The 113,061-nt window shown below is 70.3% G+C and carries 104 protein-coding genes and 1 pseudogene (2 of these 105 cut by a window edge); 58 read left to right on the top strand and 47 right to left on the bottom strand.

The genetic code is table 11. The features are described from left to right. Positions 1–1,442 carry the 5' portion of an ABC transporter ATP-binding protein gene (locus DFR74_RS07370; protein WP_067502145.1) on the bottom strand. The gene continues 94 nt to the left of window position 1, outside the view, so the window shows 1,442 of its 1,536 coding nt (coding positions 1–1,442); it begins with the start codon at positions 1,440–1,442; its stop codon lies beyond the left edge, outside the window. Between the two features lie 111 nt (positions 1,443–1,553). On the opposite strand from DFR74_RS07370, the gene DFR74_RS07365 reads away from it, so the two are divergent. Together DFR74_RS07365 and DFR74_RS07360 are read left to right on the top strand one after the other, a co-directional pair. Continuing rightward, positions 1,554–2,255: a GntR family transcriptional regulator gene (locus tag DFR74_RS07365; protein WP_232331582.1), complete on the top strand. Its 702-nt coding sequence runs from the start codon at positions 1,554–1,556 to the stop codon at positions 2,253–2,255. Positions 2,256–2,278: 23 nt separating this feature from the next. Next, positions 2,279–3,226, top strand: a complete 948-nt coding sequence (locus tag DFR74_RS07360; protein ID WP_067501757.1) for a phosphotransferase — start codon at positions 2,279–2,281, stop codon at positions 3,224–3,226. Between the two features lie 530 nt (positions 3,227–3,756). Here the strand turns inward: DFR74_RS07360 and DFR74_RS07355 are convergent. The 8 genes from DFR74_RS07355 to DFR74_RS07320 all read right to left on the bottom strand — a co-directional run bounded on the left by DFR74_RS07355 (position 3,757) and on the right by DFR74_RS07320 (position 12,985). Further along, positions 3,757–4,971, bottom strand: a complete 1,215-nt coding sequence (locus DFR74_RS07355) for a DUF418 domain-containing protein (protein ID WP_067501759.1) — start codon at positions 4,969–4,971, stop codon at positions 3,757–3,759. Between the two features lie 122 nt (positions 4,972–5,093). Then, positions 5,094–5,843, bottom strand: coding sequence for a hypothetical protein (locus DFR74_RS07350; RefSeq protein WP_067501762.1), 750 nt, complete (start codon positions 5,841–5,843; stop codon positions 5,094–5,096). Positions 5,844–5,924: 81 nt separating this feature from the next. After that, a complete protein-coding gene (locus DFR74_RS36600) occupies positions 5,925–7,823 on the bottom strand; it encodes a three-helix bundle dimerization domain-containing protein (protein WP_198161645.1) in 1,899 nt (632 codons plus the stop codon). 301 nt (positions 7,824–8,124) lie between these two features. Next, the gene (locus DFR74_RS07340; protein ID WP_084537216.1) at positions 8,125–9,579 is read right to left on the bottom strand and encodes a S8 family serine peptidase; all 1,455 of its coding nucleotides are present in this window, start codon (positions 9,577–9,579) and stop codon (positions 8,125–8,127) included. Between the two features lie 37 nt (positions 9,580–9,616). Next, positions 9,617–10,210 (bottom strand): HdeD family acid-resistance protein, encoded by a 594-nt coding sequence (locus tag DFR74_RS07335; RefSeq protein ID WP_067501769.1) that lies wholly within the window; start codon positions 10,208–10,210, stop codon positions 9,617–9,619. A gap of 104 nt (positions 10,211–10,314) precedes the next feature. Continuing rightward, a complete protein-coding gene (locus DFR74_RS07330; RefSeq protein WP_067501772.1) occupies positions 10,315–10,938 on the bottom strand; it encodes a maltokinase N-terminal cap-like domain-containing protein in 624 nt (207 codons plus the stop codon). 9 nt (positions 10,939–10,947) lie between these two features. Next, positions 10,948–11,892 carry a coiled-coil domain-containing protein gene (locus tag DFR74_RS07325; protein ID WP_067501775.1) on the bottom strand — a complete coding sequence of 315 codons (945 nt, stop codon included), beginning with the start codon at positions 11,890–11,892 and terminating at the stop codon, positions 10,948–10,950. A 205-nt stretch (positions 11,893–12,097) separates the two neighbouring features. Beyond that, a complete protein-coding gene (locus tag DFR74_RS07320; protein ID WP_067501778.1) occupies positions 12,098–12,985 on the bottom strand; it encodes a LysR family transcriptional regulator in 888 nt (295 codons plus the stop codon). 78 nt (positions 12,986–13,063) lie between these two features. Between DFR74_RS07320 and DFR74_RS07315 the strand changes: the two genes are divergently transcribed. Together DFR74_RS07315 and DFR74_RS07310 are read left to right on the top strand one after the other, a co-directional pair. Further along, a complete protein-coding gene (locus DFR74_RS07315) occupies positions 13,064–14,020 on the top strand; it encodes an EamA family transporter (protein ID WP_084537218.1) in 957 nt (318 codons plus the stop codon). Between the two features lie 252 nt (positions 14,021–14,272). Then, complete coding sequence (locus DFR74_RS07310; protein WP_067501781.1) at positions 14,273–15,253, top strand: NHL repeat-containing protein; 981 nt, start codon at positions 14,273–14,275, stop codon at positions 15,251–15,253. Here DFR74_RS07310 and DFR74_RS07305 read toward each other — a convergent pair whose 3' ends face one another. After that, positions 15,254–16,030, bottom strand: coding sequence for a hypothetical protein (locus DFR74_RS07305; RefSeq protein WP_067502154.1), 777 nt, complete (start codon positions 16,028–16,030; stop codon positions 15,254–15,256). It lies immediately after the preceding gene. Positions 16,031–16,156: 126 nt separating this feature from the next. Here DFR74_RS07305 and DFR74_RS07300 point away from each other — a divergent pair, with 126 nt between their 5' ends. Together DFR74_RS07300 and DFR74_RS07295 are read left to right on the top strand one after the other, a co-directional pair. Further along, on the top strand, positions 16,157–16,426 hold the full coding sequence (locus DFR74_RS07300; protein ID WP_067501784.1) for a hypothetical protein: 270 nt from the start codon (positions 16,157–16,159) through the stop codon (positions 16,424–16,426). Between the two features lie 250 nt (positions 16,427–16,676). After that, positions 16,677–17,063, top strand: coding sequence for a nuclear transport factor 2 family protein (locus tag DFR74_RS07295; RefSeq protein ID WP_147265756.1), 387 nt, complete (start codon positions 16,677–16,679; stop codon positions 17,061–17,063). 13 nt (positions 17,064–17,076) lie between these two features. Here the strand turns inward: DFR74_RS07295 and DFR74_RS07290 are convergent, their stop codons facing one another. Both DFR74_RS07290 and DFR74_RS37000 read right to left on the bottom strand, forming a co-directional pair. Continuing rightward, positions 17,077–18,459 carry an LVIVD repeat-containing protein gene (locus DFR74_RS07290; RefSeq protein ID WP_067501790.1) on the bottom strand — a complete coding sequence of 461 codons (1,383 nt, stop codon included), beginning with the start codon at positions 18,457–18,459 and terminating at the stop codon, positions 17,077–17,079. A 133-nt stretch (positions 18,460–18,592) separates the two neighbouring features. Then, positions 18,593–18,796 carry an SDR family oxidoreductase gene (locus DFR74_RS37000; RefSeq protein WP_198161646.1) on the bottom strand — a complete coding sequence of 68 codons (204 nt, stop codon included), beginning with the start codon at positions 18,794–18,796 and terminating at the stop codon, positions 18,593–18,595. Here DFR74_RS37000 and DFR74_RS36595 point away from each other — a divergent pair. Beyond that, positions 18,722–19,075, top strand: a complete 354-nt coding sequence (locus DFR74_RS36595; RefSeq protein WP_228801654.1) for a LysR substrate-binding domain-containing protein — start codon at positions 18,722–18,724, stop codon at positions 19,073–19,075. The two genes, DFR74_RS37000 and DFR74_RS36595, sit on opposite strands and share 75 nt — an antisense overlap. A gap of 135 nt (positions 19,076–19,210) precedes the next feature. On the opposite strand, the gene DFR74_RS07280 is transcribed toward DFR74_RS36595, so the two are convergent. Continuing rightward, complete coding sequence (locus DFR74_RS07280) at positions 19,211–20,047, bottom strand: helix-turn-helix transcriptional regulator (RefSeq protein ID WP_067501795.1); 837 nt, start codon at positions 20,045–20,047, stop codon at positions 19,211–19,213. 120 nt (positions 20,048–20,167) lie between these two features. On the opposite strand from DFR74_RS07280, the pseudogene DFR74_RS37795 reads away from it, so the two are divergent. Continuing rightward, positions 20,168–20,611 (top strand): annotated as a pseudogene (locus DFR74_RS37795) (DJ-1/PfpI family protein); the annotation flags it as partial. 130 nt (positions 20,612–20,741) lie between these two features. Next, positions 20,742–21,224, top strand: a complete 483-nt coding sequence (locus DFR74_RS07270; protein ID WP_084537222.1) for a DJ-1/PfpI family protein — start codon at positions 20,742–20,744, stop codon at positions 21,222–21,224. Positions 21,225–21,266: 42 nt separating this feature from the next. Here DFR74_RS07270 and DFR74_RS07265 read toward each other — a convergent pair whose 3' ends face one another. Beyond that, positions 21,267–21,977, bottom strand: coding sequence for a TetR/AcrR family transcriptional regulator C-terminal domain-containing protein (locus tag DFR74_RS07265; protein ID WP_067501800.1), 711 nt, complete (start codon positions 21,975–21,977; stop codon positions 21,267–21,269). 109 nt (positions 21,978–22,086) lie between these two features. Here DFR74_RS07265 and DFR74_RS07260 point away from each other — a divergent pair, with 109 nt between their 5' ends. Genes DFR74_RS07260 through DFR74_RS07250 form a run of 3 tightly spaced genes read left to right on the top strand, consistent with a single transcriptional unit; the run spans position 22,087 to position 24,328 of the window. Then, on the top strand, positions 22,087–22,581 hold the full coding sequence (locus DFR74_RS07260; protein ID WP_067502157.1) for a nitroreductase family deazaflavin-dependent oxidoreductase: 495 nt from the start codon (positions 22,087–22,089) through the stop codon (positions 22,579–22,581). Continuing rightward, positions 22,578–23,537, top strand: coding sequence for an ATP-binding cassette domain-containing protein (locus DFR74_RS07255; RefSeq protein WP_067501803.1), 960 nt, complete (start codon positions 22,578–22,580; stop codon positions 23,535–23,537). Before DFR74_RS07260 ends, DFR74_RS07255 begins: the two co-directional genes overlap by 4 nt. Further along, positions 23,534–24,328, top strand: coding sequence for an ABC transporter permease (locus DFR74_RS07250; RefSeq protein WP_067501805.1), 795 nt, complete (start codon positions 23,534–23,536; stop codon positions 24,326–24,328). The genes DFR74_RS07255 and DFR74_RS07250 overlap by 4 nt, the downstream gene beginning before the upstream one ends. A 999-nt stretch (positions 24,329–25,327) precedes the next feature. On the opposite strand, the gene DFR74_RS07235 is transcribed toward DFR74_RS07250, so the two are convergent. The 3 genes from DFR74_RS07235 to DFR74_RS07220 form a co-directional block, all read right to left on the bottom strand. Further along, complete coding sequence (locus tag DFR74_RS07235; protein ID WP_067501808.1) at positions 25,328–25,732, bottom strand: VOC family protein; 405 nt, start codon at positions 25,730–25,732, stop codon at positions 25,328–25,330. After that, complete coding sequence (locus tag DFR74_RS07230) at positions 25,729–26,493, bottom strand: arsenate reductase/protein-tyrosine-phosphatase family protein (RefSeq protein ID WP_067501811.1); 765 nt, start codon at positions 26,491–26,493, stop codon at positions 25,729–25,731. Before DFR74_RS07230 ends, DFR74_RS07235 begins: the two co-directional genes overlap by 4 nt. Positions 26,494–27,628: 1,135 nt before the next feature. Then, positions 27,629–28,066, bottom strand: coding sequence for a winged helix-turn-helix transcriptional regulator (locus tag DFR74_RS07220; protein ID WP_067501814.1), 438 nt, complete (start codon positions 28,064–28,066; stop codon positions 27,629–27,631). A gap of 143 nt (positions 28,067–28,209) precedes the next feature. Here DFR74_RS07220 and DFR74_RS07215 point away from each other — a divergent pair, with 143 nt between their 5' ends. The 3 genes from DFR74_RS07215 (at position 28,210) to rox (ending at position 31,845) form a co-directional block, all read left to right on the top strand. Further along, complete coding sequence (locus DFR74_RS07215; RefSeq protein ID WP_170160713.1) at positions 28,210–28,671, top strand: nuclear transport factor 2 family protein; 462 nt, start codon at positions 28,210–28,212, stop codon at positions 28,669–28,671. 219 nt (positions 28,672–28,890) lie between these two features. Then, positions 28,891–30,078, top strand: coding sequence for a site-specific integrase (locus tag DFR74_RS07210; RefSeq protein ID WP_067501817.1), 1,188 nt, complete (start codon positions 28,891–28,893; stop codon positions 30,076–30,078). A 336-nt stretch (positions 30,079–30,414) separates the two neighbouring features. Then, positions 30,415–31,845, top strand: coding sequence for a rifampin monooxygenase (rox, locus tag DFR74_RS07205; RefSeq protein WP_067501820.1), 1,431 nt, complete (start codon positions 30,415–30,417; stop codon positions 31,843–31,845). 84 nt (positions 31,846–31,929) lie between these two features. Here the strand turns inward: rox and DFR74_RS07200 are convergent, their stop codons facing one another. Beyond that, positions 31,930–32,757 carry a phosphotransferase family protein gene (locus DFR74_RS07200; RefSeq protein ID WP_067501823.1) on the bottom strand — a complete coding sequence of 276 codons (828 nt, stop codon included), beginning with the start codon at positions 32,755–32,757 and terminating at the stop codon, positions 31,930–31,932. A 49-nt stretch (positions 32,758–32,806) separates the two neighbouring features. Continuing rightward, positions 32,807–33,715, bottom strand: coding sequence for a dihydrodipicolinate synthase family protein (locus DFR74_RS07195; protein WP_067501826.1), 909 nt, complete (start codon positions 33,713–33,715; stop codon positions 32,807–32,809). 70 nt (positions 33,716–33,785) lie between these two features. On the opposite strand from DFR74_RS07195, the gene DFR74_RS07190 reads away from it, so the two are divergent. Further along, complete coding sequence (locus tag DFR74_RS07190; RefSeq protein WP_067501829.1) at positions 33,786–34,679, top strand: LysR family transcriptional regulator; 894 nt, start codon at positions 33,786–33,788, stop codon at positions 34,677–34,679. 17 nt (positions 34,680–34,696) lie between these two features. Here the strand turns inward: DFR74_RS07190 and DFR74_RS07185 are convergent, their stop codons facing one another. Beyond that, positions 34,697–35,173: a nitroreductase family deazaflavin-dependent oxidoreductase gene (locus DFR74_RS07185; RefSeq protein ID WP_067501832.1), complete on the bottom strand. Its 477-nt coding sequence runs from the start codon at positions 35,171–35,173 to the stop codon at positions 34,697–34,699. Positions 35,174–35,294: 121 nt separating this feature from the next. Between DFR74_RS07185 and DFR74_RS07180 the strand changes: the two genes are divergently transcribed. Next, positions 35,295–36,023: an endonuclease/exonuclease/phosphatase family protein gene (locus DFR74_RS07180; protein WP_067501835.1), complete on the top strand. Its 729-nt coding sequence runs from the start codon at positions 35,295–35,297 to the stop codon at positions 36,021–36,023. A gap of 132 nt (positions 36,024–36,155) precedes the next feature. Further along, positions 36,156–38,348: an MMPL family transporter gene (locus DFR74_RS07175; RefSeq protein WP_067501837.1), complete on the top strand. Its 2,193-nt coding sequence runs from the start codon at positions 36,156–36,158 to the stop codon at positions 38,346–38,348. A 21-nt stretch (positions 38,349–38,369) separates the two neighbouring features. On the opposite strand, the gene DFR74_RS07170 is transcribed toward DFR74_RS07175, so the two are convergent. Then, positions 38,370–38,660 carry an alpha/beta hydrolase gene (locus DFR74_RS07170; RefSeq protein WP_147265755.1) on the bottom strand — a complete coding sequence of 97 codons (291 nt, stop codon included), beginning with the start codon at positions 38,658–38,660 and terminating at the stop codon, positions 38,370–38,372. 579 nt (positions 38,661–39,239) lie between these two features. Between DFR74_RS07170 and DFR74_RS07165 the strand changes: the two genes are divergently transcribed. After that, on the top strand, positions 39,240–40,562 hold the full coding sequence (locus DFR74_RS07165) for a family 1 glycosylhydrolase (protein ID WP_067501843.1): 1,323 nt from the start codon (positions 39,240–39,242) through the stop codon (positions 40,560–40,562). On the opposite strand, the gene DFR74_RS07160 is transcribed toward DFR74_RS07165, so the two are convergent. Next, on the bottom strand, positions 40,546–41,796 hold the full coding sequence (locus DFR74_RS07160; RefSeq protein WP_067501846.1) for a PucR family transcriptional regulator: 1,251 nt from the start codon (positions 41,794–41,796) through the stop codon (positions 40,546–40,548). The two genes, DFR74_RS07165 and DFR74_RS07160, sit on opposite strands and share 17 nt — an antisense overlap. 140 nt (positions 41,797–41,936) lie before the next feature. After that, positions 41,937–43,556, bottom strand: coding sequence for an amidohydrolase (locus tag DFR74_RS07155; RefSeq protein WP_067501849.1), 1,620 nt, complete (start codon positions 43,554–43,556; stop codon positions 41,937–41,939). A gap of 211 nt (positions 43,557–43,767) precedes the next feature. Here DFR74_RS07155 and DFR74_RS07150 point away from each other — a divergent pair, with 211 nt between their 5' ends. Together DFR74_RS07150 and DFR74_RS07145 are read left to right on the top strand one after the other, a co-directional pair. Continuing rightward, positions 43,768–44,988: a cytochrome P450 gene (locus DFR74_RS07150; RefSeq protein ID WP_067501852.1), complete on the top strand. Its 1,221-nt coding sequence runs from the start codon at positions 43,768–43,770 to the stop codon at positions 44,986–44,988. A 34-nt stretch (positions 44,989–45,022) separates the two neighbouring features. After that, on the top strand, positions 45,023–45,583 hold the full coding sequence (locus tag DFR74_RS07145) for a TetR/AcrR family transcriptional regulator (protein ID WP_067501854.1): 561 nt from the start codon (positions 45,023–45,025) through the stop codon (positions 45,581–45,583). Positions 45,584–45,647: 64 nt separating this feature from the next. Here DFR74_RS07145 and ctaD read toward each other — a convergent pair whose 3' ends face one another. Continuing rightward, entirely contained in the window at positions 45,648–47,390 is a 1,743-nt protein-coding gene (gene ctaD, locus DFR74_RS07140) for an aa3-type cytochrome oxidase subunit I (protein WP_067502163.1), read from the bottom strand. Between the two features lie 432 nt (positions 47,391–47,822). Between ctaD and DFR74_RS07135 the strand changes: the two genes are divergently transcribed. Then, positions 47,823–48,551 carry a TetR/AcrR family transcriptional regulator gene (locus DFR74_RS07135; protein ID WP_084537227.1) on the top strand — a complete coding sequence of 243 codons (729 nt, stop codon included), beginning with the start codon at positions 47,823–47,825 and terminating at the stop codon, positions 48,549–48,551. A gap of 3 nt (positions 48,552–48,554) precedes the next feature. Here DFR74_RS07135 and DFR74_RS07130 read toward each other — a convergent pair whose 3' ends face one another. From DFR74_RS07130 to DFR74_RS07115, 4 genes are all read right to left on the bottom strand, one after another. Further along, positions 48,555–49,544 carry an AurF N-oxygenase family protein gene (locus tag DFR74_RS07130; protein ID WP_067501857.1) on the bottom strand — a complete coding sequence of 330 codons (990 nt, stop codon included), beginning with the start codon at positions 49,542–49,544 and terminating at the stop codon, positions 48,555–48,557. Positions 49,545–49,678: 134 nt separating this feature from the next. After that, complete coding sequence (locus DFR74_RS07125; protein WP_067502171.1) at positions 49,679–51,715, bottom strand: CocE/NonD family hydrolase; 2,037 nt, start codon at positions 51,713–51,715, stop codon at positions 49,679–49,681. A gap of 150 nt (positions 51,716–51,865) precedes the next feature. Continuing rightward, positions 51,866–52,561 carry a TetR/AcrR family transcriptional regulator gene (locus DFR74_RS07120; protein WP_067501860.1) on the bottom strand — a complete coding sequence of 232 codons (696 nt, stop codon included), beginning with the start codon at positions 52,559–52,561 and terminating at the stop codon, positions 51,866–51,868. Between the two features lie 150 nt (positions 52,562–52,711). Beyond that, positions 52,712–53,407: a MerR family transcriptional regulator gene (locus DFR74_RS07115; RefSeq protein ID WP_067501864.1), complete on the bottom strand. Its 696-nt coding sequence runs from the start codon at positions 53,405–53,407 to the stop codon at positions 52,712–52,714. Positions 53,408–53,504: 97 nt separating this feature from the next. Here DFR74_RS07115 and DFR74_RS07110 point away from each other — a divergent pair, with 97 nt between their 5' ends. Beyond that, complete coding sequence (locus tag DFR74_RS07110) at positions 53,505–55,238, top strand: GMC oxidoreductase (protein ID WP_067501867.1); 1,734 nt, start codon at positions 53,505–53,507, stop codon at positions 55,236–55,238. 257 nt (positions 55,239–55,495) lie between these two features. After that, positions 55,496–57,067 carry a GMC family oxidoreductase gene (locus DFR74_RS07105; protein WP_084537248.1) on the top strand — a complete coding sequence of 524 codons (1,572 nt, stop codon included), beginning with the start codon at positions 55,496–55,498 and terminating at the stop codon, positions 57,065–57,067. A gap of 698 nt (positions 57,068–57,765) precedes the next feature. Here the strand turns inward: DFR74_RS07105 and DFR74_RS07095 are convergent. Then, a complete protein-coding gene (locus tag DFR74_RS07095; RefSeq protein WP_067501876.1) occupies positions 57,766–58,497 on the bottom strand; it encodes a MerR family transcriptional regulator in 732 nt (243 codons plus the stop codon). Positions 58,498–58,612: 115 nt separating this feature from the next. Between DFR74_RS07095 and DFR74_RS07090 the strand changes: the two genes are divergently transcribed. Further along, complete coding sequence (locus DFR74_RS07090; RefSeq protein ID WP_067501879.1) at positions 58,613–59,830, top strand: erythromycin esterase family protein; 1,218 nt, start codon at positions 58,613–58,615, stop codon at positions 59,828–59,830. A gap of 299 nt (positions 59,831–60,129) precedes the next feature. Beyond that, positions 60,130–61,572 (top strand): NADP-dependent phosphogluconate dehydrogenase, encoded by a 1,443-nt coding sequence (gene gndA, locus DFR74_RS07085; protein WP_067501882.1) that lies wholly within the window; start codon positions 60,130–60,132, stop codon positions 61,570–61,572. 74 nt (positions 61,573–61,646) lie between these two features. Here gndA and DFR74_RS07080 read toward each other — a convergent pair whose 3' ends face one another. Further along, a complete protein-coding gene (locus DFR74_RS07080) occupies positions 61,647–62,123 on the bottom strand; it encodes an HAD-IIIC family phosphatase (protein ID WP_067501884.1) in 477 nt (158 codons plus the stop codon). Between the two features lie 743 nt (positions 62,124–62,866). On the opposite strand from DFR74_RS07080, the gene DFR74_RS07075 reads away from it, so the two are divergent. From DFR74_RS07075 to DFR74_RS07065, 3 genes are all read left to right on the top strand, one after another. Beyond that, positions 62,867–64,087, top strand: a complete 1,221-nt coding sequence (locus DFR74_RS07075) for a PucR family transcriptional regulator (RefSeq protein WP_067501887.1) — start codon at positions 62,867–62,869, stop codon at positions 64,085–64,087. A gap of 548 nt (positions 64,088–64,635) precedes the next feature. Further along, positions 64,636–65,253 carry a YdcF family protein gene (locus tag DFR74_RS07070; protein ID WP_067501890.1) on the top strand — a complete coding sequence of 206 codons (618 nt, stop codon included), beginning with the start codon at positions 64,636–64,638 and terminating at the stop codon, positions 65,251–65,253. Between the two features lie 31 nt (positions 65,254–65,284). Continuing rightward, complete coding sequence (locus tag DFR74_RS07065; protein WP_067501893.1) at positions 65,285–66,112, top strand: hotdog family protein; 828 nt, start codon at positions 65,285–65,287, stop codon at positions 66,110–66,112. 60 nt (positions 66,113–66,172) lie between these two features. On the opposite strand, the gene DFR74_RS07060 is transcribed toward DFR74_RS07065, so the two are convergent. The 4 genes from DFR74_RS07060 to DFR74_RS07050 all read right to left on the bottom strand — a co-directional run bounded on the left by DFR74_RS07060 (position 66,173) and on the right by DFR74_RS07050 (position 69,719). Beyond that, positions 66,173–67,198, bottom strand: a complete 1,026-nt coding sequence (locus DFR74_RS07060; RefSeq protein ID WP_067501896.1) for an MsnO8 family LLM class oxidoreductase — start codon at positions 67,196–67,198, stop codon at positions 66,173–66,175. 202 nt (positions 67,199–67,400) lie between these two features. Continuing rightward, positions 67,401–68,450, bottom strand: coding sequence for an alpha/beta hydrolase (locus DFR74_RS07055; RefSeq protein ID WP_067501899.1), 1,050 nt, complete (start codon positions 68,448–68,450; stop codon positions 67,401–67,403). Then, the gene (locus tag DFR74_RS35295; RefSeq protein WP_147265754.1) at positions 68,447–68,671 is read right to left on the bottom strand and encodes a hypothetical protein; all 225 of its coding nucleotides are present in this window, start codon (positions 68,669–68,671) and stop codon (positions 68,447–68,449) included. Before DFR74_RS35295 ends, DFR74_RS07055 begins: the two co-directional genes overlap by 4 nt. A 52-nt stretch (positions 68,672–68,723) precedes the next feature. Continuing rightward, a complete protein-coding gene (locus DFR74_RS07050; RefSeq protein WP_067501904.1) occupies positions 68,724–69,719 on the bottom strand; it encodes a hypothetical protein in 996 nt (331 codons plus the stop codon). Positions 69,720–70,104: 385 nt separating this feature from the next. On the opposite strand from DFR74_RS07050, the gene DFR74_RS07045 reads away from it, so the two are divergent. Further along, a complete protein-coding gene (locus DFR74_RS07045) occupies positions 70,105–71,655 on the top strand; it encodes an acyl-CoA carboxylase subunit beta (protein ID WP_067501909.1) in 1,551 nt (516 codons plus the stop codon). 21 nt (positions 71,656–71,676) lie between these two features. Here the strand turns inward: DFR74_RS07045 and DFR74_RS07040 are convergent, their stop codons facing one another. After that, positions 71,677–72,267, bottom strand: coding sequence for an Rv1733c family protein (locus DFR74_RS07040; protein WP_067501912.1), 591 nt, complete (start codon positions 72,265–72,267; stop codon positions 71,677–71,679). Further along, the gene (locus DFR74_RS07035) at positions 72,264–72,911 is read right to left on the bottom strand and encodes a TetR/AcrR family transcriptional regulator (RefSeq protein ID WP_067501915.1); all 648 of its coding nucleotides are present in this window, start codon (positions 72,909–72,911) and stop codon (positions 72,264–72,266) included. Before DFR74_RS07035 ends, DFR74_RS07040 begins: the two co-directional genes overlap by 4 nt. Before the next feature lie 354 nt (positions 72,912–73,265). Here DFR74_RS07035 and DFR74_RS07030 point away from each other — a divergent pair, with 354 nt between their 5' ends. Beyond that, complete coding sequence (locus tag DFR74_RS07030; protein ID WP_067501918.1) at positions 73,266–75,362, top strand: AMP-binding protein; 2,097 nt, start codon at positions 73,266–73,268, stop codon at positions 75,360–75,362. Between the two features lie 241 nt (positions 75,363–75,603). On the opposite strand, the gene DFR74_RS07025 is transcribed toward DFR74_RS07030, so the two are convergent. After that, a complete protein-coding gene (locus DFR74_RS07025) occupies positions 75,604–76,461 on the bottom strand; it encodes a helix-turn-helix domain-containing protein (RefSeq protein WP_067501921.1) in 858 nt (285 codons plus the stop codon). A gap of 294 nt (positions 76,462–76,755) precedes the next feature. On the opposite strand from DFR74_RS07025, the gene DFR74_RS07020 reads away from it, so the two are divergent. Then, positions 76,756–78,009 (top strand): hypothetical protein, encoded by a 1,254-nt coding sequence (locus DFR74_RS07020; RefSeq protein ID WP_147265753.1) that lies wholly within the window; start codon positions 76,756–76,758, stop codon positions 78,007–78,009. Between the two features lie 4 nt (positions 78,010–78,013). Here the strand turns inward: DFR74_RS07020 and DFR74_RS07015 are convergent, their stop codons facing one another. Both DFR74_RS07015 and DFR74_RS07010 read right to left on the bottom strand, forming a co-directional pair. Beyond that, positions 78,014–79,435 carry a lipase family protein gene (locus DFR74_RS07015; RefSeq protein WP_067501927.1) on the bottom strand — a complete coding sequence of 474 codons (1,422 nt, stop codon included), beginning with the start codon at positions 79,433–79,435 and terminating at the stop codon, positions 78,014–78,016. 229 nt (positions 79,436–79,664) lie between these two features. Next, positions 79,665–80,879: a lipase family protein gene (locus DFR74_RS07010; RefSeq protein WP_067501930.1), complete on the bottom strand. Its 1,215-nt coding sequence runs from the start codon at positions 80,877–80,879 to the stop codon at positions 79,665–79,667. 276 nt (positions 80,880–81,155) lie between these two features. Here DFR74_RS07010 and DFR74_RS07005 point away from each other — a divergent pair, with 276 nt between their 5' ends. Next, positions 81,156–81,398, top strand: a complete 243-nt coding sequence (locus DFR74_RS07005; RefSeq protein WP_067501933.1) for a hypothetical protein — start codon at positions 81,156–81,158, stop codon at positions 81,396–81,398. Here the strand turns inward: DFR74_RS07005 and DFR74_RS07000 are convergent. Next, entirely contained in the window at positions 81,395–82,519 is a 1,125-nt protein-coding gene (locus tag DFR74_RS07000; RefSeq protein WP_067501936.1) for a lipase family protein, read from the bottom strand. The genes DFR74_RS07005 and DFR74_RS07000 overlap by 4 nt on opposite strands. Before the next feature lie 169 nt (positions 82,520–82,688). Here DFR74_RS07000 and DFR74_RS06995 point away from each other — a divergent pair, with 169 nt between their 5' ends. The 3 genes from DFR74_RS06995 (at position 82,689) to DFR74_RS06985 (ending at position 84,788) form a co-directional block, all read left to right on the top strand. Continuing rightward, positions 82,689–83,210: a DUF2599 domain-containing protein gene (locus DFR74_RS06995; RefSeq protein WP_232331583.1), complete on the top strand. Its 522-nt coding sequence runs from the start codon at positions 82,689–82,691 to the stop codon at positions 83,208–83,210. Between the two features lie 57 nt (positions 83,211–83,267). After that, positions 83,268–83,927: an NAD(P)H-binding protein gene (locus tag DFR74_RS06990; RefSeq protein WP_067501942.1), complete on the top strand. Its 660-nt coding sequence runs from the start codon at positions 83,268–83,270 to the stop codon at positions 83,925–83,927. A gap of 558 nt (positions 83,928–84,485) precedes the next feature. Then, on the top strand, positions 84,486–84,788 hold the full coding sequence (locus DFR74_RS06985; protein ID WP_113974995.1) for a hypothetical protein: 303 nt from the start codon (positions 84,486–84,488) through the stop codon (positions 84,786–84,788). A gap of 1,237 nt (positions 84,789–86,025) precedes the next feature. Here DFR74_RS06985 and DFR74_RS06980 read toward each other — a convergent pair. Together DFR74_RS06980 and DFR74_RS06975 are read right to left on the bottom strand one after the other, a co-directional pair. Beyond that, positions 86,026–86,919, bottom strand: coding sequence for a helix-turn-helix domain-containing protein (locus DFR74_RS06980; RefSeq protein ID WP_067501945.1), 894 nt, complete (start codon positions 86,917–86,919; stop codon positions 86,026–86,028). Positions 86,920–87,008: 89 nt separating this feature from the next. Beyond that, positions 87,009–87,239 (bottom strand): DUF397 domain-containing protein, encoded by a 231-nt coding sequence (locus DFR74_RS06975; RefSeq protein ID WP_067501948.1) that lies wholly within the window; start codon positions 87,237–87,239, stop codon positions 87,009–87,011. A 364-nt stretch (positions 87,240–87,603) separates the two neighbouring features. On the opposite strand from DFR74_RS06975, the gene DFR74_RS06970 reads away from it, so the two are divergent. From DFR74_RS06970 to DFR74_RS06950, 5 genes are all read left to right on the top strand, one after another. Then, a complete protein-coding gene (locus DFR74_RS06970; RefSeq protein WP_067501951.1) occupies positions 87,604–88,401 on the top strand; it encodes an SAM-dependent methyltransferase in 798 nt (265 codons plus the stop codon). 216 nt (positions 88,402–88,617) lie between these two features. Next, positions 88,618–88,848 (top strand): hypothetical protein, encoded by a 231-nt coding sequence (locus tag DFR74_RS06965; protein WP_067501954.1) that lies wholly within the window; start codon positions 88,618–88,620, stop codon positions 88,846–88,848. Between the two features lie 988 nt (positions 88,849–89,836). Then, a complete protein-coding gene (locus tag DFR74_RS06960; protein ID WP_067501956.1) occupies positions 89,837–90,016 on the top strand; it encodes a hypothetical protein in 180 nt (59 codons plus the stop codon). Between the two features lie 707 nt (positions 90,017–90,723). Further along, positions 90,724–91,980 (top strand): PucR family transcriptional regulator, encoded by a 1,257-nt coding sequence (locus DFR74_RS06955; protein WP_067501958.1) that lies wholly within the window; start codon positions 90,724–90,726, stop codon positions 91,978–91,980. A gap of 83 nt (positions 91,981–92,063) precedes the next feature. Then, entirely contained in the window at positions 92,064–92,498 is a 435-nt protein-coding gene (locus DFR74_RS06950; RefSeq protein WP_067501961.1) for a CBS domain-containing protein, read from the top strand. 3 nt (positions 92,499–92,501) lie between these two features. On the opposite strand, the gene DFR74_RS06945 is transcribed toward DFR74_RS06950, so the two are convergent. Beyond that, positions 92,502–92,921: a pyridoxamine 5'-phosphate oxidase family protein gene (locus DFR74_RS06945; RefSeq protein WP_067501964.1), complete on the bottom strand. Its 420-nt coding sequence runs from the start codon at positions 92,919–92,921 to the stop codon at positions 92,502–92,504. 138 nt (positions 92,922–93,059) lie between these two features. On the opposite strand from DFR74_RS06945, the gene DFR74_RS06940 reads away from it, so the two are divergent. From DFR74_RS06940 to ligD, 11 genes are all read left to right on the top strand, one after another. Beyond that, entirely contained in the window at positions 93,060–94,349 is a 1,290-nt protein-coding gene (locus DFR74_RS06940) for an aminotransferase class V-fold PLP-dependent enzyme (RefSeq protein WP_228788442.1), read from the top strand. Next, a complete protein-coding gene (locus DFR74_RS06935) occupies positions 94,346–95,629 on the top strand; it encodes a heavy-metal-associated domain-containing protein (RefSeq protein WP_067501967.1) in 1,284 nt (427 codons plus the stop codon). The genes DFR74_RS06940 and DFR74_RS06935 overlap by 4 nt, the downstream gene beginning before the upstream one ends. Next, positions 95,626–97,065 carry an alanine racemase gene (locus tag DFR74_RS06930; RefSeq protein WP_067501970.1) on the top strand — a complete coding sequence of 480 codons (1,440 nt, stop codon included), beginning with the start codon at positions 95,626–95,628 and terminating at the stop codon, positions 97,063–97,065. The genes DFR74_RS06935 and DFR74_RS06930 overlap by 4 nt, the downstream gene beginning before the upstream one ends. Further along, entirely contained in the window at positions 97,065–98,384 is a 1,320-nt protein-coding gene (locus DFR74_RS06925; RefSeq protein WP_067501973.1) for a pyridoxal-phosphate dependent enzyme, read from the top strand. The genes DFR74_RS06930 and DFR74_RS06925 overlap by 1 nt, the downstream gene beginning before the upstream one ends. A gap of 46 nt (positions 98,385–98,430) precedes the next feature. Beyond that, a complete protein-coding gene (locus DFR74_RS06920; protein WP_067501976.1) occupies positions 98,431–99,057 on the top strand; it encodes a TetR/AcrR family transcriptional regulator in 627 nt (208 codons plus the stop codon). 278 nt (positions 99,058–99,335) lie between these two features. Continuing rightward, the gene (locus DFR74_RS06915; protein ID WP_067501979.1) at positions 99,336–100,043 is read left to right on the top strand and encodes an MgtC/SapB family protein; all 708 of its coding nucleotides are present in this window, start codon (positions 99,336–99,338) and stop codon (positions 100,041–100,043) included. An 84-nt stretch (positions 100,044–100,127) separates the two neighbouring features. After that, positions 100,128–100,346 (top strand): hypothetical protein, encoded by a 219-nt coding sequence (locus DFR74_RS06910; protein WP_067501982.1) that lies wholly within the window; start codon positions 100,128–100,130, stop codon positions 100,344–100,346. A 41-nt stretch (positions 100,347–100,387) separates the two neighbouring features. Further along, entirely contained in the window at positions 100,388–101,488 is a 1,101-nt protein-coding gene (locus tag DFR74_RS06905; RefSeq protein ID WP_067501985.1) for an SPFH domain-containing protein, read from the top strand. A 33-nt stretch (positions 101,489–101,521) separates the two neighbouring features. Then, on the top strand, positions 101,522–101,917 hold the full coding sequence (locus tag DFR74_RS06900) for a cold-shock protein (protein WP_067501988.1): 396 nt from the start codon (positions 101,522–101,524) through the stop codon (positions 101,915–101,917). A gap of 137 nt (positions 101,918–102,054) precedes the next feature. Further along, the gene (locus DFR74_RS06895; protein ID WP_198161647.1) at positions 102,055–103,143 is read left to right on the top strand and encodes an ATP-dependent DNA ligase; all 1,089 of its coding nucleotides are present in this window, start codon (positions 102,055–102,057) and stop codon (positions 103,141–103,143) included. Then, entirely contained in the window at positions 103,140–104,144 is a 1,005-nt protein-coding gene (ligD, locus tag DFR74_RS06890; protein ID WP_067501991.1) for a non-homologous end-joining DNA ligase, read from the top strand. The genes DFR74_RS06895 and ligD overlap by 4 nt, the downstream gene beginning before the upstream one ends. On the opposite strand, the gene DFR74_RS06885 is transcribed toward ligD, so the two are convergent. After that, complete coding sequence (locus tag DFR74_RS06885) at positions 104,141–104,833, bottom strand: hypothetical protein (RefSeq protein ID WP_067501994.1); 693 nt, start codon at positions 104,831–104,833, stop codon at positions 104,141–104,143. The two genes, ligD and DFR74_RS06885, sit on opposite strands and share 4 nt — an antisense overlap. Before the next feature lie 336 nt (positions 104,834–105,169). On the opposite strand from DFR74_RS06885, the gene DFR74_RS06880 reads away from it, so the two are divergent. Next, a complete protein-coding gene (locus DFR74_RS06880; protein WP_067501997.1) occupies positions 105,170–105,529 on the top strand; it encodes a hypothetical protein in 360 nt (119 codons plus the stop codon). Positions 105,530–105,535: 6 nt separating this feature from the next. Here the strand turns inward: DFR74_RS06880 and DFR74_RS06875 are convergent, their stop codons facing one another. From DFR74_RS06875 to DFR74_RS06865, 3 genes are all read right to left on the bottom strand, one after another. Beyond that, positions 105,536–106,195 (bottom strand): TetR/AcrR family transcriptional regulator, encoded by a 660-nt coding sequence (locus DFR74_RS06875; protein WP_067502000.1) that lies wholly within the window; start codon positions 106,193–106,195, stop codon positions 105,536–105,538. After that, positions 106,179–107,324 carry an acyl-CoA dehydrogenase family protein gene (locus DFR74_RS06870; RefSeq protein ID WP_067502003.1) on the bottom strand — a complete coding sequence of 382 codons (1,146 nt, stop codon included), beginning with the start codon at positions 107,322–107,324 and terminating at the stop codon, positions 106,179–106,181. The genes DFR74_RS06875 and DFR74_RS06870 overlap by 17 nt, the downstream gene beginning before the upstream one ends. Positions 107,325–107,445: 121 nt before the next feature. Beyond that, positions 107,446–108,141 (bottom strand): TetR/AcrR family transcriptional regulator, encoded by a 696-nt coding sequence (locus DFR74_RS06865; RefSeq protein WP_232331584.1) that lies wholly within the window; start codon positions 108,139–108,141, stop codon positions 107,446–107,448. Between the two features lie 198 nt (positions 108,142–108,339). On the opposite strand from DFR74_RS06865, the gene DFR74_RS06860 reads away from it, so the two are divergent. The 5 genes from DFR74_RS06860 to DFR74_RS06840 form a co-directional block, all read left to right on the top strand. Beyond that, positions 108,340–109,275 carry an alpha/beta fold hydrolase gene (locus DFR74_RS06860; RefSeq protein ID WP_067502009.1) on the top strand — a complete coding sequence of 312 codons (936 nt, stop codon included), beginning with the start codon at positions 108,340–108,342 and terminating at the stop codon, positions 109,273–109,275. A gap of 20 nt (positions 109,276–109,295) precedes the next feature. Next, positions 109,296–109,511: a hypothetical protein gene (locus DFR74_RS06855; protein ID WP_067502011.1), complete on the top strand. Its 216-nt coding sequence runs from the start codon at positions 109,296–109,298 to the stop codon at positions 109,509–109,511. Continuing rightward, positions 109,508–111,043 carry a hypothetical protein gene (locus DFR74_RS06850; protein ID WP_067502014.1) on the top strand — a complete coding sequence of 512 codons (1,536 nt, stop codon included), beginning with the start codon at positions 109,508–109,510 and terminating at the stop codon, positions 111,041–111,043. Before DFR74_RS06855 ends, DFR74_RS06850 begins: the two co-directional genes overlap by 4 nt. 12 nt (positions 111,044–111,055) lie before the next feature. Next, positions 111,056–112,438, top strand: a complete 1,383-nt coding sequence (locus DFR74_RS06845; protein WP_084537231.1) for a hypothetical protein — start codon at positions 111,056–111,058, stop codon at positions 112,436–112,438. Between the two features lie 83 nt (positions 112,439–112,521). Then, positions 112,522–113,061, top strand: partial view of an SDR family oxidoreductase gene (locus DFR74_RS06840; protein ID WP_067502017.1) — the 5' end (the start) only. Its footprint extends 891 nt past the window's final position; 540 of the gene's 1,431 nt are visible here — the first part of the coding sequence; the start codon lies at positions 112,522–112,524; its stop codon lies off the right edge, out of view.

Below are 113,061 nucleotides of genomic sequence, written 5' to 3'. Positions count from 1 at the left end.
ACAAGGATGCGGTCGCAGAGGGTCAACAGCTCCGGCACTTCGTGGGAGATGACCAGCACCGCCGCACCGGACGCCGCCGCGGCGCGCAGACGGCGCAGCACACTGTCCACCGCGCCGAGATCCAGTCCGCGCGTGGGGTGCGCGGCAACGAGGCAGCGCAGCGGATCGAGCGCGAGTTCGCGCGCGACCACCACCTTCTGCTGGTTGCCGCCGGAGAGCGTGCGCATCGGCGCGCGGGGGCCGGGCGCGGTGATGCCGTGGTGTTCGATCGTGCGGGCGGCGGCGGTGCGCAGGGCGCGCCGGTCGAGCAGACCGCGGCGGCGAAAGTCGGAAAGCCTGCCCAGATAGAGGTTTTCGGCGACGCTCATGGCGGGGATGCAGCCCTCGTGGTGCCGGTCCTCCGGGATGACACCGAGTCCGCGCGCGGTGCGCCGGGCCGGAGGGGCGTGCGTGATGTCGACGCCGTCGAGGGTGATGCTGCCGCCGCCGGGGCGTCGCGCGCCGCCGAGTACCACGACGAGTTCGCTCTGCCCGTTGCCCTCGACGCCCGCGATGCCGGTGATCTCCCCCGGTCGCAAGGTCAGATCCAGGTCGTCGAGGGCGCGGCCGCCGTCGCCGCGATCCAGCCGGAGGCCGGAGATGCGCAGCACCGGTTCGCCTTTCGGCATCGCGCGCGGCGCTCGGGCAGTGACCACGCCGGTGGTGAGCGCCGAGTCCAGCGCGCCCGCCTCGCGTCCGATCATCAACTCCACCAGCGTGTTCCGGCCGAGTTCGCGCAGCGGGCCCGATCCCGTCACCCGGCCGCCGCGCAATACCGTCGCGCGATCGCCGGCCCGCTCGATCTCGCCGAGTTTGTGGGTGACCAGCACGACGGCGCGATCGTCGGCAGCGATGCGGCGGCAGGTGTCGAGCAGCGCGTCCACCTCGGCGGGCGCGAGCACGGCGGTCGGCTCGTCCAGCAGCAGCAGTTCCGGTTCGCGCAGCAGGCATTTCACGATCTCGACCCGCTGGCGCTCCCCCACGCCGAGCGCGCCCGCGCGGGCGTCGAGATCGACGCGCAAGCCGTAGCGGTCACCGAGCGCGGCGGCGCGGGCGGCGAGTTCGCGGCGCGGCAGGCGCAGCCGCAGGCCCTCGCCGAGCAACAGGTTCTCCGCGACGGTGAGGTTCGGGACCAGGCTGAAATGCTGATGCACCATGGCGATTCCCGCACGCAGCGCGTCGGCGGGGCGGCGCGGCGCGTAGGGGCGGCCGCGCAGGCGCATGCTCCCTTCGTCCAGGGTCGCGCCGCCGTAGACCAGGTTGCACAGCGTGGATTTGCCCGCGCCGTTCTCGCCCAGCACGCAGTGCACTTCACCGGTGTGCGCGGTCAGGTCGACGCCGGCCAGCGCGCGCACCGCGCCGTAGGTCTTGCCGACGCCGGTCAGCTCCAGGGCAGCGACCACGAGCACCTCCTTATTGGTATACCGTTAAGTTGCCCTGCCGGTGTGGCGGACGGATTCCGTCCGTGTTTCGGCCACGAAAACCCGTCGCGGAGGTGGCTAATGTGGAATCCCGTGACCGCTCCCGCCTCCCTGCGCGACCGCGCCTACCAGACCCTCAAGCGCCGTATCGTCGAGGTGGACCTGCGCCCTGGGACCCGGCTCGTGGAGCGGGATCTGGCCGCCGACCTGGAGGTCTCACGGATTCCGCTGCGGGAGGCGCTGCGCATGCTGGCCGCCGACGGACTGGTGCTGCTGGTCCCGTCCAAGGGCGCGCTGGTCGCCACCTTCTCCCCCGCCGACGTCGCCGATCTCTTCGACGTCCGGGAAGCACTCGAATCACTGGCGGCTCGGCTGGCCGCCCAGCGCGCGACCGCGGTCGGGGTGTCGGCGCTCGCGCGGCGACTGGACGAGGCGCGCGCGGCGACGGCGGCTGGTGACCGTCCGCGCATCGCGGCGGCGAACGCGGCCTTTCACGCGGAGATCATCGAGATGGCGGCCAATCCCCTGCTCACCACGCTGACGGCGCCGCTGGCCGCGCGCACGGAGTGGTTGTTCCACCTCACGGCGTCGCGCGATCCGGGTGAGCAGTGCTCCGAGCACGAGCACCTGTTCGACCTGATCGCGGCCGGTGATGCCGAGGGCGCGGCCGCGTGCGCGTTCACCCACGTCACGGCCGGGCGCGAGCTGAGCGTCGCGCTGGCCGAATCCTGGTCGGACCCCGAGTTCGACCCGGTGCTGCTGGCCAGTGGCCGGCGTCGCACCCGCAAAGGCTGAGGCCGGCGTGGCACGATCACCCGATGACCACCTTCCCGAGCCCCGAGGACCTCGCCCGCCGCACCGCCGCCGCGGTGGACGCCGCCGTCGGCGCGGGGCGTGAACTGGGGCTCGAGGTCACCGAGGCGGCGGTGCTGCACGACGTGTTCTCCGTCGTCGTGCATCTCGCGCCCGCGCCCGTGGTGGCGCGGATCCCGACCGTGCTGCCGCCGTCCACGGATCCGGCGGCGCTGGCGCGGCGTCAGCGGGCCGAGTTGGCGGTGGCGCGGTGGCTCGCCGAGCGGGGCACGCCCGTGATCCCGCCCAGTTCGCTCGTGCCGCGGGAACCCGTGCGGCGCGGCGGGTTCTCGATGACGTTCTGGGAGTTCGTCGCCGAGGATCGCACTGTGACGCCCGACTACACGGCCAATTCCGACCTCACCGCCGAACTGCACGCCGCCCTGCGCCAGTATCCGGGTCCGCTGACGTTCCTATCCTCGGCCGAGCCCGAGTTCGTCACGGAAAGCCTTGCGGCGCTGGCGGATTTCCCCGACCTCATCGGTGCGGACGATCTGGATCGGGCGCGTCGCGAGTGGCAGATCCTGGAGCCGCTCGTGCGCTCGCGCGCCGCGTTCGAGAACGCTTTCCCGGGCGTCGATCTCCAACCGATCCACGGTGATTCCCCGCCCGCCAACGTGTTTCAGGGTGTGGACGGGTATCGCTTCTCCGATTTCGAGCTGGTGACGCTGGGTCCCGTCGAGTGGGATCTCGCGGGGCTGGGTCCCGAGCTCGAAGCGGCCTACAACCGTGGCGCCGAACACCGCGGACTGCGCACGCTGCGCGAGGATGTCCTCGGCTTCGCCAACGCGGTCGGCATGCTCCGCGCGATCGCCGTGCTCACCCTCGCGCCGCAGCTCCCGGCGATCATCGAGTACGTGAAACCCGCCCTCGACCAATGGCGGGCCATGCCGTTCGCCGGTGGGGTGCGCTGAGCCGCCGGGTCGTGGCCCCGCGCACGACGGCCTGATCCGGCAGGACGGTCGCCGCCGTCGCGAGCGTGGCCACCTTCGTCACCACCATGACGATGTTGATCGCCGTCGGTGTGCGGGTGTCGTTGTAGGCGTAGAACACTCGCATCTGCAACATCACCGGCGAACGGAGCGAGCCCGAACGCCGAGCAGGCTACCGCCAGGCCGATCAGCCGGGCGGCGTCGTCGTCGACCCGGCCGACGACGACGCCGATCTGGCTGATCACCGCGTATCCCAGGAGCCAGCCCAGGACCGGTATCCCCGATCGCACGGGACGCCACGTGTACGGCACGGGGCGCACCCGCCAACTCCATCGGAAGCCGTTGCGCCGTAACGCCGCGACCAACCAGACCGTTTGCCCCGCGATGCCGGCGGTGGTGCCGATACCGAGGGTAGTCGGGCACCACATCCCCTCGCTCGCGAACCGGACCCGCCCAGCCTGCGGATCGAGTCGCGGTGTGGTTCGGGCCGGAAACGCTGAATCGCTGCTCTCTCACTCTTTCCTCGCGTGGGCGGGTGCGGGTGTGCGCCATGGCGGCCGTTGGAGGTAGGTGGCGGCGCGGAGAAGCCATTCGATGGGGCCGTAGCGGTGGCGGGTCAACCACCAGGCGCTGAGGAGGAGTTGGGTGGCGTAGGTGAGGAGGGCGAGGGCTAGGACGCCTGCGGGTGGGATGGTGTCGGCGAGGGCGAAGCCGTAGCCGGTGTAGAGGACCATCAGGACGACGGACTGGCCGATGTAGTTGGTGGCCGCCATGCGGCCGGCGGGGGCGAGCCAGGCGGTGGCCGCCGCGGTGCGCGCCGCACGCGCCAGCAGGATGATGCCCGCGATGTAGGCGAACGTCATGAGCGGGTTCACGAGTTGCTGGATCCCGAACCAGAATCCGGGGGCGTCGAGCCAGTCGACCTTGTCGGCGAAGGTGATCACCGAGACGGGCAGACCGACGCCGAGACCGAGGACGAGCACCCGCGGGGCGAGCCGGTCGGTCGTCTCCCGGTCCTCGAACAGTCCGCGTTTGCCCGCCGCCATGCCCAGCAGGAACATGGCGAGGCTGGTGACGCCCTGGGTGAACCAGATCAGCAGCAGGAACAGCGGCGCGACCTCGAGCTGGATCTGCAGGGTGTCGATGAAGCTACCCAGGTATCGGTCACCGATCGCGGGCAGGTCCATGATCTCGCCGAACCCCTTCACATCGGAGCCGGTGTCGGACGCGAACCCCCACAGCGACCACACCGCGTACAGCACCGCACCGGTGATCACGGCGGTGCGCGGCCGCATCTTGCGCATCGTGATGAGCAGCAGGCACAGCACCGCGTACAGCGTGAGGATGTCGCCCACCCACAGGAAGAACACGTGTGCGAGCCCGACCGCAAGCAGGGCCGCGCACCGGCGCAGCAGTCGCGCGTCGGCCGACGCGCCCGCGCGCTGCGCGGCCGCGATCTGCAAGGTGAACGAGTAGCCGAACAGGAACGCGAACAGCAGGTAGAACCGCCCGGAGAACAGGGCGTCGACCACACCGATCACCGCGTTGTCGATCGGCCCCTGGAAGGTGGGCACCGGATGCTCGCGGGTCCCCTGGAAGGACCAGAGCGAGGTGGCCACGATGACGTTGGTGACGAGGATGCCGAACAGCGCGAACCCGCGCAGCATGTCGAGCTCGTCGATCCGTCGACCGGCGGAAGTGGCTGCGGGCAGCGCGGATTCGGACATGGACCGACCGTAACGACGCCCGCCGCGCCGCCGCGTCCCCCACCGGAGCTATTTCGCGCACCGCGTGCACGTGCGTGTGTACTCCTCGAGAGGTAGCCCGCGTAGCCGAAAAGAGTGATCCGTCAGCTCAGATCGCCGACTTCCAGATGGATCTGCCGCTCGACCTCGAACTCGGCGAGCAGACCGCGCTGCCCGTCCGCGTCGGCCCGGAACGCCGCGACCACCACTTCCCCGGTGCGCAACCGCTGCCCGTGGAATTCGCGCTGCCCGAGGATCACCGGCTGCGCCACCGCGAAACCGCCGGCGAACACCTCGTCCGAGCGCGGTTCGCCGAGCAGATCGGTGACTCCGCCCGGCACCCGCCGGACCGCCGCGATCTGGTCGAAACTGGGCCGCCGCCCGATCCGATGCGCCAGGTACCAGTGGCCCGGCCGCCCGAAGCACAGGTGGGTGGGCCGTCCCGCGAGTCCGAACGGCTCCAGCCGGGCGGCGAAGACCACCGACCGCACGGTCGCCAGCACACCCGTGGCGATCATCGGACATCCCCGGCGCGGGTCACCGCGGAACAGGGTGCCGCGCAACTCGGTCACGGGCCGTTCGGATGCTGGGTCGAGGTCGGCGGGCACGAAACCGTCCCCGACGAAGGTGTGATTGCCGAGGTAACCGACGCGCAGATCGGCGCCGAGCGCGCCGCGTCCGCGTTCGTCCAGGTCGACCGACACGATCGCCTGCACGTCGGAGGGCGGTTCGAACGACGGGAGGTGCGAGAGGTAGCAGTCGGTACCGGTGCCGAACACCACCATCGCGGGCGCGACGGTGGTGGTGGACGCGGCGGGCGGCCGGGCGCGATCGTGGGTGTGCAGTCCGAACATGCGTGGCTCCTAGCGGCCGGTGACGATCCCTCTCATACGGGGGTGATCGTCACCGGCGGCCGGAACGCAACATTTCGGCTATCAGTTCAGGGTCCGGGTGACTCCGTCGAGCAGCCGGTCCTGCGTCTCGAGGGTGGGCGGGTCGATCACGTCGATCAGGTCGGCGGGCGCGGCCACACCCTGGGCAGCGGCGACGCGGGCGAACTCGGCGGTGTCGCCGGTGCGGAAGCCGTGTTCGGCCGCCAGGCGGCGCAGTTCCGGGTCGGTGGAGAGCAGGCGTCCGAGCCGGTCGCCCGCTTCGTCCAGCGGGACCAGGGTGTGCGTGGACAGGATCGTCGGTGACGGGTAGGTCAGGACCATGTCGGGCGTGATGCGTCCGTCGGCGGCGGCCTCGATGAACTGCGCTTCGTAGATCATCACCAGCGGCGAGGGACCCATGCCTCCCGACAGGTACTGCTCGAAGGGCCCCGCGCTGGAGTTCTCCGCGAACCCCTGCCCGGTGAACAGGCGCGCCATCAGCGGCAGTACCCGCTGCTCGGCCTCGGGCCCCTGCACGTTCGCGTGGTCATTGGCGACGAACGCGGCGATGGCCAGGTACATGGCGGCCGAGTTGGACGTGCGCGGATCGGTGGTGGAGACCAGGATGTTCTTGCGCACCGGGTAGGTGGTGTTGGCGGGCAGGTGCGCCCATTCGGTGTTGCGTCCGGCCAGCTCGAGGTAGCGCGCCATGTCGAAGGTGGGCGCCGGGCCGGGGCGCAGCACACCGGCGGCGGTGAGCAGGTCGGCGATCGGCCGGAAGGTCGCGATCGCCATGGGCGAGGAGAACGGCGTGTGCTTGGCGGTGAGGCCGCGCTCGCGCAGGATCCGTTCGGCGGCGGGCGCGCTGGCGGGGAACGCGAACCCGTAGCCGTCCAGCGCGGTACCGCTCATCTCGCGCGACCCGGCCGGAGTGGCGTCGACGGCCAGGCCGTGTGCCGCCAGCGCCTCGGCCACGCGCGGATCGGCGAAGAACGCCATCTTTTCCGAGCCGACGAGCCCGCGCAGGGTGATGACCGGCTCGGCGGCGGGTCCGGCGGCGGGCTCCGCGCCGGGCTGGCGCAGGACGAGCACAGCGATCACGACCGCGACCACCGCCAGCGCGCCCCCGATCAGGGCGAGGGAGCGTTTGGTGAGCGGGTTGGCGCCGACCACGCCGTGCTTCGGACCGGGGCGGGTTGTGTCGCGACGATTGGAGCCGCGGTTCTCGGGTTCGCTGGAAAGGGCGGACGCCGTTCCGGATTCGACCTCGCCAGCGTTTGTCTGGCCGGGGGCGCCCGGAGCGCCGGTCTCCGAACCCTCGGCGCGCGAATCGGTTCCGGCAGGGTCCTCGGCGGACTCCGCGGGCTCGCCGGGTCGGGCGGACTCCGCCGCCGGGTCGACTGTCGTGCTTCCCTCGGCCGCACCGGGTCGGGCGACACCGTTCCCCGCAGCGGCCACTACAGCGCCGGCCGCGACCGGGCCGCTCGCCACCTGGTCGAACCGCGCCGTCTCCGCACCGTCCGCACCCGGACGTGACGCAGCGGTCGACTCGGACTCACCCGCCTCCGCGGCCCCGGATTCCGGCGACCCGTCCCCGGCGTCTCCCACGCTTTCGGACCGGGCACCGTTCCCGCCGGGCACCAGCACGCGGGTCGGCTCGTCCGAGGGATCCGGCTCTGGCGCGCTGTGCGTGTCGGCATCGATCGCCGAGGTGCCGAGGCTGATCCGTTCGGTCACCTCCTCCGGCTCGGCGGCGGGCTCCCCGGTTTCCAAGGTCCCGCGCGCGATCCGCTCGACCAGGACCGGCACGAACTCGCGCACGGGGCTGTCGGCGAAGCGGGCGTGCGCGCCGTCGATCACGGCCTCGACGTGTTCGGGGGTATGCGCGGGGGTGTAGGTGGCGACCAGGCTGTCGGTCAACCGGCGCATGGCCTGTTCTTCACGGGTGGTGTCGACAGCCACCAAATCTCCTCGGTGTCACGGCTCGATCGGGCTCGCGCGCCACCCACACCCGGGCCGCGCGCGCCGAAACCATACCGGCATTCCGGGCATGCCGACACTCGGCGCGAACCCGCATCACCTGCCGATTCGGGTGCGCGCGAACCCCTTCCGGCCGTCACCCCGACGGACCGCGCACTCCCCTATCGCCCCTGCTCAAAGCCCTGCCGCAGCCCGACATCCCGCCTAGGAACGATCCATCGCGACGCGAACCCCTCCCCACTCGGCAACGCCCAGAGTTCAATCCCGCCTCCACCGCGAGACATCACCCAGTACCTTCGTGTTCACCCACCAGCGCGGCGATATCGGGCAGCGCCCCGATCCGCTGTGTGGCCGGACGTCCCGGCGCGGCGGTCTGCGGGGAACCGGTGGCACGCAGCCGATCGCGGATCACCGACGGCGTCTGCCGGGTGCCGGTGATGCCTTGGTAGGCGGCGATCGCGCCGACGACGATCGGGGACGCGCTGGAGGTGCCGCTGAATTCGTCGGTGTACCAGTAGTCCTCGTCGCTGCCGCCCTGGAGGTCGCCGTAGCCGGTGGTGGTGACCTCCCGGCCCCAGCCCTGCGCGTCGACGCGGGATCCGTAGTTGGAGAAGTCCAGACGCGATCGGGCCGGTCCGTGATCGCGGCCGTGCGTGCCCGGCGGTGGCGCGCCCGCGCCGACGAGGATGGCGCCGGAATCGTCGGCGCCGCCGCGGAACGGGTTGCGCCAGCTCTCGGGAAAACCGGTGGGCCGCAGGTCGTAGAGGGCGGCATCGAGGTCCTCGGCGCCGTTGCCCGCCGCCTCCACGACGATCACGCCGCGCGCGACGGCGTAGCGGATGGCGGCGAAATCGTCGGGCCACCACTCGATCGCGATGTAGCCGAGTTGGTCGGGCCGGGCGCGGTAGTTGCGGCGCGGGCCGGGACGGTGCAGTTCGAGCAGGATGATGTCGCCCGCCGACAGCGCGTCGGCGGCGGTGCGGATGGCGGCGGCCGATCCGTTGTCGAACACCGACACCGCGCGGATATTGGCCTCGGGCGCGATCCCGGTGATGCCGTAAGCGTTCACGTCGCCGCTGATCTCACCGGCCACCGCGGTGCCGTGGTCGCGCCAGCCCGGATCGTCGGTCTGCCCGCCGATCACGCCGCCCTGGTTCTGGGTGAGATCTTCGTGGGTGAACCGCCACGCCCCCTCGATATCGATCACCCGCACGCCGGTGCCGCGCCCGCCGGGTTTCGTCCATGCCCAGCGGGCGCCGATGCCGTTGGGCGCATCGTCCAGATAGCCTTGGCGGGCTTCGAAATTCGGGGTGGCCGGGGGCGTGTCGGCCTCGGACCGGGTGGGCGCCGACAACGGGGCGAGGGGTGGTTCGGCGGGCGGTTTGACGTAAGCGGCGGCGACCGCGTCGTCGTGGAGCAACGTGTCGGCTATCGCATCGAGGTGGTCGGCGACGCCCTGCACGCAGAAATAGTTGAGGTAGTCGGCGCCGACGTCCTCCTGATCGGTGCCGCGCAGGCGGCCGGGCAGCCGGTTGGCCGGGCCGAAGACGCGCGCGAGACGCGCACCGGCGGGCAGCAGCGTGGCCAGATGCGATTCACCCGCGGCGTTCTCGCGCAATGCGATCGGGCCGATGGGCCGCGACTCGCCGTGCGTCACCACCACCAGTTCGGCCGGTGACGTGGTCGGACCGGCCGCCGGGGGCCGTGGGGTGCTGCGCCGCTGATCCGTGGGTGCCATAGAGACAGTGAACCCGCTGCGCGCGCGACCCGCCAGTTCAGTTGGGCGGCACCGCCACCCGTGGCGTGTCCGGCAGCGTCACCGCCCGCACGCGGACCCGGCCGAACAGCATCTCCAGCGCGCCCAGCACCACCAGTCCGCCGCCGATGACGAAACCGAGGGTCTCCAGCCGCTCCAGCGGCACCATGATCGCCACGATGCCTGCCACCATGCTGAACAGGCCGAACAGTTCGTGACGCCCGCCCGCGGCGAGGCCGTCGTCCCAGGCGGCGACGGTGGCGTGCACGACGCCGCGCACCGTCAGGCTCAGTCCGACCCACATCGCCAGCAGCGGCACGGAATTGCCGCCGCGCAGGCAGAGCACGGCCATCACGATCGACAGCATCGCGCTCACCGCGATCAGCAGGCGCAGCGGCACCGCGAATTTCGCGCCGAACGCGAGCCACATCTGCGCGGCCCCGCTCATCAGCAGGTACAGGCCGAACAGCAATTCCATGGTGGGCACGGACTTCTCCGGCCACACCGCCATCAGCACGCCGAGGGCGATCGAGCACAGACCCGCGACCAGAACCACTTCCCGTCCCCCACGGACCCGTGATTCGACACGCCCCTCACCTTCGTTTCCGGGCATAGGCACATGATATGACCGAACCACATAGTTAACCGTTGGTTAGCCACATTTCTGCGAAGAGGGTCACATCCGGCCGGTCAGGCGGTGCGGGGCGGCGTGTCGTGCTACCCGGCAGCGTGTGCCACGAGCACGACGCCGCGCTCAGTGGTCATTTCGCCTGTCCGCCAAGGGGCGTGCACGACCGTTCCCGACGGCTCGGAGGCGCGCAGTACTCGGGGCAGCGTCAACGACGCGTGCGGTGTGGTGATCACGGTCGAGTCGGCATCGTCGGTGACGGTGAATTCCGTCGGCGCGGGGATCGGCAAGGGATCGGTGACGGTCACCGTCGGGTCGGGTGCGTCACTCTCGTTCTGCGCCTGCGGCACCGCGCGTCCCGCGAGCAGGTCGGCCAGCACCGCGACCACCACCGGGTCGCGCGTGCCGTCGTAGATCCATCGTGTGCCGAGCACACCGTGCTCGGACGTGCCGATGAGTGAATCCGCGCCACCGTCACGCGGTACGCCGCGATAGGCCATGGGCAGGTTGTAGGTGACGGGTTCGCCACTCGACGTGTCCGTGACGAACACGAACTCGATGCCGACCTCCCCCGCCGGATCGTCCAACCGGAACCCGCCCGCCCTGGCGAGGACCGGCGTCGCGCCGCCGCGGAACCAGGGTCGCGCGGGTAGCCAGCGCGCGAGCAGTTCCGGTTTGCTGGGCGTCATGGTGGTGCGATGGATGACAGCCATCTCCGCACCCTATCCGCTCTCGCCGGTGAATACCGGTCGCGCCGTGTCGCTCTCGGCGAGCAACCGGTCGAGCTGTTGTTCGGCACGTTCGGCGCGCGCGAGGACTTGGGCGCGGGCGTCGTCGAGCGCGGCGATGCGTTCGGCGGCTTCGGAGCGGGCCCGGTCGAGCGCGGCCGCCGCCTCCGCGCGCCGGGTGACCGCCTCGGCCGCGGCGGTGCGGCGCAATTCGGCGAGTTCGCTTCGCGTGCTGTCGAGTTCGGCGCGCAGGCGCGCGAGTTCGGCGCGGGTCTCGGCGAGCGCCTCGGTGCGTTCGGTGGCGACCTGTTCGGCGCGTTCGATGGCGCGTTCGGCGTCGGCGGCGCGCTGCACGGCCAGGTCGCGTTCGGCGCTCGCGGCGGTGATGCGCTGGGCGGCGTCGGTACGGACCTGTTCGATCTCGGCAGCGGCTTTGCGGCGCGCCTTCTCCACGTCCTCGGTGGCCTGCTGCCGCGCCCGCTCGATATCGTCGGCGGCCTCCTTGCGCGCCGCGCGGACTTCGGCTTCGGCGGCGCTGCGGGCGGCGAACACGTCGTCGGCGGCCTGCTTCGTGACGTGCTCCACTTCCCGCAACGCGTCCTCGCGGGCCGTATTCGCCTCGGCGACCAGCGCTTCGGCGCGCTCTGCGGCGAGGGTCGCGTCCTCGGCGGCGGATTCGGCGGCCGCCCTGGACTCTTCGGCGTCGCGGCGCGCCTGTTCCGCCGCGACGGCGGTCATCTCGGCTTCGGCGATGCGGCGCGCGGCGTCGGCCTGCACGGCCTGCACCTGGGCCTCGGCGACGGAAGGGTCGGCGAGCGTGGACAGTTCGGCGACCGCGGCGTTCAGATTCGCCGAGAGTTGTTCGGCCAGCCCGCGGAACTGGACCAGCAGCTCGTCGGCGCGCGCCCGCGCCACCGTCACCGGACCCGCGGGCGTCACAGTGACGGAACCCGCGGGTGCCTGCGACTCCTGTTGCTGCCGTTGCCTTTCCCGCCACGCCCGCCACCGCGTGTGCTCGGGATGGTCGCAGTACTCCGACGGACGACCGGGCCCTCCCCCGCGCGTGATGGGCCTGGTGCATCCCGGGTAGCTGCATACGCTCGACACCCGGTGAATCGTAGCGGGACGCGCGGGGCGTTCACCGTCACGACAGGTCCGGCGCCGCCTCGATCCCCAGCGCCGCCAGGAACGCGGTCGCCGCCGGTGTGCCGCCCGAGCGGCTCCACACGACGTACTCGACGCGGGCGGGGGCGTCGGTGACGTCGAGCCGCACCACACCGCTGGGCTGCGGTGACCACGCCGACGGCAGCATCGCCACGCCCAGGTTCTGCTGGACGAGCCGGACGATGAAACCCGGGCTGGTCACCTCGAACGCCACCTCCCGGTCGATGCCGGCGGCCGCGAACGCCAGGTCGGATTGGGCCCGGCCCGCCGATCCTGCCGGGAAGTCCACGAAGACCTCGGTAGCGAAGCGACGGATGTCGACGGAGGATTCCCCGGCGAGCGGGTGGTCCGGGGCGACGATGGCGATGAGCCGATCGCGCAGGAGTTCGTGGACGGCGACGCCGCGTGGTCGCGCGGTGGGCGGCAGGCCGAGGAACGCGACATCGAGGGCGCCGTCCTCGACCTGGACGGCGAGTTCTTCGCTGGCGCCGACGCGCAGACTCACCCGCACGTCCGGATACCGCGCGCGGAAATCCCGCAGCGCGGAGGGGATGTCGACGGCGGCGACGGTGGGGATCACCCCGACGGCCAGACGCCCGCGCACCTCGCCGAGGGCCGCGGCGACCTCGGCGACCGCGCGGTCGGCAGCGTCCAGGCACTGCCGGGCGGCGGGGAGGAACGCCTCGCCGGCCGGCGTGAGCCGGACGCGACGGCTGGTGCGTTCGAACAGCCGCGCGCCGAGTTCGCGCTCCAGGCGGGCGATCTGGTGACTGAGCGCGGACTGCACCACCAGGCAGCGTTCGGCGGCGCGGGTGAAATTGTTCGTCTCGGCGACGGCGACGACATAGCGCAGTTGCTGGAGTTCCACCGATCAATCATGAATCACGATTGATACGGTGACAAACATGTGTTGGACTCATTGATACCGGCGGGCGAGACTTCGAGGGTGACCAGTCCACGTGCTTCCGCCGGGAACTTCCCGCTCATTGCGCTCACCGCGTATGCCCCGCTCGTCTGGGGCACCACCTACGTCGTCACCACCGAACTCCTCCCGCCGGGGCACCCCTTGTTTGCGGGGTTGCTGCGCGCGCTGCCCGCCGGGCTGATCGCGGTGGCGATCACCCGGATGCTGCCGCGCGGCGACTGGTGGTGGAAAGCGGCGGTGGTGGGGGTGCTCAATATCGGCGGTTTCTTCCCGTTCTTGTTCCTCGCCGCCGAGCGACTGCCGGGTGGTGTGGCGGCGACATTGGCGGCGGCGCAGCCGATGATCGTCGCCGTGCTGGCCGTGGTTGTGCTGCAAGAGAAGTGGTCGGCGTGGCGGTTGCTCTGGGGCGCGATCGGCGTGGCGGGCGTGGGGTTGGTCGTGATCGGGCCGGCCGCCCGGCTCGATGCCGTCGGCGTCGCGGCGGGGTTGGCCGGTGCGGCGTCGATGGCGCTCGGCGTGACGCTGACCAAGCGGTGGGGACGCCCGGACGGCGTGGGGCCCACGGCCTTGGCCGGATGGCAGCTCACGGCGGGTGGCTTGTTCCTGGTGCCCGTCACGTTCCTGTTCGAAGGTGCGCCACCGGCGATCGACGGCGGTGCCGCGCTGGGCTATGTCTGGCTCGGTCTGTTCGGCGGCCTGCTCGCGTACGTGGTGTGGTTCCGCGGTATCACCACCCTGCCGGTGAATTCGGTGGCCGTGCTCGGGTTGTTCTCGCCGCTGGTCGCGGCGGTGCTGGGAGCCGTGTTGCTCGGCCAGTCGCTCGGGCCGGTGCAGCTCGTGGGGTTCGCCTTGTCGCTGGCCGCGATCGTCGCGGGGCAGCTTCCCGCGCCCACTCGTCCGCAACTCGTTGTCGCCACCGTGGTGAAGGAAGAGGTATCCCGGTCGAAAATGCCAGTGGGCAAAGGCATTTCACGGTAGCCTACTAGACAGCTACCCGCCGAAGGAGAGCGCACTGTCGACCGCGAACCGGCGCGGACACGCGACCCCTGGCGGCGGTGGACGCGATGCGGGGTCGGCCGTAGTGCGCCGCTGGTGTGTCACGCGCTGTTGCCGGACGAGGCGGACAACACCGACGTCTCCGAGCCGCCCACCCCTACCACGAAGACCTCCCCACGACCAGGGCACGCCACGTCCTGCAACCGCGCAAAATCCGGGCCTACTTTCGCCGACATGAGACTTCCACACACGAAAGGCGCGCGACGGCTGGGCGCCACACTCCTGCTGGCCGGGATGCTGGCGGCATGCGGCTCGGAACCCGCCCCCGCGACCCCCGACCGCTATATCGTGCCCGGGGATCGAGTGTTCCCGGGCGGGATCGCCTACCACGAGCCCACCGCCGAGTACTTCGTCGGCAGCACCCGCGACGGCACGGTCTTCCGCGGGCGGCTCGACAACCCGGAGGCCACGCCGTGGTTGCCCGGCGGATCGGGCGGGCGGACCACGACCAGCGGACTGGCGGCGGACGGGAACGGCCGGTTGTTCATCGGTGGCGGCCCGACCGCGCGGTTGTGGATCCACGACATCGCCACCGGTGAGCTCCTCGCCGAATTGCCCGGTGTGGCGGGCGGATTCGTCAACGACGTCGCCCTCGCCGAGGACGGCTCCGCGTACGTGACCGACTCGATGGCCAACGTGATCTATCGGGTCACCGAGCACAGCGGCGGCTGGGAGATGCGGCCGTGGCTGAACCTCGCCGATACGCCGGTGCCGCGCGTGGACGGTCACAACCTCAACGGCATCGTCGCGGCCGGCCGCGACGCCCTGCTGACCGTGCACAGCATGACCGGCGGCCTCTACCGCATCGACCGGAACACGCAAGAGGTCACCGAGCTCCATACGGGTGGCACCCGCGCGTACGGCGGCGACGGCCTGGTCCTGGACGCGGACACGCTCTACGTCGTCCAGGGAGGGCTCTCACCGCTGAATTCCCGCCCACAGGTCTCGGTCCTGCGGCTCGCTCCAGATCTCGCCGCAGCCGAACAGGTGTGTGCCCGTACCGATCCCGGTTTCCGTCACCCCAGCACCGCCCGCTTGGCCGGGGACCGGCTGCTGGTGGTGAACAGTCAGTACAACACCGGACTGCGCGACGAGACACCGGAGCTGCCGTTCACCGTCTCGGCCCTCGACACCACCGCGGGCTGCACCGGCTGATCACCAGGGCAGGGGGCGCGTGGTGGTCGCGGTCGGCACGATCGTCTGCCCGCTCACGAAGCGGCTCCACAGTCCGAACCGAAGTTGCTGCCCGGGCAGGGCGTGCGATTCGACGAAGCTGTGGGTGCCGCGGGCGTCGGTGTGGGTGGCACCGAAGGAGACCCGGAACCGCGTGGTGGCCGAGCGTTGCGAGGGCGGCAGCGCCGAGGGCAGGATCTCGTCCGATCCCCACGCGTACTCGCCGTCGTAGGGTGCCGCGACGGGTTCGAAGGTGTTGGCGAGGATCGCGCCGGTGGCCGGGATCGTGATCAGGACGCCTCGGCCGCCGTCGGCGTGAATGGTGTTGAACACGAAGACGTCCGCCTCGCCCTGCGAGTAGATCTCAGCGTGTCCCTCCCCCACCTTCGAGCCCGGCGGGCACGCACCTATCCCGTCGGCGGCGATCACCTCCCGCGCGCACACCGGGAACGCCTCGGGGTTGAGGTGGATCGAGCGATCGAAGAGGAACACGAACTGCGTTGCGGGTGAGGGCTTCTCGCCCGACTCTGTCCGGCTGGTGCGGTCGAATTCCACCGTCACACCGGCCACGGTGCCCCGGTCGGGACGGACGGTCGCCGCGAGAGCGTCGAGGTTGGCCGGCCCTTCGGCGTGGTCGGCGGGCGCTTGCGGGCCGTGCGGGGTGGGGTGCGGGGCCGTCTCGCCGTGCGCGGCCGGCGCGCTGACGGCGAGCGCGGCGGCCGCGAGGACGAGTGCGCGCTGAGCGATGGGGGTCTTCATGGGGCCATCGTCGTCCGCGCGCACGCCCGCATCCTGGTCATATCGTGACCAGGTTGGGGACGCGCATCGGCTCTAGGGTGGCGGCAGATCGGCTCGGCGGTAGCCGACGTATCGAAGGGACCACCCGTGTTCAGAACTCTCGCGAAACCGATCCTGTTGCTCGGCCTCGCCGTCGGCGCGACCCTGACCCCGGCCACCTTGTCGTCGGCGGCGCCCGACCTCACCGGACCCGTGCTTCCCGTGGCCTACGGCGCCGCGGGCCCCTACGACAGCAAATCGTCCTGCGAGTCGGCTCGCAAGTCCGCGATCGACGACGAGAAGGTCAAGTGGGCCGGGCCCTGCTTCGAGAAGGGCGGCACCAAGGCGAATCCACGGTACTACTTCGAGTACTACTGATCGCCGCCCGGACAATCCCTCGAGCAGGTGAATAGCGTTGAATCACAGCATAACTCGCGCACGGCACGCCGCTTCGCAGCAAGGTCACTCCGTCCGGCGGCACGGTCGGCGTCGACGACACGCGAGGAATCCCGACGGACTCGCCGGTAGCCCGACAGTGTCGTCCCCCGGCACGAGGGCACGTCGTCTGGTCTGCGCGGCTTTGGTGGTCGTCGCCCTGGCCGGATGCGGAAGCGCGGAGGAGCACGACGTGCGCGATGTCGCCGACGCCGCCATGGACCGTTTCGACGCCGGGTGGCGCAGCGGGGACTGGGATCCCTTCCTCGCCGTCCTCACCGACGAGTTCAGCTTCCGGTTCCCCGAGGAGCCGGCCCGCGGGGCCTTCGAGGGCACCGAGGGCCGTCGCCGGATCGAGGACTGGGCGCTGCACCACGGACGCTCCGGAAACCGGGTCTCGGGCACCAGGATTCGCACCGATGTCGTCGGGACGCGGGTGATCTACGAATACCGATCCCAGGGCATCTCACCGTCCACGGCCGCCTATCGCAATCGCGAGATCATCATCGTCGAGACCGAGGGAGATCGCCTCAGCGCCCTGCACGAGTACTGGGGAGACGCCCGTCCCGCCGACTCGTGACACCCGGCGAGTACTACGACGTTCGCGGACCGGTGTACCGGAGGATCCACAGGCCCTGATTCTTGTCGGTGATGTAGAGGTAGCCGCGGCGATCCACGACGACGTCTTCGGTCTGCGTGACGAGTGCGCCTTCGGGCATGGGGCCGTACCGGTGGGTCGGATCGGGCGGGAGGAAGTAGCCGGTCTCGCGGATCGCGTAGGGGTTGGCGACATCGTAGACGCGCAGTCCCGCGTTGAAGTGGGCGATGTAGAACAGGTCACCCTGGCGCTGCACGTCAGGGTGGTGCTGGTGGTGGTTGATGTTGTGCGGGCCGCGCCAGCCGCCGCGCGTGGCGAAGTCGCGGAAGGGCGCGTCCGGCGGTGGCACCGGTTCCGGGAACAGCGACAGCAGATACGGATTCGATGGATCGCGGATGTCGACGATCGAGGCGTGGTGCGCGGCGCCCTCGGCGTAGTGGGTGTGTTCGGAGTTCACGAACGCGATCCCCCGCTCCGGGACCGGGAGGATGCCGTGCACGCCGAAGCGGGAGTGGAACGGCGGGCTGAACGACAGATGCCCCACCTGTCGCGGGCGCGACACGTCGGCGATGTCCAGCACGACCATCCCGGCGCCGCCGTAGGGCAGGTAGGCGTGGTGGCCGCTGACGTAGGCGGGTCCGTGCAGCGACACGTCGTGTCCGGCCGAACAGCACGGGCTCCCCGTGGCGAGGTGGCCGTCTTCGGCCGCCCGGCCGGGTGGCATGGCTTCGCCGCCCGCCGCGTGCTGGCCGGGCACCCACCACCGGCCCGCCTCGACCGGGTTTCTCGGGTCGGCGATGTCGACGATGAGATAGATATTGCCGCGATAGCCGGGCATCCCGGCCGCGAGGTGGACGTAGCGGCCGCCGGGATAGTGGTTGCGGTGGGTGCCGGTGCCGCCGGTCCGGAAGTGCCCCAAGCGCGCCGGCCGCACCGGATCGCTGATCTCCCACAGGTAGATGCCCTCCTCGAACGCGGCCTCGGGGACGCCGCCGAAGTTCGGGAAGATCTGTTCGAGGGCGGTGACCATGAGGTCGCCGTGCAGGTCGACCTGCAGGGTCCACGTGTTGTCCGGACCGGGCACGAAGGCCGCGACTTCGGGGCGTTCCGGGTCGGTGACGTCCACGACGCTCCAGCCGGAGTGCCAGAAGTGGCCGAGGTAGAGGTACCAGCGCCCGCGCGACTCCCGGACGGCCATCTTGAATCCGGGCCGGCCTTCCAGATCGCAATAGCCGACCGCCTCGATGTTGTGCGCGTAGGCGCCGGGAGTCGCGACCGGTGCCGCGCTGTCGGGTGCGCAGGCGGTCACCACTCCGGCACCGAGAGCGAGTGCCGAGGCCCGGAATACATCGCGCCGGGAGAAGGGAGAGCTGGTCATTCGGTGTCCTCGTTCGTCGATTCCACTTGCGGTTCCGACGATTCCGCGCACCGCCCACCCGGCCAACACCCGCCCGAGCGGAAGGACATGCCTACCGTAGGTTCATCAGGACCACCTTTACGGGGCGGCGATGTCAGCCGGTGAGGTAGCCGCCCGAGGCGTCGAGGTCGTGGCCGAGCACCGCGCCGGCGTCGTCGGAGGCCAGGAACATCGCGACGGCGGCCATCTCCTCGGCGCGCACGATGCGTCCGACGGGGTAGTCCTGGGCGATCTGGTCGTACAGGGACTGGTGGATGTGGCGTTTCTGTGGCTGCCCGCGGACACCTCCGGGCTGCACACCGCCGTGGTCGCCACCGAGGAACGCATGGTGGCCAGGTCGGCGTCGCCTCCGCTGGCCGCCCGGCCGGCCCTGACGCTGGCCGACCTGCGCGACGAGCCGATCCTGTGGAACCTGGGACCCGCCTCGATGGCGGCCTACACCCACCCCGAGCTGATCTGGCGTCCCGTCACCGACCTCGACCCGTTGCGGATCGCGGTGGCCTGGCCGCGGACCTCGGTCAACCCGCTGGTGCCCGCCTGTGTGCGGGCCGTCCGAGCGCTGGCGACGGAAGGTTGATACCCGCTCCGAGCCCGTCGCGGGGCGCGATGCGGGTCCGCACGGGCCGAGAGCCGGCTCGATGCCGCCGATTTCCGGGCAAGTGGTTCGAGGACGCCGCTGCGTGCTCGGCGGCCGTTTCGAAAGGTGTTGTGCTCATTCAGGAATGGACCCGACACCTACCGCCAGTTCGCGCAGCTTGTCCGACTCGGACCGCGTCCGGGGTGAGTAGACCACGAGGATCTGATCCGGGCTGCCCGGCAGCTCGAGGGATTGATACGAGAGTTCGAATTCGCCGGCGTGCGGATGGTCGAACTTCTTCACGCCGCTGCTCTTGCGGCTCACGGTGTGCTGACTCCATTTCCGGCGGAGTTCGGCACTGCCCGCGTTCAATTCCGCGACGAGGGCGCCGAGTTCGGCATCGTCGGGGTGCAGGCCGAGGTCGCGGCGCAGGAATCCCGCGGCGTTCGACACCGCGAGTTCCCGGTCCGGGTAGAGGCGGCGGACCTGTTCGTCGAGAAGGACCAGGCGGGCGAGGTTGCGCCGCGCGGGTGCCAGCGTGCCGAAGTCGGCGATCAGCTTGCGGGCCAAAGAGTTCCACGCGAGGACGTCCATCCTGCGGCCCAGCACGAATGCCGGGCGCTCCGGGAGGTCGCGCAGCAGCAGTCGCAATCCGGTGTGCACGCCCGGCGTCGGAGACGGCCGCCGTCTGGGCGGATTGGCCAGCCGGTGCAGGTGTTCGCGCTCGACGTCGTCGAGCAGCAGGGCGTCCGCGATCGAGTCGAGCACGCTGTCGGACACCCGCTCCGCGCGCCCCTGTTCCAGCCGCGTGTAGTAGTCGACGCTGACCGCGGCCAGCTGGGCGAGTTCTTCCCGGCGCAATCCCGCGACCCGACGCCGGTTCCGCGTGGTCACCACCCCCACGTCCTCGGGCTTGACGCGGGCGCGGCGCGATTTGAGGAAATCGGAGATATCCGGGTGAGCGGTCGCCATGCGCCCACTATCGGCCGGTGCGCCCGGCGTCGGCAAGGGTGATCGAGGACAGATTTCGCGGGATTCCGGCCAGATTCGGTGCCGCCTGGCACACGAAAGGCGCTGGGTAAGCTCGCGCGTATGCCTCGCGTCGCGGTGGCGGCCTTCTACGGCGCCGTCGGATTCGATCTCACCACCGTCTGCCAGACTTTCGCCCTGGCGAGCCGGCCGGACGGGTCACCCCTCTACGAGGTGCGCGTCTGCGGTGACAGCCCTTCCGCCTCTGCGGCCGGCGCGGACACCGTGTTCCAGCTCGTGCCGCCCTATCCGCTCGACGACATGCTGACGGCGGACACCGTCGTGGTGCCCGGCATCCGGGATGTGGAGGGCGACATCGCGGATGCGGTGGTGGAGGTGATCGCGAAGGCGGCCGCGTCCGGTATCCGGGTGGCGTCCATCTGCACCGGCGCGTTCGTGCTCGCCGCGGCCGGTGTGCTGGACGGGCTGACGGCCACCACACACTGGCGCGCCGCCCGGTCCTTGGCCGCGCGCTACCCGGCGGTGCGCGTCCGGTCCGACGTCCTGCTCGTGGACAACGGCCGGGTGCTCACCTCAGCCGGGGTGTGCGCGGGATTGGATCTGTGCCTGCCCCCTTGGAGGTCTTCCACTACGCCTCGCGGCTCGGCAGGCGCGGACGGGTGGAGGTGTCGTCTCGATGCCCGCAACGTCGGTCGTGACGTTGATGTCCGGGTTGGCGATCACGCCGCAAGCGGTGCTCGATCCCGCTCGGGCGGATCTGCTCATCGTCCCCGGCGGCGGCTACGGTCTGCCCGCGGGCAGTCCGGGGGTGCCTGCCGAGATCGCGCGCGGCCGGACTCCCTCGGCACTGGCCGATATTCGGCGCGGCGAGCTGACGATCGCCGCGGTGTGCACCGGAGTGATGTTGTTGTCGGCGGCCGGGATCACCCGGAATCGGGCGTGCACCACGCATCGCCGTGTGCGCGCCGATCTGGAGGGCGGAATCCTCGTCGACGCCCGGGTGGTCGACGACGGCGACCTGGTCACGGCGGGCGGGGTGACCTCCGGACTGGATCTCGCGCTGTGGCTGGTGGAACGCGAACTCGGTGCCGAACTGGCCGTTTCTGTGGAGGCACTGCTCGAATACGAACGCCGAGGCACGGTGTGGCGTCGACGGTGAACCGGCGATTCCCTTGTCCCGGAACGGGTAGGGCGATTCTGTTCAGCTCGTGACCGGCCGGGAATCGCGGTCGCCCGCGCGTAGCCGCTCGAGGCCGTCGAGGATGATGTCGAGGCCGAACTCGAATTCGGACTGGTCGTCGCACCAGCCGAGGGTGGACCCGGCGTCGCCGTGTTCGTGGGCGCCGGCGGCGATCATGCCGGCGATATTGGGGAAGCGGTCGGCCATGGCGGCCAGTTCGGCGGTGGCGGCTTCGTCGTCGGGGGCGCCGGAGGACTCGAAGAGTTCCTGGGTGAAGCCCAGTGCGCGGCTGCCGAGGGCGTGCATGGCGTGGTGGGCCAGGTCGTAGGAGAAGCCGCCGGTGCGCAACAGGCCGAGCAGCGCGTCGAAGTAGGTGATGAGTGACAGGGTCATCGGTGAGCGGGTGCTGATCAGCGCGGGCGCCCAGGTGTGGCGCAGCAGGACGGCGCGCGCGGTGAGAATTCGCCGGCGCAGCACCGGTTTCCATTCGGCGGGCGAGTCGGCGGACAGCGGTTCGACCGCCTCGTTGATGGTCTCGACGATCACCTCGACCATCCCGTCGAGCAGTTCGGCCTTGTTCGCCACGTGGTGGTAGAGCGACATGGCCTCGACCCCGAGGTCGGCGGCGACGTTGCGCATGGTGACCGCGCCGACGCCGTCGCGGTCGGCCCGCGCGACGGCGGCCCGCAGAATCTGCCCCCGGCTCAGGCGGGGCCGTTGATCGGTGCCCATACCGAACCAACTTACCGTACGCGGTAAGTCTCCCAGCTCTTGACAGCCTTACCCCGTAATGATTCCCTTACGAGGTAAGACTTACAAGGTAAGAGAGAAGGGTGTGGCCATGTGGATATGGATCGCGATCGGCGCGGGTGTGCCGATCGCGTCGGCGCTGCTCGGGGGCCTGATCTTGGTCCTGGTATTGCGCACGGGATACGCGCCCGGCGTAGCGGCGGTCCGTCGCTTTCATCGGCGCTTCACCAACCGGCAGGTGCTGAAGACCGCCGGGCAACCGGGCGCTTCGGCGGCGGTCATCCGGCACACGGGCCGGTCCAGCGGGAAGCTCTACGAGACGCCGATCGGCGTCGCCGAGGCCGGGGCGGACTTCATCGTCGCCCTCCCCTACGGCCCGCGCACCGACTGGCTGGCGAACCTCTTGGCGGCCGGGTCCGCCGAAGTCGTGCACGAAGGGGACACCTACCGGGTCAGCGAGCCCGAATTGGTCACGACCGCTTCGGTGTCCCGGTACCAGTCCGCGGGCGAACGCCTGACGCTGCGGCTGTTCGGCGTGGACGAAGTGCTGCGCGTGCGCAAGGAACAGATCGGGGAAAGCGCATGACACCCTTGGCGATTCACGCCGAAGGACTGCGCAAGCAGTTCGGTGACACGGTGGCGGTCGACGGTGTGGACCTGGCGGTCCCCGCCGGCGGCATCTACGGATTCCTCGGCCCGAACGGCGCCGGGAAGACCACCACCATCCGAATGCTGGCAACCCTGCTGCGGCCGTCGAGCGGGCGGGCGCGGATCTTCGGGCACGATGTCGTCACCGACACCGACGAGGTGCGCTCCCGCATCAGCCTCACCGGCCAATACGCCTCGGTCGACGAGGATCTCACCGGCATGGAGAACCTCGTGCTGATGGGACGGTTGCTCGGCCACAGCCGGCGCGGGGCGGCCGATCGGGCACGAGAACTGTTGTCCGCCTTCGGCTTGACCGAAGCCGCCGACCGGCCCGCGAAGCGCTACTCGGGCGGTATGCGACGGCGGCTGGATATCGCGGCGAGCATCGTCGTCACGCCCGATCTGCTGTTCCTGGACGAGCCGACCACCGGCCTGGACCCGCGCAGTCGCGGTCAGGTGTGGGAGGTGGTGCGGGAGCTGACGGCGGGCGGCACCACGGTGCTGCTCACCACGCAGTACCTCGAGGAAGCCGACCGGCTGGCGGATCGGCTGGCGGTGATCGATCGCGGGCGCGTCATCGCGGAGGGGACGGTGGCCGAGCTCAAGGAATCCGTCGGCGCGGGAGCGGTGCGTGTCCGGCTGCGGGACCCGAAGCGACGCCCGGAGGCCGAGCGCATCCTGGCGGAAGTGCTGCGCACGTCCGTGCAACACGAGGACGACCCGGTGGTGCTGTCGGCGCGACTCACCGATCCCGAGCGGGCCGGTGCGGCGCTGTCCGAACTGGTACGTGCGGGGGTCGAGGTCAGCGAATTCGGTGTCGGCCCACAGAGTCTCGACGAAGTGTTCCTGGCCCTGACCGGCCGTTCCTCGTCCGGAGAGAAGGTTCCCGCATGACTTACGCGTTCGCGAGTTCGGTGCGTCCGCCTCGTCCGAGTGCCGTGGCGACGGCGCGGGCGTTCGCGTGGCGGGCGATGCTGCGGATCAAGCACGTGCCGGATCAGCTTTCCGATGTGACCGTGTTCCCGCTGATGATGCTGGTGATGTTCACCTACCTGTTCGGCGGGGCGCTGGCGGGGTCCACGGGCGACTATCTGCAATCGGTGCTGCCGGGCATTCTCGTGATGACGGTGGTCATGACGACGCAGTCGACGGCGGTCGCGCTCAACGCCGACATCGGCAAGGGGGTGTTCGACCGGTTCCGGTCGCTGCCGATCTGGCAGCCCGCCGCGCTCGTCGGCGCGCTGCTGGCCGACCTCGGCCGCTACGCGATCGCGGCCGCGGTGGTGGTGGGTGCCGGTGTGCTGCTGGGCTTCCGGCCCGACGCGGGCGTCGCGGGCCTGCTCGCCGGAGCGGGCTTGGTGCTGCTGTTCGCGTGGAGCCTGTCGTGGGCGTGGACCGCGCTCGGCCTGCTCGCGCGCACCCCGCAGTCGGTGATGTTCCTCGCCATCCTCGTGACATTCCCGCTGAGCTTCGTCAGCAACGTCTTCGTGGACCCCGCCACCCTGCCCGGCTGGCTCCGGGCGTTCGTCGACGTCAACCCGATCACCCACCTGGTCGGCGCCGTGCGCGGGCTCATGCACGGCACTCCCGTCACCACCGACCTCACCTGGGTCTTCCTGGCTTGCGCTGTCCTGGTCGCGGTGTTCGGGCCGCTCACGATGTATCTGTATCGCCGCGAACGGTGAAGGGGCGCAAGGGTTCACGCCGGAGCGGGACCGTCCTGAGCCCGGCAAGTTTGTCGGGGTTGACCTGGAATCGCAGGCCCCGCAAGCGGCCGTCGAGGAGGTCGAAGGTGACGACGCCGATCGGGTATCCACCCATCACACCGAGCACGGCCAGTTCGCCATGGGTGGGCGTGGGCGCCGTCGCCCATCATCGCGCCGAGTTCCGTCGTGGCGAGGAGTGTGACCGTCAGGCCGGGGTGGCTGTCCGCGATCTCGGTCGCCGCTTCGATACCGGTCAGTCCCCCGCCGACCACCGAAACGGCGCCGCCGGTCGCGGCGATCTCGGTGAGGCGCCGCGCGAACCGGTGGGCCCGGCGCGGATCGTTCAGCGTCCACGCGTGGTCCGCGACACCCGGCACCAGCGTGGTGTCGGTCCCGCTGCCCACGGGCGTAGACGAGGGTGTCGTAGGTCAGGATCGCGTCGTCGTCGAGCGTGACGCGCCGCGTGCCGGGATCGATCGCGGTGGCGCTCGCCCGGTGGAACCGCACCCCGGTCCCCTCGAGCACCCGTGGGATCCGGTGATCGGCCAACTCCTGTCCGGCCGCGACCTGGTGCAGGCGCAGGCGCTCGGTGAACCGGTCCGACGGATTCACCACCGTGATGCGCACCCGCAGCTTCCGCGCGGTACGCCAACCGCACGGTGGCGAGCATGCCGGTGCAACCGGCGCCCAGCACGACGATGTCGTGGGTTTCGGTGGTGTCCACGACGGTGCCTCCGTTGCGCTCGTTCTTCGAGGTCGGTCATGGGACAACGGTCCTTCGCCCGGGTTGCCCCGGATAACAGCGCATTACCCGGGGAATCGCCGAGCCTTCGGGCGACGCTGCTGAACCCGCAGGCATGAGCAGATATCCATCGGAGGCGCCACCGGGTTGACCGGCACAGCACATGTTTTGCCACCAAGTAGTGCACCGGGTGCGCGATCACAGGAAAAGTGATGCGGCGTCGCCTGCCGGACCGATCACCTCGGCGTGCTGGCGACCGCGGTGGCGGGTTGGAACAGTTCGATCAGGTTGCCGGCGGGGTCGGCGAGCAGAATTTGGCGGCCGCCTGGGCCGCTGACCAGGTCGCTGCGGAATTCGACGTCGATTGCGCGGAGGCGTTCGATCTCAGCATCGAGGTCGGCGACGATGAGGTGGATGCGATTGCCGCCCGGTCCGGCGGTGTCGGCGGGGGTGGCGCGTGCGCCGGAACTGGTTGGGCCTGAAAGCAATAGGCGCAGTGGGCCGCGGACGACGTCGGCGAAAGCGGGGGTGGCGTTGGTGTGCAGGGTGAAACCGAGGTGGCCGGTGTAGAAGTCGGCGGCTGTCTGGACGTCATCGACGAGGTAGCGGACGCTGGCGTATTCGGTGGTGGATGTTGTCATCGGACGGTCCTTTTCGCAAGGGTCGGCAGCAGATAGTGGATGCGGATGTCGATTTCGGCGGCCGTGGCCCGAAATCTCGGGTAGACGTCCTCGTCGCTGCCGTGTGCGGCTGCGGGGTCGGGGATGCTCCAGTGGATCCATCGAGGATCGTCACCGAATTCCGGACAGACCTCACGGGCCTTGTCGCACAGGGTGATCACCGCATCGAAGTGCTGATCGGCCAGAGTTTCCAGGCGGCGAGGTACGCGGCCGCACAGGTCGATGCCGTATTCCTCCCGCAGCACTCGCACCGTGTCGGTATGCATGGCGGGTTTCGGGTTGCTACCGGCGCTGAACACCTCGACTCGGCCGCCGGTGCGCAACCGCAACAGCTCTTCGGCGATCGCGGAGCGGGCGCTGTTGCCGGTGCAGACGAACAGCACCGCCAGCGGTGCCGAGGGTTCGAATGCGACGGGCGCGGACGCCATTCGCAGGGCCGGGTGCAGTACCTTCCCGGCTCCGGCGAGCATCTCGACGCTGCGGTCCAGGTCCAGGTGGTAGTAGCTGTCTCGGCCGTCGTGACTGCTGCGCGTGGCGGTGACAAGGCCACCGTCCCGCAGCAGCCGGAGGTGGTAGGAGACCAGGTTCTGCGGCTCGCCCACGCGGGCCACCAGCTCGCGCACGCGATAGTCACTGTCCGACAGCGCGGTCAGCAGCTGCCAGCGCAACGGATGCGCGGCGAGATGAACAAACGGTGGGACCGCTTGACGGGTCGACGTCATAGGCCGAGGGTAGCATCGATTACATCAACTGCTTTTGATGTATTTTCGGAATCGGTCCGCGTCAGGAGCATGGTGTCCAGGAAATCGGGGTCGGTCGCGACGGAAGAGCCGCGCCACCGCCACCGGCAGAGCGGGCGCCACGCGATCGGGCACGAACACGGCAACGGGTACGCGGTGCCGCGCCACCCGGGTCCGTGCGACAGCGGTGGGGGTCTGACGCCGCTGTTCCGGTCGTACGTACTGCCGTACGGCGAAGTCGAACCCACCATGAAGGTCCGCCTCGCGCGGTGCCCCGATCGGCGGCCACCAACTACCCCCGGTCCCGCGGGACTCATGGTGCCGCGGCGGAAGAAGCATCGTGGTGCGGCACCCGTTCCACGGGCATGCCCGCCAGCGTACATTCGAGCATGTTTCGTTTCGCTATTTCGTTTGCCGCACACGTATGTCACGAAACGAAACTGCGCCTGACCTTCGGAGACCGGAGCAGAGCCGTCGCCATCCTGACCACCGATAAGTGAACATTATCGGTGGTCAGAGTGAGGCGTTCCCCTGGTCACATCTCTGCCCTATTTCGTTTCGTTTGGTCGCCGACAACGCTACGAAATATACGAAACGGCCGCGAGAAAGTGGGGTCGTAGGTACGCCCGTGCCGAACTGTCTCGCAACGGCACGGGAGGCCAGCTCCGAGAAGATCCGGGGGAGGGACCCGTGCGCTGCCGTAACGGTGAATCCTGTTGATGCTGGGGCGGATTCGTACCTATCGACTGGCACATCGACCCACAGGTGATTCCGGCCGCCAAGCGGGCGCCGTCGAGCACCTGAGCGGCGGCGAGGACGGTCTGGATGCGACGTTGGGCGTGAGCGACTTCGGAGGCGCGCGGGCCGGTGGCCGTGCCGCCGGCCTCGCTCCTGCTGCTCCTTCTCGGCGTGGTCAACGGCCGAGGGTTCACCCAACGTCAGCCGCGGTGCGGGCGTGGTCGAGAAGTTGCCTTCGCCCTCGGCCGCCAGAGCTTCGCCCAGGTCGACACAGCAGGCGCCATCACCGGCGTGGCGGGTGTCGGGGGCGTCGTAATCGGGAAGCGCGCGACCTGGGGCGCGACGACCCAGCCCTCGGCTTCGGTGGGAACCGCGACGGTCACCGTCTGCCGGGCTCGGCGCGATGGTGGTCGGGAACAGCGTCGGACATCGCGCTCGGCGGCGGGGAAGACGGTGTATTCGAGCCCCACTGCCACAGGGCCTGTAGCACTGGGACCAGCGTGCGGCCACGTTCGGTGAGCGTGTAAGACACTCGCGGCGGCCACCCGGGTGTGCGGGTGCGGTCGATGACCCCCGCCTTGGTCAGCTGGGTCAGCCGATCGGTGAGGACCTTGTCCGACAAACTGGGCAGCGCCCGGGCGATGTCGCTGAATCCGCGTGGGCCGCGCAGGAGTTCGAGCACGACCAGCGGGGTCCACCGCCCGCGCAGCGCGGCGAGGGCTATCTCCACCGGGCACGCCGGGTCGGGCGCCGCGTCCGGCGCACGGCAACTGTTGAGGAAATCCATCGAGGCGTAACCAACCGTTTGGTGAGCCACGGATGGCCTCCTTAGCGTCGTCGTCACGAACACAACCCACGGCGCCGTCGTTCGCCTCCGCGATCTCGAGGCCGCGTCCGGGTTGCGGTTCGATCATAGGAACCACGTACGGCCCGCCGATACGGGCCGGAGCAGGAGACGGCATGACGATCGAGCAGCAGAAGTACGCGGTCGCGGAAACGGTCGCCAGGATCTTTCACGCGCTCGACGACCACGATTGGGACACGATCGGGGCGCTCACCGCCGACCCGGTCGATATCGACTACCCGTCCAAACAAGGAGGCGTGGAGACACTGCGCACCGGCGACTTTCTTGCCGGGCTGCGCGGGTTCCTCCCCGGGTTCGATGCCACCCAGCATCTGCTCGGTCCCATCGTCGTCACGATGGATTCCCCGGTCACGGCGACGTCACGCTTCCACGCCCGAGTCACCCACCTGCTCACCGACGCCGCGGACGAGAGAATCTGGGTGATCGGGTGCCATTACACGGTCGGCCTCGCACGCACGGACAACGCGTGGAAGCTGACGTCGTCCCGGGTTCGGGTGTCCTATGAGGAGGGCAGCCGCGAGCTCGAGACCAGAGCGCGCCGGCGCGTGAGCGGGTAATCCAGCCGGTGCCCGCGGCCGGACCCGTCCGCCGCGCATTCGCCCGGTGTCCGGCACTGATGCGGCGTTCCTGCACACCAGTGCGGGCCGGCGAGGTGATCGGTGACGAGGATGCGCCAGGCAGTGATCGGTCCAGATCCGGCGCCGCGGTCGGGCATCACGACCCGCGCTGCGGCACTACGAACCGTCGGGCAGGCGCGTCGCACTTAGGGTGTAGGCGTGGACGGTGTCGTGGTGGTGCCCGAGGTGGTGCGCAGTGCGTTGCGGCGCGGGGTGGGGAGTGTGCTCGTGGACGCGGCGGCGTTGCGGCGGGTGCGGGAGCGCTTCGACGAGGGGCAGGCGGCATCGCTGGGGCGGTATCTGGAGGCGTCCCAGTCGGCGAACACGGTGCGGGCCTATCGCAGTGACTGGGTGGCGTGGGCCGCGTGGTGCGCGGCCGAGGGGCGGACCGCACTGCCCGCCGACGCACTCGACGTGGCGGTGTATCTCGCAGCTGTCGCGGATGCGCGAAAAGCGAACGGGGCGTGGGCTTTCAGTCCGGCGACGGTGGAGCGCAAGTCGGCGGCGATCGCGGCCGTGCACGCGGCGAACGGGTTGCCCTCCCCCACGCGGACCGACGTGGTGCGGTTGACGTTGCGCGGTATCCGGCGCACCCGCCGCGCCGCGCCGACCCGCAAACGCCCCGTCTTGCTGCACACCTTGGACCAGTTGCTGGCGGAGTTGCCCGAATCCGGATGGCCCACCGAGCCCGCGCGCCGTCGCGACACGCTGATGCTGCTGGTCGGGTTCGCGGGGGCGTTGCGGCGCAGCGAGTTGGCGGGGCTGCGGGTGCGGGACGTGCGGGTCACGCTGGATCACGCGACCGGGGAGCCGGTGCTGATCGTCCAGTTGCCCTCGACCAAGACCGACCCGACCGGCGCGTCCGAGCAGCGGGTCGCCCTCCCGCGCGGGCAGCGTCCACGCACCTGTCCCGTATGCGCGTTCGCCGATTGGGTACGCCTGCTCGAAATTCACACCGCCGCAAGAGAACTCCGCGAGTTCTGCGAGCGGCCGCTCGACAACACGATCCACCGCTGCCACGGCTTCACCGGCACTCCCCTCGCCGACCACCCCGACCTCCCGCTGTTCCCGGCAATCAACCGGCACGGCGGGATCGGCGCGCGCTCCATCTCCGGCCGCGCCGTCGCCGAACTGATCAAGCGCTATGCCGCCCGCGCCGGCCTCGACCCCGCCCTGTTCTCCGGGCACTCACTGCGCGCCGGCTTCGCCACCCAAGCCGCCCTCGGCGGCGCCAGCGACCGCGAGATCATGCGCCAGGGACGCTGGTCCAACCCCCGCACGGTCCACGGCTACATCCGCACCGCCAACCCCCTCGAAGACAACGCGGTCACCAAACTCGGTTTGTGACCGGTCGAGACGACAGCTCGGCCGGACAAGACTTTCGTCGTTCGCCTCCGGTAGCGAACCTTCGAGACCGCCGCGTTCCGGCAACACACGCGGGACTCGGACGTGACCACGGTGGCCGAGGCTCGGGCCCGCCGATCACCTCTGACCGCGTTCGGCAATTCGGGGGGTTTCAGGACAAAGGCAAGGAGTGCGATACCTCCTTGCCCCTTTCAACATATAGCGCACCCCGGGGCTTGCGGCAAGACCCCGGTCGTGCTGCACAATCGTCCGCCTGAGTCGACTACCTGCGGAAATGTGTCCGTGGGGTCGGCTGGACTACGACGGATCGGGGTTTCGATGATTGACGTGATCATTGCCGGTGGTGGGCCGACCGGGGCGATGTTGGCGGGTGAGTTGCGGCTGCGCGGCGTGGGCGTGGTGGTGGTGGTGGAGAAAGATCTGGAGTTGCCGCTGTTCGTGCGGTCGCTGGGATTGCATGTGCGCAGTATCGAGGTGATGGATCAGCGCGGGTTGCTGGATCGTTTTCTCGCGCACGGGAAGACGTATCCAGTGGGCGGGTTCTTCGCCGCGATGGACAAGCCCACGCCGGCGCGCCTCGATACCGCGCACCCGTACGTTCTCGGCATCCCGCAGAACGTGACGGACCGCCTGCTGGCCCAGCACGCGGCCGAAGCGGGGGCCGAGATCCGTCGCGGCGCCGAACTGGTCGGGTTCAGCCAGGACGAGGACGGTGTCACGGCCGAGCTGGCCGACGGGACGCGCCTGCGCTGCCGCTACCTCGTCGGCTGCGACGGCGGGCGCAGCACGGTGCGCAAGCTGGCCGGAATCGGCTTCCCGGGGGAACCGTCGCGGGTGGAGACGCTGATCGGTGAGATGGCGAGTGACGCACCGCTCGAGGAGATCATGGCGGTGGTGCGCGAGGTGCGCGAGACCGAGAAGCGCTTCGGCCTCGGGCCGGTCGGCGACGGGGTGTATCGGGTGGTGGTGCCCGCCGACGGCGTGGCCGAGGATCGCGCGGTGATGCCGACGCTCGATGATTTCCGCCGACAGTTGCGCGCTTACGCCGGAACGGATTTCGGTGTGCGTTCGCCGCGCTGGATGTCGCGGTTCGGCGACGCCACCCGCCTCGCCGACCACTACCGCGCCGGACGCGTCCTACTGGCCGGCGACGCCGCGCATATCCACCCGCCCACGGGCGGGCAGGGACTCAACCTCGGTATCCAGGACGCGTTCAATCTCGGCTGGAAGCTCGCCGCCCAGCTGGCGGGGTGGGCGCCCGACGGTCTGCTCGACACCTACGAGAGCGAACGCCGCCCGGTCGCCGAGGACGTCCTCAACAACACCCGCGCCCAGATGGCACTGCTCGCCACCACGCCGGGCGCGTTGGCGCTGCGCCGCCTGGTGTCGGAGCTCATGGATTTCAACGAGGTCAACCGCTATCTCATCGAGAAGATCACCGCGATCTCGGTGCGCTACGACTTCGGCCCCGGCGACGACCTGCTGGGCCGGCGCCTGCGCAACATCCCGCTGAAGCACGGCCATCTCTTCGACCTCCTGCACGAAGGCCGCGGCCTGCTCCTCGACCAGACCGGCGACCTGGCGATCGAGGGCTGGGCCGACCGCGTCGACCACGTGGTCGAGGCCAGCGAAGAACTCGACACGCCTGCCGTTCTGCTCCGCCCCGACGGCCACGTCGCCTGGCTCGGGGACGACCGAGAGGGGCTGCGCGCCGCGCTCGCGAGATGGTTCGGCGAACCCACCGGCTGAACGGCCGAGAGCGCCGGACGTCCGCGGTGGAACACGATGCCCGCGACGTAGACCAGCACTCCGGCCAGCGGCGCGCGAGGGTGTCTATCGGTAGCCCGCGAGGCCGTCGGCGAGTTCTTCCTCGTCACCGTCGCGATGGGCCGAAAGGGCTTGCTGGAGAGCGAAAGTGGCGCGGAGGGTGGCGATCCTGGTGCGGGTCGGCGGATCGGTGCCGAGCAGGGCGAGCAGAGGCTCGAGGACCGCAGGCGGGTAGGTGGCCGAGAGGGCGGCGAGGTCTTCGGCCGGGTCGCCCAGGCAGGCGTCGTCCCAGTCGACGACGCCGAGCAGGCGGGGTGGGTTGCCCGTGTCCCACAGGAGGTTCTCGCCGCCGAGGTCGCCGTGCACTATCGCGGTGGTGAGGTGGGGCAGGGTGTCGAGGGCGTCCAATTCCCTTGTGGCGCGTACTCGTCCGGCGGCGGACATCAGGGGGAACAACCCGGCGCGCACCTCGTCGGCGAACACTTCCCAGCGGTCGGCGGGCGCTTCCGGGAGGGGCGCGGTGCCGGCGGAAGCCAGCGAGGAGAGGAGTTCCGCGAGTTGCCGGGCCACCGCTTCCGGCGCGCCGGGCCGCGACAGGGCGGATTCCGGCAGCGGCTGCCCTGGAATCCGGGTGAGCACCAGGTAGGCGGGCTCCTCGGATTCGGCGATCGGTTCGGGTGTCGCGACGCCGAGCCCGAGCCCCGACAGTGCCCGCAGGACGGCGGCTCGGGCGGGCAGGCGCGCGGCCGCCGCCTCGGTGCGCGGGAAGCACACCACCCGGTCCCGCCCGAGCACCACATGATGGAACTGTCCTTGCCGCACTTCGCATTCCGCCACGGCGTCGTCCGGGAGGAGGCAGGTGAGCAGGGATCGGTGCTCGTCCAGAACGTCCATGCGCTTCCTTCCGTGGGCCGGACACCAACAATGCCCGACCCACGCGCGCTCACACCGCCAGGGGTGCGCCCAGCCCCTCGCGCGCGATCACCGCGAGCGCGTTCGCCACCGAGTCCGGCGCGGCGGGCAGCAGCGGCAGCCGCACGTCGGGCGTGGGGATGAGGCCTTGGGCGTGCAGGACGCCCTTGATGACGGTCGGGTTCGGCTCGGCGAACGCGGCCGCCGACAGCCGCGCCAGACGACCGCCCAGCGACCGCGCGAACGCGAAATCGCCCGTGCGCCAGGCGCGTTCCAGCGCGATATAGCCGTGCGGGTCGAGCTGCGCGGTCGCCAGGATGCCGCCCTGGGCGCCGAGCGCGAACATCGGGCCCGCGAACGTGTCGTCCCCGACGAGCACCGCGAAATCGGTGGGCGGGTCACCGAGCAGATCGACCGCGTCCGCGTCCACCGCGCCGACCGCGTACTTCACACCGACCACGCCGGGCAGCGCCGCGATCCGCCGCATCGACTCCGCACCGAGCGTCCGGCCCGTCCGGTACGGGATGTGGTAGGCCACCACCGGCACCGGCGACGCCGCCGCGACCTGCGCGAAGTGCGCCACGACACCGGCCTCGCTCGGGCGCGTGTAGTACGGCACCGGCACCATCGCCGCGCTCACGTGCGACCACGCCGCCAGCTCCGCCACCGCGCCTGCACTGGTGCGGGTGTCGTTGCCGCCCACGCCGACGATCAGCGCGGCGCCCGACACCGCGCACACCCGCGCGCACAGGTCGATCACACCGCGCCGCTCGTCCGGCTCGAGCGCGGCCACCTCGGCGGTGGTGCCCAGCGCCACCAAGCCCGACGCGCCCGCGTCCAGCACCGACCGCGCCAGCGACTCCAGCGCGTCCCACGCCACCGACCCGTCGGCGGCGAACGGCGTCACCAGCGGTACGAAAATGCCCTGCAAACCATCCATACCCTCAGCTTCGCGCACAACCGACATCAGAACCAGTTCACATCTTTGACGTCGAGCGTAAGCTGAGCTGATGCTCGACGTGCGCAGGCTGCGGTTACTCCGCGAACTGGCCCGGCGCGGCACCATCGCCGCCGTCGCCGACGCGCTGGCATTCACCCCGTCGGCCGTCTCCCAGCAACTGTCCGCGCTCGAACGCGAAGCCGGCGTGTCACTGCTCGAACGCACCGGCCGCAGCGTCACCCTCACCCCCGCCGGGCACACCCTCGTCGCGCACGCCGACGCCGTCCTGGCCCGTCTCGAAGAGGCCGAAGCCGACCTCGCCGACGCGCGCGCCGGACTCACCGGCCCGCTGCGCATCGGCGCGTTCCCCAGCGCCACACAGACTTTCATCCCGTCCACCCTCACCCGGCTGGCCGGCGACCACCCCGGCCTGGAACCCCGCGTCACCGAACTCGACCCCGCCGAGGTCGCCGACGCCCTGCGCGCCGGCACACTCGACGTCGCCCTCATCCACGACTACGACCTCGTGCCGTTCCCCACCGAACCCGGCATCCACACCGAACCGCTGCACCGCGAGGCCATGTTCCTCGCCGCCGCAGGCGCCACCCCGCACACCACCCTCGATACCTGGCGCGACGCACCCTGGATCGTCGCCACTCCGGGCACCCGCTGCCACGCCATGACCGTCCGAGCCTGCGCCGCAGCGGGTTTCACCCCGCACGTGCGCCACTACATCGACGACTTCGCCACCGTGCTGACCTTCGTGGCGCAAGGTCACGGCGTCGCGTTGATCCCCGAACTGAGCACCGCCGGTCCCCCGCCCGGCGTGCACCTCGCGCGGCTGCCCATCGCCCGCACCACCATCATCGCCTGCCGCGCGGGCGCGGGCCGCCACCCCGCCGTCAGCGCGTTCGCGGCCGCGGTGCGCGCGGCCGTCGACGGAGTCCGGGCGGATAGGCGGTGAATTCTTTTGCCGCGCAATCAGCTACGCGTCAGTTCGAAGATGCGGAACTCCCGCCCACCCGACAGCTCGTACTCCATCTCGTACCCCGGCCAGAACTCCACGGCGTGATCCCACGCCCGCTTGCGATCCACACCCGTGATCTCGGTGACGCGCACCGTGAACACCTCACCCCGGTGCCGCACCGTCGCCGACCTCGCCGCGCGCAGGTTCGCCGACCACGCCGGATGCGCCTTGCTCCCCCAATTCGAGCCGATCACAAGGAAATCCGCGCCGCGCGGCACATACAGCAGCGACGTGGTGCGCGGCAGACCCGACTTGCGGCCCGCCACCGTCACCTCGAGGGACGGCAGACCGGCCAGATCCAGCACGCCCAACCGGTCACCGCTGACGCGGCGCACGAACCGTTCCAGCGGCAGCACCACCGGCGCGGCGCGCATCATCCACGGCTGCCGCCCGAGGCGACGCGCCAGACCGGGCAGCGGATTCGACACCATGCCCGAATCCTGACATGCCGCAGCGCACACGCCCGCACGAGCGGGCCCGAGCGAGGGCGATCTCACACCCGGCGCGAGCAACCCGACAATTCCCCCCGCCCGATCGGTACCATCACCCCATGTGATCACCGTCGCCACCTGGAACGTGCTGCATCGCATCCACGCCGACAACTGGGGCGGGTTCGGCGGCGACCGCTGGCCCGACGAAGCCGAACGCGTCGCCGCCGTCACCGAGACGGTCGCGGGCCGCGCCGAACACATCATCGCGCTCCAGGAAGTCAGCGGCGATCTGCTCACCAGCCTGCGCCTGGCGCTGCCCGACCGGTCCGTGCACGCGCTGCGCTATCCGCGCGTGCCCATTCCGCGCCGGCGCGCCGCCGACCTCGTCGATCCCGCCGAGTATCTCGTGCTGCTGGTGGACGGTCCCGCGAAAGAGGTGGCCGCCGCGCCGTTTCCGGACGACCCGGGCAACGGCGCGATCACCGTGCACGCGTCGGGCTTGCGCGTCACCGCCACCCACATCACCGGGGACCGGCGCGGCCGGGGCCAGATCGCCTCCCTCGCAACGCAAGACGATCCCGTGGGCCGCCCGACCGTACTGCTCGGCGATTTCAACACCGACCGCGCCGGCGTGGCGGACGCCCTCGGCCCCGAATTCACCCTCGCGCCGATCGACGAGACCGGCCTGCCCACGCGCCCGCGCACCAGCGGCCCCAAATCGCAGTTCATCGACCACATCGCGGTGCGCGGCGCGCACGTGGGCGCCGCCGTCGTCGAAGACGTGAAGGGCCGCTCCGATCACAACCTGGTGCGCGCGGTCATCGAGACCCGGCCCTCGGCGAATAGTTAAGCATTCTCATTTCAGAGTGTTCGGTACCTTGGAGGGCGGATCCATCCCGCACCGCCCTCCGAAAGGACGCGCTCCCTTGGCAATCCACGCGGCGACCACGGCACCCCACCCCCTCCCGCACGGAGCCCGCTGATGTTCGCGCGCTGGGGGGATCTCGTCTTCCGCCTGCGATTCGGCGTGCTCGGCGCCGTCATCGCGGGCCTGCTCACCCTCGGCTTCTACGGCATCGGCGTCGAGAACCACCTCAGCGCCAGTGGATTGGAAGACCCCGGCTCCGAATCCGCGCGCGCCGCACAGCTCAGCGATCAGGCGTGGGGCCGCGACCATGAATCCGACGTCCTGCTGCTGTTCACCGCCCCGGAGGGCGCCACCGTCGACGACCCGGCCTTCGCCGACAAGGTCATCGAACACCTCGACGCCCTCCCCCGGGAACACCCCGACCAGATCACCGGCGTCAACGGCGCCTACTGGCCCACCGAGACCGGACGTGTCAGCGGCGCCATGTTCGCCGACGACAGCCGCACCCACGCCTTCGCCTCCCTCGCCATCCGCGGCGACAACGACACCGAGATCATGCGCAACTACCGGGACGTCGAGGACGCGCTCACCCTCACCGGAGTCGACATGCAAGTGGCCGGGCTGCAACCGATCGCGGTCACCTTGCAGGACACCCTCACCGACGACATCAAACGGGTCGAAGTCCTCGCCCTGCCCGTCGTCGCGGTGCTGCTGTTCTTCATCTTCGGCGGCGTGGTCGCCGCCGCACTCCCCCTCGCCATGGGCGTGCTCACCATCGCGGGCGCGAACGGGATCATCCGGTGGCTCACCACCGTCACCGACGTCAACATCCTCATCACCGGCGTCGTCTCCATGATCGGCATCGGGCTGGCCATCGACTACGGACTGTTCATCGTCAGCCGCTTCCGCGAGGAACTCGCCGCCGGACACGACACACCCGCCGCCGTGCGGCGCGCCGTCACCACCGCCGGACGCACCGTGGTGTTCTCCGCCGTCATGATCGTCGCCAGCCTCGGCGGACTGCTGCTCTTCCCGCAAGGGTTCCTGAAATCCCTCGCCTACGGCGCCATCGCCGCCGTGCTGCTCGCCGCGCTCTGCGCCCTCACGATCCTGCCCGCCGCGCTGGGCATCCTCGGGCCGCGCGTGGACATGCTGGGCGTCAAGCGATTCCGGCGCACCAAATCCGCCGCCGAAGTGGAGCAAGGGTTCTGGGCGCGCACCACCGACTGGGTACTGCGCCGCCCCGGACGCGTCGCCGCGCCGATCCTGCTCGGGCTCGTGCTGCTCATCGTCCCCATGAACAACCTCGCCTTCGGCGGAATGAGCGAAACGTACCTGCCGCCGGACAATTCCACCCGCCTCGCGCAAGCCGAGTTCGACGAGACCTTCCCACTGCGCCAACCCGACCCGCTGCAACTGGTCGTGATCACCGAGAACCGCGACGCCATCGGCGATCTCTACGACCTCGTCAACGAAGCGCCCGGCCTCAGAACCGATTTCAGCGTGCCCGCCGACGCGCCCCAGCGCGACGACCTCTACCGCCTGCGCGCCACGCTCGAAGATGCCGACAACGCCGGGCCCACCATCGACTACCTGCGCGCGCTCGACCTCCCCGCCGACGTCACCCTCCTCGTCGGCGGACAACCCGCCATCCAGCACGACACCATCGACACGCTCCTCGAGCGCATGCCGATCATGATCGTCGTGGTCCTGCTCGTCACCACGCTGCTCATGTTCCTCACGTTCGGCTCGCTCATCCTGCCCATCAAGGCCGCGCTCATGAGCGCGCTCGGACTCGGCTCCACACTCGGCATCCTCACCTGGATCTTCATCGACGGGCACGGCGCCGGCCTGCTGAACTTCACCCCGCAACCGATCATGTCGGCGGTGCTGGTCGTCATCATCGCCGTCGTCTACGGACTGTCCACCGACTACGAGGTATTCCTGCTCTCCCGCATGGTCGAGGCGCGAGCGCGCGGCGCCACCACCGCCGAGGCCATCCGCGCCGGCACCGCCCACACCGGCGGCATCATCACCGCCGCGGCCCTCATCCTGCTCGTCGTCACCGGCGCCTTCGCCTTCTCCGACCTGGTGATGATGCAGTACGTCGCCTACGGCATGATCGCCGCACTCCTCATCGACGCCACCATCCTCCGCATGCTCCTCGTCCCCGCCGTCATGCAGATGTTGGGCGACCGCTGCTGGTGGGCCCCGACCTGGATGAGAACCCTCCAGCGCAAACTCGGCCTCACCGAACCCCTCCTCGACGACGAACCCCCCGAACCCCTCACCGTCACCGCCCGCTGAACCCAGCGCGGCCGCCCCGCTTCAGAATCCCTGCGCCCGAATCCACTCCCGCGCAAGCGTCCGATCCGCGGCGGTGATCGAGTGTCCCACCGGCAGCACATAGTGGGTCACCTGAGCACCAGCGCGCCGCAACCGCCCGGCCAACCGCAGCCCGTCCCCAGCCGACCGCCGAACGTCGTTCGCCCCATCGATCATCAGCACGGGCACCCTCGCAAGGTCGCAACCGGGGTCATCGGCAAAAGGCGACAGGGACCGGAACAGGATCGCGCCCGCCAGAAGGCCCGGCTGCGCCGTCAGCAGCGCAGTAGCCATAATCGCGCCATTAGAGAAGCCGACCGCCAAGGGCGCTGGGCCGAGATCGAGGGCGGCGCACGATGTAACGAGCGGCGCCCTACCGGGCTCGGAGGCGGGGAGGTAGCGGTAGACATGTTTCGATGCAGGCATGAGGTAGTCCGTCGGGAGGCGAGTACCGAGTATCGCACCGCTGATCTTCCGCCACCCGGTGGCGTGAGCGCCGGTACTGGTTCGACACCGGCACAGCCGTCGCCATCGACCTCTGACTCCTTCCCCTCTGTGCCGCGTGACCACGGATGTGGGTGAGGGAAAAGGGTTGGTGATATGGGGGTACGGATGGAAGGTGAGATTGCATGGTTAGATGCGCATATCTACGTATCTGGATTGTTTATCACCGACGTCAGGAACCCCCGGGTTTGTTCACTTGCCGGCCGAACTGTCCAGCAACCGCTCACCGCCACTCGAAATCGACTGATCTGATTTTCACTTCTCCCCTCTTCCCGTCCCCCGGACCGTTACAGTGTTCGCCGTGGTCCTCCCCGACCGGCTCCCCTCCCCCGGGACGCCAGCCGGTCCCCGTTCCGGAACAGGAGTGCGATGCGATCACCGACCCGCCGCCAGATTCTCGCCGCCGTCGCGGGTGCCACCGCGGCCGCCCTCGTCGGCATGCCGACGGTGCACGCCAGGCCGGCCCCGCCCACGCGGATCCCGCCGCTCGGTGACGACTTCCTCTGGGGCGTCGCGTCCTCCGGTTACCAGTCGGAAGGCAATGCACCCGACAGCAATTGGTCGCGCTACGTCGCGCAGGGCAAGACCACCGACCCCTACCTCAACACCGTCGACTTCCACGGCCGCTACCGCTCCGACATCGGTCTCGCGGCGCAACTCGGCGTGCGGGTGTACCGGATCGGCATCGAGTGGGCGCGCGTGCAACCGCGCCCCGGCGAGTGGGACGAGAACGGATTCCGCTTCTACGACAACGTGATCGCCGCGATCCGCGCCGCCGGGATGCGCCCGATGCTCACCCTCGACCACTGGGTCTTCCCCGGCTGGCAGGTCGACCGCGGCGGCTGGCGCAACCAGGGCATCGTCGACGACTGGCTCGCCAACGCCCGTCGCGTGGTGGACCGCTACGCCCGGCACGACCCGCTGTGGGTGACGTTCAACGAGCCGCTCATGTACGTGCTCAACGAAGTCCGCCACGGCGGCCTCGGCCCCGCCGACGTCCCCGCCATGCACGACCGGATCGCCCAGGCGCACAACGCGATCTACGACCACATCCACCGCGTACACCCCGGGGCCATGGTGACCAGCAATGTCGCCTACATCCCCGCCGCCGAGGACGTGGTGAACAAGCCGCTCATCGACAAGATCGCCGCCCGGCTCGACTACATCGGCATCGACTACTACTACGGCCTGTCCCCCGACAACCTCAGCGGCACCGCCAGTTTCACCGAGCTGTGGAAGAACCCGCTCCAGCCCGAAGGCATCTACTACGCGCTCGAACACTACGCGCGGGCCTTCCCCGGCAAACCGCTCTACATCGTGGAGAACGGCATCCCCACCGAGAACGGCCTGCCCCGCGCCGACGGTTACACGCGCGCCGACAACCTGCGCGACACCGTCTACTGGCTCCAGCGCGCCAAGGCCGACGGCATCAACCTGATGGGCTACAACTACTGGAGCCTCACCGACAACTACGAATGGGGCTCCTACACACCGCGATTCGGCCTCTACACGGTGGACGTGCTGACCGATCCCACGCTCACTCGCAGGCCGACCGACGCCGTGGACGCCTACAAGGCGCTCATCGGCGCGGGCGGCGTGCCCGCCGACTATCTGCCCACGCGCGCACCGAAGGACTGTTCACTGGTCGACGCGCTCGCCAGCTGCGTCGCACCGCTCACGCTTCCGCGCTGAGTTCCTCGCCCCGCTCGCCCTCGCGATGCGCCCGTGCCACCAGCGCCGACCGCAGGTACCAGAGTCCCGAGGCCTGAGTCGGGTCGAACGCGATGAGCTGACCGATGCGTTTCAGGCGGTAGTCGACGGTGTTGGTGTGCACGTGCAGCATCCTGGCCGTGCGCTGGCGGTTCAGGTTGGTGCCGATGTGCACGCGCAACGTCTCCAGCAGTTCCGGATAGTCGTCGAGCGGGTCGAGCAGCGAGCCGAGGAAATCGCGCGCGGGCCCCGGCCGGGTGAGCTGGTATTCGAGGGCGAGATCGTGGAATCGGTAGAGCCCCGACACGCACTGCATGCGGTGCACCATGTCGAGCAGTTCGTGCGCCTGGTCGGCGGCCTGCGGGATCTCCGCCGACGCGGCCTCGACGGTCGCGACCCGCACCGGCACCTGCGCCGCCTGCGACAGGCGGGTGACCAGATCATCCAGGTCCGCATCGTCCAGCGCGGTGGTGGGGATGAGGATGGTGCCGCCGTCGACGCTCAGCAGCGAGAGCGCGGCGTCCGCGCAGCGCGTGGCCAGTTCGGCCTGTAGTCGGCGTAACTTCCTGCGCGCCACCACTTTCGCGTCGAGGCGCGGATTCCCCTCGTCCTTGTGCGGCGGAATCGACACCGCGAGCACGTGATACGACTCCGCGACCTGGATCCCGCACTCGCGGGCCATGGTCGAGGTGCTGTTGCCGCCGAGCAACGCCGAGGTGAGCGTGTGCACGGCCGTGTGGTGCTCGCTCACCACCGCGCGCAGTTCGCGCACGTACGCGACCGACACGGTGACGTTGATGGTGTCGAGGATGTCCATGAACCGGCGCGCGACGTTCACCAGGCTGCCCTGGTCCTGCGTGGTCGAGTTGGACAGAATCAGATCGAAACCCAGCTTGAAGCCCTCGTGGATGGCGTGCTGGATGGTGTCGATCGGGATACCTTCGCGCGCCCAGCCCGCCGCGGCGGCGCCGACCCGGTCGATGTCCTCGCCGACCTCGTCGCCGTCCAGCATGCGCACGGCGAGTTCGAGACACACCCTGGTCACGGCGGTGACGTCGCCGCTCAGCGCCTCGCCGGGCAAGGTGCCGCAGGGGACGACGTTCTCGATGAAGTGGCCCACCATGCGCTGCGAGAGCATCCTGGTGTCCTTCAGATGCGTCGACACCGGGCGGCCCGAGACCATGAGATCAGGATCGGCCATGTGTGGTGCGGTCATAGCGGTCCTTCCACCGGATACCTCAGCGCACCAACGTAACCGGTCGACACACTATTGTGGAGCCGCCCGGATTCGGTTTGTGAGACTCCAGCGCGGCCACATTTCGATCTTGTGAGTTCCTACAGCGGTTGTTTCGACGATCAACTCTCGAACGTCGGCTTGCCTTCGAGATACGTTGCGCGCACAGGGATATCGGCCAATTCGTCCGGATCCACGATGCGCGGGTCGGCGTCGAGGACGCACAGATCGGCGTACTTGCCGGGCGTGAGGGAGCCGGCGATGTCGTCGGCGAACAACTGGTAGGCGGCGTCGATCGTCTGGGCGCGCAACGCTTCCTCGACGGTGATGCACTCCTCCGGCGCCAGGACACGCCCGCCGCGGGACCGTCGCGTCACCGCGGCGGCGATATTGCGCAGCGGTTCCTCCTCGGTGACGGGGCTGTCGTTGTGGAACGAGATGCGCACGCCGGCGTCCAGCGCGGATCTCGTGCGCACCCAGTGCGCGCCCCGCTCGGGCCCGAACAGATCGTCCACCAGGACATCACCCCAGTAGTAGAGGTGATCCACGAAGAGGCTGCACGCGATGCCGAGTCGCGCGGCGCGCTGGAACTGCACGGCCGTCATCGCTCCGCAGTGCTCGAGGCGCAGCCGGTGGTCGGTGCGCGGATATCGTTGCAGCGCATGCTCGTACACGTCGAGGACAGTGTCGACGCCGAGGTCGCCGTGCACGTGACAGGCGATCTGCCAGCCCGCCGGGTAGTACGCTCCGACGATGCGGTCCAGCTCCTCCTCGGTGTAGTTGGCGTGCCCGCGGTGATCGTGGCCGAGGCCGAGCGCGGCGGTGGCCGGTGTGTTCAAGTACGGGAACGAGGTGTCGATATTGCCCACCCAGGGCGACCCGTCCAGCCACACCTTCATGCCGATCTGGCGAAACATGTCGTCGCCGTTGGTGATCGGGCAGAACGTCTCCCCCATCGGGTTGGCCATCTCGTAGGCGCGCAGCCGCACCTTCCCCCGCCCCTGCTGGTAGAGCGCGGCGGTGAGCGGACGCATCTGTTCCGCGAAAGCCATATCGCTGCACAGGGTTACGCCGCGCGAGGCCAGGTCGGCCTGCTCGCGGGCGAGCAGTTCGGGATCGGTGAGCTGATCGGCCAGGATCGGCGCCACCACCGACAGCACCGCGGGCGCCTCGAATACCTTGCCGGTGAGCAGACCGTGCTCGTCGCGATCGTAGGAGCCGCCCGGCGGATCAGGGACGCCGTCGTCGAGTTCGGCCAGGCGCAGGGCGGCGCTGTTGGCCCAGGCCAGATGTCCGGAGTTCTGCCAGACAACGATCGGCCGGTTCGGGCCGAGTTCGTCCAGCCACGCCTTCGTGGGCTCCGGGAAACCGGTCTGCAACAGAACGTCCACGCCGTAGAAGATCAGCGGACGGCCCGCGGGCGCGTCGGCGACGGCGCTCAGGATCGCGGCATGCGCGTCCTCGGCGGTGGGGCACGTGGTGACCGGCCGGATGTCGACGACGGTGTCGGAGTAGAGCATCTGATCCTGGGTGGGGTGGGTGTGCGCCTCCACGAATCCCGGCAGGAGACAGCGTCCGGCCAGGTCGATCACGTCGGTGCCGGGACCGCGCAGCCGCAGCACCTCCGCCCCGCCGACGGCGCAGATCCGTCCCCGCTCGACCGCGATGGCGGTCGCGCCGGCGAATTCGGGGTCCATGGTCAGGATCGGGCCGCCGGTGAAGATCAGGTCGGCTGTGCTCATCGACACCTCCGTGCACGCGGGTTGTTCAGCGGGGGAACGGCTTTGCCACTGGATTGCGAAGAGCTTGCGAGTACCGACGATACCGCCGCGAAGTCGGCTTCATGGGCAAGATCAGCGTTTGCTGATCATTTACTTTCATCCCCGATCACCTCCGGTTCCGCAACTGAAACCCGTTCTAGACATTTCTTCACATTTGTCTTACCGTCGATATATGACAGCTGGTGTGTCCCACGAGTCCGCGTTCGAGCTCCGGTCCGGCGAGTCGTGGCGCGAGCCCTGGCCGATGTACACGTGGTTGCGCGATCACGATCCGGTGCACCACGCCGTCCCGCCCGGACGACCCGACCAGGACTACTACGTGCTGTCCCGGTTCGCCGACGTGTACGACGCCGTCCGCGACGCCGAGACGTTCTCGTCGGCGTCCGGCATCACCGTCGACTACCACGACCTCGACAAACTCGGCCTCGGCGACAACAAGCCGTTCGTGTTCACCGACGCGCCCGACCACACCGTGTTCCGCAGGCGGGTGGCCAAGGGGTTCACGCCGCGCCAGGTCGAAGAGATCCGCCCCGCGGTGCGGCGGTTCGTGGTGGAACGGCTCGAGCGGCTGCGCGCGGCCGGTGGCGGTGACATCGTCACCGAGCTGTTCAAGCCCTTGCCCACCATGGTCGTCGCGCACTATCTCGGTGTGCCAGAAGCGGACCGGGCCGAGTTCGACGGCTGGACCGACGCGATCGTCGCCGCGGGCTCGGTCGGCGACGTCGCCTCGGCGCAGCAGGCGGTCGGCGAGCTGATGGCCTACTTCACCGCCATGATCGAACGCCGTCGCACCGAACCGGCCGACGACACCATCAGCCACCTGGTCGCCTCGGGCCTCGGCGGCCCCGACGACATTCCCGGCCTCCTCCAGATCCTGGGCTTCGCGTTCACGATGATCACCGGCGGCAACGACACCACCACCGGAAACCTCGGCGGCGCCGTGCAATTGCTCACCGTGCACCGGGATCAGCGGCAGCGTTTGATCGACGATCCCGGGCTCATCCCCGACTCCGTGCCCGAGTTCCTGCGGCTCACCTCCCCCGTGCAGAACATGGCGCGCACCGCGACCCGCGACGTGCAGATCGAGGGCGTGACCATTCCGGCCGGGCGGCGCGCGCTGCTGCTCTACGCCTCGGCCAACCGGGACGAACGCGAATTCGGCCCGGACGCGGGCGAATTGGACGTCACGCGCAAGCCGCGCACCATTCTCACCTTCGGCCACGGCAACCATCACTGCCTCGGCGCGGCCGCCGCCCGCATGCAGGCCACCATCGCCCTGCAAGAGCTGCTGGCCCGCTGCCCGAATTTCGCCGTCGATCTGGACGGCATCCGCTACGCGGAGGGCAACTACGTGCGCAGGCCGGTCAGCGTTCCGTTCGTGGCGGACGCGTGAGCGCGCGCGGGCCGGCGACGAGCGGAGGCCGGGCATGAGTGGCTGGTTGGCCGACGAGCGCAGCACGCTTGCGGCACAACGCATTCTGGACGCCGCGGCGGAACTGTTCGCCCAGCAGGGCGTCGCCGAGACGCAGATGGCCGATATCGCGGAGGCGGCCGGATGCTCCCGGGCGACGCTGTACCGGTACTTCGAGAACCGGCAGGCGGTGCGGTTGGCGTTCGTGCACCGCGAGGCCCGGCGTCTGGGGGCGGCGGTCGCGGCCGAAGTGGGCGGGATCGCCGATCCGGGTGAGCGGGTGGTGGCGGCGGTGCTCGCCGCCGTGCGCGCGGTGCGGGCCGATCCGCTGCTCATCGCCTGGTTCCGGCCCGCCGACGCCGGAGTGGCCGTCGAGATCGGACAGTCCTCGGCGGTGATCGAAGGATTGACGGCCGCGTTCCTGCCGGAGGAACTCGGCACCCGGGAGGATCGCACGCGCTGGGCACGCTGGCTGACCCGGTTGATCGTCTCGCTATTGACCGTGCCCGGCGTGGACGACAGCGACGAGCGCGCGATGCTCGAGCAGTTCCTCGCGCCGCTGTTCGTGTCCCGCTGACCGTGCGAAAGGCCGTGGATACCAACGAGATATCCACGGTCTCCACGAGCCGAAGCCGCCGGGACTAGGTGCCGGCGGTCGCCTTCTCCTCGACGGCGTGCCCGTGCTTTCCGGAACCCCACCCCACGTGCGCCTCGGCGCGCATCCGGTCCACCATGTGCGGGTAGTGCAGCTCGAAAGCCGGTCGCTCCGAACGGATCCGGGGCAGCTCGTAGAAGTTGTGCCGCGGCGGCGGGCAGGTGGTGGCCCACTCCAGGGAGTTCCCGTAGCCCCACGGGTCGTCGACCGTGACGACCTCGCCGTACCGGTAGCTCTTGAAGACGTTCCAGAGGAACGGCAGCAGCGACGCGCCGAGGATGAACGACCCGATGGTCGACACCGTGTTCAGCGTCGTGAAGCCGTCCGACGGCAGGTAGTCGGCGTAGCGGCGCGGCATCCCTTCGTTGCCCAGCCAGTGCTGCACCAGGAACGTGGTGTGGAATCCGATGAAGGTGGTCCAGAAGTGCCACTTGCCGAGCCGTTCGTCGAGCATGCGGCCGGTCATCTTCGGGAACCAGAAGTAGATCCCGGCGTAGGTCGCGAAGGCGATGGTGCCGAAGAGCACGTAGTGGAAGTGCGCCACCACGAAGTAGGTGTCGGACACGTGGAAGTCCATCGGGGGCGAGGCCAGGATGACGCCGGACAAGCCACCGAACAGGAACGTCACGATGAAACCGATGGAGAACAGCATCGGCGTCTCGAAGGTCAGGTGCCCGCGCCACATGGTGCCGATCCAGTTGAAGAACTTCACGCCCGTCGGAACCGCGATGAGGAAGGTCATGAACGAGAAGTACGGCAGCAGTACCGCACCGGTGGCGAACATGTGGTGTGCCCACACCGCCACCGACAGCGCGGCGATGGCCAGGGTCGCGTACACCAGCGTGGTGTAGCCGAAGATCGGCTTGCGCGAGAACACCGGGAAGATCTCGGACACGATGCCGAAGAACGGCAGCGCGATGATGTACACCTCGGGGTGCCCGAAATACCAGAACAGGTGCTGGAACAGGATCACCCCGCCGGTGGCCGGGTCGTAGATGTGTCCACCCAGATGCCGGTCGTAGGCGAGCGCGAACAGCGCGGCCGTGAGAATCGGGAAGGCCAGCAGGATCAGCACGCTGGTCACCACGATGTTCCAGGTGAAGATCGGCATCCGGAACATGGTCATGCCCGGAGCGCGCAGGCACACCACCGTGGTGATCATGTTGACCGCGCCGAGGATGGTGCCCAGACCCGACACCGCCAAGCCGAGGATCCACAGGTCCGCGCCGACGCCCGGGGCGTGGACGATATCGCTGAGCGGCACGTAGGCCGTCCAGCCGAAGTCGGCCGCGCCGCCCGGGGTGACGAAGCCCGCCGTCGCCATCGACGCACCGAACAGGTACAGCCAGTAGCTGAAGGCGTTCAGGCGCGGGAACGCCACATCGGGCGCGCCGATCTGCAAGGGCAGGACGATATTGGCGAATGCGAACACCACGGCGGTCGCGTAGAACAGCAGCATGATCGTGCCGTGCATGGTGAACAGCTGATTGAACTGCTCGGTCGAGAGGAACTGCATCCCCGGGCGCGCCAGCTCGCCGCGCATCAGCAGCGCCATCAGCCCGCCGATGAGGAAGAACGACATCGACGTGAACAAGTACATGGTGCCGAGCACCTTGGGGTCGGTCGTCGTGACCAGCTTCAGGATGAACGACCCCTTGGGGCCCGTCCGCGCCGGGAAGGGTCGTACCGCCTCGAGTTCCGGCTCCGGCCTGGGAGCTACGGCTGTCACCACATTCTCCTCGTCGCGCGTCGAAATCCGGTCCGTAGCCCGCGACCGCCTCGCGGAACCCACGATGAACGACGCAGAGCATACGCCGGGCAATTGCGCAAGGCCTTCGATTCGGGCACCTTGCCGCCGTGTCGTTACCCCCGCCGGAAACGGCCGTTACCTGCGCGAATGTGAATCGGAAGCTTTTGTCTCAGCGCGGATCCCGGGTGCGGACGAGGGCGAAACACCGTCGTGATCGCGGTTTCGCGGACACGGCGACAGTACTGGGCTATCGTCTCCGTCGCATGGCCGTCGCACTCGGCGCCACGCGCCCCCTGCGGGTCGGCGGCCATGTATCCACGCTCCCCCGCCGGCGTTGTGCGGCAACAAGATCGGGTTCGGCGTCCGCCGCGATCGCCCGTGGCCCGCGCGCGCATCCTCTAGACTCGGGCCGTGTCGCTGTCGCCGTCCGCCGAGTCGCCGCCCACCGGCGGCAGGCAGGCGCGCTGGCAACCGCACAACGACCGCCGCCGCGAACGCATCGTCACAGCGCTGATCGAGCTCATCGAGGAGACACCGCTCGGCGTCGAGGTGCCGATGCAGCGGATCACCGAACGCGCCGGACTCTCCAAATCCGTGGTGTACCGGCAGTTCTCGGGCCGCGACGACCTCGACCGGCGCACCAGGACCGCCATCGGCGACCAGTTCACCGACGATATCGACACCGCCCTCGACATCAGCGACGGCTCCATCCGCGCCATCCTGCACCGCACCATCGGCGCGGTGGTGGACTGGATCGACCGGCACGCCCGCCTCTACGACTTCCTGCGCCGCGGCCCCGCGCTCGGCGACCCCGACGACGTGGACGCGGCCAGCAGCCTGAAGGATCGCATCGCCGCGCGCACCAGGCAGCTGGTCTCCGGGCTGGCCGGGGTGATCGGCGTGGTGGACGAGCCGGTCGCCGACACCATGACGTTCGCGATCGTCTCCATGACCGAGGCCACGGTCTCGCGCTGGGCGCGCTCCCCCGACCGGGCCATGGACCGCGACACTCTGGTCGGGGAACTGTCCGCCTACGCGTGGAGCGTGATCGACGGTGTCGCCCGCGCGCACCGGCTCGCCCTCGATCCGGACGAGCCGCTGCTCGCGGTCCTCAGCCGCCTCGCCGACGCCGACGGCTGAGCGTCAGGCGGCCCGGCGTTCCGGCTCGCTGCGGTAGCGGGCGAGATCGCCGTCGATGCGCAGCATCCGCCACACCCGCTTGGCGACCGGATTCATCAGGCCCAGATCGGTCGCCAGCCTGCGGATGTCGCCGAAGTAGCCGGACAGGATGCGCCGCTGGTGCGGCCCGTCCCAGAACGCCTCGCGCCACACCTGGGCCGGGATGTCGAACTGCTTGGCGAACGACCGCGACGGTGCCATGATCTCCCCGGCCAGCCACCGCATGGCCAGCGGGAATGCCAGCGAGCACACCGCGCGCCCCGCCGGATTCATGCGCTCCAGGTGCGCGGCGAGGAATTCGTTGGCGAAGGAGATGTGCCTGGCCTCCTCGGCGATGTGGATCTCCATGGCCCGCAGCACCGCGGGCGGGATGTTGCCGCCGTCGCGGATGATCGCCTTCTGGTAGTGGTCGATCGGCTCCTCGCCGCCCAGGATGCCGATGAACAGGATGACGTGCGCGTACCCGCCCGCCACGCCGATCAGCGGCGAGAGCGCGCGGAACAGCGGCCGCATACCGGGCACGTCGTCACCGATGCGGTTCACCAGCTCCTGGAACATCTGGATGTGGTTGCACTCTTCGGTCATCTCGTGCAGGCAGTACCGGAACTCCGGGGAGCCGTTGGGCAGCTTCATGATGTACTGCATCATCCCGCGGATCAGCACGCTCTCGAAGGCCGCGCCGACCTTGATGACGTTGGCGGTGCGCCAGCGGCCGATCTCGATCTGCCGCTGCCGCGGCAGCGAGCGGTACCACTCGGTGGCGCCGAGCGGATCGAACTCCGGCGACAGGACCCACCGGGGATCGTCCCGGTCGATCGCGAATTCCGGTCCGTCCCAGTCGATGTCCAGGTAAGGGTCGAACTTCCGGTGCACCGAACCGTCGGACAGGGTCGCCAGGGTATCCCAGTAGGCCTGGTCGAACAGTCGGTTGCGAACCGATTCGGACAGCGTCATCGATGCCTCCTCGCTCCAGGCCGGCGCCCCGCCCCGGCCACTGCGCACGCCTCTCGCGTGATGTGACCCAGAATATATGGGACTCACAGTCCCACACAATGGGGCGCGGCCGGTCGCGACCGAAATGTGCCCCGCTACCAGCCGGGATTCCCGGAAATCGGAATGTTGACCCAGCTCGGGCGATTCGGATCGAGTTCGACGTGCTGCGGGCGCAGCTCGCTCTCGTTGAGCAACGGGCGCAGCGGCATACCGCGCGGGAAGTTGAAGGCGTACACGTCGACGCGCAGGCGATGGCCCGGTTTCAGCACGCCGTCGGTGGCGGGCAGGCCGATGTCGACGATGGTCGGTTCCCCCGGCTTGAGCGGCAGCCGGTCGGCCAGCGTGAGATACGGGTACGGATCGGTGTAGTCGCCGTTGGGTGAACGAGTCGCCTTGGCGTCGTTCACTTTTCGCAGCGAGGCCTGGAGCTGGCCGCTGGTCCACACCGTCGACCTGCCGTCCGGGGCGACATCGTTGACGGTGACAGCCCAGTAGCCGTCGGTGGTGTCGAGCACGGTGTTGAGGTGCACCGCGATCGGTCCCGACACCCGCGTCGGCTCGGCGACGGGTGCGCTGGTGAAGGTGAGGCCGTTGAGTTCGTTGATCCGCGCGTCCTCGGCGCACACGTCGAGCAAGCTGGTCATGCCTGCCGTGCCGGTGGCCGAATCACGGGAGCACAGGCTCGCGAGCCCCGGCGCCACCGTCAGGCGCGCCGGAGCGCCGGGCCGGGTGGACAGGCTGCCGTCGTGCACGCTGTTCGCCGTGCCCGAGCGCGCGGCGTCGAGATACATCCGCCGGTACTCCATACCGGGGCGCGGGAAGGCGCTGTCGCTGGTCCAGCCGTTGCCCTGCTGCCAGAGCGTCACATTGTCGTAGCGGTCGATGCCGTTGTCGATGCCCTTCAGCCACTTGTCGAACCACGCGCGCTGCAACACGTCCAGGCGCGGGGGCGCGCCGGGCAGGCCGTTGCCGCTGCCGTTGGTGAGGTGGTAGATGTCGCCCATGATGAGCTTTTTCTGCGCGTCCGGCACATCCACGGCCTGATAGACGCGCGGCGAGGAGTAGGTGAAGATGTCGTGCCAGCCGCCGTAGACGAAGGTCGGGATGTTCACCCGCTCCGGATGCCCGAGCCAGGCGGTGCGGATGGGGCTGTCGTCGGTGAGCAGCACTTGCAAGTCGGGCGGGATGGCGTCCACGCTGGGCACGGTCAGCGATGCGAGCAGGTAGTTGAAGAAGGTGAACGGGTCGGCGATGCGGTCCTGTAGCCAGCGGCCGTCGAATCGGCCGGTGAGCATCGATTGGACGTCGGGCACCAGCTTGGTGCCGTTCACCGCGAGCAACCACGCGGGCAGGAAGCCCAGACCCACGCCGCCGCCGGTCGCGGCGATATCGCGCAGCAGATCGCTGCCGGGCACGATCGGGAAGATGGCCTTCAGCGGCTCGGGGCGGCGCTCGGCGGTGTGCACCTGATTGATCGCCGAGTACGAGATGCCGTTCATCCCGACCTTGCCGTCCGACCACGGTTGGCGCGCCGCCCATTCCACGACCTCGACGCCGTCCTGCTGCTCGCGCTCGCCGAACACCTGCCAGGTGCCCTGGGAGAAGCCGGTGCCGCGCACGTCGACCACCACCTGCGCGTACCCACTCTGCACCAGCTTGCGGTCGACGCCGAAGGCGCGCAGCGAGCCCGCGGGCAACACCTTGGTGACGTCGGTGAGCCCGCCCAGGCCGATGCCGGACAGGTCGAAGGTCTTGAAGAACTCGGTGAGCGCGTCGGCCAGCACCGGGAAGGTCAACACCGAATCCGCGAGGTTCGACACGAGTTTCGTGTACGGGGTGAGGTTCACGATGGTCGGCACCGGCGACTCGATCGGGCGGCCCGCCGCGTCCGCCGGGCGGTACACGTTGCCCTTGAGCACCGTGCCGTCGCTCATCGTGATCGGCACGTCCCACTCGATGTGCACGTTCGGATGGGCGCGCGGTCCGTCGTGGGTGGCGGTCCACTGGGCGCCCAGCGCGCCCCCGTCGGGCGCCGCCTGTCCGCTCTGCGCCGCCACGGCGCCCATTCCGATCGTCACCACGGTGACCAGCCCCGCAATCAGGGTGCGCGCGAGTCGGCGTCCTCGATACATGTTGCCCCGCTCCTCGCCGATGCACCGGTGCACCGGACCTGCCCTTCCGGCGAGAAACTGTAATCGGTGACACAGTCTGGGACAATAGTTGCCCAGGACACACCAAGTCCCGTGCGCGCAACCCCCGAGGGCGATCCGTACGGCAAACTCTCAGCGTCGAAAACCCAGCAGTGCCACCAGGTTCGCCACCTGCAACTCGAAGAGTTCGGTCCGGTCGGCGAAGGTGTCGCGGCCGTACATGTCGAACACGTCGAAGCTCACCGCGCCGAACAGCGCACTCCACACCGAGACGCCGCGCGCCAGCAGCCAGTCCGGCAGATCCAGCGCGAATTCGTCACGGATCGCCGCGAAACTGCCGGACAGCGGCCCGGAGACGGCCACCGTCCGGGACGGTTCGTCCACCAGGCCCGCGGCGTAGGCGTCGGCGATGACGCGCATCAACGCGACGATCACGCGCACACCGGGATCCACGGTTTGCTCGGCGGGCGCCTCGTAGCCCGGCACGGGCGTGCCGAAAAGCAGTCCGTACCAAGCGGGTTCGGCCAGCGCCCAGTCGCGCACGGCGTGCGCGGCCGCGCGCAGCCGCGCGGACGGGTCGGCGGGCGCGTCCGCGAGACCGGCGTCCACCGCGTCGCCCAGGGCGTTGTAGCCGTCCACGACCAGCAGCGTCAGCAGCTCGTCCCGGCTGCGCACGTACCGGTAGACGGCCGAGGAGACGACGCCCAGATCCCGCGCGACGGCCCGCAGCGACAACGCCGACGCTCCGTGCACCGCCAGATGCTCGCGGCCGATCCGGACGATGTCCGCCATGGTCTTGGCCCTGGCCTCGGCGCGCGGTGTTCCCATGGTGAACCACTGTAGAGAACACCGCTCTCGGTACGGGGCCGGCGGTCGACGTTCGCCCGCCGCCCACCGGGTCGCACTGCGGACAGGAGCGCATCGCAGGCCCGTGCTCGCCAGCGGAATCATAGTGGCGAGCGCGCACCTCAGAGCGCGTCAGCGACCGGCCGGGCCGTCCAATTCCCGCACGGCGCGCTCGATCTCGTCGGCCAGGGTCGCACCGCCCACCTCCCAGGCGGCGGCGCGGAAGCGGTCGCGGAACCGGCTGAGGTCGGTGCCGATACCCTCGCCGCCGTAGCTCGTCTCGGCGGCGTCGCGGAAGGTGCGGACCATCTCGTCGGCCAGATCGGCGATGCGGGCGCGGATGAGTTTGCGCAGCGCACCGCTGAGGGTGATGTCGGTGCCGACGTCGTAGAGAATCAGGGCGCCCTTGAGCATCGGCTGGTCGGGGATGCGCCAGCCCGCGCCCTCGCGCTCCACGTACTGGGCGGCGATCAGTTCGTCCAGGATGTCGGCGCGGCGATCACCCAGCAACGCGGTGAGTTCGTCGTCGTCGATCACCACCGACTGGTCGGCCCCGCCCGGATAACGCGGGTCCAGCACCGCGCGCCAGTCGGCCTGGGCGCCCTGCTGGGCCTCGGCGTCGAGCACTTCGCGGATCGCGTCGAGCCGCAGCCCGCGCGCCTGCATCCCGGAGATGTCGCGCAACCGCGCCAGGTGGTCGTCGGTGTAGACCGCCTCCTTGCCCGCGCGACCGGGTTTGGGCAGCACACCGAGCGAGTGGTAGTAGCGGATGGTGCGCGCCGGTACGCCGCTCAGGTCGGCCAGTTGCAGGCGGGAGTATCGGGACACGCGACCAGCATAGATACTCGGCGCCACCTTCGTTGACAGTTGCTACTGTCCGGATTAGCGTAACGCGCGTCACTGTCGACCGACCCAGGAGCCACGCATGTCCCAGCGAACGACCGACTTCGACGTCCTGATCGTCGGTTCCGGCTTCGGCGGCAGCGTGACCGCGTTGCGCCTGGTGGAGAAGGGGTACAAGGTCGGCGTGCTGGAGGCGGGCCGCCGCTTCGCCGACGACGAGCTGCCCAAGACCAGCTGGGACCTGCGCAACTTCCTGTGGGCGCCCGCGCTGGGCTGCTACGGCATCCAGCGCATCCACCTGCTGCGCGATGTGCTCATCCTGGGCGGCGCGGGCGTGGGCGGCGGGTCGCTCAACTACGCCAACACCCTCTACGTGCCGCCGGAGCCGTTCTTCCGTGACGCGCAGTGGCGCGACATCACCGACTGGCGCGACGAACTCACCCCGTACTACGAGCAGGCCCAGCGCATGCTCGGCGTGGTGCGCAACCCGCACATGACGCCCGCAGACGAGATCTTCAAGAAGGTCGCCGACGATCTGGGCGTGGGCGACACCTTCGTGCAGACTCCGGTCGGCGTGTTCTTCGGGGAGCCGGGCAAGACCGTGGAGGACCCCTACTTCGGCGGCGTCGGCCCCGATCGCACGGGCTGCGTCGAGTGCGGCGACTGCATGGTCGGCTGCAAGTTCGGCGCCAAGAACACCCTCGTCAAGAACTACCTGTACCTGGCCGAGAAGGCGGGCGCCGAGGTGGTGCCGATGACGACCGTGAGCGCGATCCGGCCGCTGCCCGACGGCACCTGGGACGTCGACGCCAAGCGCACGGGCGCGCTGATCCGCAAGCAGCCCAAGACCTTCACCGCCAAGCACGTGGTGCTGGCGGCGGGGACGCGCGGCACCCAGAAGCTGCTGTTCGACATGCGCGACAAGGGTGTGCTGCCCAACCTCTCGGACCGCTTGGGCGTGCTCACCCGCACCAATTCCGAGTCCATCGTGGGCGCGGCCACCAGAAAGGTCACGCCGGGCGTGGACTTCACCAAGGGTGTGGCGATCACGTCGTCGATCCATCCGACGCCCGACACCCACATCGAACCCGTCCGCTACGGCAAGGGGTCCAACTCGATGGGCCTGTTGCAGACGCTGATGGTCGACGGCGGCGGACGTCTGCCGCGCTGGCTGAAATTCGTGCTGCTGGTGCTGCGGCACCCGATGCGGCTGGTGCAGTTCCTGAGCACCAAGAACTGGAGCGAGCGCACGATCATCTCGCTGGTGATGCAGCATCTGGACAACTCCATCACCACCTACACCAAGCGCGGCCTGTTCGGGCGCAAGCTGACCTCGAAACAGGGCCACGGCGAACCGAATCCGACGTGGATCCCGGTCGGCAACGAGGTCACCCGCAAGGTGGCCGACGAGATCGGCGGCGTCGCGGGCGGCAGCTGGGGCGAGATCTTCAACATCCCGCTCACCGCGCACTTCCTCGGCGGGGCGGCGATCGGGGCCGATCCGGAACACGGCGTGATCGACCCCTACCACCGCGTCTACGGCTACCCCACGCTCAGTGTGGTGGACGGGGCCGCCGTGTCGGCCAACCTCGGCGTGAACCCGTCGCTCACCATCACCGCCCAGGCCGAGCGCGCCGCCGCGTACTGGCCGAACAAGGGTGAAGTGGACAACCGGCCCGAGCAGAGCGAGGGCTACCGGCGCATCTCCCCCGTCGCGCCGAGCAAGCCCGTGGTGCCCGCGGGCGCGCCGGGCGCACTCGTGCTGCCGATCACCCCGGTCCGCCGCAGCGACCAGGAGGCGCCGGCCGCCGGCTGAGCCTGCCGTCCGGCGTACTTCCCCGAAAAGCCAACTCCGCGTGCTAGTTTCGCAGCACGTGGGCCGGCAGGGGTGGATCGCCGGCGCGCGTGCCGTCCGGGCAACGGCACGCGGAGGACACGCGACTCCCCCGAACGGACCGCCCCGCCCCCGCAAGGTGGCGGGGCGGTCTGCGCGAAACGGGACCGTCGGCGGGTCGTCGCTCGTATCTTTGCCCTATCCAGCACAGATCGGAGTGGACAGTGGCAGCAGAGCAGATCGCGGCTGATTACATCGTGGTCGGAACGGGATCGGCGGGTGCGGTGGTCGCCAATCGGCTCAGCGCCGATCCGGGCACCCGCGTCGTGGTACTCGAGGCGGGCCCGCCGGACAAGGACAAGTTCACCCATATCCCCGCCGCGTTCGCGAAGCTGTTCCGCACCGAACTCGACTGGGACTACCTCACCGAACCGCAGCCGCACCTGGGCGACCGGCAGATCTACTGGCCGCGCGGCAAGACCTACGGCGGCTCGTCGTCGATGAACGCCATGATGTGGGTGCGCGGCTTCCGCGCCGACTACGACGAGTGGGCGCTGCTGGCCGGCGACGAGTGGGGGTTCGGCGCGGCGGTCGAGCAGTTCCGGCGCATCGAGCACGTCGAGGACGCGCAGTACCCCGACGAGGGCACCACCGGTCCGCTGCACATCTCGCATCAGCGCAGCCCGCGCCCGTCCACGGCGGCGTTCCTGGAGGCCGTGCGGGAGTCGGGTTTCGTGGTGGAGCCGCCGAACCGTCCGCAGCCCGAAGGGTTTTCGCAGACGATGGTCACCCAGCGCAACGGACGGCGCTGGAGCACCTCGGACGCATACCTGCGCCCGGCGCTGAAGCGGCCGAATCTCACCGTGCTGGATCGAGCCCAGGTGACACGCGTGCTGTTCGACGGCACTCGTGCGGTGGGCGTCGAGTACCGGCAGGGCCAGGTGACCCGCACGGTGACCGCGAGCCGCGAGGTGGTGCTGAGCGGCGGCGCGATCAACAGCCCGCAGCTGCTGATGCTCTCGGGCATCGGCGATTCCGAGGAGCTGCGGGCGCTGGGCATCGACGTGGTGGCGCACGCCCCCGAGGTCGGCGCCAACCTCCAGGACCACCTGGTGGCCGGGATCGGGTACGACTGCCCGGATTCGCTGTTCGGCGCGGACAAGAAGCCGATCCAGCTGCTGGACTACCTGCTGCGCGGGCGCGGCATGCTCACCTCGAACATCGGTGAGGCGTACGGGTTCGTGCGGTCGCGGCCCGAGCTCGAGCACCCCGACCTCGAGCTGGTCTACGCGCCCGCCCCGTTCTACAACGAGGGCCTGATCGATCCGGCCGGGCACGGCAACATCCTCGCCACCGTGCTGCTGCGGCCCTACAGCCGGGGGCGGATCGCGCTGGCGTCGTCGGATCCCACGGCGAAGCCGGTCATCGATCCGCGCTACCTCTCCGACCCGGAGGGCATCGACCGCGCCGCGCTGATCGCGGGCCTGCGTACCTGCGCGCGCATCGCCGAGGCGCCCGCGCTGAAGGCCGTGCACGGCAAGCTCGTCTACCCGCCGAACGCGCCGCAGGAGCTCGAGGACGTCATCGACCTCGCGATCAACGGGTTCTCCCACACCCTCTACCACCCGGTGGGCACCTGCCGCATGGGCACCGACCCGGCCAGCGTGGTCACGCCGAAGCTGGAGGTGCGCGGGGTGCAGGGGTTGCGCGTCGCGGACGCGTCGGTGATGCCGCTGCTGGTGCGCGGGCACACCCACGCGCCGAGCGTGTTCGTCGGCGAGCAGGCGGCGAAGTTCCTGCTCGGCGGATAGGCGTACCCGCGATCGCACCGGATGCGGGCGGCGCCGGCGGCGAATGCCAGCGCCGCCGGCAGCGAACCGAGCACTCCCCCGGATCACCGCGCCGCCCACGGCCCAGGCCCGCAGCGCGGGGGCCTGCGAACGCCCGGCGACCGCAAGGGGCGTGCGAAGCCACGCGGGCGCTCTCACGCGACCGACCCGCACCGGGACCAGGCTCGCACCGATCTCGCGGCGCTCGTGCACCGGGATCGCGGCGGCCCCGAAGCCACGACCGGACCCTGCACCGAGAGCAACGGCCACCACCTGATCTCGGAGAACGCGAAGGTCCGCTGTCCCCAGCCGATCGGCGACAGCCAACTCGGCCAGGGCGGAACCAACCGGGGCACATCGAGATTCGCGGACCCGGACGCGTCGCCCATCCCGCGCACCGGATACGCGCCCAGCGGCAGGGCGACGCCGATGCCGTTCGCCACCCGCGCCGTCGGGGCGAACTCCCGGCGATCGCGCCGAGTCCGGGAACCCCGTGCCTGTCACCGCGGTGGCCGGCACGCCGAGGGTGAGCGTGGCCGCCAGCGGCGCGATCCGGGAAACCGGTGCGGCGCCGATCAATTCGCGCCACCCGCGTTTCGCGTCGGCGCGGCCGCGGCGGACCGCGAGGACGGTGTGCATCAGGGCGATGGTGAGCGCGAGCCGGGCGAAGGACTGGCACATCACCATCGCGAGAGCGTGTTCGTGGTTGTCACCGGGGCCGCCTGTTCGAGCATCGCGAGGTAGGCGTCGAGTTGCGCGGCGCCCGCGAGGAGGGTGCGGCCGCGGGTGGTCAGCCGGGCCTGCCAGGAGTCGAGGAAGGTGGTCAGGGCGTCCGCGCCGCCCGCCTCGCGCAACGTGTCGAGGAACCGCGCGACCTGGGGTAGCAGGTAGCCGCCCTGGCGGAGTTGGCGGGCGATCTCGGCGTCGCGGACGCAGGCGGGTCCGTAGTGCCGGTAGCCGGTCGAGCGGTCGCGGTCGGGGTGCAGGATGCCGTGCGTCTCCCAGGTGCGCAGGGTGGCGGGGTGCAGGCCGAGGCGGCGCGCGAGTTCGCCGGTGGTCAAGGGCCTGCCGGGAATCGGGGTGGGCGGCGAGGTGGTGAGGGTGCTCAGGGCCGTCGCGACTTCGGCGCGGGTGCGGCGCTCGGTGCGCAGCGCGACGTGGGCGGCGTCGAGGAGCCGGTAGACGGATTCGAGATCACCGCGATTGGTCGCGCGCAGGATCTCGGCGGCGTGCTGGTGTCCGTGGCCGGTGCGCAGCGCGAGGAACGCGCGCAGCGCCTGGGCGTGCAGTGGTGTGTAGCGCCGGTAGCCGGTCTGGCTGCGTTCGGTGGGCGGCAGGATGCCCGCGTCGTCGTAGTTGCGGATCGCCTGGGCCGACAATCCGTGTTCGCGGGCCAGGTCGATGGGGCGCAGGGTGACACCTCCGATTGAGGCTTTTCGGGCCTATTACCAGGTGCTTTGCGGCAAAGTTTCATTCGATTCTTCAACGATAGCGTCGAAGGGGACGGATTACGGAAGGGGTACTCATATGTCCACTGTCGCCGCACTGTCCGGGATCGGCCGCCCGCTCGAGGACGCCGCGAGGATCGGCCGCGCGCTCGATGAGCTGCTCGCGTTGCGGGGCGAACCGCCCGCCCTGCTGGGGCTCGGCGAGCCGACGCACGGGATCGAGGCGTTCCCGTTGCTGCGCAACGAGATTCTGGCGCACCTGGTCGAACGCGGGTTCCGCTCGATCGCGCTGGAGACGGACTTCTTCGCGGCCCCCGTGGTCGACGCTTACGTCGCCGGGGCGGCCGGGGACCTGGACGAAGTACTCGAGACCGGGTTCAGCCATCGGTTCGGCCACGTGCCCGGCAACCGAGAACTGGTCGAGTGGATGCGCGCGCACAACGCGGGCCGGCCACCACGGGACCGGGTCCGCTTCTACGGCTTCGAGCCATCCCTCGAGTATGCGTCCGCGCCGAGTCCGCGGCGATGGCTGTGCGCGGTCCGGGACTACCTGCCCGTCGCGGTGCGACCCGCCTCCGCCCGCGATCTCGAGGATCTGCTCGGTGACGACGGCGACTGGTCGAACGAGGCCGCTATGTACGACGCGGCCGCGTCCGTCGGCGACTCCGACCGCGCCCGCGCGTTGCGGGTGGTCGCCGACGATCTGGCGAGCGCCCTGCGCCGGACCGCCCCCTCCCTGCACGCCGACGATCCGGCCGCCTACGACCAGGCCGCGATCGACGCCCGGACCGCGCTCGGCCTGCTCCGCTATCACGCGGCCATGGCGACACCCGCGCCCGATCGCATGGCGAACCTGCTCAGCGTGCGCGCCGAGATGATGGCCGACAATCTCCTGTCGATCCGCGCCGCCGAGCGCGATCGCGGACCGACCCTGGTCTTCGCCCACAACGTGCACCTCCAGCGCTCGAAGCCCACGATGCGGGCCGGCGACGAGACCGCGCAGTGGTGCGGCACGGGCGCACTCGTCGCCCTCGCGCTCGGCGAGCGCTATCTGGTCATCGCCAGCGACGCGAACCCGGACAGCGCGCCCGGCACCCTCCAGCACTTCCTGGCCGAATCCACCACCCGCCGCACCCTCTTCCCCACCGCCGAACTCGGCGACCTCCTCCCCGCCTCGGTCACCGCGGGCGCCCCCATCCTCCCCGGCCACATCCCGCTCACCCCGGCCGATCTCGTAGGCGCCGACGCCGTTCTCTTCGTCGCCGATACCGATGGAACCCGGCATCAGTACTGGTAGGCCGATTCCGCGGTGCCACAAGCTCTTCCCGAGCAACACCCCGGGCAAATCGCCACCGGCGCGGCCTGATCGACGCGCGGGATCGAGGCGATTGCGGTGTGGCACCCGGGACTTCGACACCGGTCTCGCCGCGAACGGGACCTCGGGTTCGACCGGGTTCGGCGGCGTGGAGGTGGACGGGTGCGCCGGGGCCCACCCGCCACCCAGTAGCTTGGCTGACAGGTCGTGTCGCCCGGAGACGGCGGGCGGCCGCGGGACCACAAGTCGTATCTACCGGACCGAACGAAGAGAGTTGAGCAATGACCTCCACCGCGCGTGCGCAGATCGGTGTGACCGGGCTGGCCGTGATGGGCAGCAATATCGCCCGCAACTTCGCCAAGCACGGCTACACCGTCGCGCTGCACAACCGTTCCGTGGCCAAGACCGACGCGCTGCTCGCCGAGCACGGCGGCGACGGTGACTTCGTGCGCACCGAGACCGTGGCCGAGTTCGTCGCGGCGCTGGAGAAGCCGCGCCGGGTGTTGATCATGGTGAAGGCGGGCGACGCGACCGACGCCGTCATCGAGGAGCTGGCCGCCGAGATGGAGCCCGGCGACATCATCATCGACGGCGGCAACGCCCTCTACACCGACACCATCCGCCGCGAGGCCGCCCTGCGCGAGCGCGGCCTCAACTTCGTCGGCGCGGGCATCTCCGGCGGCGAGGAGGGCGCGCTGAACGGTCCGGCCATCATGCCGGGCGGGCCGAAGGAGTCCTACGCATCGCTGGGCCCGCTGCTGGAGTCGATCGCGGCGCAGGTGGACGGCACCCCGTGCTGCACCCACATCGGTCCCGACGGGTCCGGCCACTTCGTCAAGATGGTGCACAACGGCATCGAGTACGCCGATATGCAGCTCATCGGCGAGGCCTATCACCTGTTCCGCGACGCGCTCGGGTTCGACGCCGCGCGGATCGGCGAGGTGTTCACCCGGTGGAACTCCGGCGATCTGGAGAGCTACCTGGTGGAGATCACCGCCGAGGTGCTCGCGCAGGTGGACGCCAAGACCGGCAAGCCCCTGGTGGACGTGATCGTCGACGCGGCCGAGCAGAAGGGCACCGGCCGCTGGACTGTGAAGTCGGCGCTGGATCTGGGTGTGCCGGTGACCGGCATCGCCGAGGCGGTGTTCGCGCGGGCGCTGTCGGGCTCGCGCGCGCAGCGCAAGGCCGCGGTGGGCTTGGCGTCGGGCAAACTTGCCGAGAAGCCGACCGACGTCGAGCAGTTCACCGAGGACATCCGGCAGGCGCTCTACGCGTCGAAGGTCGTCGCGTACGCGCAGGGTTTCGACCAGATCGCCGCGGGCAGCGCCGAATACGGCTGGGATCTGAAGCCCGGTGACCTGGCGACGATCTGGCGTGGCGGCTGCATCATCCGCGCTCGCTTCCTGAACCGGATCAAGGAGGCCTACGAGCAGGACCCCGCCCTGCCCAGCCTGATCCTCGCCCCGTACTTCCGCGAGGCCATCGAGACGGCGATCGACAGCTGGCGGCGGGTGGTGTCCACGGCGACGCTGCTCGGCATCCCGGTCCCGGCGTTCGCGTCCTCGCTGTCGTACTACGACGCCCTGCGCGCCGAGCGCCTGCCCGCCGCGCTCACCCAGGGGCAGCGCGACTTCTTCGGCGCGCACACCTACGAGCGCGTCGACGCCGAGGGCAAGTTCCACACGCTGTGGAGCGGTGACCGCAGCGAAGTCGCCGCGGGCTGAAGCGGGAATCGGCTCCGCGAGAACGACTCTCGCGGAGCCGTCGCGCACCGCCGCCTCGCGCGCGGCGTCCCCGCCTACAGCGCGGGGACGCGCAGGAAGCCCAGCGGCGGCGTGGGTGTGGGCCCGGTCCCGACGACGCGGCGGAAGTCGGGCAGGGCGGTGAGGACGTCGATATTGCGCGCCGCGTAGCAGCGGACCTGAGGGAGGGCGCGGGCCACCTCGGCGCGTTCGACGGGTTCGGCGTCGACGAACGCGATGCTGTCCAGACTCAGGCCGAGGGTGCGGGCGATGCGGACGATGCCCGCCGACTTGCGGCCCCAGCCGATCTCGAGGGCGGAGAACATCTCGTAGACCCCGTGGCGGTAGAGGCGCTCGAGGGTCAGGTCGCGGTCGCTGCGGCTGGCGACGGCGTGCAATATGCCGCGCTCGCTGAGCATGCGCAGGGTGCGCAGGGCGGCCGGGCGGGGCGGGCCGCTGGTCGCGTCGCAGACGACACCGTCCCACAGGGTGTTGTCCAGTTCCCAGACAAGACATCTCAGAGACGGTCTCATCGCCGGAGCCCCTATCGCTTCGTCACCGCTGCCTTCCCTGCCGTGCCGCGCGGTGGATGGGTACCGCACAACCATCCCGGACACGGCGCGCACCGGACAAGCCCCACGTTCCAGGGTGCGAGATCCGGCCCGGGTGATACTACCGGCACAACGGCGGCTCGCCACCCGGTCGCCCCCGCGGCAAACGGCGGGCACCCCCGAGCCGCGATCCCGCGATCGCCCCTCCACCGCAAGGAGATTCGATCCGGAAGCGAATTATCGCGCGGGCGCGGACATATTCCGAAAAGGCCGATCGTCGACCCCTGGAATCGGACGGACCCCTGCGCACCACTCCGGGAAAATCGCCATTCGGGCACCCGCCGAAGGAAATTCGAGAGAATTCCGCACGCTTTCTCCGAGCCGCGCCGAAACCCCACTGCGCGAGCGTATCCCGTGGTCAGCAGATCACCGAGGCTCGAGTCGCCACCATTACCACCCGTCACCGGGTACACCCGTCGAGCCGTCCGGAAGCATCACCGAAGAGCCGCCACACCGCCGAGAATCGTGCACCGCGCGCACTTCACATTTCGATAAATCCTGATCAACCGACCGGTAGCGGATCGCCCGGTCTGTGAGCGGTCACAAGCCTTTCCGCGCCGCTCCCCCGCGATCTCACAGAACCCGCCGAATCGTTCCGGCGGGCCCGCGCGGCGGTTAGTGTGAATGCGCCGCACAGCAAAATCCTCCGGCGGAAGGAGTCGCCAATGACCGTCGACAGTGGAGCACGGCCCAGCCTGACCGTTTCGGGCCGGCCCATGTCGTCACCGTTGCAGGATGTCCGCGCGCTATCCCGGCAGATGGTCGGTCACTTCGTGGAGAACGTGATCCCCTGCGGCACCCTGCCCGGCGACGCCATCAGCGGCGACGTCACCACGATCACCCGCGTCTGCCTCGAGTTCGCCGTCAGCATGCTCGACGGCCGCGACATCCCGGCCAAGTTGCAGCGCCTCCAGGACGCCGCGGCGGGCTGGGCGCGCGAGGGCGTGCCCATCGACACCATCCACCACTCCATCCACGAGGGGTTCAAGATCGGGTTCGATCTGGTGGTGTCCAGTGCGACCATCAAGGACTACACCAACCTGGTGGACGGCGCGAAGATGGTGCTGGAGATGCTCGACCAGATCACCTCCGCCATCTCCGTCGCCTACGTGCGCGAACTGCGCGCGGTGGTCAGCGAACACCACACTGCCGTGCACACACTCACCTCCGCGCTGCTCGGCGGGCACAGCACGTCCACGATGGCGCGCGAGTGCGGCATCGCGATCGCCGACTCGTACGCGGTGATCGCCGTCGCCATCCCGCCGCACCGCGACGAACGCAATCCGGCGGTCGACGGCCAGGTCGTCGCGCGCCGCAAGCTGCGCCGGGTGCAGGCCGAGCTGGCCACCCGCTGCGGCAACGGCGCGCTCTCGCTGCTCAGCGTGGACGGCGGCACGATCCTCATCCCGTCCACCCTGCTGGAGCAGGTCGCCCTCGACGGTCTGATCACCGACCTCTCGCGCGCCGCGCAGGTCGGCATCACCGCGACCATGGTCGAGGCCACGCCCAAGCAGATCCCCGACGCGGCCGACCAGGCCCACGAGCTGCTGGACATGGTGCAGCGGCTGGAGGCGGTGGCCGGGCTGTACCGGTTCGACGAACTCGCGCTCGAATACCAGCTCACCCGTCCCGGGCCGGGCCGCGAATACCTCGGATCGCTACTGGACCCGCTCGACGAGCACCCGGAACTGCTGGAGACCTTGCAGCGCCACATCGCCAACAACTTGAACCGGCAGCGCACCGCGCGGGTGCTGCACGTGCATACCAACACCGTGGACTACCGCCTCAAGCGGATCGGGCAGCTCACCGGGTTCGATCCGTCGCAGCCGTCGGGGCTGTGGTACCTGCGCTCGGCGCTGGTCGCCCGCTCGTATCGCACATCCTGACCGGGTTCGCACACCTCGCCGCCGGGCGCTCCGAAAGGGCGTCCGGCGGTGTCGTTTCCGGTGCCGGATCGACGAATGCCCACCGAGCGGAAGTGCGTTCGGGGCCGCTCGGTGGGCGCCTCGTCGCGCGCGGGGCACGCGCGATCCGGTCAGGATGTTCGGGTTGCTCCACCACCTCCGTTCCTCCGCGGCGCGAGGTCGTCGCCGACCACGCTCCGGAGTTCTCGGCTGTCGTACGGTTTCCACGGTAGGAGCGCACCGGCGCCGAAATGCCCGGATTCGGTGGGGCACTGGAGAGCTCACGAACAATCTCGCTCACGGCTTTGTCGCCCCCACAGCGGGATTCGATTGTCGCCCGCGCCAAGGCCGGGCCCCGAAGTTCGCGCGCCCGCCCACCCGCACGTGCACATGCACAGCTACCGGCCGGCCGCACCGTGAATTGTCCTGATATCCAGCGATTTCCAGGTCGCCCGCGCGGGGCTGCGTGATCATGGAGCGGTCGTTTCCCGCCGTCGAAGGCGACTCGATGGCCAGTCGATGGAGGAGCCATGCTCGAATTCGCGCTCTCACCCGCCAGTTCCGGCCGCCGAGCCGCCCGCGCCCTGCTCGGCGCCGCCACCGTGGCGGCCGCGCTGCTCACCGCTCCCCTCGCCTTCGCCGAGGTGCACACCGGATCGGCGGGGCCGCTGGCGATTCCGCAGCCGGCCGCGCTGCCCTCGCTCGGCTTCCGGGGACCCGACACCGCGATCGTGGTGCTGGGCCACGGCCTGCTGCCCGACGGCGGGATGCGGCCCGAGCTCATCGCCCGCCTGCACGCCGGTTTCGCGCAGGCGCTGCTGGCGCCCGGTTCGCCGGTGATCGTCACCGGCGGGAATCCGCGCAACGGCGTCACCGAGGCGCGCGCCATGGCGGACTGGTTGATCGCGCACGGGATCGCGCCGCAGCGGGTGATCGTGGAGGACCACGCCGCGTCCACGGTCCAGAACGCGGCGCATTCGGCGCGCATCATCCGCGAGATCGGCGCGCGCGACGCGGTGGTGATCACCTCCACCGACCACGTGGACCGCGCCGTGCGCGACTTCCTCGGCGCGGGTGTTCCGGTGGTCGCGACGGTGACACCCGACCAGACTCCGATGATCGCCGCGCCGTTCGGGCCGCCGCGCTGACCCACTGTCCCCCACCGATCCTGGAGTAGGTATGAGCGAAACCGTGTGCGCGCCACCGAGCTGGACGGTGGAACCCGGCGAACTCGACGACTGCGCGCGAGCGGTGCGCGAGCTCGGGATGTCCGGGCGCGCCGCGGCCGCCGTCCTCGCCGCGTCGTCTCTCGAACGCGCCCGGCGCGATGCGCTCGCGGAACGGATCGCCGCGAGCGCGCCGCCGCGCGTGCTGCACGCCGATCAGGTGGTCGACCTCGGCGGACCGCTGACCGCCGGTGAGCGGGTGACGTGCGCCGTGCATGTCGAATCCCTGCGGTACTTCTCGGATTACGAGGTGCTGTGCCTGCGCGGCACGCTCACCGACGCGGCGGGCGTGGTCCGGTACGCGGATTCGACCACCCTGCTCACCCGGGTGGGTGCGGGGTGCTCCGCCGCGCCGGACGGGCCGTCGAGCCCCCGCCGCCGCCCCACACCGAGCGCGCCGGAACGCGCGCCGCGCACCGACTTCCGGTTCGAGCAACTGCGCGTAGGGGCCGAACTGCCGACGCGGGTGTGCATCCCCGGCGGCCTCGATATCGTCACAGACCTCGCCGAACCCGGCTCGCTCTCGGCCACCGACCACGCCCTCGTGTTCGGCTACCTCACCGACTGGCTCGGCGATCCCGCCGCGCTCCTGCGCCTGCGCGCCCAGCGCGCCCCGAACCTGCACCGCCCGCACCGCTCTCGTGAACGCACCCCGGTGACTATCAGCGGCCGGGTCACCGCCCTCGACGCCCGCAAGCGCACCGCCACCGTCGGCCTCGACCTGCGCACCGGGGATCGGCGTCTGGCGGGCCATCTCTCGGCAGAGGTGCGGGTGCGGTAGGCGGGACTCGGACCAACCGTCGTATTCGGATGCGTGTCCCCCCAGCCGAATCCCGCGTCGTCAAGCGGCCGACGGTTGCGGTTCCCGCACCGGCAGTCCGACCAGGCGGGCGAGGCGGCGGTGTGAGTCGAGGCGGGCGGCGCGGTCGAAAGTGGAAGTGTGGACCAGGATTTCGTCGGCCGCCGTGCGGGTGAGCAGGAGTTCCAGGGATTCGGCGACCTCGTCCTCGGTGCCGTGGATCTGGTCGCGCAGGGCCTCCTCGAACAAGGTGCGTTCGCGGGGTGTCATGGCGAGGCGCTCGATGCCCGCGGGGTCGTCGAGGACCGGGAACTCCCCGCGCGTGCGGGAGTACGCGCTCGACCACGCCTCGGGCAGGAGCAGGCGACGGGCCTCGCCCACGCTGTCGGCGATGAGGACCGTGCCGGACACGATGACGTACGGCCGTGCGCCCCACTCGGTTTCGCGGAACTCGGCGCGGTAGGTGTCGATGGCCCGCACCATCCGGTCCGTGCCCGCGACGGCGGCGATCACCAGCGGCAGCCCGAATCTCGCGGCGCGGGCGGCGCCCGATCCCGTGGCGAGCAGGTAGGCGGGAATGCGCAGTCCCTCGGCGGGCCAGGCGTGGACGCCGCCGACACCATCGCGGAGATAGGCGAGGAGTTCGGCCAGCGCGGCGTCGAAATCCTCGGCGTCCGACCGGTCGCGCCCGAGCGCGCGGCGCACGCCATCGGTGAACCCGACCGACCGGCCGAGCCCCATATCGATCCGCCCCGGCGACAGCGATTCCAGCGTGCCGAACTGCTCGGCCACCACGAGTGGTTGATGGTTGGGCAGCATCACCCCGCCCGTGCCCACCCGGATGCGCGAGGTCGCCGCCGCGACGGCAGCCGCCAGCACCGTCGGCGCGGACCCCGCCACCCCGGGCACACTGTGGTGCTCCGACACCCAGAACCGGTGGTACCCCCACGCCTCGGCCAGCCGCGCGAACTCCACGGTCTCCCGCAGCGCCTCCGGGTGCGACTGCCCACGCCGGACCCGCGACCGATCGAGGACGGAGAACCGGACATCCCGCAGCGCTGAACCCATACCCCTCTCAACGCTCCCGCCCGGCGTGCATTCCGGAGTCATCGCCGCGCATCCAATCCACCGGAACCGACACCGTCATCGCCCAGATGTCACCGCGCTGCCCCGGACACCCCAGCGCACCGGTCCACCACCGCGAACGACGGCCCGCCGCAAGCACTCTGGGCACCGGGAGGCCGACAGTCCGAACTCCGCACCGCCCACCTCAGCCCGTCGCGTCCAGCGCCTCCTCCAGCACCGCCCACGCCTTGGGCAGCTGCGCCTCGAAATCCGGCCACGTGTGCATCCCCAGCGGCGGATACTCCACCACCGCCGGGATGCCCAGCTCCGCGAGGCGCGCGGCGAAACGCTCCGTGCAGCGCAACGCCCCCGCCTCCAGCGCGAGTCCTCCCCCTGCGAGGCCCAGCGCGTCGGCGACCGAGGGGGACTCGGCGATGGCGATCAGGTCGGCGTCGGTCGGGGCGCCGGTGGCGGCCGAGAGGTAGACGGCGGTGCCGCGCAGCCGCTCGGCGTGCAGCACGCTGTCGTGTTCGCGCCACTGCTCCGAAGACGGTGGGCCCCAGAGGTTCTCCGGATTCCCACCCCGCGAGGCGACCGTGATGGTGGTGACGGCCCGCCCGAGCGGGTCGGCCGTCGAGTAGCACCCGCTCATACCGGCGACCGCGCGATAGAACCCGGGGTGACGCTGCGCGAGCATGACCGCCGCCTGGGCGCCCATGGAGACGCCCGCTACGGCGCGGTGCCCGTTCGACCGCAGCACCGACTCCACCACCGGTGGCAGCTCCTCGGTGAGGAAGGTCTCCCAGCGGTTGAGTCCGAGCGCCGCGTCGTGGCGCTCCCAGTCGCTGTACATGCTGCCGGTGCCGCCGCTGGTGAGCACCACGTCGACGGGTTTGTCGGCGAAGAACTCCGCCGCGCCGCCCTTGGTCAGCCAGCCCGAGACCGGCTCGCCGTCCACCCCGTCGAGCAGGTACAGCGTCGGGCGCGGGTCCTCCCCCGCGCCCCGCAGCACGTCGACCGGCACCACGCGGCCCATCGCCGCCGAGGTGATGTGGAGGCGGTCGTGGCGCGGCCCGACCTTCTCCACGGCGTAGAGCCCGACCCTGGTCATCTTCGGGTCCACGGCGGGCGGTGTCGCGGCGGGCGCGGCGATCGGCAGCGGCGGGGTGGCGACGGCGTCGCCCCGCATGGGAGCCAGCAGCGCGGCGGTCGCGAGGGTGAGCATCGCGGCCGCCGTGGTCGTCTTCGCCTTCATACCGATCGCACCCCGGCGGTCGAGATATTCCGTGTTCCCGGAGTGGAATTCACGTCACGGCGTACGCCCACCCCGGTGAACCGCGCCGCGGGCACAAAATTCTCCGGATCGAATTGTCGCGGGAGCCAAAATATTACGTTCGGCGACCATTCATCGGGCAGCCAACGGATAGCGGTTTCCCGGGCGCGCGCCCGGTCCGCATCGGTCGACGCGATGATCACTCGTTACTCCTCAGGCGTGGTGCGGGCCATGCCCGACGATATGGCGGCGTGATCAGGCCGATCGGGCGATTCGAGTTTTGTTGGCAGAGATGACTATCGGCTCACCCGCCGGCTGGATTTCGTCACAACCCGGTGGTTCCCCGGCACCGCCGATCGAATCACCCGAATCCGCCAGGGGATACAAACCGGGCGGCCGGCCCGCCGCGCGCAGCCGCCCCAGCGCCTCGTGCGCGCGCCCCGCCAACTCCGGCACCCGCGCGGTCGCGCCGGCCGCGAAAGTGGCGGTGAGCGGCACCTCGGCCGCCTCGCTGAGCAGGTCCAGCACCTCGGCGGTCACGGCCAGCGGCGTCAGCGCGGTCGACGAATCCAGCGGCACCAGCACCGTGCCGCCCTCGGTGGACAGCAGCGACAGCGCGCGCGACCCGAGCGGATCGGCCAGCGCCGCCTGCACCCGGCGCAGTTTGCGCCGACCGGCCGAGGCCGCGCCACCGGGCCGCAACTCCTCGGCGTGCGCCGGGATCGACACCGCCACCACCTGGTAACAGGGCGCGACCACGATCCCGGTCTGCCGGGCGAGCTGGGCGACGCCGTGCCCGCTGAGCAGCGCCGACACCAGCGTCTGCGCGGCCGTCTGGTGTTCGCGCGCGACCATCCGGTGCTCCTCGACATACGCCGCCGAGGCCGCCACCGTGACCATCTCCAGCGCCCGGACCATGAGCCGGGTCTGGGTGACGAGATCGTCGGTGTCGGCGCGGCCGACGTGTTCGGCGAGGAAGTCCAGACCCGAGCGCAGGCTGTCGTGATAGGCGCCGAGCACGCTTTCCAACGCCACACCTTCGCGCGCCCAGCGGGTGGCGCTGCCCGCGATCCGGGGCGGCTGCGCGGTCACGAGAGCGTGCGGCTCGAGCACTTCCACCGCCTCGGCCAGACAGGTGCGCGTGATCGTCGCGAGATCACCCGGCGGCTCGCCGCGCCCGGGAATTCGCAGATGTTCCACGAGTTTCGAGTGCAGCGATGTGATGCCCGACCCGGCCTTTGTGCCCGCCATGACTCTCGGAGCTTAGTCGCGCCCGGCGCGAAAAAACTTCCTCGACAACGCTTTCTGGATATTCATCAGCCCGATCACCCTCGGTTGGGGACGATCACAAGCAGATCACGACGACCGGTACGAAACGCACGCACCCCACCCGTCGCGCACGGTCCTCGCGGGAACAGGTCCGGCCGCTCGCCCGCGCGCGTAACGGGCCGACCGGCGTGCCGATAGGACAACCGACCAAGAGCGTGACGACACCCGCTGTGACCCTCCCCATGGGATCGCCGCCACCGGTGTGCGGAGGGTCTCGGCGACGGTTACCATCGAGCGCTGCGCCTCCTTACGGACACCCACCGTTCGGCATGGCGCAACGGCGAGTTCGAAGGACATTGACAGGCATATGAGCGGTACGCGAGAAAAGCTGGAAGAGCTGCAGGCCATCCTGGAGCTCGCCGAGGAACCCGCGGGTGAGACCGGCATCGCGAAACGCAAGGCCAAGGAGATCCCCAGCGCCCGCGAACGCGTCCGCATGCTGCTCGACCCCGGCACCTTCGTGGAGATGGGCGCGCTCATGCGCCACCCCGGCCAGCCGGGTGCCATGTACGGCGACGGCGTGGTCACCGGGCGCGGCTACATCGACAACCGCCCCGTCGTGGTGATCGCGCACGACCAGACCGTGCACGGCGGCTCGGTCGGCGAGATGTTCGGCCGCAAGGTGGCCGCCGCCATGGAGTTCGCCTACGAGAACGCCTGCCCCGTCATCGCGATCAACGACTCCGGTGGCGCGCGCATCCAGGACGCCGTGGCCTCGCTGGCCTGGTACGCGCTCATGTGCCGCCGCCAGGAGGACCTGTCCGGCTTCGTGCCCCAGATCGCGATCATGCTCGGCAAGTGCGCCGCGGGCTCGGTCTACGGGCCGGTCAACATGGACGTGCTGGTGGCGACCGAGAAGTCCTACATGTTCGTCACCGGCCCCGAGGTGATCAAGGCGGTCACAGGCGAGTCGGTCACCGCCGAGGAGTTGGGCGGAGCCGCAGTGCAGGCGAGCAACGGCACCGTGCACCACGTGGCCCCGACCGAGCGCGAGGCGTTCGACTGGGTGCGCGACTACCTGAGCTACCTGCCGTCGAGCTGCCTGGAGGAGCCGCCGGTGGTCAACCCGGGCCTGGAACCGGAGATGACCGCGACCGATCTGGAGCTGGACTCGATCATCCCCGACTCCGACAAGGTCGGCTACGACATGCGCGACATCCTGCTGCGCATCTTCGACGACGGCGCCTTCCACGAGATCGGCGCGGCCACCGCGGGCAACCTCATCACCGGGTTCGCCCGCGTCGACGGGCGCAGCATCGGCGTCGTCGCCAACCAGCCGCAGGTGCTCGGCGGCGCGCTGGACGCGCAGTGCTCGGACAAGGCCACCCACTTCATCCGGCTGTGCAACGCCTTCGGCCTGCCGCTGGTGTTCGTGGTGGACACCCCGGGCGTGCTTCCGGGCTTGGAGGAGGAGCGCAACGGCGTCATCAAGCGCGGTGGCCGCTTCTTCCGCGCGGTCATCGAGGCGACCGTCCCGATCGTGACCGTCGTGACCCGCAAGGCGTACGGCGGCGGGTACGCGGTGATGGGCTGCAAGCAGCTGGGCGCCGATATCAGCCTGGCCTGGCCGACCGCGCGGATCGCGGTGATGGGCGCGGAGAGCATGGTCGGCATCACCGGCCGCAGGCAGCTCGAGGCCGCCCCCGCCGAGCAGCGCGCGCAGGTGCGCCAGCAGATGATCGACTTCTACAACGCCACCATGGCGACCCCGTGGATAGCGGCCGAGCGCGGCTACATCGACGCCGTCATCGAGCCCTCGCGCACCCGGTTGGAGATCCGCAAGGCGCTGCGCCTGCTGCGCGGCAAGGATCCCCGGCCGAAGAACAACCCGCGCAAGCACAGCCTGTTCCCGGTGTAGGGCTCACACCGCCGGCAGAGCTCACACCGCGCCGCGCCCGCCCCAGATCGTGCCCACGGCCGCCCATTCGGCCTCCCACCGGCGCGAGCGGCGGCGATCCAGGGCGGCCACCAGCAGCACGTAGACGCTCGCGAACATGACGAACGCGCCGAAAACCACGGCGGCGCAGAGCACTACGGCCCGGCTCAGCGGCCGCGTCTCGGCGGGCGGCTCCACCACCCGGCCGCCGTCGTCGAGCCAGACGCTCACCGTCGCGCCCTCCCGCACCAGGGAGGTCGCCCGGTGCTCGGCCACCCGCGTGTTCCCGTGCTCGTCCACCCACGACACCTTCGCGGGGGTGATCGGCGCGTACAGCGGCGCCTTGCCCACCTCCACCACCGTGGCGTCGATCCGGCGCAACTCCGCCAGACGCTGCTGCGCCGCCACCGTTTCCGTGTGATACACGCTGGTGCCGAGTGTCCCCGCCACCACGGGGATCAGTGCCAGGAACAGCGTGACGAGCAGCAGGGCGGTCCAGGACTGCACGCGGTCCTCCCGGCGGCGCATCGGGTTGCGGTCCAGCCCGGCGCGGCGGCACGTCCTGCGCAGCAGCCCTGCGCGCGCGGTGGTCATGGTGCCGACTCCTCGTACTCGGGTTCGCCAGCCAGTCCGGCCAGGGTGTCGAAGAAGCCCTCGATCAGGGCGGGCAGCGCGTCGGGGTCCTCGCCCGCCGCCCACGTCTGCAAGGCGGCGACGATGAGCCCGGAGCAGGCGGCCACCACGGTGGCCGGGCGCAGATCGGTCGCGGGGTCCACGCCGAGACGTTCGGCGACCACGGCCACCGATTCGCGCAGTCCTTCCGCGCGGATGCGCTGGTAGTCGGCGAGCAGGGCGGGTTCGCGGTCGAAGCGCTGGAACAGGGCCCACCGGCGGGCCAGCAGCGGTGCGCGAGCGCCCCCGTATTCGGCGGTGAGCCAGTCGTGGACGGCGTTGCGGTAGGCGCGCAGCGGCGGTTCGTGTGCGGGACGGCGGCGCAGCGCCTCGTTGACCTGGTGCACGTCCTGGTCGATATCGCCGAGGATGGCGGCCTCGATGGACGGGAAATGCCTGCTGAAGGTGCGGCGGGTGACGCCGGCGCGTTCGGCGATGTCCTCGACCGCCACGGCGTGCAGGCCGCGCTCGGTGAGCAGGTCGAAGGCCGCGCGGGACAGCGCTTCCCGGCTGCGCCGGGTGCGCAGCCTGCGGCCGTCCAGGTCGACGTCGTCGTCGGTGCCCATGCCCTCAGCGTACCAGTATTGTCCCGGCGAGACATTACCCGGCCGAGGGGGTGCGTAGCCGGGAGTTCGCCGCTTCCCCAAAAAGCCCCGGGCGAAATTATGAGTAGTCACAAATACTCCCGAAATCCCGTGCGGAACCACGTGTTCATGCCTGTACCCGAATGGTCGACGACAAAACTCCAGAAGGCCGCACAGTTTGTGCCCACGCACAGTTGAAAGCACCCCGCTGTAGGCCGTAAAACAGGCTCTCACCTGCCAGTATTACCGACTCTTGACCATTCGCGAATCCGGCGCTACAAAGGAATTCTCCGCCGACCCGAGCTGTTCGAACCGGCCGACGAGAATTGCAAGCCAGTGGTTACCGATGTCATCGATGTGACCGCGGAATTCCCGATCCCCCGCAAGGCGGTCTGGGACCTGCTCCGCGAGCCGCAGACTTACCCCCGAGTTTTCCCCGGTATCGGCGCGTGCGAGCCGATGGAGTCCGTCGGGGGCCACCAGGTCCTGCGCCTGCGCATCGGCACCGCCGAATCCGGGGTGCGCACCCAGGTCGTGCAGGTGCGGGTGGGGCGCTGGTACGAGAGCCTGGAGCTGATCTGCCCGGCGCTGGGCAGTTTCGCCTCCGTCCGCCTGCGCGGCGACGAGGAGCGCACCCGCATCGCGGTCACGTTCTTCGCGCCGGGCCGGGTGCACCCCGCCGTCCCGGCGCTGAGCAACGGCGACGTGACCGCCTGGGCCGAGCGCGGTTTGCGCCGCATCGCCGACCTGGTCCGTGGCGCGACCACGTCAGTGGTGGTCAACGGCGAGAACTCGCCCCTGCGCCGGCGGGCGCAGGTGGTGCGGCAGATCGTGTCCACCGGCGTCGTGCGCGCGCATCGGCCCGACGTGGGATTCAAAGCGCTGCGCCGCCTTTCGGAATGGGGATTCAATCTCGCGGGCGGCTATGCCGCCGCCGCGGCGTTCGCCCCCGACCGGCCGGGCCTCATCGACGCCAACGGTGTGCGCACCTTCGGCGAACTGCACGAGCGCACCACCGCCATCGCCGGCGCCCTCGAGATGCTGGGCCTGAGCGCGGGCGACGCCGTGGGCCTGCTCGCGCGCAACCATCGCGGCATGGTCGAAACCATGGTCGCCGCGGGCAAACTCGGCGTCGACGTCGCACTGCTCAACACCGGCCTGCCCGCCCGGCGCATCGAGGAGGTCGTGCAGCGCGACAAGCTCGCCGCGCTGTTCGTGGACGGCGAATTCGACCACCTCATCCAGTACCTGCACGACGACCTCCCCCGCTACGCCACCGACGCCGCGAGCCTGGGCCGTCCCACGCTGGACGACCTGGCCGAGATGGGTCACACCGACTTCCGCAAACCCACCCATCCCGGCAAGCTCATCGTCCTCACCTCGGGCACCTCCGGCACGCCGAAGGGCGCGCGGCGCCCGCACGCCAAGGGGTTCAGCACCATCGCGGCGCTGCTCTCGCGCATCCCGCTGGGTATGGACGAGACCATGCTCATCCCCGCGCCGCTGTTCCACACCTGGGGGCTGGCCGCGCTGCAACTGAGCACGGCGCTGCGTTCGACCGTGGTGCTGCCCGACCAGTTCGACGCCGAGGACTGCCTGCGGCTCATCGCCGAACACCGGGTGAGCACGTTCATCGCGGTGCCGATCATGGTGCACCGCATCCTCGAACTGCCCTCCGCCGTGCGCGCCCGCTACGACACCTCGTGCCTGCGAATCGTGGCGAGCTGCGGCGCGCCACTGGCCGCGAGCACGGTGCTGGACTTCCTGGACGCGTTCGGCGACGTCCTCTACAACGTGTACGGGTCCACGGAGGTGAGCTGGGGCAGCATCGCCGATCCGGCGGACCTGCGCGCCGCGCCCACCACCGCCGGGCGGCCGCCGCTGGGCACCAGGGTCGCGATCCTCGGGCCCGACCACCGCCCGCTGCCGGTCGGGGCGACCGGCCACATCTTCGTGGGCAACCACATGCTCTTCGATGGGTACGTCAACGCCTCGCCGCCCGACGAGGCCGACGGCATGCTCGACACCGGCGACCTCGGCTACCTCGACGCCGCGGGCCGGCTGTTCATCGCGGGCCGCGACGACGAGATGATCATCTCCGGCGGCGAGAACGTCTTCCCGCGCCCCGTGGAGGAGGCGCTGGCCTACCTGCCGCAGGTGCGCGAGGTGGCGGTGGTGGGCGTCCCGGACCGCGAGTACGGGCAGCGGCTGGCCGCGTTCGTGGTGAAACGTGAAGGCGCGGGCCTGGATTCGGACATGGTGCGCACCTACATCCGCAACCGGCTGAGCCGGTTCTCGGTGCCGCGCGACGTCACCTTTCTCAACGCGCTGCCGCGCGGTGAGACGGGCAAGATCCTCAAGCGCCTGCTCACCGGCACCGACGGCGCCACGCAGCACCCGATCATCGGCACCATCGCGCCCGGCCCGTCCTGAGCGAAAACCGTTGGCGCTGTGACTCGTCAGCACGGCGCGGGGCAAGGTGCTGGAGGTCTTCCAGTCCCGGCCCGGACCTCTGTCAGGGCCCGCTCGGCGCGCCTATGCTCGCCAGCGACGGCCTCGGCGCGGGTCACCCGCAGGGCCCGGCACGAGACTATGGCCGGGGCCGCACACGGTCCGTCCCGGCTCGCGCGGCATGCTCCCAATCACCGTCGCCGCGGGCCGGGGCGGGCCGGCCTCATTCGGGGCCGGACGGCTCGTCCACCGTGCGCGGCTGATGGTCGCGCAGCGATTCCAGGAACCCGCGCGTGTACTGCGGCGGGGTGGCGTGCACCGACAGCGTGTTGACCACCGCGCGGTAGGCGGCCAGATCCGACTGCTTGTCCAGGTACAGCGCGCCGGTGAGCTGCTGGAGGTAGACGATGTCGGGCAGGTCGGACTCGGTGAACCGCAGCATGGTGAACCCGCCGTCGGCCAGCGCCGGGCCGCCCACGTGATCGGGCAGCACCTGCAGGGTGATGTTGGGCTGGTCGGCCGCCTGCACCACCCGCTCGATCTGCTCGCGCCAGACGGCCGACCCGCCGATCCGCCTGCGCAGCGCCGCCTCCTCCACGATCAGCCACACCTGCGGCGGCTTGGCCCTGGTGAGAATGTGCTGCCTGCCCATGCGCAGCGCGACCCGCCGTTCGATGGCGTCGACGGACTCGTTCGGGTGCGCGAGCATCAGCAGGGCGCGCGCGTAGTCGGCGGTCTGGAGCAGTTCGGGGACGGCCCTGGGTTCGTAGCAGCGGATCAGCCGGGCGGCCTGTTCCAGGCCCAGATAGGTGTCGAACCACTTCGGCAGCCAGTCGCTGTCGTGGTGCCACCAGCCCGAGGTGTTGGCCTGCCTGGCCAGTTCCAGGAACTCCGCGCGCTCGGTCTCGTCGGTGACGCCGTACAGCGTGAGCAGGTCGACCAGATCGCGCTCCCGGAAGCCGGTGCGGCCGAGTTCGAGCCTGCTGATCTTGGAGTGCGAGCCGCGGATGTGCTCGCCCGCCGCCTCGCGGGTGACCCCCGCGGCCTCGCGCAACCGCCGCAGGCGGCCGCCGAGCAGCATGCGCAGGACGGTCGGGCCGCCCTCGGCGACGGAATGTCTTCCGGCCGAGGCGCTTTCCGGCGAGGGTCGCGCTCCCGATGTCGGCATCCACCGAGTCTGCCACGAATTCGCCGCGACACTCCAGGGACTTCGATCCCGTTTCGCGCCAGAGCTGTTGTGATCCGTACCGGTGGGACCGGTCGGTTTCCGCTCGTCCCCGGTCACCACTCCCGCACCAATCTCGGCCCGGGACCGATCGCCGCGCGGGTCGGCGACGAATCCCTACCGAGTCGCGTGTGGCAAGAGGGTGATCGTATGGCGACGGTGGGTGTCTCGACCGATATCTCGGTGGTCCGCGTGGTACTGCTGCCGAACCCCCGGTCGGACGGCCCCTCCGGCGGCCCCTCCGGCGGGCCACCCGAGCAGATCGACCGCGAGGTCGACCGGGCCGGCCCCGCCGCGGCGGTGACCGCCGTGCTCGGCGACCTCGCCGACCGGACGCTCTCGCTGATCGAGAACATCGCCGTCACCTACCGCACGCCCGGGGAGCGCCGCGAACTCGTCACGCACCTGGGCGCCGGGCGCTGGCGCACCACGTCGCTGGTCTCGGTGCGAGCGGCGCTGCTGGCCTTCGTGCGCGAACACCGCGAACTGGACCGTTTCGGCACCCTGCTCGGGCTCGAGGTCTCCGAACGCGAACTCACCTATCTCGTCACCGGGCCGTCCCGGGAACGCGTGCTCGCCGCCGGGGCGTGGAAGCGCGGCGACGACGCGGCCGCCGAGGCGTTCGACCACGTGCATCCCGCGCTCATCACCCACGGGCTGCGGATCGACGGCATCGCGCTGTTCGGCACGAAGCGGCTCCGACCCGCACTGCGCGAGCAGGTGGCGCGCGCGTTCGATGCCGAGACCGTCACGCTCGACGGTCCGCCCGACCCCGCCGCCCTCGGCGCGGCGGTGATCGCCGCCGGACAACTCCCCGAGGACGAGCCGGCGACCGTCCTGCTCGACGACGACACCCGCCGCGCCGCCGGACTGCTGCCGGTCGGCATCGCGCTGGCCACGCTGCTCGGGCTGGCCGGGCCCACGGTCGCCCACCTCACCGACGACGCCGTGTGGACGCGTCCGGTGACCGTCAGCGAGGCGGCCGCGCCCGGACCGGCCGACCCCGCGACGCAGCCCGCCGACGCGCACGCCGCACCGCCCGCCCCCGTGCCGATCCGCATCGAGGCCACCCACGACGCCGCCGCGCCCGCGCCGCCGCCGGTCGCCCCGCGGCCCGTGGTCGCCGCGCCCACCCGGGCCCCCTCCGTTCCGGTCGCCACACCGGCCCCCACGTCCGCCGCCGATGCATCCGTCCTGCCCGAGGCTCCCCCATCCGTCACGACCGACCCCGCCACGCCCACCGAACCGCCGTTGCCCACCACCACCTCCGTCGGCGCGCCGGGCCCCGACGGGCTGTTCCCCGGCGAGTCGCCGCCACCGCCGCCGGACGCCGACCCGGCCGTGGTGTCGGCCTGGTGGGACAACCACTGGCGCATGAAACAGCTGTGGCTGCAAGGCAAGTGAGCGTTCAGCACTCGCTCACGGCGGGAATCCCGCGCAGGCGTTCGTCCAGCCACCCGACCGCCTCGGGATAGCCCACCACCGCGCCGATCAGGTGTTCGCCGGGCACACCGCGATACACGGCCGTGACGCCGAGCCTGCACTGCTCGTGGTACAGGTTGCGCGCGCCCTCGGCCGGGATCCACCACTCCTGTTCCCCGTTGTAGATGTAGAGCGGCACCGCCGAGGCCATGTTCTCCATGCGCGTCACGCGGTAGATCTCCTCGGCGAACTCCGAGCGCAGCGGATCGGGGAAGTTCGCGGCGATGTCGATGGGCAGCAACAGGATTCCGACCGCGCCGAAGGTGCTCGAGCAGGTGTCCTTCACCGGCGAGGTGGCGATCCACCCGGCCAGGTTGTTCATCCGCTCCACGATCCCCGGGCGTTCGCGGCCGATGCCGAACACCGCCCCCATGAACACCGCCGAGGCCAGATTCCCGTTCATGCTGCGGGCCAGGATCTCGTAGTCGGCCGGGACACCTCCGAGCGCCGCGCCCGCCACCACACCGGTGAGTTCCGGGGCGTACCCGGCGAGCAGCTTCACGGCGCCGTGCGTCGCGATCGCGCCGCCGGAGTACCCGGTGAGCGCGAAACGGCTCGTGCCGAATTCGGCGGGCAGCAGCGCGCGCACCGCCCGAATGCCGTCCAGCACAGCGTGTCCCGCGACATACGGTTCGGCGTAGGCCATGCGCGGGCCCTCGTGGTCGGGAATCAGCACGGCGTAGCCGCGCAGCAGCGCCAATTGTGTTGTGGGCGGGAGGAAGTCGGTGATGCCGGTGTTGCTGGTCCACCCGTGGGCCATGCTGTAGCCGGGTGCGCACTCGCGCCCCAACGCGTTGATGGGGAGGTTGTTCACCAGCACCGGCCTGCCCTCCGGCCCCGGCCACGGGGTCGCGGGCACCACGAGCGTGGCGGTCGCGAACGACGGGCGGCCGTACGCGTCGGCGGTGCGGTATTTGGTCAGCAGCGCCCGCTCGAACGGCATCAGCACCATCATGGCCGCCGTCGGCGTCACGTCCCTGACCTCGATGATCTCCCCCGGGGCGAGGTCGGCCAGGTGTGCGGGCCAGGCGTCGAAGATCGGGTCGCCGACCGGGGCGGGCAGTACGGCCGCGTGCAGAGCGGTCGCCGTCGGCGAGAGCACCGCGTGCTCGGGGGCCGCCACGTCGGGCACCGGCGGGGGCGCGACGAGGGGCGGTGGGATCACCCGGTCGATCCACTCCTGCAAGCCCGGTAGCAGCGAACCCGACGCGTCGGGCAGCGGCGGCAGCCCCGACAGATCGGGGATTCCGGGGATGACCGGTGGCGGCGGCGGTTGCGCGGCGGCGCTTCCGGCCAGGACCGGAAGCGCCAGCAGGACCGTCGTGACGAGGGCGGGCAAGCATCTCATGGCACACACCTTCGGATGCGTGGGCTGTTCGCCTGGCCCAGGGAGATGCGGCCGCGGACCCCCGATCGCCCCCTGTCGCGCCGAGGGCCAGGGATTCAGGGTAGGCCCCGGCGACCGCCCGGACACCGGCTCGTGCCCGAGTTGTGCGCGTCATGACGCCGAATCGCAACAACCGGGCGAATCCACCTGGCGCACGGTGGATTCGGCCCGGTCGGCGCGGGGAACCGCCTCAGCAGTTGCTCGGCGCGGGCTCCCCCCGGAAGCGGGCCTCCAGCCAGCCCAGCGCGGCCGGGATGCCCAGCACCGCCGCGGTGAGGTGGTCGGGCACCGGGATCTCCTCGGACTGCACCCGCACCCCGGCCTCGCACCAGCGCCGGTTCGTGTTGACGATCGCGTCCACCGGCACCAGACCGTCGATGGGCGAATGCCATTCGAAGACAGGGGTTTTCGGGACGCCGTCGTAGAGCTCGAGGCTGTTCTCCTCCACCACGGCCCTGGCCCGCGGGTCGTCGATCATGGAGGTGGTCTTGGCGAAGTCCATCGCGCCCCGGCCCGCGCCGGTGGCGATGATGTCGTTGGTGCAGCTGTTGGCCATGGCGGCGCGGGCGGCCAAGCCCCGGTCGTTGAGCTGCTCGCTGAGCGGGAAACGCTCGGGATACTCCCGCTCCAGGCCGAAACCCGCCGCCATGGCGAGCCCGAACACCGGGTGCGAGCCCAGACCGAGACCTTCCAGCATTTTCACCAGGTTCATCGGGACGCCGCCCATCGCCGCGCCCGCGATCTCGAGGTCCGGCGCGTACGTGGGCGCCAGCGCCGCCGCCCAGGCCGTCGCCATACCGCCGCCGGAGTATCCGGTCATCGCGACCGGGCTCGACTGCACCCGCAGCTCCGGCAACTGCTTGACGGCGCGGATGCCGTCCAGGGTGATCTGCCCGCCCAATTTCGCTGCGCCGTAAGCGAAATTGGGGCCGAGGTGATCGGGCAGCGCGACGGTCCAGCCGCGCTGCAACAGCACGTTCCAGGCTGGCGCCTCGCGCACGACCAGGTTGGGATCGCCGGTGTAGAGCACGCGCGAAACCGAGCAATCCGCGCCCAGGCCGTTGATGATGTGCTGGAACGACAGCAGCGGGCCGTTCTCGCGGTGCGCGCCCGGCGTGAGCAGCGTGGTGGTGGCCGCGATGGGCTTGCCCTCGGAGTTCGTCGAACGGAATCGGACCACCCGCACCGTGGTGTCCGGGAAGATCGGCAGCGGCGGCATCGGGCGCACCGCGAGCACCTCCCCGGGTCGCTTGTCCGCCAGATCCGGCGGCGTCGCGAAGAACGGGTCCGGATCAGGCGCCGGGTACAGCGGCGCGGAATGTCCCGCTCCGGCCACCGCGACCAGCATCAGCGCGCCGAACGCCAGCGCCGCGGCCGTGCGTATCGAGCGTAGGGCCTGACTCATGGACGTATGCCTCCCCTCGGGTCCAGCAATGGAGTTCATCCTGGAGGTGGAGCGACGAAGACGGCAGAACCACCGGAGCTTATGTGGACAACTCACAAGCGCGACCGCGACACGCTGTGCCGCGCCCGGGTCACCCTTCTGACGAATCTCCAACGCCGGCCCAGCCGCCCTGTGACTTGTCCAGCAGGCCGGGTGCACCATGTACTACTCCATGGTCGGGCGCTTAGCGTGATTCCCGTCGACGCAGCGTGGCGGCGATGGGAAGGAGACGGTGACATGAACGGCACGACGGCCACGGGCACCTATCGCGCGGCTGTACCCGAGACCCCGGATCGACGCGTCACCGTCTACTTCGAAGGTCCCACCGCCGACGACACCCTGGTCCTGGAGTACGCGGCCACCAGCGCCGAGGCGTGGGCGTTCACCACCGCCGCCCTCGGCGCCGGGCTCACCGTCACCATCGACGGCAAGGTCCGTCCGGAGCTGCCCCGGCTCCCCTGCCGCTCGCTCTGGGGTTAACGGCCGAAGACCCGGTCCAGGAAGGCCACCGTCGCCGGAAGGGAGTCGCGCGCGGTGGCCAGGTGATCGCCCCGGAACAGCTCGACCTCCACGTCCGTGCCGTGCGCGAACAGTTCGGTCACCAGTTTCGCGGTGAGCGGGATGGGCACGTCGCGGTCGGTGACGCCTTGGCCGAGGTAGAGCGGCACCGTGTAGCCGGCGACCGGCACGCGCATCATCGAGTCGACCACCGCCAGCAGTGCCGGATCATCGAGCGGGGCCGCGAGCATCGATCCGATGGACACGTCACGCACCTGCTCGTCGGCCTCGAAGACGCAGTCGTTCTCCACGATGCTCAGCACCCGCTGCCCCTCCGCCGTCAGGAAGCGGTCCAGGTCCAGTTCCGGCGCGGTCGCGCGCAATCCGGCCATGATCATCGCGAAGTACGCCGTCGTCATGCGCAGCGGCAGCTCCGGCACCCAGGGGCCCAGCAGCGGCGCGACCAGTTCCAGATTCGACGGCGGACCGGTCGCCACCGCGCCGTGCAATCGCAGCTCGGGGGCGTCGGCGGGCGCGAGGTGGGCGGTGAACAGCGCGGTCTGCCCGCCCTGGGACTGGCCGACGACAGCCCAGTCGGCGCTCAGCTCCGGCACCAGCGTACGGGCGGCTCGCACCGCGTCGATCATGCTGCGCGCCTGCGAGGGGCCGTCCAGGTAGGGATGTGTGCCCGGTGTGCCCAGGCCGACGTAATCGGACAGCACCACGGCGTATCCCGCCCGCAGCAGCGTGGGATACAGCGTGTCGAGATAGAAGAGCCGGGGTTCCTTGGTGAACGTGCAGTGATCGGCGATGCCGACGGTGCCGTGCGCGTAGGCGACCACCGGCCAGCCGCCGGGCGGCGGGGTCCCCGGTGGCACGTAGATGGCTCCGCCGCTCTGCATCGGCCCGCGCGGACCTCGCGACCAGTACGTCATGGACAGGCCGAGGCTCGCCTCCTCGACCGCGACCACGCTCGGTACCGGCGCGGACCACGTCACTGCTCCCGGCGCACCACCCCCGGGGTTCGCCGTCACCGGCCCGGCGCCGATCAGCACCGCGGCCACCGCCCCCAGCGCACCCGCCGCGATCCGTGTCCGCGTCATCGACCGATGATTGCCCCCGGTGTCCGATTCGGCAAGCCACCACAATCGGTGTCCCGCCGTGTCGCGGCCGGCGCACCGACCTGCGCCGACGGTGTCGCGACGCCCGGCACGACTACGCTCGGACCCATTCGGCCGGGCAGTGGCCGGACGACGACAGGGAGGATCGGGAGTGAGCCGGCTGGTTCGGAGTGAGCGCACGGCACGGATGGCCGCGGCGCTGGGGGGTGCGCTGATCCTGGCCGGCGTGGCCGGGTGCGGAACTGGTGACGAGAACGCGGCCGCACCGAGTACGACCGTCACCACGACCACCGCGCCGACGGCGACAGCGCCGACCGAGTCCGCCACGCCCGTGGCCGCGCAGCCCACCGTCGACCCGTACGCGGGCGTGCCCCTCATCGAGGGCGTCGAATGGACCGACGGTGTCGACGGAGCGCGCCTGATGGTCTATCCGTCCCAGGCCGGGCGCCGGACCACCTACCCCGGCTCGGACGAGCGCGCCTGGCAGGAAGTGCTCGTGCTCTCGCCGCGGGCCTCGACGCCGGGCATGCGCGATCAGTTCATCTGCCACTGGGACTGGGCGCGCCTGGCCCAGCCGAACAAGCCCAGCTGGAATCTGGAACCGTGGCGGCCCGATGTGGGCTATGCCGCCACCGTCCAGGCCGCGTGCAATCCCGGCGGCCCCGAACGCTGACCGCCCGGGGCGCGGCCCCTCCCGTTCACACCGACCGTTTCGGAAAGGACGCTCCCCATGCACGTCGTGACCGCCGGTGGACACGGCAAGATCGCCCTGTTGCTCGCCCCGCTGCTCACCGCCGCGGGCCATTCCGTGGACAGCCTCATCCGCAATCCCGCGCACGCGCCCGACGTCGAAGCCACCGGCGCCCGGCCGGTACTGCTCGATCTGGAACATGCCGAGCCCAGCGAGGTGGCGGCCGCGCTGCGGGGCGCCGACGCCGCCGTGTTCGCTGCCGGCGCCGGTCCGGGCAGCGGCGTGGAGCGCAAATACACGGTGGACAAAGGAGGTTCGGTCGCGCTCGCCGAAGCCGCCGAGAGCGCCGGGGTGCGCCGGTTCGTGCAGATCTCCGCCATGGGCACGGGCCTGCCGCCCGCGCCCGGCTCCGACGAGGTGTGGATCGCCTATCTGGACGCGAAAACCCAAGCGGAGGAGGACCTTCGGGCGCGGGATCTGGACTGGACGATTCTGCGTCCGGGCCGGCTCGTCGATACACCGGGCACCGGCCTGGTCACGCTCACCACCGAGCGCGCCGGGCGCGCGGACGTACCGCGCGCGGATGTGGCGGCCGTGCTCGCGGCGGTGCTGACGGCGCCGGGGACCACCCGCACCACCCTCGAGCTCGTCGCGGGCGCGACACCCGTCGCCGACGCCGTGGCCGCCATCGGTAACTAGAGGATTGCTGAAATCCGTGGGGCGCAGCGGATTCCGAGGTCGCGGAGCCGCCGCACCGCGACACCCACGAACTTTCGGCAACGATTCGGAAACAAAGTCCGCGAAATGGCGCGCGGCGCGCGTGAAGTCGGTTCGCCAATCGGGCGCGCCGCGAATCCGATCAACCCCGTCGGGTGCACTCGCGCCGCGCGCGCCGCGAACTGTTCTCGGACCGCCGTACCGAACCGCCGTGCGCGCCGACGCCGTGACGTGGGCCGACATCACGCCACCTGGGCGCGCATCGCGCCTGGCAGGGCGCGGGCACGCACTATATCCGGCGTGCCGCACCTCCCGATGCCGGACCGTCCGGTCGGGACTTCGGCCCTGGTGCGTCGGCGCGCGAAAATCCTTTCAGCCGAACGGAATAGATCGTGCAGATGTGCTTGCATCTGAAAGGTGCACGGACCTAAACTCAGTTCCGCACAGCTATATAGGGGACAACCGAGGGTGGCCGCACCGGCAAACCAAGACAAAAGTCGCCAGCAATTTGCTGCCACCCCGAAAGTCAGGGGTGTTCTTATGGATCGATCACTCGACGGCCGGATCGGATATGCCGACCCCGCGCCGTTCGACCTGTCACACACCGGTGGAACCGTGAGTCCGCCACCGGCCCGCAGCGGGCCCCAGACGCACGCGTGCTCGCGGGAGACCGCCGTCGCGTTCGTCATCGATGCCGTCGAATCGACCGGCGCGGCCACGCGCAACGACTTCGACATCGACCGGATCGTCTCCACGGCGCACGCCATGGCCGACGACTGGGACCTGAATACCTTGCAGCCGGAGACCTTCTGGCGCATCGCGTCCAGCTGCATCAGGCAGTAACCGGACGCACCACACGACGCCGCGGACGAACAACGCCGCGCGTCAAGGGTTTTCGTCTGTGAACACCCGCCCCTTCCGGACACCACCACGGTCCGCACGGGACCGAACAGGCGCCACACACCGCGCGACCGCCTGCGTCCCGCCTCTCATATCGCTTCACGTTCCGCCCGCCGCCCGCTCGGGCGCACCAGCTTTACGCGCCCGAGCGCACGGCCGCCGACGGGCGAGGTCGTCCGTCCGGGTGCGATTGCGCGCCAATCTTCTTGACGCATCATGGTTTTCAGGATGGGCACTGAAGACCGGATCGCGCGGGACGGCCGACGTGGCGATGAACGGCGACCGCCCAGGCCGGCCGGTGGGGCGACATCACGAATCAGCCGTCATCAATCGGCCATCATCAATCAGCCGAGCGCCACGGCCGAGCTTCGCCCGGCGGCCATCGCACTCCCCCGCCGGCCGCACAGCGGCCCACGTCCGCGGACGGTCGCGCGCGGCGTCGACTCCGCCGCCGGCCCCACACCGCGGACTCGGTGAGCAGGTCCAAGCCGGGGCACTCTTCCGGCCCGCTGCCTCCATACGGCTTGCGGCCCGACGGGCACGGTCTCGCGTGCTCCGAGACCGCGTCCGGCCACCCCACCCAGCACTGCCTCCCGCACCCGCTCGGCGTCGCTCGGCCGAGGCGTCATCGCTCCGCCGAACGCCCAGCACTCTGCGCAGGCCCTGTAGCGAGGCAAGCACAGCGCCGCCCGCACGGCGAGAGGCGACAGGCGCCACCGAGATTCGGCGCCGGACCGCGTCGAATTCTCGGCGCGAAACACCTGGAAGCTGGTGTCTACAGCGCTTGACGCACCGGTGGCCGATATTCGTAACACTTGGCACTCCCCCGAACCGCGAGGAGGTCGACGCGGCCTCGCCCGCAACACCCGGCCGTTGCGACAAGTCGGTCAACACGTGAGGGATCGGCGTCGCAGAGCGCTGTTGTCCGTGGCGGCCACGTTCGGCGCGACCGCCGACGACGTACGCCCGGTCCGGCAACCCGGAGCACAGCGCACTTCCCCATCGAAAACGACCGTATGGTTCGTGACATGTGAACTCGACCGGCGCGCAACAGCTTCCACGTATCGGCCGCACTATCGCCGCATTCCCCGCGCCGTGGGCATCATCGAGCAACTGCCCGGCGGACGCACAGCAATCGGGCCGGCACCGTCAGGTACCGGCCCGGATTCGGTCTGGTGGCCTAGGAGTCGCGCCCTCGGGCGTACTCGCGCAGCTTCTCGATCGAGTCGCCGGGCGGCAGCGCCTGCACGCTCAGGCGGTCCATCACCGAGCGGTACTGCGCGAGGTCCTGCCTGCGGTCCAGATACAGTGCGCTGGTGAGATGTTCGAGGTAGACGACGTCGGGCAGTTCCGCCTCGGAGAAGCGCAGGATGCTGAACGAGCTGCCCGCGGCGGCGTGCTCGCCCGCCGAGAACGGCAGCACCTGGATGGTGACGTTCGGCAGTCCGGCGAGTTCGATGAGGTGTTCCATCTGCTCGCGGTGCACGTCGGGGCCGCCGACGGGCCGGTGCAGCGCCGCCTCGTCGATGACCGCCCACACGACCGGCGGGTCGGCGCGGAACAGGATCTCCTGGCGCAGCCTGCGCACGTCGACGCGGCGCTCGGTATCGGCGTCGTCGCTGCCGAGGGTGAGCACGGCCCGCGCGTAATCCGGCGTCTGCAACAGACCGGGCACGAGATGTGCCTCGTACGTACGGATCTTGATCGCGGCCTGCTCCAGGCCGAGGTAGGTGCTGAACCACGAGGGCAGCAGATCACTGTAGCGGTGCCACCAGCCGGGCTCGTTGGCCTGCCTGGCCAGATCCAGGAACTGTTCGCGCTCGGCGGGATCGTTGACGCCGTAGAGCGTCAACAGATCCCGGATGTCGCGTTCCTTGAATCCGGTGCGGCCCAACTCCAGCCGACTGATCTTCGCGTGCGAGCCGCGGATGGCATCACCCGCGGCCTCGCGGGTGATGTTGCGACTCTCACGAAGTTTCCGTAGCTGACCGCCGAGGGCGATCCGGAGGACAGTCGGACCACGTTCCACGACAGCCGATTGCACGAAGCCGTCGTCGTTGGGTTCTGCGATCATGGAGTTCGTCTCCGATACTCGAGGTTGCCCACCAGTGTGTCACAAAGACGTCCGCCCGAGACACACCGCACCGACCGCAATGTTACCTTTCAGCTAGTCAAATCGTCGAACTCTCCGGCTTTCGCGCCGCGCACGAACGCATCGATCTCGGGCCGGGTGTAGAAGACGACGGCGCCGTCCGGAAAGCGCGAGTTGCGCACCGCGACCAGTCCGCCGCTCGCTTCGGCCATCTCGACGCAATTGCCGCCACTGGGGCCGCTGAACGAACTCTTGCGCCACGCGCCGGTGATCCTGGGCAGGGTTGTTTCCGAGTTCACCATTTCCCACTCCTCGGTTGAGCCAGTGTGAGGGATCCATTCGAGTCGGCGCTTGCAGATGCACGCTCAAACGTTCTTGCATTTGCACCGACGCCTGGACGATAGCACGAAGTTCACCCTGTGGCACCGGATGTTTCGGACCTACCGGTCGGCTTTGTGACCGGTGATTCCGGCCCGTCGGTGAACTCCGTGTTCAGGTCCTCGAACAGACCCGCCGGACCGACTTGAATCTTGTACTGTCACAGTGCACATCGGATGTACCAGCCATTCGCGACACCGGGCCGGACGCCCACGGCGCGCCCCGAAACGCGGTCACCGGCCGATACGTCCGGCCACGCACACCCGCTCGCCTGAGGAGTCTTACGCAATGTCCGAAGACCACAGCCCGCTGATCCGGACCGACATTCCACATTCGGCACGAATCTGGAACTACTGGATGGGCGGCAAGGACTACTACGAGATCGATCGCATCGCGGGCGACGCGGGCATCGAGGTCGACCCCGACATCACCGCGATGGCCACCCAGTCGCGCCAGTTCCTCATCCGCGCCGTCCGATTCCTCGCCGGTGAGAAGGGCATTCGCCAGTTCCTCGACATCGGCACCGGCCTGCCCACCATGCAGAACACCCACGAGGTGGCCCAGAGCGTGGCGCCCGAGTCGAAGATCGTCTACGTCGACAACGACCCGCTGGTGCTCACCCACGCCCGCGCGCTGCTCACCAGCACCACCCCCGAGGGCGTCACCACCTACATCGATTCCGACTACCACAAGCCCGAGCTGATCATCAAAGACGCGCAGAACGTCTTGAACTTCAACGAACCGATCGGTGTCATGTTCATGGGCGTGCTCGGCCACGCCAAGACCTACGACGACATGAAGCGGATCGTGAAAACCGTGCTGGACGCCGTGCCTTCGGGCAGTTACCTGGTGCTGTGGGACGGTACCGACGACAGCCAGGCGTACGTGACGCTGTGCGAGAACTACACCGGCACCGGCGGCACCCCCTACATTCCGCGCCCCCAGGCCGACATCAAGGCCGTCTTCGAGGGCCTGGAGTTGGTGGAGCCCGGTTTCACCTCCATCACCCAATGGCGCGCGCCGTCCACCGAGGTGGGCGAGGTCCGCCCGATTTCGGCGTACGGCGGCGTCGCGCGCAAACCCTGACACGTCACGAGAATTCCACGGGCGCAACGGCGGCCACTTGCCCTCGGGCAGGCGGCCGCCGTTCGTATTTCTGTTGGTCGTTCGTGCAGATGTACTTGCATCTGTAAGGAACGCGGCTCTAAACTCGATCACAGAAACGCGGGGAGGTGCGCAGGGAGTTCTCGCCGGCGTCACCACACTTCACCTCCCCATCGTCGGACGCGAGGGGCGGTCGAAATGAGCCAACCATTCCGAACTCCCCACCGGGTCGCCCAGGGCGGCCTCGGTGTAGAGACGCTGCGGGCTCGATCCGCGGGAGAATTCACCGCCGACTGCGGCGCGGAGCCGGGCGGCCTCACCTACCGCCGCGCGCGGGAGATCCTCTTCGCCCACGAGGTGCACGGGCCCCAGTGCCGGCAGTGGCTGGCCGCTGCGGCCTACCTGTCCGCCGGCCTGGACGACGAGTAGTCTCCGGGCGAAAAGTGCTGGTGGACAAGCCTTTACCGGGTATGTCCACGTCGACGGGCCGCTGATCTCGAGCGCCGCCACAGTCCCGCTCTGCCGACTCGGGCGCGCGATCACAGGATGCGCCGACATCTCGCAGGTCGCGTTCGATCGCGCGCCCGCCCACCTGACCGGTTCCCGAGGTGAACGGGCGATCCCGTCGGCGTTCGGCGGATCGCTCCGGATATGGACCAGCTTCACCGGATGAACGTTCAACACGTCCTCGACTACACCTGCCGAATTGGCGTCCGCACCGGACATTACGGACGCTTGTGTTGAATGACGTCGCAAAAACCGGGCGGTAGGTATCAATTTGATCCGTGCCCGGTTCCAGTAATTCCCGTACCCCCGGATTCAGCCCGCGGGAGCATCGCGCGGATCGGCGCCGACGTGCGTACGGCGCACCGCCGGACGTTCGATCGCACCCGCGTCGGATGGTCCAGTCGTGCGGGCCCGGGGTGACACAGTCGTACGCATCCGTCACGCCGAGCGGCATCGCAGAGCAGAGCTCGGCACGACCTTATATCCAGAGCGCGGGTTCGCGAACTCCGCCCACGACGCCGACCCCCACGTGTACCGGCCGTCTCTCCTCCCCCTGGTCTCCACGGGATGCACCGCGCATCTGGGGAGCGCGATCGCGGCATGCACACCCGATCGTGCGACGCGCCCCTTGCACGCGGGTCGCGGACCGCTTCTCGAACAGCGACCTCGAATTCCGCTGCGGCGCTGCGATTCCGGGCACGGCAACCCGCCGGGGCACACCCACTCGCCAGGCAACGATCCGGCAAGTGCCAAACCCGTTACCGGACAGCGATGTTCGCACAGATGCACTTGCATCCGTACCGGACACCCGCATAGGATCGGCCCGGAAGTAAGGGGAGCCTCTACCCGCCGAGCCCGCGCCGACGACGCCGTGCCACGCCTCGGCGCCGCCTGTCCGAAGGTCGTTCGCATGGATCAGCCGCCACATCGCACCCGCCGTCTCGGCGTCGCCGATATCGCCGCCGTATACGGCGCCGAGGCCGTCCAGCACCGCATCGCCCAACTCCGCGCCTGCGGCCAGCACTACGCCGCCCTCGCCATCGAACGCGAAATCCGCTCCGCCACAGGCAAAGAGGGCATGAGCGCGTAGACCGCCCTCCCCGGCCACCCCTCGCCACCTACTCCCGACACCCACGTCACGTCGCCAAGCTCCACCGCACCTCGACGCAACAAACGACCCACCACGAATCCCCCACGCCACCAATCGGACCGAATCACCGCGCCCAGCCCCACCCCACCGGCGAGCAGAGCACCCACCCCCTCCACCAGGCGAAACCCACAACAAGGCCGAACAGACCACCCAAACGCACCCCGAACGCCAACCCAATGGGCCCACCTCACCTCCGCAAAGCGGGTACCCGGAGCGAAGCCGAAGGGACCGCCAACGTGCAGCCCGGAGCGAACGCGGAGGGACCACACTGGCACCGAGTGCCATATCGCTGAGCCGGGCGGTCGACGCCCGGCCGAGGCGGACTTCCGCCCCGCCGGGGATCGCGCCGACCCACCTGCCGGCGCGATCCCCGGCGGAGCGGTGAAGTGGCCCACACCACTGTCCATGAGGAAGTGTCAAGCGGGCAAGCGATGAATGTGCCGGATCACGAGCGAGCCGTATCCCGGGCGTGACGTGGGCGCTGGCGGAGGTCGCCCGATCGGATGCTCGGTTTGTCACCACGCACAACGCCGGAGCGCTGCAATGGATCTCACCGAACAGTTCCGGCACTCATAACTGTTTCGTATAGTGAGGCAACGATTCGGGCGCAGTTCCATCACGCCCGAGGTGGCACTGGAGCGCAACGAATGACCTTTACCGGGCTGGACCTGGCCGGCACCTCCGACGGGGCGCTCGAGATCGGCGGCCGGCCGGCCTCGGTCCCGCTGCAGGACACCGACCATGTGGCCTCGCACATGGTCGGCTACTTCGCGACCTACGTCGCGCCCTGCCACACCCTGCCCGGCGAAGCGCTGCGCGGCGACGTCACCAAGGTGACCCGGTTCTGCCTCACGCTGGCCGCGGACATGTTCGACCGGCGCACCGTGCCCGACGACGACCAGCTCGGCGAGGTCCGCGAATCGGCCGCGCAGTGGGCGCGCGAGGCCGTGCCGCTCGGCACCATCCTGCGCGCCTACCACGAGGGCCTGCGGATCGCGTTCGGCCTGGTCACGGCCGGTGCGAAGGCCGACGACGTGGGTGAGGTCATCGTGGCCACCGACCTGATGCTGGAACTGCTCGAGGTGATCACCGCCGCGGTGTCCGACGCGTACGTGGACGAGCAGCATCTGGTGGCCCGCGAGCACCAGACCGCCGCGCAGACGCTGGCCTCGGCGCTGCTCAGCGGGCGCGGCAGCTCCGCCCTGGCCCGGCAGGCGGGGATCCCGGTCGCCGACACCTACCAGGTGGTGGCGCTGAGCGTCCCCGAGCACGCCGACGAGCGCGACCCGCGGGTGGACACGCACGTCGCGGCCCGGCGCAAACTGCGCCGCCTCCAGTCCGCGCTCGCCACCACCTTCCGCTCCCGCGCGCTCGCCCTGCTCTCCACCAAGGGCGGCACGCTGCTGCTGCCGCTCACCGAGGGCGTCCCCGCGCTCACCCCGGACCTGCTCGGCGAACTCGCCACCGCCGCCGAGGTGCCGCTCACCGCCACCGTGATCACCGGCGACACCGACCGCATCCCCGAATCCGCCGACCAGGCCCACGAACTGCTCAACCTGGTCCGCGTCGCCGGACGCGCCCCCGGCCTCTACGAGATGGCCGACCTGGCGGTCGAATACCAGCTCACCCGCGGCGGCCCCGCCACCCGGCGCCTGGCGACCCTGCTGGACCCGCTGGACGCGCACACCGAACTCTTCGACACCATGCGCGCCTACCTCGCCAACGATATGAATCGCCAGCTCACCGCCCGTCAGCTCTACGTGCACCCCAACACCGTGGACTACCGGTTGCGCCGCATCGCCCAGCTCACCGGCATCGACCTGGCCACCTCCGCCGGCATATCCCAAGCGGCCATCGCGCTGCTGGCCCGGGACCTGGACCGGACCGTCGCACGCCGCCTGTAACGCCGACCGATGCGGATTCGTGCTGGTCACGAGACCGCGAACTTGCGATCCTGGAACCCCGTGAGTTCTGGATGGTGAAAAGTATGCGAATCGCGGAGATCTTGCGCAGTAAGGGCAGCGACGTCGCCACGGTCGCGCCCGAGACAACGGTGCGGGCCCTGTTGGCCGTGCTCGCCGAACACAACATCGGCGCGGTGGTCGTGTCCCCGGACGGCACCACGATCGCCGGGATCGTCTCCGAGCGCGATGTCGTGCGCAGCCTGCACCGGCACGGCGCCGCGCTGTTCGACACCCCGGTCGCGGAGATCATGACCGCCGAGGTGCGCACCTGCGACCTCGACGACCACGTCGACAGGTTGCGTCGCGTCATGACCGAACACCGCGTCCGGCACCTGCCCGTGGTGCACGGGGGCGCGCTGGTCGGCATCGTCAGCATCGGCGACGTCGTCAAGAGCGCCATCGCCGAACTGGCCACCGAACGCCAGCACCTCGTCGACTACGTGCAGGGCCGGTACTGATCCTCAGCCCAGATCGGCCGAGATCCACCGCCGCGGGCGGGCGTGCACGGTGACCATCGGGCCGAAGCCCTCGGCCTGCACCAAGTACGGCTCGACCGCCTCGGGCGGCAGGTACCGCGCGGCCATCACCCGGTGCTCGTCCACGGTCATCGGCGTGATCCCGGTGACCTCGACCTCCACCCCGACATAGCGGATGGTGGGTTCGACGCGCTGCACCAACAGGCTGAAACGGCCGGACGCGCGGATGTGGCGCAGCTTCACCGAATCCTCGGGCGTGACCACCCAGACGTCGTCGGCATCGGGCTCGTACTCGTACCAGATGGGCACGTTCAGCGGGGCGCGCTCGGCCCCCGCGGCCACCGCGAGCGCGGCGACGTGGGGCTGCGCGAGGAATTCCTGTTTCTCTTCCTTGGTCAATGGCATGCGGGCAGCGTATCCCCGGGGTCCGACAAGTTGGCGCGGCCGCGAAACACGTTGTCCACGTGAAAGCTTCGATCGCGCCCGGAAAAGTGCGTATCGTTGATCGATGTTCCGAGCGCATCCGCGTGAAGGGAGCGTCACTTGGGGTCACCCGCACCGGGCCCGCCCGCCCTCCGGCGCTCGGCCGCGCGCCCGAACCCCTACGCACCACCCCCGCCCGGCAGCGTCCGCGCCCTGTTCCCGGCGCTGGCCGAGGGACCCGAGGTCTATCTCGACAGCGCCTCCACCACCCAGAAACCGCGACCTGTCATCGAGGCCGTGCACCGGTACCACTCGTCGCGCACCGCCAACGCCGGGCGCGGCACCTACCGGTGGGCGACCGGGCTGACCACCCGGATCGCCGAAGTGCGTGCGCACACCGCGGAATTCCTCGGCGCGGCCCACGCCGACGAGATCGTCTTCGCCTCGGGCGCCACCGCCGCCCTCAACGCCGTGGCCCTGTCGTGGGGACTGGCGAATCTCGCCGACGGCGACGAAATCCTCTACAACCCGCGCGATCACGCCGCCAACGTGCACCCCTGGTTCCATCTGCGCGACCTGCTCGCCCGCTTCGGCCGTCGCATCACGCTGATCCCCTACGCCACCACGGCGCTCGGCGAGGCCGACACCGCCGATATCCTCGCCAAGACCACGCCGCACACCCGCCTGCTCACCGCCTCGCACCTGCACCACGTCTACGGCGGGCTCACCACGCTCGAGGAGTTGCGCGGCCGCCTCGACCCCGGCGTCCTGGTGTGCCTGGATTGCAGTCAGAGCGGCGGGCATCTGCCGGTCGATGTCACCGCGCTCGGCGCGGATTTCGCGGTCTTCGCCGCGCACAAGATGTTCGGCGCGCCCGGCACCGGGATCCTGTTCTGCCGCCGGGCAATCCACGATCGGCTGCTGCCGTTCCTGCCCGGCGGCAACTCCGGCGTGACGCTCACCGACGCCGGTCTGGTCCCCGGGAAGATGCCGGAGCTGCTCGAGGGCGGCACCCACAACATCCCCGGCATTCTCGCGCTGGGCGCCGCGCTCGAGGTGCTGGAGTCGTTCGGCCTGGACGAGATCGCCGAGCACGACCGCGTGCTCACGCGCCGGCTGATCGACGGCCTGCGCGACGCTCCCGGCCTCGAATTCCTGCCCGGCCCCGCGTACGCGCCGTGCGCGACGGGACACGGCATCGTGTCGTTCACCCTCGCCGGAATCAGCGCGGCCGACCTGGGTTTCGTGCTCGGGGAGGCGGGCTTCCTGGTCCGCACAGGACTGCACTGCGCGCCGGGCGCCGATCCCGATCCGGATTCGGTGCGGGTGAGCACCCACCTCTACACCACCCTCGACGAGATCGACCGGTTCACCGACTGCGTCACGACGATTGCCGAGGAGGTCACGTGACCATCGATACCCCGCGTTACGACCGGAGGGCGGCCTCCCGCATTCTGGCGACCCTCGCCCGCGACGGCCTGTTCGACGGCGAGACCACTCCGCCCGCGCCGCGCGTGCTCGAATACTCCTGCGCCACCATGCGTCCGGAGCCCGGCAGCCATCTGAACTACTCGCAGCGGCTGTATCTGGAGCGGTTCATGCGGCCGTGCCAGCCGTACCAGGTCACCACGGCGACGCACCGGATGGCGTGGACCGACAGCGACGGGGTGCCCAACACCGGGCACTACCGCGCCGACGGACTCGGCCCGGTCGTGCCGATCGCGGCGCGGGAAACCGTGCTGGCGCTGTGGCATTCGCTGCGCGACAACGCCGACCTGGCCGAGCGGGCGGCCGCGCTCGGGTCGCGGGATCGCGCGGTCCTCGAGGGCACCACCACCGACCACGAACCCTTGGAGATCTTCCGTGTAGGCCTCGAGGCCACCGGCCGGGCCCTGGCCCAGCACGCCCTGCTGGCGCGCCAGACCCCGTATCGCGAACCCGTCGAATTCGCCAAGGGGATGGCTGATTCCGGCATCTTCGCCGCCGTGGCGACCCGGTGGTTCTGGGAGTTGCAGGCCTCCACCTACCGGCGCGGCATGATCCCGGTGACGCTGGCGACCCAGCCCGACGGCACGGTGCGCTACACCGCCGAATCGGTCGCGACGCTGCGGGCCATGAAGGACGCCACCATCGCCGAGGCGCACACCGTGATGCGGCGCGCCACCACGGTGGAAGGGCTCGACGTGGCGGCCGCCCTCGCCAAGTATCACGAGGATCTGGACCTCATCTCCCGCCAGTACGCCCTGCTGCCGCCGAGCACCCGGCCCGCGTGCCTGGCCGCCATGCCGCACCGGCTCGACGGCGAGCACTACAGCATCCTGCCCGAGGTGGTGGACCGATTCGTGGCGGTGTTCGCGGCCGTCGTCGCGGCGGTGCGGGTGCGCGAGATTCCCGTCGAGCAGCAGCCGAACGCCGACGCGCCGGGCGCGGCGGCGGACGAGGTGTTCTACGTCCCCGACATGAACTGCAAGCACTGCGTGCGCACCATCACCGGCATCCTCACCGGCATGGGCCTCGACGTGCTCGACATCGACCTGCTGAGCAAGCGGGTGGTGACCGAGTTCCGCAGCCCGCGCAACCGGGCCCGCGCATTCGAGGCGTTGCGCGACGGCGGCTACAACCCGGTGGCGGAGCGTCCCGACCCGGCCGCCGCGGAAGCCGAAGTCCCGCAAGCGGAATCCGCGGTATGACGGCGCCGCACCCGGCGCTCCCCGCGAAGATCCATCCGCTGGTGCGCGCCTTCCTGGATTCGCGCGACGACGTCGACCGGGCGGTGCGGCGCGCGGGCACACCGACCCACCTGGTGTTCCCGCAGGTGTTCGCCGAGAACGTGGCCCGGCTGCGCGACGTGCTCACGCCGAGATCACCGCGCTACCGGATCTGCTACGCGCACAAGGTGAATCGTTCGCGCGCGTTCGTCGCGGCGGCGCACGCGGCGGGGATCGGGATCGATGTGGCCTCACCGTGGGAACTCCACGGCGCGCTGGCGGCGGGATTCGCGCCCTCCCGCATCGAGGTGACCGGACCGAAAGGCGAAGCGTTCCTGCGGGAGTTGGTGCGGTGCGGCGTCACCGTCAACGTGGACAATATGTGGGAGCTCACCCGCCTCACGGAATTGGCGGAGGACGGCGCGCAGGTGCCGGTCCTGTTGCGGATCTCCGGATTCGCGAGCACTCCGGTCAGCCGGTTCGGCATCCCGGTCGACCACGCGGCCGACGCGCTGAACCTGGCGGCCACGCACCGCGGCCGGATCACCTTCCGCGGCTTCGCCTTTCACCTCGACTCCGGTGAGATCGCCGAACGGGTGCGCGCGATCGACGCCTGCCTCACGCTGGTGGAATCCGCCTACGCGGCGGGTCTGTCCCCCACGGTGTTGAACATCGGCGGCGGGTTGCGTCAGGTGTTCACCGCCGATGCCGACCGTTTCGACGCCTACGTCCACGCGCTGCGCGACTCCCTGCTCGGCCGGGGCGAGCGAATGAGCTGGGCCGACAACACCTTCGGCTATCACGTGGACGACGCGGCGGTGCACGGCACGCCCGTGTTCCACAAGTACGCGAACACCGTGCCCGCCGACCGCATGCTCGCCGACCTGCTCGACGCGCCCTTGGACCGGCACGCCGGCCGCCCGGTGGCGGCCGTCGCCGCCGACAACCTCCTGGACCTGTGGCTCGAACCGGGCAAGGCGCTGGTCGACCACGCGGGAATCACGGTGGCGCGCGTGGAATTCACCAAGGAGCTCGCCGACGGCACTGTCCTCGTCCACGTCGACCTCAGCCGCGACGCGGTCACCCCGGCCGATCAGGAGGTGATGGTCGACCCGCTGCTGCTCGCCACCGCACCCGCCGACCCCGGGCCGGTGGGAGTGTTCCTCGCCGGACGGCTCTGCCTCGAACGCGATCTGATCACCCAGCGCAAGGTGTGGTTGCCGCATCGACCAGGCCCGGGTGACCTGCTGGTCTTCCCGAACACCGCCGCCTACCACTCGGACCTGTCGGCCGCCTCGGCCTCCCGGTGGCCCGCCGCCGCGAAGTTCGCCGTCGTCCACCGCGGCGGCGAATTCGAGATCTGCCCCGACGACGAGTACTCCCCTGTCGCGGCCCGCAACGGCGCCGAGGTGATGTGATGCGCTACGACCACATCACCGACCTCATCGGCAACACGCCGCTGCTGCGCCTCGACCCGCGCGGGCACGGGCTGGCGGGGGTGGAACTGTACGCGAAGCTGGAGTCGCACAACCCTTTCGGCTCGGTCAAGGACCGGGTGGCGTGGGGCATGATCCGCGACGAGATCGACGGGCTCGCCGCCGAAGGACGCACGCTCATCGAGGCGTCCAGCGGCAACACCGCCAAGGCGCTGCGTGTGCTCGGCGGGTTGTCGGGGGTCGGGTTGCGGGCGGTGACCAATCGCATCAAGGTCACCGAGGTCCGGGATCTGCTCCACCTGCTCGGCACCGACATCGTCGAACTGCCCGGCCTGTCCGAATGCCCCGACCCCACCACCCCCAACGACGTGTACGCGGTCATCGAGCAGACGATGGCGAAAGATCCTGGCGCCTACCACCATCCGTCGCAGTACACGAACGAGAAGAACGTCGAGGCGCACTATCTCGGCACCGGGCGCGAGATCCACGACGATCTCGCCGCCGACGGCATCACCCGGGTGGACTACCTGATCGGGGGCCTCGGCACCACCGGCTCCACGCGCGGCGCGGCCACCTATCTCCGCAAACACAATCCGGAGTTGCGCACGGTGGCCGTGGTGTCGGAGCGGTCCGACTTCATCCCCGGCATCCGGTCGGAGACCGAGATGTGGGACGTCGGGCTGTTCCAGCCGGAGTTCTACGACCGCATCGTCACCGTCGATTCCGGCGCCGCCGTGGACGCGACCCTGCGCCTGGCCACCGGCTTCGGCGTCCTCGCCGGGCCCACCAGCGGCGCGGCTTACGCCGCCGCACTGGAAACCCTTGGCGCGCTGGAACGTTCGCGCAGCGACGATCCGATCGTCGCGGTGATCATCGTGTGCGACCGCCTCGAGCCATACCTCTCCTACATCAAGAAGCGCCGACCCGAACTGTTCGGCAAACCCGGCCGCCACCGGCCCACCGAGGCCGAGCTCGCCGCCACCCCGCGCCTGTCTCCCGCCGAACTCACCGAGCTCGACCGCGACGCCCGCCCCACCATCGTGGACACGCGCGGCGCGATGGCCTACCGCATCGGCCACGTCCCCGGCGCGATCAACCTCCGCGACGACCAGCTCGACGACATGCTCACCCACGGCATACCGTTCCCCCGCTCCCGGCCCGTCGTGTTCGTCTGCCCCGTCGGGGAGATCTCGCTGCGGTTCGCCGCGCTGGCCCGCCGCGCCGGCTACGACGCCGCGAGCCTGGACGGCGGGGTCGTCGCGTGGCGCGATGCCGGTCAGCCCTTGGAAAGCAGCGCCTGACCCGGTGCCGCGCGGGCTCGGACGCGGCACGAATTAAGGTGGTTCGGTGCAGACAGGGCAGGAAGCAGGGGACGGTGTGCCCCGGATCTGGGGTGGAACGACGCTCACCGAGCGCCGCGAGGCGCGCCGCGTCGCCCTGCTCGAGGCCGCCCTCGACCTCATCGGTGAGGCGGGCGCCGCGGGGGTCACCATGCGCGCGGTGTGCCGCCGCGCCGGTCTCACCGACCGCTACTTCTACGAGAGCTTCGCCAGCCGCGACGAACTGCTCGACGTGCTGTACCGGCAGGTAGCCGACGAATTCCTGGAGCCGATGACCGCGTTCGCCGCGGGCGACGACCCCTCGCGCGACCGCGCCCTCGCCGAGATCCTGGTGGACAAGGTGCTCGAGGACCCGCGCAAATCGCGGTTGTTCCTCGTCGAGCCGTATTCGAGCACCGGGCTCGGCCAGACCACCATCGCGGTGATGCCCGCGTTCACCCGCCTCATCCAGGACCACCTGTTCACCCACATCCAGGACCCGGTGCGGCGCAGGCTGGCCGCGCTCACCATGGCCAGCGGCAACGCGGGCATGTTCTCGGCCTGGCTGAACGGCTCGCTGCGGGCCACGCGCGAACAGATCGTCGACCACTGCGTCGCCACGCTCACCGCCTACCGCACCATCTACCGCGACTGACCCCGCGCGGGTGTGCTCGGCCACAACCCGGTTGCCCCCGGTATGTCCGCGGGGTTTACTGGCTGGCGCACGGGTGCCGAATCGTGCGGCTCAGCCGCGTTCAGCACCGACGATCTCCACGATGCGAAGGAGGTGAGCCGGATGCCCGGCGGTAACAGTCCGATATCCCTGTCAGCCGACCATTCGTCCAGCGACACCTCCCCCGCCGGACCGGTGGCCCCGCGTCCCCGGTGAACCGGCCCTCGACGGTGCGCTGACCTTTCCGTGAGGAGTGCGCCATGTCGATGGTGGAAATGATCCTGCGGCTGCTCACCGGCGTCGGTCTCGGCGCGGTGATCGGTTTCGAACGTCAGTACCGGGCCCGCATGGCGGGTCTGCGCACCAACGCCCTCGTGGCGGCCGGCGCGACGCTGTTCGTGCTGTTGTCCGCCAACGGTTTCGAGGGCGCCGTGGCCGACCCCACCCGGGTGGCCGCCCAAATCGTCTCCGGCATCGGGTTTCTCGGCGCCGGTGTCATCATCCGCGACGGGTTGAGCGTGCGCGGGCTCAATACCGCGGCGACACTGTGGTGTTCGGCCGCCGTCGGGGCGCTCGCCGGCGCGGGGATGTTCGCCACCGCGCTGGCGGGCACCGTCGCCATCGTGACGGTGAACATCGCGCTGCGGGCGGTCGGGCGCGCCGTCGACCGCCGCCCCGAGGCGCGCGACGAGGAGCCGGTCGGCTACGAACTCGCCGCCGTCACCGACGACGCGCACGAGGCGCACGTGCGCGCGCTGCTGGTGCAGGCGCTGACCCGCTCGGACTTCCGGCTGGTCGCGGTGTCCAGCGCCGACACCGGCGACGGCCGCGTGCAGGTGCGCGCCGATCTGCTCGGCGACCAGCGCGACGACCGGCAGATGGAATCCGCCGTCAGCCGGATCGGGCTGGAGCCCTCGGTCACCAGCGTCGGCTGGCGGGTCGCCGCCCCCGATCCGGCCGGCGCCTGACAGCGTCGCGAACTCGTTACCGAAAAACGATCGGGCGCAAGTAAGCTGACCACGCCCGACGACGACCGGAGGAGTTCCGAGGCGATGACCGATCCCGTGCAGGGTTTGACGGGGACGATCAGCACGCCCATCCGCGGCGCCGGGGCACTGGGAGAGGTGTTGGTCGCGATTCGCGGGGGGACGGAGTTGTATATCGCGCGGGCCACCGAGCCGATCGAGGTGGGCGCCACCGTATTGATCGTCGCGGTGCATCCCGGGCGCATCGTCGACGTCGTGCCTTGGATTCCGCTGACATCGGAATAGTCGCCAGAACATTTCCGAACGAACGAAAAAGGGAGACACCCGTGCTGGGTTATCACGTGCCGAGGCCGGACGAAGCGATGCTGGTGAGCGGCGGATCGGCGAAGGACAACGCGCCGTTCCGCGTCATCATCGGCCGCGGCGCCTGGGTGGTGCCGTTCTTCCGCAAGGTCAGCTACCTATCGCTGGCCATGTACGAGGCCGAGATCCGGGAGCGCTGCGTCACCAAACAGGCCATCCAGCTCGACGTGCGCGCGGTGATCGCCTTCAAGATCGCCAACGATACCGCCTCGATCGTGAACGCGGCGCAGCGCTTCCTCTCCGAGCAGGAGCAGGAGATGTCGATCCTGACCGGGCGCATCTTCTCCGGCCACCTGCGCTCCATCGTCGGCTCGATGACGGTCGAGGAGATCATCCGCGAACGCCAGCGCCTGGCCGACGAGGTCCTGCTGGCCTCGAAGGTGGAGATGGGCAATATCGGTCTCTCGGTCGACTCGTTCCAGATCCAGTCCATCGACGACGGCGACCTCGGCTACATCAACGCGCTCGCCGCCCCGCACAACGCGGCCGTGCAGCGCGACGCGCAGATCGCGCAGGCCCAGGCCGCGCAGCGTGCCGCCGAGGCCGAACAGGAATCACTGCGCAAGCAGGCCGAATACCAGCGCGAGACCGCGGTGCTCACCGCGCAGTACCAGCACGATATCGACAAGGCGAATGCCGAAGCGGCACAAGCCGGCCCGCTCGCCGAGGCGATCGCCAAACAGGAAGTGCTCACCGCGCAGGCCGAACAGGCGCGCAAGGAGGCCGACCTGCGCGAGCAGCAGTTGCAGTCCGAGGTGGTGAAACCCGCTCAGGCCGAAGCGGATCGGGTGCGCATCCTGGCCGAGGCCGAGGCCGACCGCACCAGGATCCAGGCCGAGGCCGCGGCCTCGCACAACCGGATCGCGTTGGACCAGCTGCTGATCGAACAGCTGCCCGAAATCGTCAAGCAGGCCTCCCAAGGCCTGCACGGCGCCAATCTCACCGTGCTGAACGGACCCGAAGGCGTCGGTGAATTGGTGAACGGAATGGTGGGACAGGGTTTGACGGTGTTCAACTCGCTTCAGAAGGCGCTTTCGAACAACACGGACGATAATGCGGGCTAAAGTGGCCGAGGTAGCGACGGCGGCGAGGAGCGGGTGTTGGTGTCCATCGGAAAATTGGTGTCGTTCGACAGTTCCCGGGGGTTCGGATTCATTCGCCCGGAGGACGGCGGACCGGATGTGTTCGTCCACGTGAACGACATCGGGCTCGACGAGGACGAACTGCGCCAGGGCCGGGTATTCGAGTTCGACGTCACCGAGGGTGATCGCGGTCCGAAAGCTGTCAATCTCAGCGCCGTCGGCGGCGCGCCCGTCGCGGCGCCGCGCGCCAAGAAGGAACGATCCGGCACCGGCCAGCTCACCGCCGAGGAGCACCGCCGCCTGATCACCGAACTGCTGCTCGACGCCAGTCCCGCGCTCACCGCGGGCGAGATCCTCACCATCCGGGAACGTCTCACCGCCTTCGCCGACCAGCGCGGCTGGCTGGACTGACCTCCGCGCGGCGCGCCCGCCGCTGTCGGTGGGCGCGCATACCATCGGTGCGACGCCGTCTCGCGTCCGGACCGATGAAATCCGCGCGCTCGCGGCGTCGGTACGGGTGTGGGTACCGACGACCCGAGGAGGACCGCGTGGACCTACCGGTGATGCCGCCCGTGCGGCCGATGCTCGCCAAAGCGGTGCACGAGGTGCCGCGCGATCCCGGGCTCGCCTACGAGCCGAAGTGGGACGGCTTCCGCTGCGTGGTGTTCCGCGACGGCGACGAGGTGGAGCTCGGCTCCCGCAACGACCGCCCACTCACCCGCTACTTCCCCGAGGTCGCCGACCTGCTGCGCGCCGCGCTGCCGCCGCGCTGCGTGGTGGACGGCGAGATCGTGGTGGTCACCGAGCACGGGCTGGATTTCGACACGCTCCAGAACCGGCTGCACCCGGCCGCCTCGCGGGTGAACAAGCTGGCGGTGGAGACGCCCGCCAGTTTCGTGGCGTTCGACCTGCTCGCCCTCGGCGACGAGGACCTCACCGGGGAGCCGTTCGCCGAGCGCAGGCGCCGGCTCGAGGCCATTCTCGACACCGCGCTCGCGCGCGTGCACCTCACCCCGCTCACCCGTGATCCGGATGTCGCGCACGACTGGTTCACCCGGTTCGAGGGCGCCGGGTTCGACGGCGTGATGGTCAAGGCCGACGCCGAGCCTTACCGGCAGGACAAACGGGTGATGCTCAAGGTCAAACACGAGCGCACCGCCGACTGCGTGGTGGCCGGATTCCGCTGGCACAAGGACGGCGAGGGCGTCGGCTCGCTGCTGCTCGGGCTCTACGACGACGAGGGCCACCTGCATCACGTGGGCGTGGCCAGCAGCTTCACCGCGGCCCGGCGCAAGGAGCTGGTCGAGGAGCTGAAACCGTTGCGCGAGAACGCCCTCGAGCACCACCCGTGGCGGGAGTGGGCCGACGCCGCCGCGCAGGCCTCGGCCGAGGGCAAGATGCCGGGCGGGCTGAGCCGCTGGTCCGGCGGCAAGGACCTCTCGTGGGAGGCGGTGCGCACCGAACTGGTCGCCGAGGTGCGCTACGAGCACGTGCAGTCGGGGCGGTTGCGCCACGGCGGCAGGCTGGTGCGGTTCCGCCCGGACCGCACCCCCGAATCCTGTACGTACGCGCAGTTGGACGAGGCGCCGCCCGCCGAGTTGAGCGCGATCTTCGCCGAGGCGGAGGGCGCGCGGTGAGCGAGTCGGTGGAGGTCGAGACCGACGGGCGCACGGTCACCATCAGCAATCCCGGCAAGGTGTACTTCACCAAGCGGGGTGAGACCAAGCTCGATCTGGTGCGCTACTACCAAGCGGTGGCCGAGCCGTTTCTCGGCGTGGTGCGCGACCGGCCGCTGTTGCTCGAGCGCTACCCCGACGGCGCGTCGGGCAAGTCCTGGTTCCAGAAGCGGGTGCCCAAGTCCGCGCCGGACTGGCTGCACACCGTCGAGGTGTCCACGCCCAACGGCACCACCAGCGACGCGCTGGTCGCCCACGACCTGGCGCACATCCTGTGGGCGGTCAACCAGGGCTGCCTCGGCTTCCACGTATGGCCCAACCACGTCGGCGATCTGCGCATCGCCGACGAGCTGCGCATCGACCTCGATCCCTCGCCCGGCATCACCTTCGAGGACCTGAAGCAGGCCGCCGTGCTCACCCGCGACCTGTGCGCCGAACTCGGCATCGACTCGCGCGTGAAGACCTCCGGTTCGCGCGGCCTGCACATCTACGTGGCGCTGCGCGAGGAGTGGGACGGGTACCAGGTCCGGGCCGCGGCCGTGGCGCTGGCCAGGGAGCTGGAGCGCAGGCACCCCGACCTGATCACCGCGCACTGGTGGAAGGAGGAGCGCGGACAGCGGGTGTTCATCGACTACAACCAGAACGCCCCGCACAAGACCGTGTTCGGCGCGTGGTGCGTGCGCCCGAAGGTGGGCGCGCAGGTCTCGACGCCGATCTCCTGGAACGAACTCGACACCGTCGTGCCCGACGAGCTCACCCTCGCCACCGTGCCCGCCCGGCTCGCCGAACGCGGCGACCCGTGGGCCGACCGGGAGCCGCAGTCGATCGCGCCGCTGCTGGAGATGTCCGAGCGCGATATGGCCGCGGGACTCATGGACGCGCCCTGGCCGCCGCAGTACCCGAAGATGCCGAACGAACCGCCGCGCGTGCAGCCCAGCCGGGCCCGCAAGACCGCCGACTAGGACGTCCACTCCGTCCAGGTCTGCCCGCCGGTCCCGGATTCGCAGACCAGCGCGCGGTTCTCCGCCGTGCGGCCGGTCCTGGCGATCGACGGATCGCAGCGCTCGCCGGGCTCGAACAAGCCGGTGCCCACGTGGTATGGGCCCGACCACTGGTAGCCGCCCCGCGCGCCGGAGGTCTCCAGGCACAGCAAGGTGCCACCGTCCTCGGCCGTGCCGATGGCGCCCACATCGTCGGCGTCGCAGCTCGCGCCCTTGCGTACGGTGGGCACGGCGGCGGTGGGTGCGGGGGCCGCGGGCGGCGCCGCCGTGGGAGTCGCCGTCACGACGGACGTGACGACCACCGTCGAAGGCGGCGGCGGCGTCGAACCGCCGGACAGGAAGTCCGTCTCGGGCAGCAGCGAGCCCGGCAGCAGGAAGAACGCCGCGACGGCCGCGACCTGCGCCGCGCCGAGCAACAGGGCGAAGGTCGCCATCACCCGCCCGCGCGGATGGCTGAACGCGATCAACCCGAACACCAGGGCGACCGGGAACACCAGTAGCAGCGCCGCCACCAGCGCGATCACCGCGTACGGGTTCACGATCGGCCGCGCGGGGCCGTGGTCCTCCTGGTAGTAGTACTCCTCCCCCTCCTGCTCCTCCGGCCATGCGTGCGGCCAACGCTCGCGTTCCTGCCCTTGCGTGCGTGCCATCCAGGTCCCTCTCGCATCCAACTCTCGCGCAGGCCCCGGTAACCCGATCCCGCCCCGATAACGCCACCGCACGGCCGGGCCACGCGGGCCCGATCGGGCGGCTTCGACACCCGCCCGGACAGCACATCCCGCGGCGGCGCACTGTCACCGCGGAGGGCCCCGGACGGGCGAAATCAGCTACAGAATACGGAGGAAACCGCTGCGCACCACCTGTTTGTCCGATCGGCCGCCGGATAACGAACTCGGCACAACGCTCGCGATCACGCGGGCGCGAGGCGCATGCTGGGCACCAGATGGCGTCGCTGATCGTGCGCTGACGAGGTCAGGAGGAATGTGATGCTCGGACAGAACGAGTCACCGGCCGCGGACGACCGGCCCTGGCACGCCCAAGCGGGTGATCTGCTGGGAGATAACTACAACATGCCCGGCATCGTGCTCTGCGCCGTCGGGGTGGCCGCGATGGCCTGCACCCTGACCGCCGCCGGGTACGGCTTCACCGGGTGGGCGCAGGTCGGGGCGGTCGTCACCGCCCTACTGTGGATCCTCGGCATCGGCGCGCTGGTCGTCGAGCACCGGCGCGAGGAAGTGATCGAACGCAAGTACGGCCGCCACGGGCACGCGCCCGGCCACGTGGGCACCGTGCGCTACAGCATGGAACCCGTGCGGTCGGACACCCCGCCGCAGCTGCCCGCCTGACCGGGATCAGCGCTTCCGGCCGACCTTCGGCATGGTCTCGGTGACCAGCGTCAGCAGGGCGTCGGCCAGCAGCTCGTGCACCTGCTCACGGGTGAGGTTGCCGCGGGTGATCCATTCGCGTCCGGCCACTTTCACCATGCCGCCGTAGGCGCGGACCATCGCGCGCAACTCCGCTTGATGCGCGGAACCGGCGAGCCCGATCATCAGCAGCGTGCGCTCGGCGGCGGCGTCATCGGCCTCGTCCAGGATCTGCTGCACCTCCGGATCGTCGCCGACCCCTTCGTGCGAGGTGACCTTCACCCAGGTGCTGCCGTGTTCGGCGATGGTGTCCAGCAGCCAGGCGACGCTGGCGTCGACGCGTTCGCGGTCGGTGCCCGTGGGCACGGTCATATCGGCGAGCTTGGGCAGCGTCACCATGCGGCGCACCACCGCGAGGTAGAGATCGCGCTTGTTGCCGAAATAGTGGTTGATCAGACCGCGCGCCACCCCGGCGCGCTGCGCCAGCTCGGCCGTGGAGACCGCCGCGTACGGGCGTTCGCCGAACATATCGATGGCGCACGCCAGGATCTGGGCGCGCCGTTCGTCCGGTTCCAGGCGACGACGGCGGGGCGAGCCGTCGGACGGCGCCGCCCCGTTCTCGGGTCGGGTGTCAGAGAGACCGCGCAATGAGATCCTTCATCACCTCGTTGCTGCCCGCGAGGATGCGCAGGACGCGGGCACCGGTGTAGAGCTGGGAAATCGGGTACTCCGTCATGTAGCCGTAGCCGCCGAACAGTTGCAGGCAGCGATCCACCACGATACCCAGCTGGTCGGTGATCCAGTACTTCGACATGGCGGCGGTGCGGATGTCGAGTTCGCCGCGCAGGTGCTTGACGATCGCGTCGTCGAGGAAGGTGCGGCACACTTGGGCCAGCGTGGCGCATTCGGCCAGCTCGAATTTGGTGTTCTGCATCGCGAACAGCGGTTTGCCGAACGCCTCGCGGCCCTTGGTGTAGTCGACGGTCAGCTCGACCGCCTTCTCCATCATGGCGGTGGCGATCACGGCGGTGACCAGCCGCTCCTGCGCCAGCAGCCGCATCATCTGGTAGAAGCCCTGGCCCTCGGCCTCGCCGAGGAGATTCGACGCGGGCACGCGCAGCCCGTCGAAGAACAGTTCGGCGGTGTCCTGGGCCTTGCCGCCGATCTTGTTCAGGATGCGGCCGCGGGTGAAGCCGGGGGTGTCGTCGGAGACCTCGGCGAAGATCAGCGAGACGCCCGCCGCGCCCTTGGTGGGGTCGGTCTTGACGGCCAGGATGATGCCGTCACAGAGCCAGCCGTTGGTGATGAAGATCTTCGAGCCGGTGATCACGTACTCGTCGCCCTCGCGCACCGCGCGGGTCTTGATGTTCTGCAGGTCCGAGCCGGTGCCGGGTTCGGTCATGCCGATGGAGAGCACCATCTCGCCCGACGCGGCCTTGGGCAGCACCCGGCGCTTGAGCTCCTCGGAGCCGAACTCCGCGAGGTAGGGCGCGATGATCGCGCTGTGCACCGACATGCCGAGCGAGCCGTCGCCGGCGAACGCCTGCTCCTCGATGATCGCCGCCTCGTGGGCGAAAGTGCCGCCGCCCCCGCCGTATTCGGCGGGAATGGCCGCACAGAGCAGCCCCAGCTCCCCGGCCCGGTTGTACAGGGGGCGGTCGGGGTGGCCCTGCGCGACGAACTTCTCCTCGTGCGGGACCACCTCCTTCTCGAAGAAGGTCCTCGCGAGTTCGCGTACCGCCTCGACCTCGTCGTCACTCCACGCCGCGCGCGCCATGTCACCGATCCTTCGTTCCCGGCCGGCCTCGGCGCCGGTCCGTGGCACCAGGGTCCAGCACTATTGGCACGATGTCAACAATGCGGGCCCGGCGGTGTCCCGATCGGGCGAACGAGAGCGCTCAGTCGGCGGGGCGGTCGGCCTCGACGGCCGCGAGCGTGGTGAAGATGGGCGTGTCCGGATCGGCGTCGATCCCCTGGCGGCGCAGGAATCCGTCGATCAGCCCCCACACGAATTCGGTGGCCTGGTCGACGAATTCGGCGGTGCGTTCCGGATCGGGCCGGCCCGAGTCCCCCAGCCACAGATCGGTGACCGCCACGACCACGCCGACCACGGCGCGCGCCAGGTAGTCGATGCCGTCGGCCTCGATGGGCAGCGCGTCGACGATCGCGCGCGCTTGCTTGGCGAAACGTCCGGCGGCGGCGCGGCCCAGATCGAACTGCAATACCGAACCGTCGGCCTGCTGGCTGACCTGCGCCTGCCCCAGGAAGCGAAAGACGTTGGGGTGCGCCAGGATACTGTCGGCGTATCCGGTCAGCACGCGGTGCAGCGCGGCACGCGGCGGTTGCAGGACCAGCGTGAGGTCGTTGCCCGCGGCGGCGGCCGCCGAGCGCGCCATCCGGTCGCCGATCTCGGTGTAGAGGTCGGCCTTGTCGGCGAACTGCCGGTACAGGCGGGGTTTGGTGATGCGCGCCTCGCGGGCGATGTCGTCCATGCTCGGGCGGGGACCGTCGCGGTCGATCACCCGGATCGCGGCGTCGACGATCTCCTCGCGGGTGATCGTCGTGCGCGCGGGGCGGACATTGGTGCGGGCCACGCCGGAGAGCATACATGTACCGGCGGTACGGTCACTGCCGTCGATCGGCGGCAAATGTCACGGAGGGTGACTCAGTTCATACCTGTCCGAGACGGCCGGACCATTGCCAGCGGCGTGACGTACTGTCAGTATCGTTGAACGTACCGACAGTACGATCCGGGTACCTCCGATCAGCCAGGGACCGACCGAGGCGAGCAGATGACCGATTCCTCCGACACCACCGACTCCGCCGGCGCGCGCAGGCCGGTCCGCAGCCGCCGCGTCGCGGGCCCCGGCGGCGATCTGGCCGTCTACGAGTGGGGCGAGCCCGCCGCGCCGCCGTTCGTGCTGGTGCACGGACTCACCGACACCCACCGGGCGTGGGCCGAGGTGGCCGTGCTGCTGGCCGACGGCTTCCGCGTGATCGCCTACGACGTGCGCGGTCACGGCGGCTCCCGGGTGCGCGCCACCGCGGACCTGCGCCTCGAGAGCCTGGCCGACGATCTGTTCACCGTGCTCGACGCCGTCAGCCCACACACTCCCGCGCACATCTGCGGGCACGCCTGGGGCGCGACCCAGGTGTGGGAGGCGCTGAGCGATCCGCGGGCCAACACCAGGATCGCGTCGTTCACAGCGATCTCCGGTCCCAACCTCGACCACCTCGGCGCGCAACTGCGCGAGCTGGCGCTGCGCCCGCGGCTGCTCGCGCGACTCGTGACAGATCGGAAGTTCTTGCGCCACAGCGCCGAATCCGTGCGCACCGCCGCCGGACGCGTCGTCTACCCGCCGCGCGTGCGCACGCTGCTGATCGAACGACTCGGCGGCATCGCGCCCGCCCGCGCCGCGTGCGCGCCCACCTGGCGCCGTGACCTGCGCACCGGCGCGCGCATCGCCGCAGCCAACCTGCCGCGCAGACTGCTGCGCCCGCGTCCGCGCACCACCGCCGTGCCCGTGCAGTTGCTGGTCGATACCACCGACGTGCTGGTGCCGCCGTTCCTCTACTACGGCAGCGGCCGCTGGGTGGACCGGCTGTGGCGCTGCGCCGTCCCCGGCGACCACTGGCTGCCGGTGACCGAACCGCTGCTGGTGGCCGAGGCGCTGGCGAACTTCGCCGAGGACCTGGCCGCCACCGACCCCAGCATCCCGCGCGGATGACCGACCGAGACAGAGCGCCCATGTCCGACGCCGCCACCACGCTGAGCCGCACGCTCGGCGCGCCCCTGCCCGAGGAGTTCACCGCGCTCCCCGAGGCCGACCTGGCCGAGTTGGACCGGTTGCTGCGCACCGCTCTCCACGGCCGCGCCGAACGGCTCGGCGCGGCCGTGGAATCGTCGCTGGGCCTGATCCCCCGGCTCCTGCGCCCGGCCGTGAAGAAGGTGCTCGGCCTGTGACCACCCACCTGCTCACGCGCGCCGAGATCACGAAACTCGCTCGGCTGCTGGAGATTCCGGACGAATCCGCGCTCGACTTCCTGAGTGCGCTCTCCCCCGAGGCCCTGCGCGCCTTCCGGGAGCGCGCCACCGATCTGCTCTTCGACCGGGATTCGAAACGCCTGCAACGCGTCGCCGCCGCCTCGGCACTCGTGCCGACCGCGATCAGCGCGAAGGCCGCCGAGCGGGCGTTCGGACCGGTGCTGTGCGCGGCCGTCGCGGGGTCGGTCGAGCCGGAGCGCGCGGTGGCGATCGCGCGGGCGCTGCCCGCGCCGTTCCTCGGTGCCGCCGCCGCGCAACTGGATCCGCGCCGCACCGGACCGCTGCTGGCCGCGGTGCCCGCGTCGCTGGCCGCCGAGGTGGCGCGGGTGCTGATCCGCGCGGGCGATCACGTCACGCTCAGCCGTTTCGTCGGCGCGGTGCCGGAGCAGGTGCTGCGCGCGGCGCTGCCGCTCGCCGAGGACACCGATCTGCTGCGCGTCGGGTTCCTGCTCGAGGACAAGTCCGGCACCGACCGGCTGGTGGACCTCGTCGCCGACCGAATCCCCGGCCTCGTGCGCGCGGCCGCCGACCACGGGCTGTGGGCCGAGGCGATCGACCTGCTCGACACCGTCTCGCCCGCCAACCGGGCCCGGATCGGCGATATCGCCGCCGGGCTCGGGCCCGAGGTCCTCGACGGTCTGCTCGCCGCCGTCCACGCCCTCGACGCGTGGGCCACGCTGCTGCCCGTGACGGCCGGGATGAGCCCGGACGGGTTGTGCGCCTTGGCCGCTCGGCCCGGCGTGCACGATCCGGCCGCGCTGGGCGCCGTCATGGACGCCGCGCTGGACGGCGGGCTCTGGCTCGAATTGCTGCCCCTGGCCGAACATCTCGACGACGAGCAGCGCGCCTTCCTGGCCGCGCGGCTCGCGGCGAAACCGGACGGCGAACTCGCCGACCTGGTCCGCCGGGCCGACGAGGCGGGGCTGTGGGCGGCCATGCTGCCGATCGCGCTGGCCATGGACGCCGGTGATCGGGCGCGCGTCGCGGCGCTGCCCGTGCTGCACGAACGGCCCGTGCTACGGACCGTCCTCGGGGTGATCGCCGAACACGACCTGTGGGGGCAGGGTTTCGCGCTGGTGGGCGCGTTACCCGAAGCGGCGCAGCGCATTCTGGCCTCCTGCCTGGGAGAGCTGACCCGCGGGCAGCTGCTGGCCGCCATCCGGGCCGCGGCGGCGAGCGAACACATCGACACGCTGGTCGCCGTCGCGCTCGCCCAGGACGCCGACGGGCGCGCCCGCGTCCTCGACATCCTCGACGGCCTGGACGATCTGGACGAATTCCTCGCCGCCCTCACCGCGGACACCGCGCCCGTGGTGTGGGACGCGCTGGTGGAGGTGCGCGAGGAGATCCCACCCGTCCTGCGCGCCCGCCTCGCCGATCGTGCCGATGCGTGCGGACATCCCGAGACCGCCGCCGGGCTGCGCCCGGCGGACGCCGTCGGGGCGGCGTGATATTTTGCCGCCATGACAACACCGGGGGAGAATCAGCCGCGTCCGTCCGCCGACGACTGGTGGACGAATCAGTCGAATCAGCAGCATCCCGCGCCGCCGTATCCGGCGACGGATCCGACCGTGCTGGGCGCGCAGACACCCGTGGCGCCCGCCGATCCCACCGTGCTCGGGCAGCCGGGCGGGTTCGGCGCGCCGTCGCAGCCGAGCCTTCCGCAGGCCGGCCAGCCGGCGGGTAATTCGGCGCTGGATCTCCCCGGGCAGGCGTCCTCGCCGGGGCAGCCGACCGCCGGGGTTCCGTTCAACGCCGGTGGTCCCGGGTACGGGAGTGCGCCGAATCCTGTTCCGGCGCAAGAGAGTTACGGGCAGCCGCCGCAGTCCGGACAGGGTCCCGGTTTCCCGGTGGACGGACCTGGGGCGCAGCCGGGATTCGCAGCGGCCGGGCAGCCCGGTTTCGGGCCGGGCGCTCAGCCCGGCGCGGGTTCCGGGTTCGCCGGTTACGCGCAACCGGGCCCGCCGGGCGGGCCGTCCGCGTACGCGCAGCCAGGCGCTCCGCAGGCCGGGCAGCCCCCACAGCCGGCGCAGTCCGGCTACGGCCCCCAACCCGGCTTTCCTCCTGCGGGCCAGCAGTCGTTCGGCCAGCCCCAGGGTCCCGCCGGTCAGCAGTTCGCCCCGCAGGGTCCGGGCGGCCAGCCGCCGTTCGGTCCCGGTGCGCCCGCGTCGTCGGGTGGCGGCGGCAAAGGCTGGTTGTGGGCCGTCGGCGCGGCTGCGGTCACCTCGGCCGTGTGGGCGGTCGGCGTGTTCGCGTTCGGCGGGTCCGGCGGGAACGGCGGCGCGAGTGCCGACGCCGATCTGCGTGGATACTCGGCCGTAGACGATCTGTGCGCGGAGACCGACACGTCTTCGTTCACCGACGACGGATTCAAGAAGGCGACCACCGACTCGTCCGGGAACAAGTACCCGAAGAGCGAGGTCCGCAAGCACGCCGTGATCGACGAGATGGGCTGCACCATCCGCTTCGAGGTGCCCGGCTCCACCGAGAAGTACGAGTACGCGGCGATCTACACCAGCCTGACCGTGCACAAGAGCACCGACCCCGGACCCGAGTTCACCGCCACCTACGAGACGTGGCAGCAGTCCGAGTACGGCAAGGACGCCACCGTCGACAAGGTGAGCGGGCTCGGCGATGTGGCGTTCCTGATCACCGACAAGCCCGCGTCCGACGACCCCGCCGCCGACGTCTCGCTCGCGGTGCGCGACGGCTGGGTGACCTACCACATCAGCTGGTCGCAGTACGTGACGGACTCGAGCCGCTCGGCGAAGGTCCCCTCGGCCACCGAGGTCGCCGAGATGCTGAAGGAGACGGCGAAACAGACGATGGCGAACGTGCGCGGGTAGCGACCGGGCGGCAACCGCCCGGCGCGCGTTTGCGACAATGGGTCGTTCGATCGCCCAGTTCACGAAGGATGTCGCCGCACCCGATGGCCGAGAGCAGTATCGACCCCGACGAGCTGGCCACCTGTCTGCGGGTCCTCGACCAGGCAGGCCGGCTGGACAAGGAACACCCCGATTCGGTGGCCGTGCAGCGCGCCGTCGGGCACATGTTCAAGAAGCTCAAGCAGCGCCGCCGCGTGGAGGCCCGCGACCGCGTGGCCTCGGCCGACCGCGCCGTGGTCGCCGCCACCGCCACCGGCTCCCCCACGCGCATCGACGACGAGACCGCGGGCATCCCGATCTCCTCGTCGGCCGAGGGCGCGAGCGCGGGCACGCTGATCCGGGCGCGGCCCTGCTACATCTGCAAGCAGCGCTACACCCGGGTGGACGCGTTCTACCACCAGCTGTGCCCCGAGTGCGCGGCGAGCAGCCACGCCAAACGCGACGCGCGCACCGACCTCACCGGCCGCCGCGCGCTGCTCACCGGCGGGCGCGCCAAGATCGGCATGTACATCGCGCTGCGCCTGCTGCGCGACGGCGCGCACACCACCCTCACCACCCGCTTCCCGAACGACGCGATCCGCCGG

Source organism: Nocardia puris, from assembly GCF_003315035.1.
GTDB classification, from domain to species: Bacteria; Actinomycetota; Actinomycetes; order Mycobacteriales; family Mycobacteriaceae; genus Nocardia; species Nocardia puris.
This window is presented reverse-complemented; position numbering and strand designations above follow the sequence as displayed.

Excerpts from the sequence above, each read along its gene's own strand:
- DFR74_RS07170 (WP_147265755.1), bottom strand. The coding sequence starts at position 38,660 with ATGGCTACTGCGCTGCTGACGGCGCAGCCGGGCCTTCTGGCGGGCGCG.
- DFR74_RS07290 (WP_067501790.1), bottom strand. The coding sequence starts at position 18,459 with ATGACCAGCTCTCCCTTCTCCCGGCGCGATGTATTCCGGGCCTCGGCA.
- DFR74_RS06915 (WP_067501979.1), top strand. The coding sequence starts at position 99,336 with ATGTCGATGGTGGAAATGATCCTGCGGCTGCTCACCGGCGTCGGTCTC.
- DFR74_RS07080 (WP_067501884.1), bottom strand. The coding sequence starts at position 62,123 with ATGAGACCGTCTCTGAGATGTCTTGTCTGGGAACTGGACAACACCCTG.
- DFR74_RS07075 (WP_067501887.1), top strand. The coding sequence starts at position 62,867 with ATGACCGTCGACAGTGGAGCACGGCCCAGCCTGACCGTTTCGGGCCGG.
- DFR74_RS07120 (WP_067501860.1), bottom strand. The coding sequence starts at position 52,561 with ATGGGAACACCGCGCGCCGAGGCCAGGGCCAAGACCATGGCGGACATC.
- DFR74_RS07190 (WP_067501829.1), top strand. The coding sequence starts at position 33,786 with ATGCTCGACGTGCGCAGGCTGCGGTTACTCCGCGAACTGGCCCGGCGC.
- DFR74_RS07335 (WP_067501769.1), bottom strand. The coding sequence starts at position 10,210 with ATGCCCGGAAACGAAGGTGAGGGGCGTGTCGAATCACGGGTCCGTGGG.
- DFR74_RS07350 (WP_067501762.1), bottom strand. The coding sequence starts at position 5,843 with ATGTTCGGACTGCACACCCACGATCGCGCCCGGCCGCCCGCCGCGTCC.
- DFR74_RS06965 (WP_067501954.1), top strand. The coding sequence starts at position 88,618 with ATGAGCCAACCATTCCGAACTCCCCACCGGGTCGCCCAGGGCGGCCTC.
- DFR74_RS06945 (WP_067501964.1), bottom strand. The coding sequence starts at position 92,921 with ATGCCATTGACCAAGGAAGAGAAACAGGAATTCCTCGCGCAGCCCCAC.
- DFR74_RS07330 (WP_067501772.1), bottom strand. The coding sequence starts at position 10,938 with ATGGCTGTCATCCATCGCACCACCATGACGCCCAGCAAACCGGAACTG.
- DFR74_RS06870 (WP_067502003.1), bottom strand. The coding sequence starts at position 107,324 with ATGGCGCGCGCGGCGTGGAGTGACGACGAGGTCGAGGCGGTACGCGAA.
- DFR74_RS07165 (WP_067501843.1), top strand. The coding sequence starts at position 39,240 with ATGCGATCACCGACCCGCCGCCAGATTCTCGCCGCCGTCGCGGGTGCC.
- DFR74_RS07150 (WP_067501852.1), top strand. The coding sequence starts at position 43,768 with ATGACAGCTGGTGTGTCCCACGAGTCCGCGTTCGAGCTCCGGTCCGGC.
- DFR74_RS07155 (WP_067501849.1), bottom strand. The coding sequence starts at position 43,556 with ATGAGCACAGCCGACCTGATCTTCACCGGCGGCCCGATCCTGACCATG.
- DFR74_RS07060 (WP_067501896.1), bottom strand. The coding sequence starts at position 67,198 with ATGGGTTCAGCGCTGCGGGATGTCCGGTTCTCCGTCCTCGATCGGTCG.
- DFR74_RS06910 (WP_067501982.1), top strand. The coding sequence starts at position 100,128 with ATGACCGATCCCGTGCAGGGTTTGACGGGGACGATCAGCACGCCCATC.
- DFR74_RS06845 (WP_084537231.1), top strand. The coding sequence starts at position 111,056 with ATGACAACACCGGGGGAGAATCAGCCGCGTCCGTCCGCCGACGACTGG.
- gndA (WP_067501882.1), top strand. The coding sequence starts at position 60,130 with ATGACCTCCACCGCGCGTGCGCAGATCGGTGTGACCGGGCTGGCCGTG.
- DFR74_RS07020 (WP_147265753.1), top strand. The coding sequence starts at position 76,756 with ATGGCGACGGTGGGTGTCTCGACCGATATCTCGGTGGTCCGCGTGGTA.
- DFR74_RS07035 (WP_067501915.1), bottom strand. The coding sequence starts at position 72,911 with ATGGGCACCGACGACGACGTCGACCTGGACGGCCGCAGGCTGCGCACC.
- DFR74_RS07175 (WP_067501837.1), top strand. The coding sequence starts at position 36,156 with ATGTTCGCGCGCTGGGGGGATCTCGTCTTCCGCCTGCGATTCGGCGTG.
- DFR74_RS06880 (WP_067501997.1), top strand. The coding sequence starts at position 105,170 with ATGCTCGGACAGAACGAGTCACCGGCCGCGGACGACCGGCCCTGGCAC.
- DFR74_RS07110 (WP_067501867.1), top strand. The coding sequence starts at position 53,505 with ATGTCCCAGCGAACGACCGACTTCGACGTCCTGATCGTCGGTTCCGGC.
- rox (WP_067501820.1), top strand. The coding sequence starts at position 30,415 with ATGATTGACGTGATCATTGCCGGTGGTGGGCCGACCGGGGCGATGTTG.
- DFR74_RS07090 (WP_067501879.1), top strand. The coding sequence starts at position 58,613 with ATGTCCACTGTCGCCGCACTGTCCGGGATCGGCCGCCCGCTCGAGGAC.
- DFR74_RS06985 (WP_113974995.1), top strand. The coding sequence starts at position 84,486 with ATGGATCGATCACTCGACGGCCGGATCGGATATGCCGACCCCGCGCCG.
- DFR74_RS07065 (WP_067501893.1), top strand. The coding sequence starts at position 65,285 with ATGAGCGAAACCGTGTGCGCGCCACCGAGCTGGACGGTGGAACCCGGC.
- DFR74_RS07000 (WP_067501936.1), bottom strand. The coding sequence starts at position 82,519 with ATGACGCGGACACGGATCGCGGCGGGTGCGCTGGGGGCGGTGGCCGCG.
- DFR74_RS07215 (WP_170160713.1), top strand. The coding sequence starts at position 28,210 with ATGACGATCGAGCAGCAGAAGTACGCGGTCGCGGAAACGGTCGCCAGG.
- DFR74_RS07015 (WP_067501927.1), bottom strand. The coding sequence starts at position 79,435 with ATGAGATGCTTGCCCGCCCTCGTCACGACGGTCCTGCTGGCGCTTCCG.
- DFR74_RS07070 (WP_067501890.1), top strand. The coding sequence starts at position 64,636 with ATGCTCGAATTCGCGCTCTCACCCGCCAGTTCCGGCCGCCGAGCCGCC.
- DFR74_RS07055 (WP_067501899.1), bottom strand. The coding sequence starts at position 68,450 with ATGAAGGCGAAGACGACCACGGCGGCCGCGATGCTCACCCTCGCGACC.
- DFR74_RS06970 (WP_067501951.1), top strand. The coding sequence starts at position 87,604 with ATGTCCGAAGACCACAGCCCGCTGATCCGGACCGACATTCCACATTCG.
- DFR74_RS07235 (WP_067501808.1), bottom strand. The coding sequence starts at position 25,732 with ATGACAACATCCACCACCGAATACGCCAGCGTCCGCTACCTCGTCGAT.
- DFR74_RS07145 (WP_067501854.1), top strand. The coding sequence starts at position 45,023 with ATGAGTGGCTGGTTGGCCGACGAGCGCAGCACGCTTGCGGCACAACGC.
- DFR74_RS06950 (WP_067501961.1), top strand. The coding sequence starts at position 92,064 with ATGCGAATCGCGGAGATCTTGCGCAGTAAGGGCAGCGACGTCGCCACG.
- DFR74_RS07005 (WP_067501933.1), top strand. The coding sequence starts at position 81,156 with ATGAACGGCACGACGGCCACGGGCACCTATCGCGCGGCTGTACCCGAG.
- DFR74_RS06885 (WP_067501994.1), bottom strand. The coding sequence starts at position 104,833 with ATGGCACGCACGCAAGGGCAGGAACGCGAGCGTTGGCCGCACGCATGG.
- DFR74_RS07130 (WP_067501857.1), bottom strand. The coding sequence starts at position 49,544 with ATGACGCTGTCCGAATCGGTTCGCAACCGACTGTTCGACCAGGCCTAC.
- DFR74_RS06975 (WP_067501948.1), bottom strand. The coding sequence starts at position 87,239 with ATGGTGAACTCGGAAACAACCCTGCCCAGGATCACCGGCGCGTGGCGC.
- DFR74_RS07255 (WP_067501803.1), top strand. The coding sequence starts at position 22,578 with ATGACACCCTTGGCGATTCACGCCGAAGGACTGCGCAAGCAGTTCGGT.
- DFR74_RS07185 (WP_067501832.1), bottom strand. The coding sequence starts at position 35,173 with ATGGTGTCGAATCCGCTGCCCGGTCTGGCGCGTCGCCTCGGGCGGCAG.
- DFR74_RS07025 (WP_067501921.1), bottom strand. The coding sequence starts at position 76,461 with ATGCTGCTCGGCGGCCGCCTGCGGCGGTTGCGCGAGGCCGCGGGGGTC.
- DFR74_RS07010 (WP_067501930.1), bottom strand. The coding sequence starts at position 80,879 with ATGAGTCAGGCCCTACGCTCGATACGCACGGCCGCGGCGCTGGCGTTC.
- DFR74_RS07230 (WP_067501811.1), bottom strand. The coding sequence starts at position 26,493 with ATGACGTCGACCCGTCAAGCGGTCCCACCGTTTGTTCATCTCGCCGCG.
- DFR74_RS07050 (WP_067501904.1), bottom strand. The coding sequence starts at position 69,719 with ATGGCGGGCACAAAGGCCGGGTCGGGCATCACATCGCTGCACTCGAAA.
- DFR74_RS06860 (WP_067502009.1), top strand. The coding sequence starts at position 108,340 with ATGACCGATTCCTCCGACACCACCGACTCCGCCGGCGCGCGCAGGCCG.
- DFR74_RS06925 (WP_067501973.1), top strand. The coding sequence starts at position 97,065 with ATGCGCTACGACCACATCACCGACCTCATCGGCAACACGCCGCTGCTG.
- DFR74_RS07200 (WP_067501823.1), bottom strand. The coding sequence starts at position 32,757 with ATGGACGTTCTGGACGAGCACCGATCCCTGCTCACCTGCCTCCTCCCG.
- DFR74_RS06930 (WP_067501970.1), top strand. The coding sequence starts at position 95,626 with ATGACGGCGCCGCACCCGGCGCTCCCCGCGAAGATCCATCCGCTGGTG.
- DFR74_RS07310 (WP_067501781.1), top strand. The coding sequence starts at position 14,273 with ATGAGACTTCCACACACGAAAGGCGCGCGACGGCTGGGCGCCACACTC.
- DFR74_RS07270 (WP_084537222.1), top strand. The coding sequence starts at position 20,742 with ATGCCCGCAACGTCGGTCGTGACGTTGATGTCCGGGTTGGCGATCACG.
- DFR74_RS07360 (WP_067501757.1), top strand. The coding sequence starts at position 2,279 with ATGACCACCTTCCCGAGCCCCGAGGACCTCGCCCGCCGCACCGCCGCC.
- DFR74_RS07125 (WP_067502171.1), bottom strand. The coding sequence starts at position 51,715 with ATGTATCGAGGACGCCGACTCGCGCGCACCCTGATTGCGGGGCTGGTC.
- DFR74_RS06960 (WP_067501956.1), top strand. The coding sequence starts at position 89,837 with ATGGATCAGCCGCCACATCGCACCCGCCGTCTCGGCGTCGCCGATATC.
- DFR74_RS07195 (WP_067501826.1), bottom strand. The coding sequence starts at position 33,715 with ATGGATGGTTTGCAGGGCATTTTCGTACCGCTGGTGACGCCGTTCGCC.
- DFR74_RS06980 (WP_067501945.1), bottom strand. The coding sequence starts at position 86,919 with ATGATCGCAGAACCCAACGACGACGGCTTCGTGCAATCGGCTGTCGTG.
- DFR74_RS07160 (WP_067501846.1), bottom strand. The coding sequence starts at position 41,796 with ATGACCGCACCACACATGGCCGATCCTGATCTCATGGTCTCGGGCCGC.
- DFR74_RS07250 (WP_067501805.1), top strand. The coding sequence starts at position 23,534 with ATGACTTACGCGTTCGCGAGTTCGGTGCGTCCGCCTCGTCCGAGTGCC.
- DFR74_RS06990 (WP_067501942.1), top strand. The coding sequence starts at position 83,268 with ATGCACGTCGTGACCGCCGGTGGACACGGCAAGATCGCCCTGTTGCTC.
- DFR74_RS07280 (WP_067501795.1), bottom strand. The coding sequence starts at position 20,047 with ATGGCGACCGCTCACCCGGATATCTCCGATTTCCTCAAATCGCGCCGC.
- DFR74_RS06855 (WP_067502011.1), top strand. The coding sequence starts at position 109,296 with ATGTCCGACGCCGCCACCACGCTGAGCCGCACGCTCGGCGCGCCCCTG.
- DFR74_RS06955 (WP_067501958.1), top strand. The coding sequence starts at position 90,724 with ATGACCTTTACCGGGCTGGACCTGGCCGGCACCTCCGACGGGGCGCTC.
- DFR74_RS07305 (WP_067502154.1), bottom strand. The coding sequence starts at position 16,030 with ATGAAGACCCCCATCGCTCAGCGCGCACTCGTCCTCGCGGCCGCCGCG.
- DFR74_RS07260 (WP_067502157.1), top strand. The coding sequence starts at position 22,087 with ATGTGGATATGGATCGCGATCGGCGCGGGTGTGCCGATCGCGTCGGCG.
- DFR74_RS07355 (WP_067501759.1), bottom strand. The coding sequence starts at position 4,971 with ATGTCCGAATCCGCGCTGCCCGCAGCCACTTCCGCCGGTCGACGGATC.
- DFR74_RS07045 (WP_067501909.1), top strand. The coding sequence starts at position 70,105 with ATGAGCGGTACGCGAGAAAAGCTGGAAGAGCTGCAGGCCATCCTGGAG.
- DFR74_RS07040 (WP_067501912.1), bottom strand. The coding sequence starts at position 72,267 with ATGACCACCGCGCGCGCAGGGCTGCTGCGCAGGACGTGCCGCCGCGCC.
- DFR74_RS07340 (WP_084537216.1), bottom strand. The coding sequence starts at position 9,579 with ATGGCACCCACGGATCAGCGGCGCAGCACCCCACGGCCCCCGGCGGCC.
- DFR74_RS07265 (WP_067501800.1), bottom strand. The coding sequence starts at position 21,977 with ATGGGCACCGATCAACGGCCCCGCCTGAGCCGGGGGCAGATTCTGCGG.